The organism is Brevundimonas sp. Soil_N_31, from assembly GCF_057655995.1.
Genome location: NZ_JBDGLE010000002.1, coordinates 274,229 through 384,421, shown reverse-complemented (window position 1 = coordinate 384,421; position 110,193 = coordinate 274,229). Strand labels below are relative to the sequence as shown.

The 110,193-nt window shown below is 66.8% G+C and carries 115 protein-coding genes, 1 tRNA gene and 1 riboswitch (2 of these 117 only partly in view); of the genes, 35 read left to right on the top strand and 81 right to left on the bottom strand.

Annotated elements, in window-relative coordinates; all coding sequences use genetic code 11:
- The 5 genes from AC3A3G_RS04960 to AC3A3G_RS04940 all read right to left on the bottom strand — a co-directional run.
- A protein-coding gene (locus AC3A3G_RS04960) for an acetyl-CoA C-acetyltransferase (RefSeq protein WP_487487682.1) crosses the window boundary here: on the bottom strand, positions 1-630 show its 5' end (the start). It extends 657 nt beyond the left edge of the window; 630 of the gene's 1,287 nt are visible here — the first part of the coding sequence; its start codon is at positions 628-630; the stop codon falls past the left edge of the window.
- Entirely contained in the window at positions 630-1,448 is an 819-nt protein-coding gene (locus AC3A3G_RS04955; RefSeq protein WP_487487681.1) for a MaoC family dehydratase, read from the bottom strand. The genes AC3A3G_RS04960 and AC3A3G_RS04955 overlap by 1 nt, the downstream gene beginning before the upstream one ends.
- A gap of 56 nt (positions 1,449-1,504) precedes the next feature.
- Complete coding sequence (locus tag AC3A3G_RS04950) at positions 1,505-2,815, bottom strand: 3-oxoacyl-ACP reductase (RefSeq protein WP_487487680.1); 1,311 nt, start codon at positions 2,813-2,815, stop codon at positions 1,505-1,507.
- Positions 2,815-5,169 (bottom strand): acyl-CoA dehydrogenase, encoded by a 2,355-nt coding sequence (locus AC3A3G_RS04945; protein ID WP_368922748.1) that lies wholly within the window; start codon positions 5,167-5,169, stop codon positions 2,815-2,817. Before AC3A3G_RS04945 ends, AC3A3G_RS04950 begins: the two co-directional genes overlap by 1 nt.
- Positions 5,170-5,271: 102 nt before the next feature.
- On the bottom strand, positions 5,272-5,943 hold the full coding sequence (locus AC3A3G_RS04940) for a Coq4 family protein (RefSeq protein WP_289647640.1): 672 nt from the start codon (positions 5,941-5,943) through the stop codon (positions 5,272-5,274).
- 176 nt (positions 5,944-6,119) lie between these two features.
- Between AC3A3G_RS04940 and AC3A3G_RS04935 the strand changes: the two genes are divergently transcribed.
- On the top strand, positions 6,120-6,740 hold the full coding sequence (locus AC3A3G_RS04935) for a TetR/AcrR family transcriptional regulator (RefSeq protein WP_200165278.1): 621 nt from the start codon (positions 6,120-6,122) through the stop codon (positions 6,738-6,740).
- A gap of 101 nt (positions 6,741-6,841) precedes the next feature.
- Here the strand turns inward: AC3A3G_RS04935 and AC3A3G_RS04930 are convergent, their stop codons facing one another.
- A complete protein-coding gene (locus AC3A3G_RS04930; protein WP_200165279.1) occupies positions 6,842-7,636 on the bottom strand; it encodes a hypothetical protein in 795 nt (264 codons plus the stop codon).
- Between the two features lie 111 nt (positions 7,637-7,747).
- On the opposite strand from AC3A3G_RS04930, the gene AC3A3G_RS04925 reads away from it, so the two are divergent.
- Together AC3A3G_RS04925 and AC3A3G_RS04920 are read left to right on the top strand one after the other, a co-directional pair.
- Entirely contained in the window at positions 7,748-8,353 is a 606-nt protein-coding gene (locus AC3A3G_RS04925; RefSeq protein WP_125900255.1) for an LOG family protein, read from the top strand.
- 115 nt (positions 8,354-8,468) lie between these two features.
- Positions 8,469-8,762 carry a DUF8200 family protein gene (locus tag AC3A3G_RS04920; RefSeq protein ID WP_200165280.1) on the top strand — a complete coding sequence of 98 codons (294 nt, stop codon included), beginning with the start codon at positions 8,469-8,471 and terminating at the stop codon, positions 8,760-8,762.
- Positions 8,763-8,838: 76 nt separating this feature from the next.
- Here AC3A3G_RS04920 and gltX read toward each other — a convergent pair whose 3' ends face one another.
- The 4 genes from gltX to AC3A3G_RS04900 all read right to left on the bottom strand — a co-directional run bounded on the left by gltX (position 8,839) and on the right by AC3A3G_RS04900 (position 11,921).
- Positions 8,839-10,173 (bottom strand): glutamate--tRNA ligase, encoded by a 1,335-nt coding sequence (gene gltX, locus AC3A3G_RS04915; protein WP_487487679.1) that lies wholly within the window; start codon positions 10,171-10,173, stop codon positions 8,839-8,841.
- 192 nt (positions 10,174-10,365) lie between these two features.
- The gene (locus AC3A3G_RS04910; protein ID WP_487487678.1) at positions 10,366-10,740 is read right to left on the bottom strand and encodes a DUF4377 domain-containing protein; all 375 of its coding nucleotides are present in this window, start codon (positions 10,738-10,740) and stop codon (positions 10,366-10,368) included.
- A gap of 130 nt (positions 10,741-10,870) precedes the next feature.
- Positions 10,871-11,305 (bottom strand): RNA polymerase-binding protein DksA, encoded by a 435-nt coding sequence (gene dksA, locus AC3A3G_RS04905; protein ID WP_292059542.1) that lies wholly within the window; start codon positions 11,303-11,305, stop codon positions 10,871-10,873.
- Positions 11,306-11,492: 187 nt separating this feature from the next.
- A complete protein-coding gene (locus tag AC3A3G_RS04900) occupies positions 11,493-11,921 on the bottom strand; it encodes a flagellar assembly protein FliX (RefSeq protein WP_487487677.1) in 429 nt (142 codons plus the stop codon).
- A gap of 184 nt (positions 11,922-12,105) precedes the next feature.
- On the opposite strand from AC3A3G_RS04900, the gene AC3A3G_RS04895 reads away from it, so the two are divergent.
- From AC3A3G_RS04895 to AC3A3G_RS04880, 4 genes are read left to right on the top strand one after another with little or no spacing between them, the layout of a single operon-like run.
- Positions 12,106-13,224, top strand: a complete 1,119-nt coding sequence (locus AC3A3G_RS04895; RefSeq protein WP_125900249.1) for a flagellar basal body P-ring protein FlgI — start codon at positions 12,106-12,108, stop codon at positions 13,222-13,224.
- Complete coding sequence (locus AC3A3G_RS04890; RefSeq protein WP_487487676.1) at positions 13,224-13,532, top strand: rod-binding protein; 309 nt, start codon at positions 13,224-13,226, stop codon at positions 13,530-13,532. The genes AC3A3G_RS04895 and AC3A3G_RS04890 overlap by 1 nt, the downstream gene beginning before the upstream one ends.
- Positions 13,529-13,969, top strand: a complete 441-nt coding sequence (locus AC3A3G_RS04885; RefSeq protein ID WP_487487675.1) for a flagellar basal-body protein FlbY — start codon at positions 13,529-13,531, stop codon at positions 13,967-13,969. Before AC3A3G_RS04890 ends, AC3A3G_RS04885 begins: the two co-directional genes overlap by 4 nt.
- A gap of 47 nt (positions 13,970-14,016) precedes the next feature.
- Positions 14,017-15,618 carry an EAL domain-containing protein gene (locus AC3A3G_RS04880; protein ID WP_487487674.1) on the top strand — a complete coding sequence of 534 codons (1,602 nt, stop codon included), beginning with the start codon at positions 14,017-14,019 and terminating at the stop codon, positions 15,616-15,618.
- Here the strand turns inward: AC3A3G_RS04880 and AC3A3G_RS04875 are convergent.
- Together AC3A3G_RS04875 and AC3A3G_RS04870 are read right to left on the bottom strand one after the other, a co-directional pair.
- Positions 15,591-17,192, bottom strand: coding sequence for an ABC-F family ATP-binding cassette domain-containing protein (locus AC3A3G_RS04875; protein WP_487487673.1), 1,602 nt, complete (start codon positions 17,190-17,192; stop codon positions 15,591-15,593). The two genes, AC3A3G_RS04880 and AC3A3G_RS04875, sit on opposite strands and share 28 nt — an antisense overlap.
- Positions 17,158-17,295, bottom strand: coding sequence for a hypothetical protein (locus AC3A3G_RS04870; RefSeq protein WP_003165247.1), 138 nt, complete (start codon positions 17,293-17,295; stop codon positions 17,158-17,160). Before AC3A3G_RS04870 ends, AC3A3G_RS04875 begins: the two co-directional genes overlap by 35 nt.
- Before the next feature lie 125 nt (positions 17,296-17,420).
- Here AC3A3G_RS04870 and AC3A3G_RS04865 point away from each other — a divergent pair, with 125 nt between their 5' ends.
- Entirely contained in the window at positions 17,421-17,984 is a 564-nt protein-coding gene (locus tag AC3A3G_RS04865) for a group III truncated hemoglobin (RefSeq protein ID WP_487487672.1), read from the top strand.
- A 98-nt stretch (positions 17,985-18,082) separates the two neighbouring features.
- Positions 18,083-21,022, top strand: coding sequence for an excinuclease ABC subunit UvrA (gene uvrA, locus AC3A3G_RS04860; RefSeq protein WP_487487671.1), 2,940 nt, complete (start codon positions 18,083-18,085; stop codon positions 21,020-21,022).
- A 203-nt stretch (positions 21,023-21,225) separates the two neighbouring features.
- On the opposite strand, the gene AC3A3G_RS04855 is transcribed toward uvrA, so the two are convergent.
- Together AC3A3G_RS04855 and AC3A3G_RS04850 are read right to left on the bottom strand one after the other, a co-directional pair.
- Positions 21,226-22,116 carry a hypothetical protein gene (locus AC3A3G_RS04855; protein WP_487487670.1) on the bottom strand — a complete coding sequence of 297 codons (891 nt, stop codon included), beginning with the start codon at positions 22,114-22,116 and terminating at the stop codon, positions 21,226-21,228.
- A 21-nt stretch (positions 22,117-22,137) separates the two neighbouring features.
- Positions 22,138-23,076 carry a hypothetical protein gene (locus AC3A3G_RS04850; RefSeq protein WP_487487669.1) on the bottom strand — a complete coding sequence of 313 codons (939 nt, stop codon included), beginning with the start codon at positions 23,074-23,076 and terminating at the stop codon, positions 22,138-22,140.
- Between the two features lie 110 nt (positions 23,077-23,186).
- Between AC3A3G_RS04850 and trmFO the strand changes: the two genes are divergently transcribed.
- Positions 23,187-24,593 (top strand): methylenetetrahydrofolate--tRNA-(uracil(54)-C(5))-methyltransferase (FADH(2)-oxidizing) TrmFO, encoded by a 1,407-nt coding sequence (gene trmFO, locus AC3A3G_RS04845; protein WP_200165293.1) that lies wholly within the window; start codon positions 23,187-23,189, stop codon positions 24,591-24,593.
- Here the strand turns inward: trmFO and AC3A3G_RS04840 are convergent.
- Entirely contained in the window at positions 24,590-25,795 is a 1,206-nt protein-coding gene (locus AC3A3G_RS04840) for an MFS transporter (RefSeq protein ID WP_487487668.1), read from the bottom strand. The genes trmFO and AC3A3G_RS04840 overlap by 4 nt on opposite strands.
- A gap of 64 nt (positions 25,796-25,859) precedes the next feature.
- Between AC3A3G_RS04840 and AC3A3G_RS04835 the strand changes: the two genes are divergently transcribed.
- Positions 25,860-26,351, top strand: a complete 492-nt coding sequence (locus AC3A3G_RS04835; protein ID WP_487487667.1) for a MarR family winged helix-turn-helix transcriptional regulator — start codon at positions 25,860-25,862, stop codon at positions 26,349-26,351.
- Here AC3A3G_RS04835 and AC3A3G_RS04830 read toward each other — a convergent pair.
- Both AC3A3G_RS04830 and AC3A3G_RS04825 read right to left on the bottom strand, forming a co-directional pair.
- Positions 26,348-26,881 carry a rhodanese family protein gene (locus AC3A3G_RS04830; RefSeq protein WP_200165296.1) on the bottom strand — a complete coding sequence of 178 codons (534 nt, stop codon included), beginning with the start codon at positions 26,879-26,881 and terminating at the stop codon, positions 26,348-26,350. The genes AC3A3G_RS04835 and AC3A3G_RS04830 overlap by 4 nt on opposite strands.
- 26 nt (positions 26,882-26,907) lie before the next feature.
- A complete protein-coding gene (locus AC3A3G_RS04825) occupies positions 26,908-27,225 on the bottom strand; it encodes an ArsR/SmtB family transcription factor (RefSeq protein ID WP_200165518.1) in 318 nt (105 codons plus the stop codon).
- Between the two features lie 67 nt (positions 27,226-27,292).
- Here AC3A3G_RS04825 and AC3A3G_RS04820 point away from each other — a divergent pair, with 67 nt between their 5' ends.
- Complete coding sequence (locus AC3A3G_RS04820; protein WP_200165297.1) at positions 27,293-28,168, top strand: MBL fold metallo-hydrolase; 876 nt, start codon at positions 27,293-27,295, stop codon at positions 28,166-28,168.
- On the opposite strand, the gene AC3A3G_RS04815 is transcribed toward AC3A3G_RS04820, so the two are convergent.
- The 10 genes from AC3A3G_RS04815 to AC3A3G_RS04770 form a co-directional block, all read right to left on the bottom strand.
- Positions 28,165-28,797, bottom strand: coding sequence for a squalene/phytoene synthase family protein (locus AC3A3G_RS04815; RefSeq protein WP_368922780.1), 633 nt, complete (start codon positions 28,795-28,797; stop codon positions 28,165-28,167). The two genes, AC3A3G_RS04820 and AC3A3G_RS04815, sit on opposite strands and share 4 nt — an antisense overlap.
- 129 nt (positions 28,798-28,926) lie before the next feature.
- A complete protein-coding gene (gene secF / locus AC3A3G_RS04810; protein WP_125900234.1) occupies positions 28,927-29,898 on the bottom strand; it encodes a protein translocase subunit SecF in 972 nt (323 codons plus the stop codon).
- On the bottom strand, positions 29,898-31,496 hold the full coding sequence (gene secD / locus AC3A3G_RS04805; protein ID WP_487487666.1) for a protein translocase subunit SecD: 1,599 nt from the start codon (positions 31,494-31,496) through the stop codon (positions 29,898-29,900). The genes secF and secD overlap by 1 nt, the downstream gene beginning before the upstream one ends.
- 39 nt (positions 31,497-31,535) lie before the next feature.
- Positions 31,536-31,850 (bottom strand): preprotein translocase subunit YajC, encoded by a 315-nt coding sequence (gene yajC, locus AC3A3G_RS04800; protein ID WP_003165259.1) that lies wholly within the window; start codon positions 31,848-31,850, stop codon positions 31,536-31,538.
- Between the two features lie 146 nt (positions 31,851-31,996).
- Positions 31,997-33,091, bottom strand: a complete 1,095-nt coding sequence (locus AC3A3G_RS04795; RefSeq protein ID WP_368922783.1) for a peptidoglycan DD-metalloendopeptidase family protein — start codon at positions 33,089-33,091, stop codon at positions 31,997-31,999.
- 126 nt (positions 33,092-33,217) lie between these two features.
- Positions 33,218-33,862, bottom strand: coding sequence for a protein-L-isoaspartate(D-aspartate) O-methyltransferase (locus AC3A3G_RS04790; RefSeq protein WP_200165301.1), 645 nt, complete (start codon positions 33,860-33,862; stop codon positions 33,218-33,220).
- Positions 33,859-34,650: a 5'/3'-nucleotidase SurE gene (gene surE / locus AC3A3G_RS04785; RefSeq protein WP_368922784.1), complete on the bottom strand. Its 792-nt coding sequence runs from the start codon at positions 34,648-34,650 to the stop codon at positions 33,859-33,861. Before surE ends, AC3A3G_RS04790 begins: the two co-directional genes overlap by 4 nt.
- Positions 34,650-36,140, bottom strand: coding sequence for a serine--tRNA ligase (gene serS, locus AC3A3G_RS04780; protein ID WP_487487665.1), 1,491 nt, complete (start codon positions 36,138-36,140; stop codon positions 34,650-34,652). Before serS ends, surE begins: the two co-directional genes overlap by 1 nt.
- 86 nt (positions 36,141-36,226) lie before the next feature.
- Positions 36,227-37,534 carry a YceI family protein gene (locus AC3A3G_RS04775; protein WP_487487664.1) on the bottom strand — a complete coding sequence of 436 codons (1,308 nt, stop codon included), beginning with the start codon at positions 37,532-37,534 and terminating at the stop codon, positions 36,227-36,229.
- A gap of 75 nt (positions 37,535-37,609) precedes the next feature.
- Entirely contained in the window at positions 37,610-38,323 is a 714-nt protein-coding gene (locus AC3A3G_RS04770; protein ID WP_200165306.1) for a YceI family protein, read from the bottom strand.
- 213 nt (positions 38,324-38,536) lie between these two features.
- Here AC3A3G_RS04770 and mutL point away from each other — a divergent pair, with 213 nt between their 5' ends.
- From mutL to AC3A3G_RS04755, 3 genes are all read left to right on the top strand, one after another.
- On the top strand, positions 38,537-40,459 hold the full coding sequence (gene mutL / locus AC3A3G_RS04765; protein ID WP_200165308.1) for a DNA mismatch repair endonuclease MutL: 1,923 nt from the start codon (positions 38,537-38,539) through the stop codon (positions 40,457-40,459).
- A gap of 36 nt (positions 40,460-40,495) precedes the next feature.
- Positions 40,496-40,966 carry a low molecular weight protein-tyrosine-phosphatase gene (locus AC3A3G_RS04760; RefSeq protein WP_200165310.1) on the top strand — a complete coding sequence of 157 codons (471 nt, stop codon included), beginning with the start codon at positions 40,496-40,498 and terminating at the stop codon, positions 40,964-40,966.
- Positions 40,967-41,150: 184 nt separating this feature from the next.
- The gene (locus AC3A3G_RS04755) at positions 41,151-41,426 is read left to right on the top strand and encodes a YjhX family toxin (RefSeq protein WP_003165268.1); all 276 of its coding nucleotides are present in this window, start codon (positions 41,151-41,153) and stop codon (positions 41,424-41,426) included.
- Here AC3A3G_RS04755 and rsmD read toward each other — a convergent pair.
- Positions 41,409-41,984: a 16S rRNA (guanine(966)-N(2))-methyltransferase RsmD gene (rsmD, locus tag AC3A3G_RS04750; protein ID WP_269298343.1), complete on the bottom strand. Its 576-nt coding sequence runs from the start codon at positions 41,982-41,984 to the stop codon at positions 41,409-41,411. The genes AC3A3G_RS04755 and rsmD overlap by 18 nt on opposite strands.
- Before the next feature lie 46 nt (positions 41,985-42,030).
- Between rsmD and AC3A3G_RS04745 the strand changes: the two genes are divergently transcribed.
- Positions 42,031-42,978, top strand: a complete 948-nt coding sequence (locus tag AC3A3G_RS04745) for a CPBP family intramembrane glutamic endopeptidase (RefSeq protein WP_487487663.1) — start codon at positions 42,031-42,033, stop codon at positions 42,976-42,978.
- Here the strand turns inward: AC3A3G_RS04745 and AC3A3G_RS04740 are convergent.
- On the bottom strand, positions 42,963-43,379 hold the full coding sequence (locus AC3A3G_RS04740; protein WP_412877504.1) for a GFA family protein: 417 nt from the start codon (positions 43,377-43,379) through the stop codon (positions 42,963-42,965). The two genes, AC3A3G_RS04745 and AC3A3G_RS04740, sit on opposite strands and share 16 nt — an antisense overlap.
- 22 nt (positions 43,380-43,401) lie before the next feature.
- A complete protein-coding gene (locus tag AC3A3G_RS04735; protein WP_487487662.1) occupies positions 43,402-44,904 on the bottom strand; it encodes a pseudouridine synthase in 1,503 nt (500 codons plus the stop codon).
- Between the two features lie 12 nt (positions 44,905-44,916).
- On the opposite strand from AC3A3G_RS04735, the gene tadA reads away from it, so the two are divergent.
- A complete protein-coding gene (gene tadA, locus AC3A3G_RS04730) occupies positions 44,917-45,387 on the top strand; it encodes a tRNA adenosine(34) deaminase TadA (protein ID WP_200165320.1) in 471 nt (156 codons plus the stop codon).
- 32 nt (positions 45,388-45,419) lie between these two features.
- The gene (locus tag AC3A3G_RS04725; protein ID WP_200165322.1) at positions 45,420-45,836 is read left to right on the top strand and encodes an MliC family protein; all 417 of its coding nucleotides are present in this window, start codon (positions 45,420-45,422) and stop codon (positions 45,834-45,836) included.
- On the opposite strand, the gene AC3A3G_RS04720 is transcribed toward AC3A3G_RS04725, so the two are convergent.
- The 3 genes from AC3A3G_RS04720 to AC3A3G_RS04710 are packed head-to-tail and all read right to left on the bottom strand — an operon-like array spanning position 45,833 to position 48,089.
- Complete coding sequence (locus AC3A3G_RS04720) at positions 45,833-46,420, bottom strand: GNAT family N-acetyltransferase (RefSeq protein ID WP_200215704.1); 588 nt, start codon at positions 46,418-46,420, stop codon at positions 45,833-45,835. The genes AC3A3G_RS04725 and AC3A3G_RS04720 overlap by 4 nt on opposite strands.
- On the bottom strand, positions 46,417-47,523 hold the full coding sequence (gene aroB, locus AC3A3G_RS04715; protein ID WP_200215706.1) for a 3-dehydroquinate synthase: 1,107 nt from the start codon (positions 47,521-47,523) through the stop codon (positions 46,417-46,419). Before aroB ends, AC3A3G_RS04720 begins: the two co-directional genes overlap by 4 nt.
- Positions 47,520-48,089: a shikimate kinase gene (locus tag AC3A3G_RS04710; protein WP_200215708.1), complete on the bottom strand. Its 570-nt coding sequence runs from the start codon at positions 48,087-48,089 to the stop codon at positions 47,520-47,522. The genes aroB and AC3A3G_RS04710 overlap by 4 nt, the downstream gene beginning before the upstream one ends.
- Positions 48,090-48,156: 67 nt before the next feature.
- Between AC3A3G_RS04710 and AC3A3G_RS04705 the strand changes: the two genes are divergently transcribed.
- From AC3A3G_RS04705 to AC3A3G_RS04690, 4 genes are all read left to right on the top strand, one after another.
- Positions 48,157-49,059: a site-specific tyrosine recombinase XerD gene (locus AC3A3G_RS04705; protein WP_487487661.1), complete on the top strand. Its 903-nt coding sequence runs from the start codon at positions 48,157-48,159 to the stop codon at positions 49,057-49,059.
- Positions 49,060-49,144: 85 nt separating this feature from the next.
- Positions 49,145-50,095, top strand: coding sequence for an acetyl-CoA carboxylase carboxyltransferase subunit alpha (locus tag AC3A3G_RS04700; protein WP_200165331.1), 951 nt, complete (start codon positions 49,145-49,147; stop codon positions 50,093-50,095).
- 97 nt (positions 50,096-50,192) lie between these two features.
- Positions 50,193-50,768 carry a response regulator gene (locus tag AC3A3G_RS04695; protein ID WP_487487660.1) on the top strand — a complete coding sequence of 192 codons (576 nt, stop codon included), beginning with the start codon at positions 50,193-50,195 and terminating at the stop codon, positions 50,766-50,768.
- On the top strand, positions 50,765-51,241 hold the full coding sequence (locus tag AC3A3G_RS04690; protein WP_487487659.1) for a chemotaxis protein CheE: 477 nt from the start codon (positions 50,765-50,767) through the stop codon (positions 51,239-51,241). The genes AC3A3G_RS04695 and AC3A3G_RS04690 overlap by 4 nt, the downstream gene beginning before the upstream one ends.
- 6 nt (positions 51,242-51,247) lie before the next feature.
- Here the strand turns inward: AC3A3G_RS04690 and AC3A3G_RS04685 are convergent, their stop codons facing one another.
- The 6 genes from AC3A3G_RS04685 to AC3A3G_RS04660 form a co-directional block, all read right to left on the bottom strand.
- Positions 51,248-53,086, bottom strand: coding sequence for an ABCB family ABC transporter ATP-binding protein/permease (locus AC3A3G_RS04685; protein WP_487487658.1), 1,839 nt, complete (start codon positions 53,084-53,086; stop codon positions 51,248-51,250).
- 98 nt (positions 53,087-53,184) lie between these two features.
- Positions 53,185-54,201 (bottom strand): threonine aldolase family protein, encoded by a 1,017-nt coding sequence (locus AC3A3G_RS04680; protein ID WP_487487657.1) that lies wholly within the window; start codon positions 54,199-54,201, stop codon positions 53,185-53,187.
- A gap of 3 nt (positions 54,202-54,204) precedes the next feature.
- A complete protein-coding gene (locus AC3A3G_RS04675; protein ID WP_487487656.1) occupies positions 54,205-55,185 on the bottom strand; it encodes a mechanosensitive ion channel family protein in 981 nt (326 codons plus the stop codon).
- A 44-nt stretch (positions 55,186-55,229) separates the two neighbouring features.
- The gene (locus tag AC3A3G_RS04670; RefSeq protein WP_368922815.1) at positions 55,230-56,927 is read right to left on the bottom strand and encodes a cisplatin damage response ATP-dependent DNA ligase; all 1,698 of its coding nucleotides are present in this window, start codon (positions 56,925-56,927) and stop codon (positions 55,230-55,232) included.
- A 64-nt stretch (positions 56,928-56,991) separates the two neighbouring features.
- Positions 56,992-58,800, bottom strand: coding sequence for an ATP-binding protein (locus tag AC3A3G_RS04665; protein WP_487487655.1), 1,809 nt, complete (start codon positions 58,798-58,800; stop codon positions 56,992-56,994).
- A 106-nt stretch (positions 58,801-58,906) separates the two neighbouring features.
- Entirely contained in the window at positions 58,907-59,206 is a 300-nt protein-coding gene (locus AC3A3G_RS04660; RefSeq protein WP_487487654.1) for a BolA family protein, read from the bottom strand.
- 45 nt (positions 59,207-59,251) lie between these two features.
- Between AC3A3G_RS04660 and AC3A3G_RS04655 the strand changes: the two genes are divergently transcribed.
- Positions 59,252-59,920: a J domain-containing protein gene (locus tag AC3A3G_RS04655; protein ID WP_368922820.1), complete on the top strand. Its 669-nt coding sequence runs from the start codon at positions 59,252-59,254 to the stop codon at positions 59,918-59,920.
- On the opposite strand, the gene AC3A3G_RS04650 is transcribed toward AC3A3G_RS04655, so the two are convergent.
- Positions 59,880-60,152 carry a hypothetical protein gene (locus AC3A3G_RS04650; protein ID WP_487487653.1) on the bottom strand — a complete coding sequence of 91 codons (273 nt, stop codon included), beginning with the start codon at positions 60,150-60,152 and terminating at the stop codon, positions 59,880-59,882. The genes AC3A3G_RS04655 and AC3A3G_RS04650 overlap by 41 nt on opposite strands.
- A 136-nt stretch (positions 60,153-60,288) precedes the next feature.
- Between AC3A3G_RS04650 and AC3A3G_RS04645 the strand changes: the two genes are divergently transcribed.
- Together AC3A3G_RS04645 and cobS (AC3A3G_RS04640) are read left to right on the top strand one after the other, a co-directional pair.
- Positions 60,289-60,717 carry an organic hydroperoxide resistance protein gene (locus AC3A3G_RS04645; protein ID WP_487487652.1) on the top strand — a complete coding sequence of 143 codons (429 nt, stop codon included), beginning with the start codon at positions 60,289-60,291 and terminating at the stop codon, positions 60,715-60,717.
- A gap of 75 nt (positions 60,718-60,792) precedes the next feature.
- Positions 60,793-61,803 (top strand): cobaltochelatase subunit CobS, encoded by a 1,011-nt coding sequence (gene cobS, locus AC3A3G_RS04640; protein WP_200165349.1) that lies wholly within the window; start codon positions 60,793-60,795, stop codon positions 61,801-61,803.
- A 62-nt stretch (positions 61,804-61,865) separates the two neighbouring features.
- On the opposite strand, the gene AC3A3G_RS04635 is transcribed toward cobS (AC3A3G_RS04640), so the two are convergent.
- On the bottom strand, positions 61,866-62,921 hold the full coding sequence (locus AC3A3G_RS04635; protein ID WP_200165350.1) for a COX15/CtaA family protein: 1,056 nt from the start codon (positions 62,919-62,921) through the stop codon (positions 61,866-61,868).
- Positions 62,922-63,059: 138 nt separating this feature from the next.
- Here AC3A3G_RS04635 and AC3A3G_RS04630 point away from each other — a divergent pair, with 138 nt between their 5' ends.
- Both AC3A3G_RS04630 and AC3A3G_RS04625 read left to right on the top strand, forming a co-directional pair.
- Entirely contained in the window at positions 63,060-63,311 is a 252-nt protein-coding gene (locus tag AC3A3G_RS04630; RefSeq protein WP_200165351.1) for a transglycosylase, read from the top strand.
- Positions 63,308-63,508, top strand: coding sequence for a DUF2842 domain-containing protein (locus tag AC3A3G_RS04625; RefSeq protein WP_234287674.1), 201 nt, complete (start codon positions 63,308-63,310; stop codon positions 63,506-63,508). Before AC3A3G_RS04630 ends, AC3A3G_RS04625 begins: the two co-directional genes overlap by 4 nt.
- A gap of 3 nt (positions 63,509-63,511) precedes the next feature.
- Here AC3A3G_RS04625 and AC3A3G_RS04620 read toward each other — a convergent pair whose 3' ends face one another.
- From AC3A3G_RS04620 to AC3A3G_RS04565, 12 genes are read right to left on the bottom strand one after another with little or no spacing between them, the layout of a single operon-like run.
- Entirely contained in the window at positions 63,512-63,886 is a 375-nt protein-coding gene (locus AC3A3G_RS04620; RefSeq protein ID WP_200165352.1) for a DUF1636 domain-containing protein, read from the bottom strand.
- Positions 63,886-64,503, bottom strand: coding sequence for a cob(I)yrinic acid a,c-diamide adenosyltransferase (cobO, locus tag AC3A3G_RS04615; protein WP_200165353.1), 618 nt, complete (start codon positions 64,501-64,503; stop codon positions 63,886-63,888). The genes AC3A3G_RS04620 and cobO overlap by 1 nt, the downstream gene beginning before the upstream one ends.
- The gene (locus tag AC3A3G_RS04610) at positions 64,500-65,018 is read right to left on the bottom strand and encodes a tyrosine phosphatase family protein (RefSeq protein WP_487487651.1); all 519 of its coding nucleotides are present in this window, start codon (positions 65,016-65,018) and stop codon (positions 64,500-64,502) included. Before AC3A3G_RS04610 ends, cobO begins: the two co-directional genes overlap by 4 nt.
- A complete protein-coding gene (gene cobS, locus AC3A3G_RS04605) occupies positions 65,015-65,782 on the bottom strand; it encodes an adenosylcobinamide-GDP ribazoletransferase (protein ID WP_234287675.1) in 768 nt (255 codons plus the stop codon). Before cobS (AC3A3G_RS04605) ends, AC3A3G_RS04610 begins: the two co-directional genes overlap by 4 nt.
- Entirely contained in the window at positions 65,779-66,822 is a 1,044-nt protein-coding gene (gene cobT, locus AC3A3G_RS04600; RefSeq protein WP_487487650.1) for a nicotinate-nucleotide--dimethylbenzimidazole phosphoribosyltransferase, read from the bottom strand. Before cobT ends, cobS (AC3A3G_RS04605) begins: the two co-directional genes overlap by 4 nt.
- Complete coding sequence (locus tag AC3A3G_RS04595; protein WP_487487649.1) at positions 66,819-68,291, bottom strand: cobyric acid synthase; 1,473 nt, start codon at positions 68,289-68,291, stop codon at positions 66,819-66,821. The genes cobT and AC3A3G_RS04595 overlap by 4 nt, the downstream gene beginning before the upstream one ends.
- Entirely contained in the window at positions 68,279-69,226 is a 948-nt protein-coding gene (cbiB, locus tag AC3A3G_RS04590; protein ID WP_487487648.1) for an adenosylcobinamide-phosphate synthase CbiB, read from the bottom strand. Before cbiB ends, AC3A3G_RS04595 begins: the two co-directional genes overlap by 13 nt.
- Positions 69,216-69,992, bottom strand: a complete 777-nt coding sequence (locus tag AC3A3G_RS04585; RefSeq protein ID WP_346520842.1) for an ABC transporter ATP-binding protein — start codon at positions 69,990-69,992, stop codon at positions 69,216-69,218. The genes cbiB and AC3A3G_RS04585 overlap by 11 nt, the downstream gene beginning before the upstream one ends.
- The gene (locus tag AC3A3G_RS04580) at positions 69,989-70,972 is read right to left on the bottom strand and encodes a FecCD family ABC transporter permease (RefSeq protein WP_487487647.1); all 984 of its coding nucleotides are present in this window, start codon (positions 70,970-70,972) and stop codon (positions 69,989-69,991) included. The genes AC3A3G_RS04585 and AC3A3G_RS04580 overlap by 4 nt, the downstream gene beginning before the upstream one ends.
- The gene (locus tag AC3A3G_RS04575; protein ID WP_243637579.1) at positions 70,969-71,820 is read right to left on the bottom strand and encodes an ABC transporter substrate-binding protein; all 852 of its coding nucleotides are present in this window, start codon (positions 71,818-71,820) and stop codon (positions 70,969-70,971) included. Before AC3A3G_RS04575 ends, AC3A3G_RS04580 begins: the two co-directional genes overlap by 4 nt.
- Entirely contained in the window at positions 71,817-72,827 is a 1,011-nt protein-coding gene (gene cobD, locus AC3A3G_RS04570) for a threonine-phosphate decarboxylase CobD (protein ID WP_125900191.1), read from the bottom strand. The genes AC3A3G_RS04575 and cobD overlap by 4 nt, the downstream gene beginning before the upstream one ends.
- Positions 72,828-72,831: 4 nt before the next feature.
- Positions 72,832-74,790: a TonB-dependent receptor plug domain-containing protein gene (locus tag AC3A3G_RS04565; protein WP_487487646.1), complete on the bottom strand. Its 1,959-nt coding sequence runs from the start codon at positions 74,788-74,790 to the stop codon at positions 72,832-72,834.
- Positions 74,791-74,922: 132 nt separating this feature from the next.
- A riboswitch (cobalamin riboswitch) is annotated at positions 74,923-75,131 on the bottom strand.
- Positions 75,132-75,170: 39 nt separating this feature from the next.
- Between AC3A3G_RS04565 and cobU the strand changes: the two genes are divergently transcribed.
- Positions 75,171-75,692, top strand: a complete 522-nt coding sequence (cobU, locus tag AC3A3G_RS04560) for a bifunctional adenosylcobinamide kinase/adenosylcobinamide-phosphate guanylyltransferase (protein WP_368922844.1) — start codon at positions 75,171-75,173, stop codon at positions 75,690-75,692.
- 68 nt (positions 75,693-75,760) lie between these two features.
- On the opposite strand, the gene AC3A3G_RS04555 is transcribed toward cobU, so the two are convergent.
- From AC3A3G_RS04555 to AC3A3G_RS04530, 6 genes are all read right to left on the bottom strand, one after another.
- Complete coding sequence (locus AC3A3G_RS04555; RefSeq protein WP_125900188.1) at positions 75,761-77,032, bottom strand: dicarboxylate/amino acid:cation symporter; 1,272 nt, start codon at positions 77,030-77,032, stop codon at positions 75,761-75,763.
- Between the two features lie 163 nt (positions 77,033-77,195).
- Entirely contained in the window at positions 77,196-77,999 is an 804-nt protein-coding gene (locus AC3A3G_RS04550; protein WP_200165373.1) for an MBL fold metallo-hydrolase, read from the bottom strand.
- The gene (locus tag AC3A3G_RS04545; protein ID WP_200165375.1) at positions 77,996-78,781 is read right to left on the bottom strand and encodes a TatD family hydrolase; all 786 of its coding nucleotides are present in this window, start codon (positions 78,779-78,781) and stop codon (positions 77,996-77,998) included. Before AC3A3G_RS04545 ends, AC3A3G_RS04550 begins: the two co-directional genes overlap by 4 nt.
- Before the next feature lie 15 nt (positions 78,782-78,796).
- On the bottom strand, positions 78,797-79,777 hold the full coding sequence (locus tag AC3A3G_RS04540; RefSeq protein ID WP_487487645.1) for a DNA polymerase III subunit delta': 981 nt from the start codon (positions 79,775-79,777) through the stop codon (positions 78,797-78,799).
- The gene (gene tmk, locus AC3A3G_RS04535; protein ID WP_487487644.1) at positions 79,774-80,400 is read right to left on the bottom strand and encodes a dTMP kinase; all 627 of its coding nucleotides are present in this window, start codon (positions 80,398-80,400) and stop codon (positions 79,774-79,776) included. Before tmk ends, AC3A3G_RS04540 begins: the two co-directional genes overlap by 4 nt.
- 40 nt (positions 80,401-80,440) lie before the next feature.
- Entirely contained in the window at positions 80,441-81,352 is a 912-nt protein-coding gene (locus AC3A3G_RS04530; protein WP_487487643.1) for a septal ring lytic transglycosylase RlpA family protein, read from the bottom strand.
- 137 nt (positions 81,353-81,489) lie between these two features.
- Between AC3A3G_RS04530 and AC3A3G_RS04525 the strand changes: the two genes are divergently transcribed.
- Positions 81,490-82,422, top strand: coding sequence for a DMT family transporter (locus AC3A3G_RS04525; RefSeq protein WP_234287677.1), 933 nt, complete (start codon positions 81,490-81,492; stop codon positions 82,420-82,422).
- 66 nt (positions 82,423-82,488) lie between these two features.
- Positions 82,489-82,578: transfer RNA gene (locus AC3A3G_RS04520), tRNA-Ser, on the top strand.
- A 22-nt stretch (positions 82,579-82,600) separates the two neighbouring features.
- Here AC3A3G_RS04520 and AC3A3G_RS04515 read toward each other — a convergent pair.
- The 4 genes from AC3A3G_RS04515 to tpiA all read right to left on the bottom strand — a co-directional run bounded on the left by AC3A3G_RS04515 (position 82,601) and on the right by tpiA (position 85,819).
- The gene (locus tag AC3A3G_RS04515; RefSeq protein WP_267907501.1) at positions 82,601-82,729 is read right to left on the bottom strand and encodes a hypothetical protein; all 129 of its coding nucleotides are present in this window, start codon (positions 82,727-82,729) and stop codon (positions 82,601-82,603) included.
- 70 nt (positions 82,730-82,799) lie between these two features.
- Positions 82,800-84,452, bottom strand: coding sequence for a CTP synthase (pyrG, locus tag AC3A3G_RS04510; RefSeq protein WP_412877474.1), 1,653 nt, complete (start codon positions 84,450-84,452; stop codon positions 82,800-82,802).
- A 123-nt stretch (positions 84,453-84,575) separates the two neighbouring features.
- Positions 84,576-84,980 carry a preprotein translocase subunit SecG gene (gene secG, locus AC3A3G_RS04505; protein WP_223850708.1) on the bottom strand — a complete coding sequence of 135 codons (405 nt, stop codon included), beginning with the start codon at positions 84,978-84,980 and terminating at the stop codon, positions 84,576-84,578.
- A gap of 89 nt (positions 84,981-85,069) precedes the next feature.
- On the bottom strand, positions 85,070-85,819 hold the full coding sequence (gene tpiA, locus AC3A3G_RS04500; protein ID WP_487487642.1) for a triose-phosphate isomerase: 750 nt from the start codon (positions 85,817-85,819) through the stop codon (positions 85,070-85,072).
- Positions 85,820-85,950: 131 nt separating this feature from the next.
- Between tpiA and AC3A3G_RS04495 the strand changes: the two genes are divergently transcribed.
- Together AC3A3G_RS04495 and trpE are read left to right on the top strand one after the other, a co-directional pair.
- Entirely contained in the window at positions 85,951-87,882 is a 1,932-nt protein-coding gene (locus AC3A3G_RS04495; protein WP_487487641.1) for a peptidylprolyl isomerase, read from the top strand.
- Positions 87,882-89,405, top strand: a complete 1,524-nt coding sequence (gene trpE / locus AC3A3G_RS04490; RefSeq protein WP_487487640.1) for an anthranilate synthase component I — start codon at positions 87,882-87,884, stop codon at positions 89,403-89,405. The genes AC3A3G_RS04495 and trpE overlap by 1 nt, the downstream gene beginning before the upstream one ends.
- Here trpE and AC3A3G_RS04485 read toward each other — a convergent pair.
- The gene (locus AC3A3G_RS04485) at positions 89,402-89,590 is read right to left on the bottom strand and encodes a hypothetical protein (protein ID WP_487487639.1); all 189 of its coding nucleotides are present in this window, start codon (positions 89,588-89,590) and stop codon (positions 89,402-89,404) included. The two genes, trpE and AC3A3G_RS04485, sit on opposite strands and share 4 nt — an antisense overlap.
- Positions 89,591-89,713: 123 nt before the next feature.
- Here AC3A3G_RS04485 and AC3A3G_RS04480 point away from each other — a divergent pair, with 123 nt between their 5' ends.
- Genes AC3A3G_RS04480 through trpC form a run of 3 tightly spaced genes read left to right on the top strand, consistent with a single transcriptional unit; the run spans position 89,714 to position 92,141 of the window.
- Positions 89,714-90,304, top strand: a complete 591-nt coding sequence (locus tag AC3A3G_RS04480) for an anthranilate synthase component II (protein WP_200165391.1) — start codon at positions 89,714-89,716, stop codon at positions 90,302-90,304.
- Complete coding sequence (gene trpD / locus AC3A3G_RS04475) at positions 90,301-91,338, top strand: anthranilate phosphoribosyltransferase (RefSeq protein ID WP_487487698.1); 1,038 nt, start codon at positions 90,301-90,303, stop codon at positions 91,336-91,338. The genes AC3A3G_RS04480 and trpD overlap by 4 nt, the downstream gene beginning before the upstream one ends.
- Positions 91,338-92,141, top strand: coding sequence for an indole-3-glycerol phosphate synthase TrpC (gene trpC, locus AC3A3G_RS04470; protein WP_200165395.1), 804 nt, complete (start codon positions 91,338-91,340; stop codon positions 92,139-92,141). The genes trpD and trpC overlap by 1 nt, the downstream gene beginning before the upstream one ends.
- Before the next feature lie 153 nt (positions 92,142-92,294).
- On the opposite strand, the gene lpxB is transcribed toward trpC, so the two are convergent.
- From lpxB to dnaE, 17 genes are all read right to left on the bottom strand, one after another.
- Entirely contained in the window at positions 92,295-93,461 is a 1,167-nt protein-coding gene (gene lpxB, locus AC3A3G_RS04465) for a lipid-A-disaccharide synthase (RefSeq protein WP_368922861.1), read from the bottom strand.
- Complete coding sequence (gene lpxI / locus AC3A3G_RS04460) at positions 93,458-94,297, bottom strand: UDP-2,3-diacylglucosamine diphosphatase (RefSeq protein ID WP_487487638.1); 840 nt, start codon at positions 94,295-94,297, stop codon at positions 93,458-93,460. Before lpxI ends, lpxB begins: the two co-directional genes overlap by 4 nt.
- Complete coding sequence (lpxA, locus tag AC3A3G_RS04455) at positions 94,294-95,082, bottom strand: acyl-ACP--UDP-N-acetylglucosamine O-acyltransferase (protein WP_487487637.1); 789 nt, start codon at positions 95,080-95,082, stop codon at positions 94,294-94,296. The genes lpxI and lpxA overlap by 4 nt, the downstream gene beginning before the upstream one ends.
- Positions 95,079-95,543, bottom strand: coding sequence for a 3-hydroxyacyl-ACP dehydratase FabZ (gene fabZ / locus AC3A3G_RS04450; protein ID WP_046653574.1), 465 nt, complete (start codon positions 95,541-95,543; stop codon positions 95,079-95,081). The genes lpxA and fabZ overlap by 4 nt, the downstream gene beginning before the upstream one ends.
- Positions 95,540-96,559 (bottom strand): UDP-3-O-(3-hydroxymyristoyl)glucosamine N-acyltransferase, encoded by a 1,020-nt coding sequence (gene lpxD / locus AC3A3G_RS04445; RefSeq protein WP_487487636.1) that lies wholly within the window; start codon positions 96,557-96,559, stop codon positions 95,540-95,542. Before lpxD ends, fabZ begins: the two co-directional genes overlap by 4 nt.
- 8 nt (positions 96,560-96,567) lie before the next feature.
- Positions 96,568-97,152: an OmpH/Skp family outer membrane protein gene (locus tag AC3A3G_RS04440; RefSeq protein ID WP_200165405.1), complete on the bottom strand. Its 585-nt coding sequence runs from the start codon at positions 97,150-97,152 to the stop codon at positions 96,568-96,570.
- Positions 97,153-97,186: 34 nt separating this feature from the next.
- Positions 97,187-99,592, bottom strand: a complete 2,406-nt coding sequence (bamA, locus tag AC3A3G_RS04435; protein ID WP_234287678.1) for an outer membrane protein assembly factor BamA — start codon at positions 99,590-99,592, stop codon at positions 97,187-97,189.
- Between the two features lie 53 nt (positions 99,593-99,645).
- Positions 99,646-100,863 carry a M50 family metallopeptidase gene (locus AC3A3G_RS04430; protein WP_200165409.1) on the bottom strand — a complete coding sequence of 406 codons (1,218 nt, stop codon included), beginning with the start codon at positions 100,861-100,863 and terminating at the stop codon, positions 99,646-99,648.
- A 24-nt stretch (positions 100,864-100,887) separates the two neighbouring features.
- On the bottom strand, positions 100,888-102,084 hold the full coding sequence (dxr, locus tag AC3A3G_RS04425; protein ID WP_200215714.1) for a 1-deoxy-D-xylulose-5-phosphate reductoisomerase: 1,197 nt from the start codon (positions 102,082-102,084) through the stop codon (positions 100,888-100,890).
- On the bottom strand, positions 102,081-102,899 hold the full coding sequence (locus AC3A3G_RS04420) for a phosphatidate cytidylyltransferase (RefSeq protein ID WP_125900165.1): 819 nt from the start codon (positions 102,897-102,899) through the stop codon (positions 102,081-102,083). Before AC3A3G_RS04420 ends, dxr begins: the two co-directional genes overlap by 4 nt.
- A gap of 1 nt (position 102,900) precedes the next feature.
- Positions 102,901-103,659: a polyprenyl diphosphate synthase gene (gene uppS, locus AC3A3G_RS04415; RefSeq protein WP_125900164.1), complete on the bottom strand. Its 759-nt coding sequence runs from the start codon at positions 103,657-103,659 to the stop codon at positions 102,901-102,903.
- 33 nt (positions 103,660-103,692) lie between these two features.
- Positions 103,693-104,250 carry a ribosome recycling factor gene (frr, locus tag AC3A3G_RS04410; RefSeq protein ID WP_125900163.1) on the bottom strand — a complete coding sequence of 186 codons (558 nt, stop codon included), beginning with the start codon at positions 104,248-104,250 and terminating at the stop codon, positions 103,693-103,695.
- 40 nt (positions 104,251-104,290) lie between these two features.
- On the bottom strand, positions 104,291-105,028 hold the full coding sequence (gene pyrH / locus AC3A3G_RS04405; RefSeq protein ID WP_125900162.1) for a UMP kinase: 738 nt from the start codon (positions 105,026-105,028) through the stop codon (positions 104,291-104,293).
- A gap of 138 nt (positions 105,029-105,166) precedes the next feature.
- Entirely contained in the window at positions 105,167-106,105 is a 939-nt protein-coding gene (tsf, locus tag AC3A3G_RS04400; RefSeq protein WP_289647630.1) for a translation elongation factor Ts, read from the bottom strand.
- A gap of 100 nt (positions 106,106-106,205) precedes the next feature.
- On the bottom strand, positions 106,206-107,048 hold the full coding sequence (gene rpsB / locus AC3A3G_RS04395; protein ID WP_125900160.1) for a 30S ribosomal protein S2: 843 nt from the start codon (positions 107,046-107,048) through the stop codon (positions 106,206-106,208).
- Between the two features lie 245 nt (positions 107,049-107,293).
- Positions 107,294-107,659 carry a GFA family protein gene (locus tag AC3A3G_RS04390; protein WP_125900159.1) on the bottom strand — a complete coding sequence of 122 codons (366 nt, stop codon included), beginning with the start codon at positions 107,657-107,659 and terminating at the stop codon, positions 107,294-107,296.
- On the bottom strand, positions 107,659-110,193 hold the 3' portion of the coding sequence (gene dnaE, locus AC3A3G_RS04385; protein WP_487487697.1) for a DNA polymerase III subunit alpha. The gene runs 921 nt beyond the window's last position; only the last 2,535 of its 3,456 coding nucleotides appear in the window; the start codon falls outside the window, past its right edge — the gene reads right to left on this strand; the stop codon is at positions 107,659-107,661. Before dnaE ends, AC3A3G_RS04390 begins: the two co-directional genes overlap by 1 nt.

Below are 110,193 nucleotides of genomic sequence, written 5' to 3'. Positions count from 1 at the left end.
CGCCATATTGCGATGGCTGCGGATCGCCAGAGCGTCCTGCGCCTCACGCGGGATGGCCCAGCGTTTGGCCATCAGCTCGCAATGCTCGCCCATCGACAAACCCGTGCGCGGCTCGGCGTTGCGCGGCGGTTCGGGCCGAAAGGGCGCGGTCAAGCCTGCGCGCGACAAGGCCTTCAACCGCCCCAACGCGGTCTTCTCGCGATTGGCGGCCAGCAACGCCTGCCGAAAGCCTTCATTCAGAGCGATGGGCGCATCCGATGTCGTGTCCACTCCGCCCGCGATCCCGACCTCGATCTGGCCCAAGGCGATCTTGTTGGCGACCAGTATGGCGGCTTCCAGACCTGTGCCGCAGGCTTGCTGGACGTCATAGGCGGGCGTGTCGTGACCCAAGGTCGTACCCAGCACGCTTTCACGCGTCAGCGCGATATCACGCGAGAGCTTCAGCACCGCGCCCGCCGCCACCTCGCCCAGCCGCAGCCCATGCAGATCAAAGCGATCGACTAGCCCCTGCAACGCCGCCGTCAGCATGTCCTGGTTCGACGCCTCGGCGTAAGCCGTGTTCGATCGGGCGAAGGGAATGCGATTGGCGCCGACGATGGCGACACGGCGCGGCGCAGACAGGGTCAGCATCAGACGGTAATCTCCGATGACGCGAGAACGTTCAGCCGCCCTCGCAGATGAACGCGCTCGCCTGTCGGATCACGCACCTCGAAATCGCGGCGATCAGGCGTGACAAAAAACGCCGCCTCGCCAGGAAGCAGCAAGGGCGAGCGGAAAGAAACTTCGATCTCCGCCGCATCAAGGCCCCTCGGGGGGGTCAAGACGGCCAGCGCCCGCGCCTTGGTCCACATGCCGTGAGCGATGGCGCGCGGAAAGCCGAACAGCCGCGCGCCCAGCGCCGAGGTGTGGATGGGGTTGGCGTCGCCCGATACACCGGCGTAGCGGCGTCCTAGATCAGCTGGGACTCGCCAGGCCTGGTCGCGCGCCATCTCAGACGCCGCTCGCATCGCCGGGGCCGCCAAGCCTCGTCCCTGGCCGCCGCGTTTCAGATAAACGCTCTGACCCTCCCACACGACCACGCCATCTCGATGCGCGGCGGTCAGGATGCTGAACGCTTGGCCCCGTTCGTGCGTCATCAAGCAACCAAAGCTTGTATCGAGACTTAAGGTTTCGCCTGGCGTCAGACGCGCTCGCTGGCGGATACGATTATGCAGATGCACCAGGCCCGCCAGCGGGAACGGGAAATCCGGCCGCATCATCAAGCGCAAATGCATTGGAAAGGCCAGGATATGCGGCCAGGTCAACGGCACGCCTTGCCCTTCCTGAAAGCCGCACAACCGACCGTAGTCGGCGATCGCATCGGCATCCAGCCGTATGTCGTTCGCCCTCAGCCAAGCCCCCGGCAAGTCACGCGTCTTCGTTTCGCCACGCAGCAGCCCGCGCGCCATCTGCAGTATGGTGATCGGCGACGCCGCTCCCCTCATCCTTCCATCCGCCGCATTCGTCAGGCCCCCAGCAAGCTCTGACCGCAGACACGAACCACGGCCCCATTCACCCCGCCGTTGTCCGGTTCAGCCAGCCACAGTGCAGTCTCAGCCACGTCGACCGGCTGGCCGCCCTGTCCCAGGCTATTCATTCGCCGTCCCGCCTCGCGAATGGCGAAGGGGATGGCGGCCGTCATGCGGGTCTCGATGAAACCCGGCGCGACGGCGTTGATGGTGATCCCGGCGCCCGCCTCGACCGCCAGACGCCGCACCGCGCCGATCCAGCCCGCCTTAGACAAGGCGTAGTTGGCCTGGCCCTTGTTCCCCGCAATACCGCTGAGCGAGGACACCGCCACGATCCGCCCGTTTGGCCGGACCAGCCCAGCCCCCAGCAACGCCCGCGTCAAAGCCAGGGGCGCGCCAAGATTGACCGCCATGACGCCGTCCCACTCGGCCTCGGACATCCGCGCCAGGGTGCGGTCGCGCGTGATTCCGGCGTTGTGGATCACGGCGTCATATCCGCCCGCGGTCCGCGCGGAATGGATCAATCGCTCCACCGCATCGACCGCAGTGATGTCGAGGCTCAGCGCCTCAGCGCCGATCTGGGTGACCAGCGCACGTAGGTCGGTCTCTGCTTCCGGCGCATCGAGCGCCGTCACGGCATAGCCTTCGGTCGTAAACAACCGCACCATGGCCTCGCCGATCCCACGTGACGCGCCGGTGATCAGAACGCGTCTTCGCTCGGCGAACATCTGGACAGGGGCCGCCGCCCCGATCGTCACCACCTGTCCAGAGACATAGGCCGAACGCGGCGACAGGAAGAAGCCCAGGCTGGACGACGCCGCCTCTTCCGCACCCGGCGCGATCCGCAGCAACTGCGCGGTCCCGCCATCACGCGCTTCCTTGGCCAACGATCGGACGAAGCCTTCCAGCCCGCGTTGCACAGCCTCGCCTTCGGCATCGACCATGCTTTCAGGGGGGCGGCCGATCACCACCATGCGTCCGCAAGGCCCAAGTCGGCGCACCGTTTCATGGAAAAAACGATAGAGATCCGCCGCGCCTGCCATATCAGCGACGTCTGAGGCGTCGAAGATCAGTCCGCCGTAGCGCTCATCTTCTCTAGCTGCCGCGTGAAGCTCGACGCCCCACCGCTCGGCCAGTCGATGCGATAGCGACGACAGACGCATGCTCCCGCCCAGCAGCAACGGCCCCACGGGTGTCGCGCCGCCCTCTGCTCGACGACGAAGCGGCAAAGGACGCGGCAGGCCCAGCGCTCCCGTCAGCCATCCGCCGATCCCGCTGTTGGCGAAGTCCAGGTAGCGGTCCGACATCAGGCGGCCTTGCGTCCCTTGCCCGCCGAGGCCGCCTCGCGCCGCGCCAAGCCTTCAGCCAGGCCGAAGTCCTGTGGGAAATCATCGACCTGGATCGCCCGGATCGCGACCTCGGCGTAGCGCGCGATCAGAGCCTTTTCCTCGGCGTCGATCAGGCCTTGCGCCTCGGCCTCGATCGCCCAGGCGTCCAGTTGGGTCAGATCCTGCGGCGCACGCGACAAGCGCCCGCCCTTGATCGCCGGTTTCAGCCGCGCCTCCACAGCCTCCACTTGCGGGTACAGATCGAAGGCGACCAGAACGGCGGCGATGGGATCGACCTCCAGACTGGCTCTCCACGATCCGGCCACCAGACGATCCCTCGCGGGGCCGGGGCGCTGTATCAATCCCGCAACCTCGGCCGCACAGGCGTCGCCGGGCGTCGGCGCCTTCAGACCGAACGGCGTCCCCGTCAATTTCAGAAACAGGGCCGCGCCTCGGCTCGGGTGATTGGTCAGCAGTTCCCGCCAAGCGGTCGCCGCACGATTCAGCGCATCCTGTGCCGCCCAATGCACAAAGGGCAGATCTTCCGCCGGACGCCCTTCGTCCTCAAACCGCTTCAACGTGGACGACAGGATGAAGAGCTGGGATAGGATATCGCCCAGCCGTCCGGTCAGCGCGCCCTTGCGCTTCAGCGCGCCACCGACCGTAGCCATCGAGATATCCGACGCCAGCGCCAGCAGAGTCGAAAGCCGCACTGCCTGCTTATAGTAGCGCCTAAGCTCCGGCGCTGCGTCGCCCGGCGCCGAGATCAGCGCTCCGCCCGTGAGGCTGAACCCGACCGCGCGCGCCATAGTGCCAAGTACAAAGCCCACGTAACCGAAGAGGTTTCGGTCGAAGGTCTTCAGATCCTGCGCCTCGGCTGTCCGCATCAACGGCAGGACGTAAGGATGACAGCGAATCGCGCCCTGGCCGTAGATGATCAGGGTGCGAGTCATGATATTCGCGCCCTCGACCGTAATAGCGACCGGAATCTGCTGATAAGCGCGAGCCAGGAAGTTGCTCGGCCCCATGCAGACGCCCTTGCCGCCGATCACGTCCATACCGTCATTGACGATGATCCGGGCGCGTTCAGTCACGTGGTATTTGGCGATGGCCGAGACGACCGAGGGCTTCTCGCCCTGGTCCAGCGCTGTCGCGGCCAGCCGCCGCACGGCATCCGTAGCGTAGAGGTGTCCAGCCATCCGGGCCAGGGCCTCCTGCACGCCCTCGAAGGCGCCGATCGGCTGGTTGAACTGGCGTCGAATGGCGACATAGGCGCCGACCATGCCGACGGCCAGCTTGGACATTCCTACGTTCGAGGACGGCAGGGAGATGGCGCGACCCGCCGCTAGGCACTCCATCAGCATCCGCCAGCCGTTGCCGACCTGTTTGCGCCCGCCGATAACCATCTCCATCGGCACGAAGACGTCGTCACCCTCGATCGGCCCATTCTGGAAGACGGCGTTCAACGGCCAGTGACGACGCCCGATCCGCACCCCCGGATGCTCGCGCGGGATCAGGACGCAGGTAATCCCCGGCTCCTCGCCTTCGCCCAGCAGCCCGTCCGGATCGACCGCGCGGAAGGCTAGACCGATCACCGTCGCGATGGGGGCCAGGGTGATGTAACGTTTTCGCCATGTGATGCGGAAACCCAGGGTCTCGCGTCCCTCCCACATAGCCTTGCAGACCACGCCCGTGTCGGTGATCGACGCGGCGTCGGAGCCTGCAAACGGGTTGGTCAGGGCGAAGCACGGAATCTCGTCACCGCGCGCCAGGCGCGGCAGATAATAACTCTTCTGTTCTTCCGTGCCGTAGTGAAGCAGCAGTTCAGCCGGCCCCAGGGAATTGGGCACCATCACGGACACCGCCGCCGCCGAGCAACGCGTCGATAGCTTCTGGATCACCTGGCTGTGCGCATAGGCCGAGAAGCCCAGACCGCCGTAAGCCTCGGGAATGATCATGCCCAGGAAGCCCTTCTCCCGTGCATAGGTCCAGGCGTCGGGCGGCAAATCCTGCCACACCGACGTACTGTCCCAATCGCTGGACAGATCGCACAGTCTTTCGGTCTCGACGTCGAGGAAAGCCTGCTCGTCGTCAGTCAGTCGCGGCGCAGGCGTCGCCAGCAGCCGCTTCCAATCCGGCCGGCCGGAGAACAACTCCGCGTCCCACCAGACGTTGCCGGACTCGATCGCCGCCTGCTCGGTCGCGCTCATGCGCGGCATGATGCGACGAAAGGCTCCCATCGCCGGGCGCGACAACAGGCTTCTGCGTACAGGCGCGAAGACCAGGGTCATAAAGACCGCCACGACAGTGGCGACCGTGATCCCTATCAACATGATGTCATCCCTCCCCTGCGAACCACGTCGCGCAGGCGCTCTTCAGTTCACTACTTTCGAGGAAACGCGGCCGCCCCGACCACGCTCCCCGAACGCCGTCTTTCAGCCCTTGCCGCCCAGGTAGGCGTTGCAGACGTCGCGCGGCACGCGCTCATAGATGTAAGGCGTAGAGATGCGCAGGCGGCGACGCGCCTGGTCCAGCGGTTCAGCCAGCAAGGCCTCGTAGTCCTGCCCCGGCAGCCAGGCTGCACGACGTCCGTCGCGCCACGCCCTGAACACCGCGCGGGCGCAAGGATAGCCGGTGCGAGCGCGTGCGAACTGCACGGCGATCGCCGCCGCAATCAGGCCAAATCCTGAACTGCGAGTCTGCGGCAGTGAAAAAGCCACCACGCAGGCTTCACCCAAGGCGTCAGTCCGATAGCCGGTCAGAACGTGCCAGATATCGTGCACGTCACGCAGACGACGCGCGTACCAGGCGCGCGGATGGGCGGCTTCGATCTCGCTGTCCGCCACCTTGCGGCTTTCATCCGCCAGTCCATAGGCGGACAGGTCTTGAGCCACGACGAAATCCAGATACGCGGCGCCGACGCTGCCCGCTGGGAGCGCCTTCAGCCAGTCCCGGTCCTGAAGACGGTCTGCCAATTCCTGCCGCCGATAGGCCTGAAGTCCGCCCTCTGACGTGCTCATCAACTTGGCGTAACCCCAGTCAACAGATCGGCCCGCCAAGGCGTTCATGATTTCGAACACCTGTTCGGTATCATCCTTGTCCGCCACCAGTCGCCGTATGGCGCGAGCGGCGCGGATGGGCTGAACTCGACGGGTTAGCGTACGAGAGGGTTCGCGAACGCCGAATATGCCAGCATTATCATCAAGCGCTGTCGCGACCATGGCTTGCAGTCTCCTTGGACGACTCGTAAGACACGTTATCTACATGGATGTCATTTACACAAATGTCAATTAAAATCGCCGACAAACCTCGTCGCAGACGGCGCTCTCCCGAAGAAGCGCGACGCGAAGCCCTGGCCTCAGCCCGTGATCTTTTGTTGTCAGGGGGACCAAACGCCGTGACCTTGGCGGCTGTCGCGGGAGAGATCGGCGTCACCCATGCGAACCTGATCCACCACTTCGGTTCAGCTGCAGGCCTTCAATCAGCGCTCATGGGCTCGATGGTGGCGGACCTCAGCGACGCACTGGACGCCGCCGTCGCTCGCTTGCGAACCGACGAAGGCGCGCCGCTTGAACTCATCAACGCCGTTTTCGACGCCTTCTCGACTGGCGGCGCTGGACGACTGGCCGCGTGGATCGCCCTGTCCGGCGACCTGTCGCACTTGGAGCCCGTGCGTGAAGCGGTTCAGAATCTGGTCATGGCCATCAAGGAAAAGATCGGCCTCAGCGGCGAACAGGCGGACGAGACCATTGGTTCGGCCGTGCTCTTCATCGCATTGAGCGCGTTCGGCGAGGCGCTGATCGGCGATCCGCTGCGCGAGATGCTGGGCCAACCCGATGGAGCCAGCCGTCAGGTCGTGGCCAGCCTCCTGCCAGCCTTCTTGACCATGCACCCGCGCACATGACCACAAAAAGAGAGCCCGACGCCAGGCGCCGGGCTTGAAGTCATTCGGTGATGGTGGGTGTCCTCACAAAAAGAAGACGCTCCGTAAATCACCCAGTTTGGTTAATGCGGCGTTAACGACGTTTCTGTCAGCGGAGCCGCCTTGGTCGCGTCCGGAAACCAGCTCGTCTGTCGCGCTGCGCCCGAGAGCACGCGCGTGACCCGCCAGCCCTGCGCTGCACGTTCGGCGCGCCCTGTCGCCGGTCCCGGCCCTGGGTAAATGTAACGATCATCACCCACTTCGATATGCGCTTCGCGGTCGCTGACACGTGACAGCGGTGCAACCCAGAAACCAGCCTCATCCGCCACGGCGACGACCGTTTCGCCTTCGCTACGCACTTCGATTCTTCGCCCAGGGTCAGACCGTCCCGAAAGCAGCAGTCCGCGCCCGTCGCCGTCGACCGCGTCCAGGCTGGGGCCTTCCGTCAATCGCCGGCTCGCCCCGCCATCAATCAGCAAGGCCCCGACCACGGCGCTCTCCCCCGCCAGCAGAAGCCGTTCAGCCCCCGGGACAGGCGTCTGGCCGATCTGAATTTCCGGCGTCAGAACATAACCAACCGCCTCCGCCCCCACAGGCAGTTCAAAGCGTCCTCTCGCATCCGCGCCCGCAGCCATGGCGGCGCCAACAGCGCTGCTCAGGACCACCCGTGAACCGGGCGGCGCCTGACCGCTGATCAGGAAGCCAGACTTCTGTATCGTTACCCTGTCGATATGCGGAGCAGCGGCCCAGCTTTCCTGCTCGGTTTCGGTCGGTTCTTCTTGCACCGACGAAGGCGCGCCGCAGCCGGCGGCGACAAGACCGAGACACGCGGCCAGCCCCAGGCCCAAACCCTGCAGTCCCGTCGCTTTCGCCTTCATCCCGCCCTCCTTCGCTCGTTCCATCCTGCCGCGCGTCACTATAGGTTGTGGCGTCATACAGGCCAGCCGGTTAGTGCTGGCGCTCTAATCGTGAAGGTCGTCAAACACTCCATGTCCTTGCCCTCCGTCAACATCGCCCCCTTCGAAGGCCAATCCGTCTGCCTGTTCTGCGGCTCGTCTGACGGAACCGACCCGCGCTACATCCAGGCGGCCGCGGAATTCGGCAAGGCGACGGCCGAGGCGGGCTGGCGCTTCGTCTATGGCGGCGGCGGCGTGGGCCTTATGGGCGCCTCGGCTCGCGCAGCGCATGAAGCCGGCGGTCGCGTCGTCGGCATCATGCCCGCCTTCCTGCGCAGCCGAGAGCGCCTGTTCGACGATGTGGAGACGATCGTCGTCACCTCCATGCACGAACGCAAACAACTGATGTACGACGAATCCGACGTCTTCGTCGTCGCCCCGGGCGGCGTCGGCACCCTGGAGGAAGTGGTCGAACTGCTGTCGTGGAAACGGTTGGACCTGCACGCCAAGCCGGTCATCTTCTTGAATCTGGATGGTTTCTGGGACGGCTTCTTCACCCTGATCGAGCATACGGTGGCCAAGGGCATGACCCCGCCCAGCTTCCTGGAGGCCTATGTCAGCGTCGATTCCGTCGAAGGCGCGATCGAAGCCATGAAATCAGCTCAGGACACGCCCCACTTGAAACATGATCGTCGGTAAGTAAACGTAGGTCAGTAAACGCCGATCCCTCGACAGAAAGCCGCATTGACAGTTTTCTAAAAGAACGGACTATGGCGGTGCTGGGCGTGCGCCCTACCCTTATCGGAGACTGTTCATGCGTGCTCTTCTCGCCGCCGCCGTCCTGTTCGCGGCCGCCCCTGCCTTCGCCCAGGCCCCGGCCACCAGCGCCACCCTGGCTGACGCCGCCAAGGCCCCGACCGGCCGTGTGATCGTCGACGGCGCCACCTGGCGCTGCGAAGGCGACGCCTGCACCGCCACCGGCGGCTCCAATCAGCCCGCGACGCGCGCCTGCCGTCGCGTGGTCGCCAAGATCGGCCCGGTGACCAGCTTCTCCTACAAGGGCCAGGCCCTGAGCGCAGAAGAGATCGCCGCCTGCAACGCGGGCTGATCCCGACTTCAGTCCTAAATGAAAAAGGCCGCCTTCATGACGAGGGCGGCCTTTCTTCTATCCCTTGGGCGGACCGTCAGGCGGTTTCGCCCTTCAGGCGCTGGATCATGCGTTCGCGCCCGATCAGCGGGATCATGGCCGCCATGTCCGGGCCGTGCGCCTGACCCGTCAGCGCCAGGCGCAGCGGCATGAACAAACCCTTGCCCTTGGCGCCGGTCTTGTCCTTCACCGCCGAGGTCCAGGTCGACCAGGCGTCGGCGTCAATGGTTTCGGGCAGCAGTTCCAGAGCCGCGGCGGCGAAGGCGGCGTCCTCGATCACCGGCGTCACCGGCCCCGTAACGATCTTCGCCATCTCAACGACGTCGCCGAATTTGCTGAGGTTGCCCTTCACCGTGTTCCAGAAGGTCTCGCCCAGGTCGACGCCCAGGGTTTCCAGGCGCGGCTGGGCCGCGGCGTAGTCGATCCCGTGCACCGCCTGGGCGTTCAGGCGATCCAGATCGGCCGTGTCATAGCGGGCGGGCGAACGGCCCATCTTGGAGAAGGCGAAGGCCTCGCCCAGTTCCTGCAGCGAAGCGGCGACCTCCAGATTGTCCGAGGTGCCGATTTTGCCCAGGTGGCTGGTGATGGCGATCGGCTCATAGCCGTCGGCGCGCATGTCCATGATGGCCAGCGAACCCAGTCGCTTGGACAGGGCCGTGCCGTCAGCGCCGACCAGCAGCGGCATGTGAGCGAAGCCGGGAACCTTGGCCCCCAGCGCTTCGAAGATCTCGATCTGGGCGCCGGTGTTGGTGACGTGGTCCTCGCCCCGGATGATGTGGGTGATCTCCATGTCGATGTCGTCGACGACCGACGGCAGCGTATAGAGGAACAGGCCGTCTTCGCGGATCAGCACCGGGTCGGACATGGAGGCGGTGTCTACCTCGGCGTGGCCGCGCGCCAGGTCTTCCCAGGCGACGCGCTTGCCTTCCAGCTTGAAGCGCCAGTGCGGACGGCGGCCTTCGGCCTCCAGCGCGGCCTTCTCAGCATCAGTCAGCGACAGGGCGGCGCGGTCATAGATGGGCGGCAGGCCGCGCGACAACTGCACCTTGCGGCGACGGTCCAGTTCGTCGGCGGTTTCATAGCAGGGGTAGAGGCGGCCATCGGCCTTCAGCTTGGCGGCGGCCTCTTCATAGCGATCGAACCGCTTGGACTGGTTGTAGCGCTCGTCCCAGGTCAAGCCCAGCCACTTCAGGTCGATCTCGATGTTGTCTTCCGACTCTTGGGTCGAACGGACCAGGTCGGTATCGTCGATCCGCAGCACGAAGGAACCGCCCTGCCCCTTGGCGAACAGCCAGTTCACCAGAGCCGTGCGGACATTGCCGACGTGCAGCTTACCCGTGGGAGACGGAGCGAAACGAACCTTGACGGACATGAGGATCCTGCGAGCCTGAAAGCGAAGGCGGCCGGGCGGCCCGCCGCAGACCATGATGATCCGGGCAGAGCGTCCAGTCTCTGAAAACGTCGAAAAGGCGTCGCACCTGTGCAGGTGCGACGCCGTTCCGATAAGCGTCTAGGTCGATCACGTCCCCCTCGAAGTCAAGAGAAACGCGACCGGAACCCCTGATCAGTTCTGCGCCGGCTTCTGGTCCAGAATCTCGATCAGCGACCAGCGAATCGAGGAGGAGTCGGCCGGGGGATTGGCGACCGGCGTGCCGCGAACGCGCAGGCGGTACTCCACGCCCGGCTTATGCTCGAAGCCTTCGTAGCCGAAATAGTGCAGTTCCCAGGGTGCGTTCTCGGTCTCACGCACCTGCAGGCAGGTCGTCCGCGCCACGCCTGCCGTGCATGGGCGCATTTCAGAGGCCACGTAGACAACCTTCTCCACAACGCCGTCCTGCCCCGCAGGGACCAGCGGCGCGGGTTCGACAGTCGATGTCTGAGCGCAGGCCCCCAGCGCCAACAAGGCGACAGCCGAAAGAGAGGCGAACGTACGGGTCATGAAACATCCTTGCATAGATTAAGAGCAACAACGGCAGATCAACGCCGTCGTCGCGCTTATCGCAGCGTAAAATGGCTCAAGCTTGGAGCAAACCCGAACTTTTCGTCATTTGACGAAAGTTTGCATCGCTTCAGTCGTCTCGGTGAACCCGCTCACGACGTTCATGCCGCTCCTGAGCTTCCACCGACAAGGTCGCCGTCGGGCGAGCCTCCAGGCGGCCCAGACCGATCGGCTCGCCGGTATCCTCGCAATAGCCGTAAGAGCCATCCTCGATCCGGCGCAGCGCGTCGTCGATCTTGGAGATCAGCTTGCGTTGCCGGTCGCGAGTCCGAAGCTCCAGCGCGCGATCGGATTCCGACGAGGCCCGGTCCACCAAGTCTGGGTGGTTCTCGGTCTCGGCTTTCAGATTGGTGACGGTGCCCTTCGACTCGCGAAGAATGTCGTCTTTCCAGGACAAGAGCTTGGTCTTGAAATAGGCGACCTGTCGTTCGTTCATGAACGGTTCGTCGTCGGTCGGCCGATAAACAGCCGTATCCCCGGACACTACAGAGGCCAATGCGGTCATCGCACTCACACTCATTCCCTAATCGCGCCCCCCTGCGGCGCATGGGCCGTATAGGCAAGCGCAAGAGTCGCGGCAATGGCGTTCGCGAGTCCGTGATATGGCTAAGCTGCGCTTCCGCAGGGGCAGTGTGGCGAATTATCCTCACAAAGCCCCGGAAATCCGGGGTTCATCCGAAGTTTCAACGCCTTCAAGCGCGCGACCGGCTTATTTCCGCTTTTGCCAATTCCACCGAAGCGCGCAGGTCGATCTGGTCCAGCACAGCTTTCAGGCCCGGCTCAGCGTCCTCATCGCGTTCTTCGCGCAGGTCACGGGCCAGACGCCCCAGAGCCGCCGCCCCGTCCTGACCGCCCAGCAGCGCCAGCTTCAGCTCGTCCAGTCGATCCAGCAGACCAGAGCCCCGGCGAATGGCGCGACGGCGGCGCTCCGTCGGGTCTTCCACGCCTTGCAACGCCATCAGAGCCGCAGCGCTCGCGACGCCTGACGCGGATGAGGTCGCGCCGGCCTGAGCCGCAGAGACCGCGCCTCCGGTCGTCGGCAGGGCGAAACCACCCGCAGCACGTGCAGCGGGTCGCGTGGTCGGCGTCGAAGCGGCGCCCAAGGGTCCGGTGACCTTCATGCAAGACGTCTCCTTCTACGCCTCGCACCATGCCCTCAGGGGCTGAAGTCTTGGTTAACGGCTCGGCAAAACCTGCCGCCAGGCGTCGGACCCAAAATCGATCAATGTTGAATTCACTGACGTTTTCCTTCGGCACGATCCTCGCATGGTTAATCGCGAACGCTCACGCAGGGACGTCTGTCGTATGCAGAAGTTGCTTACCGCCCTTATCGGCCCGGCCATCGCGGCCCTGGTTCTCGCCGCCCAGCCAGGCGCGGCCGAGGCCCAGTCGCGCATCAAGGACATCGTCTCCATCGAGGGCGTCCGCTCGAACCAGTTGGTCGGATACGGCCTGGTGGTCGGCCTGAACGGCACGGGCGACAGCGTCCGCAACTCCCCCTTCACCCGACAGTCGCTGGAGGGGATGATGGAGCGCCAGGGCGTCAACATCCGCGGCGCCAACCTGAACACCAAGAACGTGGCCGCCGTCATGGTCACGGCCGAACTGCCGCCCTTCGCCACGCCCGGCTCGCGGCTGGACGTCAGCGTCTCGGCCATGGGTGACGCCAAGAGCCTGCTGGGCGGCACGCTGCTGGTCACCGCCCTGCAAGGCGCTGACGGCGAAATCTACGCTGTGTCGCAAGGTTCGGTTCAGACCGGAGCCGTTTCGGCCTCGGGCGGCTCCGGCTCATCGATCACCCGCGGTGTTCCCACGGCGGGCCGCATCGCCTCGGGCGGCGTGGTCGAACGCGAGACCGGCTTCGACCTCGGCTCCATGCCGGTGGTGCGCTTGAACCTGCGCAATCCGGACTTCACTACGGCCCAGCGCATCGCCGCCGCCATCAACCAGACCTACCCCCAGAGCGCCTTCGCCGAAAACGGCACCGTGGTCGCCATCCGCGCGCCCCAGAACTTCGGCATGGCCGGCTTCCTCAGCCGGGTCGAGAACCTGCCGGTCCAGATCGATTCTCCGGCCAAGGTCATTATCGACGAGGTCAACGGCGTTATCGTCATGGGCGAGGCCGTGCGCATCTCGACCGTCGCCGTGGCCCAAGGCAACCTGACCGTCTCGGTCCAGGAGACCCCTCTGGTCAGCCAGCCTGAACCGTTCAGCCGCGGCGGCCAGACCGTCGTCGTGCCCCAGTCGGACATCAGCATCTCCGAGGAAACCGGCCGCCAGATGCGGATCGTCGGCGGCTCGACTTCCCTGTCCACCCTGGTCAACGGATTGAACGCCCTCGGTGTCAGCCCGCGCGACATGATCAGCATCCTGCAGGCCATCAAGGCCGCCGGCGCCCTGCAAGCCGAAATCGAGGTGATCTGATGAGCCCCCTCGCCGTCTCTCCCGACCTGCTGCGCGCCAACGCCCCCGCCAATCCGGCCCTGTCGGAGAACCAGAAGGCCATGCGCCGTACGGCCGAAGCCTTCGAGGCCAGCTTCCTGTCGCAGATGATGAAGCCCATGTTCGAGGGTCTGAGCACCGAAGCGCCCTTCGGCGGCGGCGCCGGCGAGGCCGCCTGGCGCGGCTTCCTGGTCGACGCCATGGCCCAGCAAACGGTGAAGGCGGGCGGCATCGGCCTGGCCGACAGTGTTCTGGCCCAGATGATCAAGATGCAGGAGCAAGGCGCATGACCGCCGATGTCGAAACCGCCGCCCTGCGCGTACAGCACCTGACGCGCCTGACCCGCGACCTGACCGAGCGCCTGTCGTTGGAAATGGAGGCGCTGCGCGCCCATCGCGCCCAGGATCTGAACGAGGGGATGGCCCAGACGCAAGAGATGGCCAATCTCTATCGTCGCGAATCCACCCAGGTGAAGGCCAACCCGGCCGCCATCGCCGTCGCGCCGGAGGCCGACCGCCGCGCCCTGATCGAGGCGACCGAGGCCTTTGAAGCGGTGCTGGCCGAGCACGCCGTGACCGTGGAAGCGGCGCGCCAAGTCTCCGAAGGCCTGGTCCGCACCATCGCAGCCGAGGTGGCGGGCGCCCGCGCACAGGGCGTGGGCTATGGCGCTTCTGGCCAGGCCATGCAGGGCGACGGGCGGGCTGTGGCGTTGAACCGCACCGCCTGACGCCAACCGTCGCCATTCCTTAACAGCCCGCGTCCTATGGCTTTGGCATGACCCTGACCCCGCGCCTTCTGGGCCTGGCCTTCGCCGCCGCCGACGCCCTGATCGAAGTCGATCAGCATGGCGTGGTGCGCTTCGCACTAGGTTCAGGAGCCGTTGCGGGCCAGCAGACAGCCGCCTGGGTCGGCCATCCCCTTAGCGACCGTCTGTCGATCAACAGCGCGACGGCTCTTCAGAATCTGCTGGGAGCGCTTCGTCCCGGTCAGCGCAGTCCGGCCGCCGAGGTGCTGGTCGACTGCGGCGACGGCCGGATGCGCCGCGCCACCCTGCGCGCCTTCGCCCTGCCCGACATCGCCCCGGCGCAGTCCTGCGCCCTGTCCTATGAAGGCGAGCCCTTTGTCGTCGAGGACACGCCCCTTCCTGTCGGCGCCTCGATCAGAGACGCCGAAGGCTTCCTCAACCATGCCCGCGCCGGCCTGTCGGGCGGCGAGACAGGCGCCCTGCAGCGGCTGGCTCTCGCCTTCATCGACGTAAACGGCCTGCAAGGCGTCGACCCGGCCACGCTGGAGCGGGTTCACAGCCGTATCGGCGCGACCCTGAACGCCGCCTCTCACGACGGCGCCAGCGCGGGTCGGTTGACGCCTGATCGCTACGCCCTGATCCGCAATCTGGACGATACGCGCGACCTGGCGGCGGAAATGCAGAAGGCCGGTCAGGCAGAGGGTCTGGCTCTGTCCGCCATCGCCACCCAGAGCGCCCTGGGCGGCGACGCCGCCTCGGCCCTGCGCGCCATGCGTTTCGCCATCGAAGGCTGTTTGAAGGACGGCGGGATGGATCAGCCTGAACTGTCCTTCGCCGACTCCCTGCAACGCACGCTGAAGGACGCCGAACGCTTCCGCAGCATCGTGCGCGACCGCGAGTTCGCCCTCTATTACCAGCCCATCGTCGACCTGAAGACGCGGGCCGTGCATCACTTCGAGGCCCTGGCCCGCTTCGGCAAGGGATCCGGCCCCGCCGCCGCCATCCGGATGGCCGAGGAACTGGCCCTGATCGACGGCTTCGACCTGGCGGTGGCCGAGAAAGCGGTGCGGCGCCTGCGCGAGCCGGGCGGCGGCCTGCTGAAGATCGCCGTCAACGTCTCGGGCGCCTCTCTGGCCAATGACGCCTATGTCGCCGCCCTGCTGAAGATGACCGCCTCGGCGCCCGATGATCGCCGCCGTCTGATGGTCGAGGTGACGGAGACCGCCGCCCTGGCCGATCTGGCCGCCGCTGATCGTCGCCTGGGCGCCCTGCGCAACGCGGGGATCAAGGTCTGCATCGACGACTTCGGGGCCGGTTCGGCCTCCTTCGACTATCTGCGCGGCCTGTCAGTCGACGCGGTGAAGATCGACGGCGCCCTGGTGCGCGATATCGACATCGACGCCCGAACCCGCACCCTGGTCGCCCATCTGGTCGAACTGTGCGGCTCGCTGGACCTGGAGACCATCGCCGAGATGATCGAGACGGATCAGGTCGCCGACGCTTTGCGCGATCTGGGCGTCACCCACGGCCAGGGGTGGCTGTTTGGGCGCGCCGAGGCCGAGCCGCGCACCATCCTGAACACCCCCGCGATCCGCGGCCGCCGTCAGGGCGTGGTCGAAGGCTGGAGCTGACCGCTCTTCAGCACAAGGGTCCGGTCGACACCCAGATTCGTCAGAAAATCTGCGTCGTGGCTGACCACCACCAGAGCGCCGTCATAGCCTGACAAGCCGGCTTCGACCGCCTCGACGGAATCGATGTCCAGATGGTTGGTGGGTTCGTCCAGCACCAGCAATTGCGGCGGCCGCGCGCCCGTCATGATGCAGGCCAGCGCCGCGCGCAGCCGCTCACCGCCTGACAGCTCGCCCACACGTCGATCCGCCTGCACATTGCGGAACAGAAAGCGCGCCAGAGCCGCCCGCGCAGCGTTCGGCGCGCCCTGCGGGTTCAGTCGCAACCAAGCATCGACCAGGGTCTCGTTCAGTTTCAGCATCGCCGCCTGCTGATCCAGCAGAGCCACGCGGACCGGCCGCTCGACCGTCCCTGACGAAGGCTCGATCAGACCCGCGATCAGCTGCAACAGCGTCGTCTTGCCCGCTCCGTTGGGACCGACCACGGCGACGCGCTCCGGCCCGGTCAGGCGCAGCGAAAGCGGTCCCAGCAGGCGACGCCCATCATCGACCGTCACAACCGCCTCGCTCAGATTCAGCACCATGCGCCCGCCAGGCAGGCCGGTTGGCGGCATGGCCAGCGCCATCTGGCGCACGCGCTCGACCCGCTCGCGCGCCTCGGTCAGGTCGGCCTCGACCGCCTGCCGCTTGCGTTCGGCGAGACGCTGGCCGCGCGCGCCGCTCTCCTCGGCCCGCTGGGCCTGAGCGTCGAGCAATATCTTGGGATCGGAGCTGTTGGCGCGCGCCGCCTTGCCTGCGCGGTCGCGTCGGGCCTGACGTTCCTGCGCCGCCTGATTTTCACGCTGCACGCGGCCGACGGCGCGTTCGGCCTGCTCCAGATCTCGCTCGGCGGCGGCCCGCTCGGCGTCACGGCGCTCGACATACAGATCCCAGCCGCCGCCATGCACCCGCGCGCCCAGGCCGGAAAGCTCCACGATGCGATCCACGCGGCGCAGCAAGGCGCGGTCGTGACTGACCAGCACCACCCCGCCCGGCCACTCGGCCACGACATCGGCGATCATGGCGCGGGCCTCGGCGTCCAGATGGTTGGTCGGCTCGTCCAGCACCAGAAGGTCCGGCGCTGCCAGCTTCAGACCCGCCAGCCGCAGCCGCGTCTGTTCGCCGCCGCTGAGGTCCGCCGTGCGGCGGTTCAGCGCCAGATCAGCCAGACCGACCTCGGCCAACGCCGCCTGCATCCGCTCTTCCAGCGTCCAGTCCGCCTCGGCCATGTCATCCAGCGAACCGTCGCCCGCCAGCACTCGGCGCAAAACGGCCAGAGGCGCAGCGACGCCCAGCGTATCGGCGACCGTCTCATCATCAGCCGGAGTCTGCGCCTGCGCCAGCCAACCGACGGTTCCGGCGCGTGTGATCGCGCCTTCAGCAGGCGCGCTCAGACCGGCGACAAGGCGCAGCAGCGTGGTCTTGCCCACGCCGTTGCGACCCACGACGGCCGTGCGTTCGCGCCCGAAGGCGAGCGTCAGATTGTCGAAGAGGCCTCTACCGTCAGGCGTGCGGGCCGCGACGCTGTTGAGCGTCACGAGCGCGGATGCGGACCGGTTTGGGCTTGGGTTGAGCGAGGACATAGGCGAACACGAGCAGCGGCACGGAAAGGGCGAAACCGATTTCCAGGGTGCTGATCATGATCGTCGCGCCTCCTCACTGATGCGTTGGCTGAGTGAAGGATGGGGACGGACGTTTCGTAACGCAACCCCCAATTTGCGGCGCAGCTTTCGCAATGCAGCGAGCCGCCTTGGACAATCGGCGTCATGGCCTTCGTCGTCGTCGCCTCCTATCTTCCCGACATGAGCACGCCCGACCGTCCCGTCGCCTTCCGCATCGATCGTCCCGCGCCGGATCGAGCCGAAGCCGCCGCCCGTCGCGAAGCCGCCGTCGCCCGCATCCGCGCCGAGACCGGCATCGACGAAGCCATGATCGACGCCCTGGTCGAGGGTTTCTACGCCAAGGTGCGCGAAGACGACGTCATCGGCCCGATCTTCGCCGCCCATATCGACGACTGGGCTCCGCATCTGGAGCAGATGAAGCTGTTCTGGTCGTCGGTCGCCCTGTCGACCGGCGTCTATCAGGGGCGGCCCATGCCGAAGCACCTGCCCCTGCCGATCGACGCGCGTCATTTCGATCACTGGCTGGGGTTGTTCGAAGCCACCGCCCGCGAACTATGCCCGCCCGTCGCCGCCGAACACTTCATCGTCCGCGCGCACCGCATCGCCGAAAGCCTGGAGTGGGGGGTCGCCAACGCCAACGGCGTGCTGGTCGGTCCCGGTGAACGCTACCGCCGCCCGGAAACGCCGTGGACGCCTGAAGCAGGCTAGAAGTTCTCATATTGTTCTTGCTGTTTCGGGCGAATTGATCCTCATATAGCGTCGTCGCCCCGGACCGTTTTCGGGGTCTCCCGCGTTCCTCGGATCACATGATCGAAAAGCACAACTTCATCCGCGTTCGCGGCGCCCGCGAGCACAACCTCAAGGGCGTCGATCTCGACATTCCGCGCGAGCAGCTGGTGGTCATGACCGGCCTGTCGGGGTCGGGCAAATCCTCGTTGGCGTTCGACACCATCTATGCCGAGGGCCAGCGCCGTTATGTCGAAAGCCTGTCGGCCTATGCGCGCCAGTTCCTGGAGCTGATGGGCAAGCCGGACGTGGACCTGATCGAGGGCCTGTCCCCGGCCATCTCCATCGAGCAGAAGACGACGTCGAAGAACCCGCGCTCGACCGTCGGCACGGTCACCGAGATTCACGACTACATGCGTCTGCTCTGGGCGCGCGTGGGCATTCCCTATTCGCCCGCCACCGGCCTGCCGATCGAGAGCCAGACAATCAGCCAGATGGTCGACAAGCTGACCGCCCTGCCCGACGGCGAGCGTATCCTGCTCCTGGCCCCGGTCGTTCGCGGCCGCAAGGGCGAGTACAAGAAGGAAATGGCCGAGTGGCAGCGTCAGGGCTTCCAGCGGCTGAAGATCGACGGTGAATTCTACGCCATCGAAGACGCCCCCACGCTCGACAAGAAGTTCAAGCACGACATCGATATCGTCGTCGATCGCATTGTAACCAAAGAGGGTCTTGAAGGCCGTTACGCCGACAGCATTCAGACCGCACTGGGTCTGGCCGACGGCATCGCCACGGCGGAATGGGCGAATGCGCCCGAAGGCGAAGAGCCGCGCCGCATCGTCTTTTCCGAGAAGTTCGCCTGTCCTGTCTCAGGCTTCACCATCAGCGAGATCGAGCCGCGGCTGTTCTCGTTCAATAACCCCTTCGGCGCCTGCCCGGCCTGTGACGGCCTGGGGGTCAAGCTGGCCTTCGACGCCGATCTGGTGATCCCAGACCGCGACAAGACCCTGCACAAGGGGGCGGTGGCGCCGTGGGCGCGCGGCCCGTCGCCCCTCTATACGCAGACGCTGCAGTCGCTGGCCCTGCACTACGGCTTCTCGATGGACAAGACGTGGCGCGACCTGCCGGAGAAGGCGCAGAGCGTCATCCTGCGCGGCTCGGGCGGCGACAAGATCAAGTTCGTTTATGACGACAACGCCCGCAAATACGAGGTCTCCAAGCCGTTCGAGGGCGTGCTGCCGAACCTGGAGCGGCGCTGGCGCGAGACCGACAGCGCCTGGGTGCGCGAGGAACTGGGCCGTTATCAGTCGGAAACCCCGTGCGAGGTCTGCGGCGGCAAGCGCCTGAAACCCGAGGCTCTGGCGGTCAAGGTCGGGGGCGAGGACATCGCGGACATCTCCAACCTGTCGATTTCCAAGGCCTTCCTGTGGTTCTCGACCCTGGAAGACGCCCTGACCGAAAAGCAGGTCGAGATCGCCCGGCGCATCCTGAAGGAGATCACCGACCGGCTGCGCTTCCTGAACAACGTCGGGCTGGACTATCTGAACCTGTCGCGTTCGTCCGGCACCCTGTCGGGCGGCGAGAGCCAGCGCATCCGGCTGGCGTCGCAGATCGGATCGGGCCTGACTGGCGTCCTCTATGTTCTGGACGAACCGTCCATCGGCCTGCACCAGCGCGACAACACCCGTCTGCTGGACAGCCTGAAGGGGCTGCGTGATCTCGGCAACTCGGTGCTGGTGGTCGAGCACGATGAGGAAGCCATTCTGACGGCCGACTATGTCATCGACATGGGTCCGGCCGCCGGGGTCCACGGCGGCACGGTCTGCGCTGAGGGCACGCCCGCCGAGGTCATGGCCAACCCCAACTCTCTGACCGGCCAGTATCTGACCGGCGCGCGCGAGATCGAACTGCCGCCCGAGGGCCGGCGCCCCATCGACCGCAAACGGATGCTGAAAGTGTCGGGCGCCACGGGCAACAACCTGAAGAACGTCACAGGCGAGATCCCGGTCGGCGTCTTCACCTGCATCACCGGGGTGTCTGGCGGCGGCAAGTCGACCTTCACCATCGAGACTCTCTACAAGGCCGCCGCGCGGCGTCTGAACAATGCGTCCGACGCCCCCGCCCCCTTCGACCGCATCGAGGGGCTGGAGCATTTCGACAAGGTCATCGACATCGACCAGTCGCCCATCGGCCGCACCCCGCGCTCGAACCCGGCGACCTATACCGGCGCCTTCGGCCCGATCCGCGACTGGTACGCGGGCCTGCCCGAGGCCAAGGCGCGCGGCTATGGCCCCGGCCGCTTCAGCTTCAACGTCAAGGGCGGCCGCTGCGAGGCCTGCCAGGGCGACGGCGTCATCAAGATCGAGATGCACTTCCTGCCTGACGTTTACGTCACCTGCGATGTCTGCAAGGGCAAGCGCTACAACCGCGAGACCCTGGAAATCGTCTTCAAGGGCAAGAGCATATCCGACGTTCTGGATATGACGGTGGAAGAGGCCGCGCGTTTCTTCACCGCCGTGCCGTCGATCCGCGACAAGATGCTGACGCTGGAGCGGGTGGGTCTGGGCTACGTCAAAGTCGGCCAGCCCGCCACCACCCTGTCCGGCGGCGAGGCGCAGCGGGTCAAGCTGTCGAAGGAACTGTCGAAACGGGCGACCGGCAAGACGCTCTACATTCTAGATGAGCCGACGACCGGTCTGCACTTCGAGGACACGCGCAAGCTGCTGGAGGTGCTTCAGGAGTTGGTCGAGAACGGCAACACCATCGTCGTGATCGAGCACAACCTCGACGTCATCAAGGTGGCCGACCACCTGCTGGACTTCGGCCCCGAAGGCGGCGACGGCGGGGGCGAGATCGTCGCCGTCGGTACGCCGGAACAGGTCGCCGAGAACCCCGCCAGCTGGACCGGCCGTTACCTGAAGGAGGTGCTGGACCGGCACGAGGAACGCCGCAAGGGCCGCGTCGCCGCCCTGACCGCCGATTCCGCTCCGTCTAAGCGCGCCAAGGCCCGCAAGAGCGCCTGAGCCGCCTCCAACTCGCTCACACGGCGGACGCCGGGGCCCAGTGATAGCGTCAATCGGCAATCTGTAAGTCAGGCGTCCCGTCCTAAAGCCAAAGCACTGGATCCCGGCATCCGCCGGGATGAGCGGGATGTGATGGTCAGACTCAACAGAAACGCCGCGCCCTGAAAGAGCGCGGCGTTTTCATTTCCGGCGATACCGTCGGATCAGACGCGCGGCACGCCCTTTATGCCCAGATAGGCGGCCGAGAACGGCGCATAGATGATAGCCGCCTGCGCCGCCGACAGCAGGGCGTTGACCACGCCCCACACCAACAGAGCTGGCCAGAACTTCACGAGCAGCGTGGCGATATTGGTCGTCTCCGCCCCCGCCAGGCTCTCCAGACCGCCGAAGATCAGGTTCAACGGCGCGATGACGATGGAGCCCAGCAGTCCCACCAACATGGACATGACGCCCGCCAGCACCGCCATGCCCAGCAGCGGCCAGAAGCGACCCTTGGTCATGACCCAGCTTTCCTTAAGGGCGATCTTTCGCTCGGCGAAGCTGATCGGCACAACCAGACTCAGACGAACGGCTAGCCAAATCGAGACGCCGACCGTCGCCAACCCAACCAGCACCGCCGGCAGGATCAACACCGGTGCGCTGGTCTCCGCAGCCAGGCCGCCCAGCACGCCGGCCACCCCCATGCCGCCCGCCGTCACACCCAGCATCAGCAATCCAACCGCCAGCATCGCCGCCAGAATCCGCAGTTCATCCAGGCCCAGACGCAGATAGCCGAAACGGCCGTCCTCGGGACGAATGACGGCGCGAGCCACCCCCGTGCTCAGCACGGCGCTGAACAACATCGACAGGGGCAAGGCCAGGAACATCAGCGCCCCATAGGCCCGCATTATGGTCGCCATCTCCTCCATCGACGGCTCGGCGCTCTGCTGGAGTTGTTCAGCCAAGGTGACGACGTTGATCAGGCTGCCGCCCGCGACAGCGAAGAAGACGGCGAAAAAGATCACATAGGCTGCGGCCCAGGCCAGGATGGCCAGCGGCACGCGGCGCGCCAGACGGAAGCCCTCAAAGGCGGATTCGGTGGCGTTGAAACTCATGCTGCTCCTCACGATTCCCGTTCAGCTTAACGCGGCGACGGAAGTTTCGTCCCGCGCCTTCGCATCCAGCATCTGACGACAGGCCGAAACCCAGGGCGCGGTCGTGACCACGGTGATCACACCATAGTAGGCCGCAATCACGGGAAATAGAGCCAGGCTCACAGCCATGACGACGCCGGCGTTGAGCTGCGGCGCCGCACCGGCCGCCATCCCCTCAGCCCAGGCAAGCAATTGCGGCCAGAAGGGAATGCTGATCGCAAACACTACGACAGCGACGATCGTCACAATCAGGATCTGAACGAGCACAGCCAGCAGAAACGTCGTTACGGCCAGCCCCAGCAACGGCGCGACTCGTCCCTTCGTCAAACGCCAACCGTCGACAAAGGCGAAGTCCTTCAGCCCCACGCTGGCCGGGATGATCATCGACGCCCTCAGCGCCGCCCAGGCCACGCCGAACAGGCCCGCCAGACCGACAATGGCGCCCAGGCTCATCGCTGCGGCCTCGGACACCATCCACAGCGCCGCGCCAAAGGCGAAGGCCAGCAGCAGGATGACGAACAGAACTCCGTAGCAACCGATCATGATGGCCACACAGGCCACCGCCACCCGCGCCTCGTCCATGCCGACTCGAAGATCGAAAATGCGGCCCGGCGCCCGTCCAGGCCACAGCACCGCCCGGCAGACCGCTGCGATCACCAGCACATAGACGCACATCTGCAACAGATTCAGCAGCCCCGAGAGCGCCTGTACCCGCATGATGGCGGCGAACGCCTCTGGTCCCGGCTCCTCGGCGGCCATCGCATCGACGCCGATCGAAGCGAGCATGTCGATGACCAGAAACGCCGACAGCAACACCGGCAGGGTCAGCAGAATCCCCCAGGCCATCACGTTAAGCGGTTTGCGCCCGATCAGACGAAATCCGTCCGTCAGCGCATCGCCTATCAAGAATCCCTGGGTCATGAACAGCCTCCGCCGTTTTCTATAGGGGGGAAACCGCCGCCACGACACCCCGCCCGCATGACGCCGCACAGGTGCATGACAGGACCACGGCGGACGGCTATTAGGCCGCCATGTCGAACACGTCCTCCTCTCCCCGTCCCGTCCACGTCATCGGCGGAGGTCTCGCCGGATCCGAAGCGGCCTGGCAGATCGCCCAAGCGGGCGTGCCCGTCATCCTGCACGAAATGCGTCGGGACGAGCCGGAGCAGGTGCGCACCGACGCCCACCACACCACGGGCCTGGCCGAGCTGGTCTGCTCCAACTCCTTCCGGTCGGACGATTGGGAGTACAACGCCGTCGGCCTGCTGCACGCCGAGATGCGGGCGCTGGACAGCCTGATCATGGCTTCGGGCGACGCCAATCAAGTGCCGGCGGGCGGCGCCCTGGCGGTCGACCGCATCGCCTTCTCGGATGCTGTCACGGCCAAGCTGGAAGCTCACCCCCTCGTGACCATCGTGCGCGAGGAGATCGCGGGCATTCCGCCGGAAGACTGGGACAACGTCATCGTCGCCACCGGCCCGCTGACCTCGCCCGCCCTGGCCGACGCCATCCTGAAGGCGACGGGCGAAGAAAGCCTCAGCTTCTTCGACGCCATCGCGCCCATTCTGCACGCCGACAGCATCGATTTCGACGTCGCCTGGCGCCAGTCGCGTTATGACAAGGAAGGCCCCGGCGGCGACGCAGCAGCCTACGTCAACTGCCCGATGGATAAGGCCCAGTACGAAGCCTTCATCGACGCCCTGCTGGGCGGTCCGAAGGCCGAGTTCAAGGAGTGGGAGAACGTCCCCTATTTCGACGGCTGCCTGCCGATCGAGGTCATGGCCGAGCGCGGCCGTGAAACCCTGCGCCACGGCCCGATGAAGCCGGTCGGCTTGACCAATCAGCACAATCCGACGGTCAAGCCCTACGCTATCGTCCAGCTGCGCCAGGACAATGCGCTGGGCACCCTGTTCAACATGGTCGGCTTCCAAACCAAGCTGAAATACGGCGCTCAGACCGACGTCTTCCGCATGATCCCCGGCCTGGAGAACGCCCAGTTCGCGCGTCTGGGCGGCCTGCACCGCAACACCTTCCTGAACAGTCCGAAACTGCTGGACAAGCAGATGCGGCTGAAGGCCATTCCGCGCCTGCGCTTCGCCGGTCAGGTGACGGGGGTCGAGGGTTATGTCGAAAGCGCCGCCATGGGCCTGCTGACCGGCCGACTGGCCGCCGCCCAGGCACTGGGTCGCGATCTGGCCGCGCCGCCGCCAGAAACGGCCATGGGCGCCCTGGTGGAGCACATCACCGGCGGGCATCTGGAAGGTTCGAAGTTCCAGCCGATGAACATCAACTACGGCCTGCTTCCGCCGCTGGAGGCGCCCAAGGTCGATGAAGACGGCAAGCGCATCCATCCCAAGGAGCGCGGCCGCGCCAAGAAGCGCCTGCAGAGCATCCGGGCCATGGACGCTCTGAAGGCCTGGCGCGACACGGCGGCCTAACGCAGCTTCGCGCCGCCAGGCTTGAAGGCCAGTGTCATAGCCGCCATGGCGACGAGGCCCAGTCCCATCAGCATCCAGGCCTGGCTCAGGTCCGACAGGCGGTCGCGCAGCAGCCCGGCCGCCAGCGGCGACAGGCTGGCGATGATGTAGCCGCCCCCCTGAACGAAGGCGAGCAGATCGCCTGAGCGCACCGGATCGTCGATCTGATCCATGGCCAGGATCAGGGTCAGCGGAAACACCGCGCCGATCCCCAGGCCCAGCAGCAGCATGACCGGAACCGCCAGACTGACCGGGGTCAGCACCAATCCCGCCAGACCGATCAACGCCAGAGCCACCGCCGCCAGCATCGGCCAGCGCCGGTCAGGAAAGCGCGCGATGAACAGGGACACCAGCACGCCCGCCGCGACCTCGGCGCCCGTCATGCCGCTGAGCAGGAATCCCGCCGTCGCGCGCGCCTGTCCCATGTCGACGTAGTAAGGCGGCAGCCAGGCCAGCACGAGCGTATAGGCCGAGGTGCCCAGCCCCAGAATCGGAACCAGCGCCCACGCCCTGGGCTGTTTCCAGAACGGAACCTCGGGGTGAGTTCCTTCAGCTACGGCGGCGCGGTTCGGCTCCTCGGCCGCCGGGTCGCGCGCAGCGACGATCCAGACGACCGCCGCCAGGAAGGCCGGGACCGCCCATAGCGCCAGCGCCCCGGCCCAGCCGACGGCTCCCGCCAAGCCTGCCGCCGTCGCCGCCGCCACGGCCGCCCCGCCCATGATGCCGGTCGTATAGACGCCCATGACCGTGCCGAAGCGTGTCGGGAAGGCCCGCTTGATGACAACGGGCACCAGGGCCTGGATCAAGGCCACGCCGACGCCGACCACGACGGCGCTGGCGATCAGACCGGCCGTCCCGTCGAAAACCGCTCGCGCCAGACAGGCCAGGCCGATGAGCACCGCGCCCAGCAGGATGCCCTTGCGCTCGCCCAGACGTCGCCGCAGCGGCCGGATCGACAGAGCGCCGAAGCCGATCATCGCCACCGGCAGGGTGGTCAGCAGGCTGGCCGTGGTCGAATCCATGCCGGTCGCCGCTTCGATCAGGTCCAGCAGCGGCCCTACCGCCGCCATCGCCGGACGCAGGTTCAGCGCCAGGGCGAAGATGGCCGCGATCAGCAGCAGACCCGCGCCGCGCGACGGTTGCGGGGCGTTCGACTGATCCATCCGAGGTGACTCCGGCTGCGAAAGGCGATAGTGTCTCTCTATCAAGTATCTTGATATCAAGACAATGACCGATCGCGCTTCTCGCGCCGCCGCCCAATGGGCGGTCGCGCGCCCCGACCTCGACCTGCTGGCCATGGAGACGCTGGGGCGTCTGCACGAGGCCTCGATTCTGGTGACGCGCGAGCGGCAGGCGCCGCTCTACGCCCGCCATGGGCTGCAGCATGGCGAGTTCGACGTCCTGGCCACCCTGCGCCGCGCGCCGTCGCCGGACGGGCTGACGCCGACGGTCCTCTATGAGGCGACGATGATGTCGTCCGGCGGCATGACGGCGCGGCTGGACCGGCTGCAGAAATCCGGCCTGATCGAGCGCACGCCCCACCCCAGCGACCGCCGCGCTTCGTTGGTCAGGCTGACGCCCAAGGGCTTCGACCTGATCGACGGCCTGATGCCGCTGCACATGGCTGAAAGCCAGGCCATGCTGGCCGGCCTGTCGCGCGAGGAGCAGGCCACGCTGGGCGCCCTGCTCGCTCGGCTGATCGGCGCGCTGGAGCCCTAGGCCCGCTTAATCCGGCGGTTCCAGGGCATGACCGCCAGCAGACGCGCCATGCCGCAGAAGCCGGTCGCGCCCGCCACGAACAGGCCCGCCCCGACAAAGGCGCTGATCCCCCAGAAGCCGGGGTGGACCATGACGCCCAGCGCCCCGCCCGCCAGGATCAGCCCGCCCGCCGCCATCTGCACCTGACGCATCAGTTCCAGCGGTTGCTTGCGGTCGGCGACGACCGGCAGGCCCGCCTTCTTCCACGCATCCAGACCGCCCGCCAGGACATGCGCCGGGCCATCGATGCGGGCGGCAAGCCGGTCACAGTTTCCGGCCGTGCGATTGCCGCTGCGGCACATGAAGATCACGTCCTTGCCGGGATCGAGTCCCAGATCAGCAGCCTCGAAAGCGGACAAAGGCGCCGCCACGGCGCCGGCGATGTGTTCGCGCGCGTGCTCGTCCGGCTCGCGTACGTCGATCAGAACGGCCTGACCGGCTTTCAAGCGGGCGGCGACGTCTGCGGGCGACAAAGAGATTAGCGTATTCATCGGATTCTCCGTCAGGGAGGCGGCGCTCAACGCGCCTCAGGCGGGCAAAATATCTCGGCCAGCACCCCGATCACCTTCAGGGCGGCGGGATCAGCGATGCGATAGAAGACAGCGGTGCCGCTCTTGCGCGCGCTGACCAGCCCGTCCTCACGCAGGCGCGCCAGATGCTGCGACAGGGCCGACTGCGACAGGCCGAGCTGAAGATCGGACACCTGACGTTCGCCCTCGCCGATCTGACACAGGATCATCAGGCGGTTTTCGTTGGACAACGCCTTCAGCAAGCCCGCGGCGTCGCCGGCGCTGACCTGGAAACGTTCCAGCCCCATGGCTTCGAGATCAATCATGATGCTCATATATTCAATCTTGCTAAATTAGCAATAACTAATATTTAGGAGAGGAACGGAGACCTCCATGACCCGCCTTCCCGCCCGCCCTGACGTTCTCGGCTTCTTCGATCCGGCCACCCACACCGTGACCTATGTGGTCTCGGATCCGGCGACCAATGCGGCGATCATCATCGATCCCGTGCTGGACTATGATCCGGCGACGGCGCGCACATCGACCGCTTCGGTGGAGCGAGTACTCGACGTCCTCGCCGCGCGCGGCTTGAGGCTTGAGCGCATCCTCGAAACCCACGCACACGCCGACCATCTGACAGGCGCCGATAATATCCGCACCCGCACCGGCGCCCCCATCGGCATCGGCGATAGGATCGCACACGTACAAAAAACCTTCGGCGACCTGTTCCACGCCGTGGACGTAACGCCCGACGGCGCAGTCTTCGACGAGACATACGCCGACGGCGCGCGCTTCATGCTCGGCTCGATCCCGGTCGAAGTGCTGCACACGCCCGGTCATACGCCCGCCTGCGTCAGCTATCGAATCGGTGATGCGGTCTTCGTCGGCGACACTCTGTTCATGCCGGACTTCGGCACGGCGCGCTGTGATTTCCCAGGCGGCGACGCCTGCGCCTTGTATCGTTCGATCCAGCGCATCCTCAGCCTGCCAGACGACACACGCGTCTTCGTCGGCCACGACTACCTGCCCGAAGGTCGCACCGAATTTCACTGGGAAACAACGGTCGCCGCACAGAAGAACGACAACATCCACATCGGCGGCGGTTGCTCAGAATCCGCCTTTGTCGCCCTACGTGAGGCGCGAGACGCCACATTGAAGGCGCCGCAGCTGATCTTGCCCGCGCTTCAGGTAAACATCCGCGCCGGCGCCCTGCCCCCAAGCGAAGCATCAGGCAAGCGCTTCATCAAGCTGCCGTTGAACTCAGTCTAGACGCGCCCGCTCAGCACAGCCCAGAACAGCCGCAGCCGCTTGAACGGCTCGGCTTCATCCGCCCGCGTTAGCGTCGCGTGCGCCACGGCTGGAAAGGCGGCCGTCGGCAGCCCCTTCAAGGCTGTGTTCGCCGCCCGGCGCATATTTCTGGCCTCATCATTCCGCCCCGTCTGAGCCAGGCCACGCATACGGCCCGCCTCGGCGACCTCCGCCTCATGCCCCTCGCCCGCCAGAATGCGCGCCGCGACCTGCATCGGCCCAGTATAGAAGGCGTCCAGATCATGCGCTTCGCCATGCACTCGGCCGATATGCGCCCGGATCAGAGCGTCAAAGGGTTCGCGTGACAGGCCGCGCCGCGTCACCGCGGCGGTCAGAGCCTCCAGGATCGGGTGGCCGACGCGCGGCGCATCGCTGAACGCACCGTCCATCTGCTCGGCCCACCACGTATAGCGCATCTCGGCCAGCAGAGGTTGAGTGACCCGCGTGGGTATGGCCAGCAGCTCGGCCTCGAAAGCGTACAGGGCGATCAGGTCAGCGCGCATCTGCTCATCGGCGACAAACCGGCTGGACAGCCAGCGGTCGGGATCGGCCGCACGGACCTGAGCATCGAGATCAACGGAACTGTTCATGCGCAGGGCCATCGACCATTGCGGTTCGCGGCTCAAGTCCAGATGAGCGGATCGGCCCTTCCTGAACGTAAAAACCCGCCCCTCCTGACTGGAAGAGCGGGTTTGAACGGAGCACGAGCGCGCCTGTTTTTAGGGGCGGCTGGCCATGCCGAACTTGATCGGCTTAGCGTCCTCGTCGGCCGAACCACCGCGCTTCACGCCCCACATCAGGATGATCGGGGCGCCGACATAAATCGACGAATAGGTGCCGATGATGATGCCGACCATCAGCACGATGGAGAAGCCGAACAGGGCCTCGCCGCCGAACAGGGCCAGCACCGCCAGAACGCCGACGGCCGTGACGCCAGTGATGATGGTTCGCGACAGTGTCTCGTTCAGGGACAGGTCGATGACCTCGCGCAGCGGCATGGTCTTATACTTGCGCAGGTTCTCGCGAAGACGGTCGAACACGACGACGGTATCGTTCATCGAATAACCGATAACGGTCAGGACAGCCGCGACGGTGTTCAGGCTGAACTCGAAACGGAACAGCACGATCAGTCCGAACGTCAACACCATGTCGTGCACCAGTCCGGCCAGGGCGCCGAAGCCGAACTGCGGCTCGAACCGGAACCAGATGTAGATGAACATCAGCACAATGGCCGCGCCCAGCGCCAACAGGCCGCTGGTAAACAGCTCACCCGATACCTTGGAGCCGACGACGCTGACGCCCGAGTATTTCACCTCGCCCACGGCGTCGTCGATCGCCTTCTCGACCCGCGCGACGACAACGCTCTGACCTTCGCCTTCAGGAATCTGGAAACGGACGATGGCGCTGGAGGCGCTGTCGATGCCTTGCACCTGAACGTCGCCCAGCCCCAGATCGCTGACGGCGCCGCGCACCTGATCCAGTTCCAGAACCTGACCGGCGGGCTTCGACACTTCCATCGAGGCGCCGCCGCGGAAGTCGATGCCCAGGTTCAGACCTGGATAGAAGCAGCCGACGATCGCCGCCACGCACAGGATCAGCGAGATCACGCCGGCGGCGGGCGCATATTTGACGAACCGGAAGTTCGTCTTCTGCGGCAGCAGTTTGATGAGGGGCCATCCACGCATCGCCATCACTCCGCAATCGGCAGTTTCTTGGGCTTGGCGACCTTGAGCCAATACCCGAGCAGCACCTGGGCGACCATCACCGAGGAGAACATTGAGGTGAAGACGCCAATGGTCAGCGTCCAGGCGAAGCCGCGCACGGGGCCCGCGCCGAACATGAACATGATCAGCGCCGCGACCAAGGTGGTCAGGTTGGCGTCAATGATGGTGCCCATGGCCTTGTTGAAGCCGGCGTCCATCGAGGCGATGACCGAACGGCCGGCCCGCGCTTCGTCGCGCATCCGCTCGAAGATCAACACGTTGGCGTCCACGGCCACGGCGAAGGTCAGCACCAGACCCGCGATCCCCGGCAGGGTCAGGGTGGCGCCGAACAGCGACATGGCGGCGATGATCAGGATGCCGTTCAGCATCAGACCCAGCACCGAAACGCCGCCGAACAGGAAGCCATAGGCACCGATCATGAAGACGCAGATCAGGATAAAGCCGATGACGGTCGACACCATGCCCGCAGACACGGCGTCAGCGCCCAGTTCGGCGGTGACGACGCGGCGTTCTTCAACGTTCAGCGGGGCCGGCAGGGCGCCGCCGTTCAGAAGATTCACAAGCTCCGAAGCCGAAGCGATGGTGAAGCTGCCGGTGATCTGACCGCTGCCGCCAGCGATGGCGCCCTGGATCGTCGGAGCCGAGATGACCTGACCGTCCAGGATGATGGCGAAGGGCTTGCCGATGTTCTGGGCGGTGGCTTCAGCGAAGCGGCGGGCGCCTTGACCGTCGAATTGGAAGTCGATGGCGGGACGCTGATTCTGGTCCGTTCCGACGCCGGCGCGGGTCAGGTTCTCGCCCGAGACCAGAATGCGTTTCTTGACCAGGTAAGGCGTGCCAAGGTCATCGGTCAGCAGTTGGGCGTCCGGCGGCACCCGGCCGGCCAGGGCGTCGTTTAGCCCCGTCGGCGAGGTATCCACCATCTGGAAGGTCAGTTGAGCCGTGCGGCCCACCAGGCGCTCCAACTCGGCCGGATCGCTCTGGCCCGGAGCCTGAACCACAATGCGGTCGGCCCCCTGACGCGTGATCGAGATTTCCTTGGTGCCCGAGCTGTCCAGGCGACGACGCACGACCTCGATCGACTGATCGACTGCCGTGGCTCCCATGCTGTTCAGAGCCACATCGGTGAAGGCATAGCGAATACGGCCGCCGCCCAGCTTGGTAGCCACGCGATCCGGCTGGCCGGTCGCGCCTGCGCCCTGCTGAGCCATGGTGCGCAGGGCGTTAAAGGCGGCGTCGTATGACGCGCCCTCGGCCACGGTCACGACTACGCCGCCAGCTTCACGCTGCATGCTCGCGATGTTGATCTGCTCTTCCCTGAGCGTGACGCGAACGTCCTCCATCAGGTTGGTGAGGCGCTTTTCACGCATCTCCGGCACGTCAACTTCTAGCAGCAGGTATGAACCGCCCTGCAGATCGAGGCCCAGGTTCAGGCCGTTCTTGGGCAGCCAGCCGGGCAGCGCATCGCGCTGCTCCTGGCTGAGCATGCTCGGGAAGGCCAGCAGCAGCCCGATGACGAGCGACAACACGACCAGGACGACTTTCCAGCGCGCAAGCTGAATCATGTCAGGGCTCTCTTCGGGCGAAGGTCAGGGACCGGGCTATCAGCCCTTGTCGTTAGCTGCGATGGCGGTGCGATTGCGGACTTCGGCGATCATCGCCTTGACCACGCGGACGTTCACGCCTTGCGAGATCTCGACCATGGCCTCGGCGTCCTCGACGCGGGTGACCTTGCCGACCATGCCGTTCGACAGGACGACTTCGTCGCCGCGCTTGACGCCGGCGATCAGGGCCTGGTGCGCCTTCATCCGCTTCTGCTGCGGGCGGATCATCAGGAAGTAGAACAGGATGAAGATCGCGACGATCGGCGCGATCTGGATGACTAGGGCCATCAGGCCGCCGTCTTGGGTTGCAGTCATTGGAAACTCCCCGACGCGGGCCGCGCCTTCATCGGGGGCCCATCAAAAACAAGGCGCGGAACCTAGGGCGCGCCGGGCCGATTTGCAACGCGACGCAGTGACAAGAGCATCCGGGCGTCGCCGCCCGGACACGTCTTTTCATCCAATCAGCGCGGAAGCACCGTCAGCGGGTCCAGGGCGACCGGATCATCGCCGCGCATCTGACGCACTTCGTAATGGATCGACGGGCGTCCATCGCCTGCCGTCAGACCCACCGTGCCGATGGCTTGACCGGCCCGAACCTGCGCCCCATCCCGCACCGTGGCCGAGCCCAGATGACCGTAAACCGTGCGCCAGCCGTCGCGGTGAACGACCAGAACCGTCAGCCCCTGCCCGACGATGTCATCGCCGACATAGGCCACCGTGCCGTCGGCCGAGGCCTTCACCTCGGTTCCGGCCGAAGCGCCGATGTTGATGCCGTTGTTGCGCTCGCCCATGCCCACCGGACCGAAACGACGCAGGATGTCACCACGCACCGGCCATTGCAGGGCCAGCGGTTGACCGACCGCCGTCGAGGGCGTGCGAACCGGCGAAGCAGGCGTCGCCGCAGCGGGCGTGCGAGGCGGCGGCAACGGCGCATTGCCGCTGGGCGGCGGCGGAGGCGGAGGAACCACGCCGCTGTTCGGCGTACGCACGCCGACAGGCGACGGCCCCATGGCGTAAGGATCAGTCCCGGCGTCCACCGCACTATCCGGCAGGATGATGCGTTGCCCGGCCGAGATCGCGCCGCGCGGCCCCAGGCCATTCAGGTCGATCAGGATCTGCACCGGCGTACGGAAACGACGCCCCACGCCCGAGATGGTGTCGCCCGTTTGGATCACATAGGTCGCGCCCGGCATCGTCGGATTGCCTGCAGCGGGGGGCGGCGTCACCGTGACCGGGGCGCCGGTCGAGGGATAGGCTGGACCGCCCGGAGGGGGCAGGCCGCCGCCCTCGATGCTGCTGGCCGGAGCACGCGGCCCTTCCTCGTACGGCGGAGGCGCAGGCTGCTGCGGCTGTGTCGCCGGGCCCTGGTAATAGGGATTGTTCGGGTAGGCGCCGGGCTGCTGGCCCTGGGGTTGCCCCGGCTGTTGCGGATAGCCGCCCGCCCCCGTCGGCCGGGTCGAATAGCGCGGCTCGCTCGGATAGGTCGAACACGCCGTAACCGCCAGCGCCCCGCCGACGACAACCGCCGCCCTGATCCAGCCTGTGAAGCCGCTCATGCGTCTCTCCGTATTAACCTTGTTCAGCATTCGAACCCGGTTTGCCCCGGTCCGCCGCCAAATCCAACCCAATAACCCGCGCGAAAGTGGGGCGGAAAGGTTAATGGAGCGGTGAGATTTCGCTCCTCACCCCTCTTTCGCCGTACCCTCGACCAGCGGCACGAAGCGGACTTCACACAGGCTCTCGCGCTGGAAACTGCCGTCCGGCTGGCCCGTGTAGCGGTTCAGCATCTGCACCGAGGTGCGCCCCACCGGCGCGACCAGAACGCCGCCTGGCTTCAACTGTTTCAGCAGCTCCGTCGGCTCGTGCGGCGAAGCGGCTGTGACCATGATGCGGTCGAACGGCGCCTGCTCCATCCAGCCCTGCCCGCCGTCGCCGTGGCGAGTGAAGACATTATCGATGCCGAGTATTTTCAATCGGTTTTCAGCCTCATTTAAGAGGCTCTTGTAGCGCTCGACCGAATAGACGAAACGCGCCATGCGGCTGAGAACCGCGCACTGATAGCCGCTGCCGGTGCCGATCTCGAGCACGCGGTGGCGCGGCTGGACGTCCAGCGCCTGGGTCATCAGGCCGACGATGAAGGGCTGGCTGATCGTCTGGGCGCAGTCGATCGGCAGGGCCTGATCCTCCCACGCCTGATCGAGGAACTTCTCATGGACGAAGACGGCGCGGTCGATGGATTCCATCGCCTTCAGAACCCGCGCGTCCGTCACCCCCTGACGCCGCAGCGACAGGATCAATCGGCCCGCGCGGTCGTCCCTGAGACTCATTTTTCCTGCGGCCCCTTGGGCGGCGCCCCGCCCAGCACCTTCTTCAGATCATTGACCGACTGCATGTGCGTCAAGTCGATGTGCAGCGGCGTGACCGAGATGCGGCCCTCGTCCATGGCGCGCAGGTCGGTGCCCTCGGCGTGTTCCTGCGGTGCGCCGCGGAAGGCCATCCAGTAGTAGTCGCGGCCGCGCAGGTCGGTGCGGCGGATGGCGTGCATCTCGCCGATGTCGCGGAAGCCCTGGCGCGTCACCTCGACCGTCTTGACCAGTTCCGGCGGCAGGCGCGGGAAGTTGACGTTCATGACCACGCCCTCCCCCCATTTCTGCTCCAGCAGGCGGGCGACGATGCCGGGACCGAAGGCCTCGGCCGTTTCCCAGTGGGCGATCGCCTCGTCGTGGAAACGCTCCAGCGACTGCGACAGGGCGATGGAGCGGATGCCGAAGGCCATGCCCTGAAGGGCGCCCGCCACCGTGCCGGAATAGCTGACGTCTTCGCCCACGTTGTGGCCGCGATTTACGCCCGACAGCACCATATCCGGCTTTTCGGGCATGATGTCGTTGACGGCCAGGATGACGCAGTCCGTCGGGGTGCCGGTCACGGCGAACCGCTTGTCGCCCAGTTGATTGACGCGCAGCGGCTCGGTCAGGGTGATGCCCCGCCCCTTGGCCGACTGCTCGGTCTGCGGCGCGACGACCCAGACGTCGTCCGACAGGGCGCGGGCGATCTTCTCCAGGCAGGCGAGACCCTCGGCCTCGATGCCGTCGTCGTTGGTCAGAAGAATACGCATCAGTTCGACGCCACGCCTACAGTCTTGAGTCCGCCCATATAGGGCTGCAGGGCGGCCGGAACCGCGATGGTCCCGTCCTCCTGCTGATAGTTTTCCATCACCGCGACCAGGGTGCGGCCGACCGCCAGACCCGAACCGTTCAGGGTGTGCAGGAACTCGGTCTTCTTCTCGCCCGCGCGCTTGAACCGGGCGTCCATGCGCCGGGCCTGGAAGTCGCCGCAGTTCGAGCAGGAGCTGATCTCGCGATAGGTGTTCTGCGAGGGCAGCCAGACCTCGAGGTCATAGGTCTTCTGCGCCGAGAAGCCCATGTCGCCCTTGCACAGCAGCACCTTGCGATAGGGCAGCTCCAGCGCCTGAAGCACCGCCTCGGCGCAGCCGGTCATGCGTTCATGCTCGGCTTCGGAATCCTCCGGGCGGCAGATGGAGACCATCTCGACCTTGGAGAACTGGTGCTGACGGATCAAACCGCGCGTATCGCGCCCCGCCGACCCGGCCTCGGCCCGGAAACAGGGCGTCAGGGCAGTCATACGCAGGGGCTGGGCGACCTCGTCCTCGGACAGGATCTGCTCACGCACGAGGTTGGTCAGGGAGACTTCGGCGGTGGGGATCATGAAATACCGAGAGGAAACGATCAGCACTTGCCCCGGCTTACGATTCCAATTGTCCTTCGATGCTCGATAGGACCATGCGCCTCTTAAAAGCGCCTCCTCAAAACGGGCAGCCGTTTTCTCGTCGGCAAACCTGAAGGGGTGCGATGCTCCATCGTCCCATTTCACTATTGAGAATTCATCGTCTCGCGCCTCGAAATACTCCATTGGCGCAGAAAACAAATCCTCCTCAAATTTCGGCAGCTGGCCTGTACCGAACATCGCCTCATCGCGAACAAGCAACGGCGGGTTCACTTCCTGATACCCGTGCTTGTCCGTCTGCAGGTCCAGCATGAACTGGCCGATGGCGCGCTCCAGACGCGCCAGTTGACCCTTCAGCACGGCGAAGCGCGAGCCGGACATCTTCGCGGCGGCTTCAAAGTCCAGCAGGCCCAGCGCCTCGCCCAGATCGGCGTGGTCCTTGGCCGGCCCCGTCGTGCGCGGTTCGCCCCATTTCAGGACTTCAACGTTGTCGTTCTCGTCCTCGCCGTCCGGCACGTCGGCGGCGGCCAGATTCTTCAGCCCGGCCAGCAGGTCGCGCAGTTCGGCGCCCTTGGCGGTTTCAGCATCGCCCGCATCGGCGATTTCGCCCTTGAGGGCTTCAACCTCGGCTTTCAGGCGGTCAGCCTCGGCCATGTCCTTCTTGCCCATGGCGGCGCCGATGGCCTTGGAAGCGGCGTTGCGCTTGGCCAGAGCGTCCTGACCGCGCGTCTGGGCGGCGCGCAGGTCGACATCCAGCGCCAGAATGCGCGCGACCACATCGGCGGCGTCATCCACGCCGCGCGACGACCAGCCCGCAACGAAGGCTTCGGGATTGTCGCGAATGGCTCGGATATCGTGCATGGCGTCGCTCTTTCGGCGCTCAAGGGAGGGAGAGCCGAAGGCTGTAGCGCCCCACGCGGAGTCGGGCAAACCCCGCGCTCGATTTCTTAACCCTGACGCGTCGCCTGGACCTTGATCTCGACGCCGATGGCCTTGGACACCCAGTCGCCGCCCGCGTCGGACATCATGCCCATGTTCAGCGCCGTGCGGTCCAGCTCCAGCTTGCCCGCGACCGTGGCCGTCCCGTTCGCCTCGTCGAAGGTGAAGGGCAGGACGACCGGGACCGTCGTCGCCTTGATGCGCAGGGTTCCGGTCGCCTCATAGCGGTTGCCGCCCAGCGCCTTGAACGCCGTCGTCTCGAAGCGGGCGGTCGGATAGGTCGCCGTGTCGAACCATTCGGCGCCCGGCAGACTGCCTTCCTGGGTGGCGTCGCCAGTTTTGGCCGTGCCGGTCTGGACCGTCACCACGGCCTTGGAGCCCGCCAGATCGGCCGGGTCGAACCAGACTTGCGCGTCCCACTGCTCGAACCGGCCGGTAAAGGCCTTGCCGGTGTGGGTTCCGGTGAACTGGATGCTCGAAGCGGCCTTGTCCACGGTCCAGGCGGCGGCCGTGCCCGGCGTCACCGCCGCGTCAGTCGCGGGCGCGGCGGCAGGCGCCGAGGCGACCGCCTGCCCTTCCGTCTTGGGCGTGGGCTTGGCGGCCAGGCCGAAGGCGGCGCCGATCACGACCACGAAGGCCACGCCCGCCAGCCGCTCGGCCCAGCGCAGGGCCAGCGTCGGCTCGGGCGCGACGCCATGCGCGTCATCGCCATGCGGCAGGACAGGGATCATGTGCGACAGCACGCCGTCACGGTCAAAGAACTGGTGCTTCAGCGCCGCCCCGACGTGCAGGGCGACCAGCACGATCGCGCCCCAGGCCAGCTTGCTGTGCGCGCCCATGGCCATCCACGCCGTTGCGCGGCGAGCGGCTTCAGAGGCGTGCTCGATGAAAGGCAGGTGCGGAATGGTGAACAGGCCGAACCAGCTGGTCGCCACGGCCAGCGGCGTATCCGTGACCACGGCCCATCCGGTCGAGACATAGGCCCACCCCGTCAGCGGCAGAGCCAGCATCAGGGCGTAGAAGGCGACGTGCGTCGCCCGCGCGGCGAACTGCTCCCACCCCTTCATGGCGCCGGGCAGAGCCGGAACCGGGTGCGTCAGCCGCCACACGATCCGCAGCGCCGTCAGCGCCAGGATCAGGAAGCCGATCGACTTGTGAATCTGGAAAACGCGATAGGCCAGCGCCTGGCTGTCCGGCTCGACAATGGCGTCGCTCATCCACCAGCCCATCGGGATCATCGACAGGATGGCGACCGCGATCAACCAGTGCAGGGTGATGGCGACGGCGCTGTATCGGCTGGGGCGGCGGCGGGTCATGAGAGCTCTCGCGTCAGTCTGAACATGAAGAGGGCGGGACCGAACGGCCCCGCCCCTTCGTCGTGTCGCAGCCTATCAGGCGGCGGGAGCCGCCGGAGCCGCCGGGGCGACTTCCTGAATGAACTCGGCGTCGAAGCGGATCGTCACTTCATCGCCGACCGGACCCAGCGCCATGCCGAAGTCGGTGCGCTTGAACTTGCCTTCAGCCGAGAAGCCGATGGCCGGCGCCGGCACGAACGGGTGCTTCTCCAGGTCGCCGTTGAAGGTGGCGTCCAGCGTCACCGGCTTGGTCACGCCCAGGAAGGTCAGGTCGCCCGTCACCTTGGCGGTGCGCGTGCCGGTCAGCTCGACCTTGGTCGACTTGAAGGTGATCTGCGGGAAGGCCGTGGCGTTCAGGAAGACCTTGTTCTTGGCGATGTCCTCGCTCCAGCTCTTGAAGCCGGTGGCGGCGTGGGTGCCGACATAGTCGCCCTGATAGTTGGCGTCGACCGAGGCCGGATCGATGGTCGCCTCAACCGTGCTGTTGGCCAGGTTGGCGGTGTCCAGAGTGATCTTGGCGTCGAACTTGTTGAAGCGCGCCGTGTAGTTCGAGATCGAGTTATGCGGCAGCGACCACTGCAGCGAGGCGTGGGTCGGGTCCATCACATAGACGCCCGAGGTGGCCTTCAGCGCCACCGGGGCGGTCGAGGCGGCGTCGGTCGTCGGGGCGCCGGCGGTGTCGGCGGGCTGGCTGCAGGCGGCCAGCAGGGCGGCGGCCGAAACGGCGATCAGGGCGGCTTTGATCTTCATGGGAGAGGAAACCTCAATCAGGCGGTTGAAACGAAAACTGGACAGACAGTCCGGAAACAGGTCGAGTGTCCGTCCGGCCGCGCCGTCGGACTGCAACAGTATAAGTTGCCATTTGCGCGCTTCAAGCCCCCCGATCACGAAATCCGCTTTTGACCTCACGAAAAAAGGATTGAGGTGCGTCTGCAAGCGACGGCGCCTATCCTCGCGACTCACATGACCATCCGTCGCCTCCCCCCCGAAACCGTCAACCGCATCGCCGCCGGCGAGGTGGTCGAACGCCCCGCCAGCGCCATCAAGGAACTGGTCGAGAACGCCATCGACGCCGACGCCCGCAGCATCGAGATTCAGGCGGACGGCGGCGGCCTGACCCGCATCCTGATCGCCGACGACGGCAAGGGCATTCCTCGCGACGAACTGCCCGTCGCCATCGAACGCCACGCCACGTCGAAGCTGGAGCCGGACGATGCGGGCGACGTGGACCTGCTGCGCATCTTCACACTCGGCTTCCGAGGCGAGGCCCTGCCTTCCATCGGCTCGGTCGCTCGCCTGAACATCACGACCCGTGCGCGCGCCGAAACCGGCCAGCCTCAGAACGACGCCTGGGCCATTTCGGTCGAGGGCGGCGCCCAGCGGCCCCTGTCGCCCGCCGCCTTCCCCGGCCCGCACGGCGCGCGGGTCGAGGTGCGCGACCTCTTCTACGCCACCCCTGCCCGGCTGAAGTTCATGAAGTCCGAGCGGGCCGAGGCCATGGCCATCTCCGAAGAGATCAAGCGCCAGGCCATGGCGCATGAGGCGGTGGCCTTCACTCTTAGCCTCGACGGCAAGACGACCCTGCGCCTGCCCGCCGAACACCCCGGCGACGAGGGACGGCTGAAACGCCTCGGCGCCCTGCTGGGCCGCGACTTCGAAGCCAACGCCCTGCTGATCGATCAGGAGCGCGACGGCGTGCGCCTGTCGGGCTATGCGGGCCTGCCGACCTATTCACGCGGCAATGCGGCGCACCAGTTCCTGTTCGTCAACGGCCGCCCGGTGCGCGACCGCCTGCTGCAGGGCGCCCTGCGCGGGGCCTACGCCGACTTCCTGGCGCGCGACCGGCACCCGGCTGCGGCCCTCTTCATCGACATCGACCCGCTGTATGTCGACGTGAACGTCCACCCGGCCAAGGCGGAGGTCCGCTTCCGCGATCCGGCGCTGGTGCGCGGCCTGATCGTCGGCGCCCTGCGCCACGCCCTGCACGCCGCGGGACACCGCGCCTCGACCACAGTCGCCGCCGACGCCCTGTCAGGGTTCCGCCCGCATACGGGCGAGGCCCTCTACAACCCGGCCGCGCCGCAGACGTTCAGCAATGCCGCGCCGGGCTGGAGCGGCTGGCAGGGCTGGTCGCAACCGGCCGCCGCCGCCCAGAACCTGCCGGGCCTCAACGAACGCTCCGCCCGCGTCGAGCATACGTGGAGCGGGGAAGCCGCTGCTCCCGACTTCCGCACCCTGGGCGAGATCCAGGCCGAACACGCGGGCCAGATCACGCCGGGCGCCCCTGCCCCGGTCGATCTGATCGATTACCCGCTGGGCGCCGCGCGGGCGCAGCTGCACGCCAACTACATCGTGGCCCAGACCCGCGACGGCCTGGTCATCGTCGATCAGCACGCCGCGCACGAACGACTGGTCTATGAGCGGATGAAGGCCCAGATGGCCGACGGCGCCGTCACCCGTCAGGCCCTGCTGACGCCCGAAGTCGTCGAACTGGACCCCGCCGAGGCCGAGCGCGTCGCCGCCAAGGCCGAGGAACTGGCCGAGATGGGCCTGATCGTCGAAGCGTTCGGCGCGGGCGCGGTGCTGGTGCGCGAAACGCCCGCCCTGCTGGGCGACACCGACGTTCAGGGCCTGATCCGCGACATCGCCGACGACCTGTCCGAACACGGCGCCGCCCTGTCGCTGAAAGAGCGCATGGCCGAGGTCTGCAGCACCATGGCCTGCCACGGCTCGGTGCGTTCGGGCCGCGTCCTGTCCGCGCCCGAGATGAACGCCCTGCTGCGCCAGATGGAGGCCACGCCCCACTCCGGCCAATGCAACCACGGCCGCCCGACCTATGTGGAGCTGAAGCTGCACGACCTTGAGAAGCTGTTCGGGCGGCGCTGATCTTTTCGTCGCCCTACCGCTTCGCTACTTGAGCGTATGACCCCTTCCGTCCTCTTCGTCTGTCTCGGCAACATCTGTCGCTCACCGCTGGCCGAGGCGGCCTTCCGTGAGGAAGCGCGTCGCCTGAAGCTGGACGTGGTCGCCGATTCTGCAGGCACGGGCGGCTGGCACGTCGACTCTCCGCCCGACCCGCGCGCCCAAGCGGTCGCCCTGAGGAACGGCGTCGATATCTCGGCCCTGCGCGGCCGTCAGGTGAAGCCCGCCGACTTCCGCCGCTTCACCCATCTGGTGGCGATGGATCACGACAATCTGGCTAGCCTGCGCCGCCTCGCCCCGCCTGACGCCACGGCCGAACTGTCCCTGCTGCTGGATCACGTCGAGGGCCGCGCCGGTCAGGCCGTGGCCGATCCCTATTTCGGCAAAGACGACGGTTTCGACGTCACCTGGACCGATGTCACGGCCGGCGCCCGCGCCTTGGCCTCCGAGCTTCAGCGCCGCAGAGGTTGAAGCGCCTAGCCGCCGCCCGCCCCTCACGCTATAAGCCGCGCCTTCCCCCAATGGGATCGAACCATGTTTGAGATTGTAGCCACGGCATAGGCCCGGACGCTGATCGTCCCGAGGCCACCTGAACCCGCCCCGCGCCCCGTTGCGCCGGGCGCGTGTCTTCTCATGCCTTGGAAATCTCAATCCCATGAACCTGTCCCGTGCGGAGCAACGCACGCTCCACGCCCTCGCCCAGGGCGGTCGCATCCTGCTGGAGCGCGACGAACAGGGCCGCATCCTGGCCGCCCGCTGCTTCACCCGCGAAGGCTGGGTGCTGGACGGCTGCAATCTGGATCAATGGCGCAGCCTGAAGCGCAAGGGCGTCATCAAGTCGCGAAACGGCGGCCCCTATGTCGTCAACCGCGACGGCCTCAGCCGCCTGCGCAGCCGGGCCGACAACCGGACCTCAGGTCGAAGCTTCTGACGCCCTGAGGAACAGGACGCGCGCGGCGCCGTAGTCGCGCGCGTCCAACCGCTCATAGCCGGGCGTGTCGATCTCAGGCTCGTCCGAGCCGCGCTCGAACACCACGATGGCGCCCGGCGCCAGCCAGCCGCCCTCCAGCAGCCGCGCCAGCGTCTGCTCGCCCAGGCCTTTGGCGTAGGGCGGGTCCAGAAACGCCAGGGTGAAGGCCTCGCCCGCCGAGCCGGGACGCGGCCCCAGATCGGTCGCGCTGCGCCGATGCACCCGGCACCGCCCGAACAGGCCATAGGCGTCCATGTTCTCGCGGATGGCACCCCGCGCGCCGTCGTCCGTATCCACGAACAGGCAGAAGGCCGCCCCGCGCGACAGCGCCTCGAACCCCAGCGCGCCCGAACCGGCATACAGGTCGATCACCCGCGCCTCATGCAGGCCTTCGGCCCACGGCGCATGCTCCAGCACGTTGAAGATCGCCTGACGCGCCCGATCCGACGTCGGCCGCGTGTTCTGTCCCTCGGGCGTGACGATGGCCCGACCACGATATTGTCCAGCGACGATTCTCATGGCCCCGCCTCTGGACCGACCACGCGCGCAATGCAACGTTCGGCCCATGTCGAACGCCGGATTCTCAAGTTCCACCCCCTCGCCTTTCTTCACTGCGGTCGAGGAAGCACGAAGCAGTCCGCTGATCGTCGGCGTTCGGCCTGCGGCGCGGTGGAAGCGGCTCGCGGGCTTCATCGCTCTATCCTGCGTGCTGATAATCACCACCGGCATCGTCATCGGTCTGGCGATGTCCGCTTTAGAGGCCGCAGGCATATTTGATGCAGACGCCTTGGCCACTGTGCCGGAAGGCCCTGACCGCCTGTATGGCGAAGGCGCATACGTGCTGGAACTCGGAGCTTTCCTTGGTTTGCTGGCGGGGGCCGCCCTGCTCAGCGCCAGAATCGCCTATGGCGTGCCGACGACGGCCTTTCTCTGGCCCCGCCGCCGCTTCTCGCTGCGACAATTGCGGCTCGGGTTCGCCGTTATGGCCGTGGTGGGGAGCGCCAGCGCTATTATCTACAACCTGATTGACCCTGCAGGTCCGGCGCCGATCCTGAATCCCGCCTATTCGATCGAAAGCCGACTGTTCTACGTCGCCGCCGCGACTCTCGGCCTGTTCGCCGCAGCAGCCGCCGAAGAGGTCGTCTTTCGCGGCGTCCTGCTCCGGGTGACGGGCGGATTCACAGGCAGCCTAATCATCCTGTGCCTGTTCAACGCCGTCGTGTTCTCCGCCATTCACCTGGACCCCGATCCGGTAGCCTTCGTCGCACGCGCCCTGTCAGGCCTGATCTGGACCTGGGCGGCCTTGCGCCTTGGCGGGATCGAGTTCGCCATCGGCGCCCACTGGGCCGGCAACCTCGCTATCGCCCTGCTGGAGGAACCGATTTCTACTGAACCTCCGCCAGGAGAAATCGCGCCGCTGTCGGCGCTTGCCTATGAAGCCGTCGCCCTGATCGTGGTGTTGATCGTCGTCGAACGGATCGTGCGCGCCCGACGCGCTCAGCCCTCCGCGTAAAGCGCCTCGACCTCGGCGCCGGTCATGCGGGTGCGGTCGCCGGCGAAGGCGTAGTTGCTAGGCTTGGCGTCGATATAGATCTCACTGTCGAAGGCGAAGGCCGACGGATCGTCGAACGCCTGGACCGAGACCATGACCATACCGCCCGCCTTCAATCGCCAGAACAGGTTGGAGCCGCAGGCCGAGCAGAACTGCCGCTCGGCCCAATCGGACGAATCATAGGTCGACAGCGGCCCCTCGACCTCGACAGTGTCGCCGCAGTCGACGCTGAGCGACACCCCGCCCGAGGTCCGGCGACACCGTTCGCAATGGCAGGCGTGCATTCCGCCCTTGGGCGTGGCGGTGAAGCGCACCGCCCCGCACAGACAGCGGCCGTTCAACTGGGTTTCAACGTCCGCCATGCCTTGCGCCTCTGCTCAATAATCAGCCGCGTCCGCGCGGGCCGCCACGACCGCCTGCACCGCCCGAAGGCTTGCCGCCGAAAGGTTTGCCTCCGAACGGTTTGCCCCCCCCACGAGGACCGCCTGGTCGGTCGCCCGAACGAGAGTCCGAACGCGCATCAGGACGCCCACCGGCTCCACCGGGACGACCGAACGGCTTGCCGCCGGGCTTTCCGCCGGGACGGCCGCCCTTGGGCGGACCGCGGCGGTCGTCGATGAACTGGTCGGCGCGCGGTTCGCGCGGCGTGAACGGACGGCGCGGACGATCGCCGCCTTCCGTCCCTTCGTCATGACCCGGACGGGCGCGCGGCTTGAAAGTCTTCTTGTGCTCGAACTTCGGCTTGGCCTTGGCCCAGCCCTCCTTGCGAGCGGGCTTGCCGAACTCAGCGCCTTCCTCGGCCGCCGTTTCTGCGGCGCGCACGCGGCTGGGCTTACGCGACGGATCCGACATGGCCGAGCCGGACTTGCCGCGCACGATCGGCGTGTTGGCGCGACGCCCCGGAACAGGCGCCGGCGTCGCGACCGTATTGCCGGTCGGCAGGTTCTCGGGACGGATATGCTCGGCCAGCATCTCGCGGATCACGCGCGGGCCGACTTCCTCGACCGATCCGACCGGCAGGGTGCCGAGCTGGAACGGACCATAGGCCAGGCGGATCAGGCGGTTGACCGTCAGGCCGACGCTCTCCAGCACCTTGCGGACTTCGCGGTTCTTGCCCTCGGTGATCTGGACGCTGAGCCACAGGTTGGCCGACGACTTTTCGCCCTCCGCCTTTTCCTTGGCCTTGTCGATGGTGGCTTCCACCGGACCGTAACGCACGCCGTCGACAACGACGCCGTCCTTCAGCTTGTCCAACTGCTCCTGGGTAATGCGGCCGCGCGCACGGGCGCGATACTGGCGCACCAGCGCCGTGTCCGGCAGCTCCAGCGCCCGGCTCAATTCGCCGTCGTTGGTCAGCAGCAGAAGGCCTTCGGTCGCGAGATCGAGACGACCGACCGAGATCACGCGCGGCAGACCGCTGGGCAGGGCGTCGAACACGGTCGGACGGCCCGCCGGGTCGTTGTGGCTGGTGATCAGGCCAGCAGGCTTGTGATAGCGCCAGACGCGCGTCGCTTGCGCTGCGCCGATCGGCTTGCCGTCGACGGTGATCTTGTCGTCGCGCTTCACCAGCACGGCGGGCGTGGCCAGGATGCGGCCGTTCACCGCCACCTTACCCAGACCGATCAGGCGTTCGACCTCGCGACGCGAGGCGATGCCCGCGCGCGCCATGGCCTTGGCGATTCGTTCGGTGCGTTCGGGGCCCTTGGCCTCGGGCGCAGACTTGTCGCCCGGCTTGCCTCCGGCGCGGTCGCGCGGCTTGCCGCCCGGCTTTCCGTCCTTGTCGAAGGACTTTCGCGGGCCTTTATCGGCGAAATTGCGGGGACCGCGCGCGCCGTCGTCTTGACGGGAGCGGGGCTTCTTGTCGTTGTCTTTGGGATGGCGATCCATGATGAGCGGTTCATGAGCATGGCGCTCGATCTGGCGCAAGCGGCGGCTGACGCTGGCGAGGTGCCGGTCGGGGCCGTGATCGTGGACGAAAACACCGGCGAAGTGCTTGGGCGCGGGCAAAACGGGCCCATCACGGCCCATGATCCGACCGCCCATGCCGAGATCGTCGCCCTGCGCGATGCGGCGGCGAAGTTGCAGAATTATCGCCTTACGGACCTGACTCTCTATGTCACGCTCGAGCCGTGCGCCATGTGCGCGGGCGCCATCAGCCACGCCCGCATCGGCCGCGTGGTCTGGGGAGCGGACGACCCCAAGGGCGGCGCCGTGCTGCACGGCGGGCGTTTCTTCGACCAGCCGACCTGCCACTGGCGGCCCGCGACCGAGAGCGGGGTCATGGCCGATCCCGCCGCTGAAATGCTGCGCGGCTTCTTCCGCTCGCGCCGGAAGTCACGATCAGGAACGCCGGGCGACGCCGAGCGTTGAGCCTCCAAGCTTGACCTTGAGAGGACTTCATTTTGCCGACCCGTATCCTCTGGCCGACCGTCGCCGTCTCCGTCGTGGTTCTTCTGTCCGCCTGTGGTCAGGAACCGCGCAAGGCTCCGACCGACGGCGACGAGGTGCGTGAACGCGCCGTCGAGGCCCAAACCGCCCGCCGCCGCACCGGCGCCGAGCTTCAGGACCGCGCCCTGAACCGCGTCGTCCACGCTGTCTATCTTTGTAACAACTCCGAGCGCCTGTCGGTCGACTTCGACAACCCGCGCCAGATGGCGACCGTGCGCAACTCCAGCGGCGAGGCGGTGGATCTATTTCAGGAACGCGCCGCAGACGGCATCTGGTATCGCGCCTCGGGCTATGAACTGCGCGGCAAGGGCGTCATGGCCACATGGATCGCCGCCGACCGCGAACCCACCGAATGCCGGGCCGTCGACTAGGCGAAGGCCGCCAACCGTTCGTCCAGCCGTCGCCGCACGTCGGGCCAGTCTTCGTCCAGAATGGCGAACTGCGCCGTATCCCGCGCCCGCCCGGTCCAGGTCGTCTTGTGCTTGCGCAGCACGCCCTCATGGGTCGCGCCCAGCTTGCGGATGGCGGCCTGGCTGGCGGCGTTCAGAGCGTCGGTGATGATCTCGACCCGGATCGCCCCGTTCGAAAAGGCGTAGTCCAGCAACAGGCGCTTGCACGCCGGGTTGATCGGCCCGCCCCGCGCCTCGGGGCGATAGAAGGTCGAACCGATCTCGCAGCGCCGATGCTCGGGCTTGATCTCATAGAGGCTGGTCGTGCCGACGACCGCGTTGTCGCTGCGACGCCGCACGGCATAGGCGATGCGCGACCCCGCCGCCGTCGCCCTCAGAGCCGCATCCCACCAGCCGTCGAAATGCGCGCCATAGGCGGCCGCGACCATGCCGTTCCAGGCGTCCGGGTCGCAGTCCAGCGCCGCCCGAACCTCATCCTTCAGCGCCTCGGTGAACGGCTCCAGCCGCACGAAGGCGTCTTCAAGGACGACGGGCGACAGTTTCACGCCGCGCCTTCCTCGATCAGGAAGGCGCGCACCGCCTCGGCGTCCGCGTCCTTGTCGGTGAAGGCGTCGCCCACGGCCCGCGCCAGGATCAGGGTTAGGCGGCCGCCCTCGGCCTTCTTGTCCCCCGCCATGCGCGCGATCAGGGCGTCGGCGGCAAAAGCGTGGGCGACATCCGACAGTCGCGTCGGCAGGCCCGCCGCGCGGATGCCCGCCTCGGCCCGCTCGGCCTCAGCCGCCGGGCACAGCCCCTGCCGCGCCGAATAACGGAAGGCCATGGCGCAGCCCAGCGCCACCGCCTCGCCGTGGGTCAGGGTCTCGTCAAACGCCAGTTCAGCCTCCAGGGCGTGGCCGAAGGTGTGGCCCAGGTTCAGCAGGGCGCGACGGCCCGCCTCCTTCTCATCCTCGCCGACGATCTGGGCCTTGATCTCGACCGAGCGGATCACAGCACGCTCCAGCGCGTCGGGATCGCCCTTCGCCCCAGCAGCCCCCTCGCCGCCCAGCCAGTCGAAGAAGGCCGCGTCGCAGATCAATCCGTGCTTAAGCACCTCGGCCCAGCCCGAACGCACCTGGCGCACCGGCAGGGTGGCCAGGGCCTCGATGTCCGCCAGCACCCGACGCGGCTGATGGAAGGCGCCGATCAGGTTCTTGCCGCGCGGGGTGTCGATGGCCGTCTTGCCGCCGACCGAGGAATCCACCTGAGCCAGAAGCGTGGTCGGAACCTGCACGAAGTCGATGCCGCGCATGAACAGCGCCGCCGCCAGCCCGGCCAGGTCGCCCACCACGCCGCCGCCCAGGGCGACGACCAGGCTCTTGCGATCCAGCCCCTCGGCCAGCAATCGGTCCAGCACCGCCTCAAGCTGTTCAAACGACTTGGACGCCTCGCCTGCGGGCACGGCGACAATCCCGGTCGCCAGGCCCGCGCCTTCCAGAGAGGCGCGCACCGTCTCGCCGTGGATCGCCGCGACCGTCTCATCGCTGACGATGAAGGCTCGCGTGGGCTTCAACGCGGCGACCTCGGCTCCCGCCGTCTTCAGCAGACCGCGCCCGACGACGACCTCATAGGGGGCGAAGGCGCCGCCTGCGACCGGGATCGTCGTGGTCATGACTGGGTCTCCTGCCGTCCGAACCGGCGCAATTGTTTCAGGATGGCCTCGACGGCCTGGGCATGCGATCCGCCACCCACATCGACCGTCAGATCGGCCTCGCCGTAGATGGGATAGCGCGCCTTGGCCAGGTCGTTGAGGGCTGTCAGAGGATCGCGATTGCGCAACAGCGGCCGGGTGTCGCGTCGCCCTACCCGCTCAGCGATGACCTTCAGGTCCGCGCGCATCCAGACGCTGACGGCGTGCTGCTTCATCAGGGCGCGGATGTCGGGGTTGAGCACCGCCCCGCCCCCGGTCGCCAGCACGATCGGCGGCCCTTCCAGCAAACGCTTCATCACCCGCGCCTCGCCGGCCCGGAACTCAACCTCGCCGCGCGTGGCGAAGATTTCGCTGACGGTCATGCCCGCCGCTTCCTCGATCACATGATCGCCGTCAGCGAACGGCAAGCCCAATCGAGCCGCCAGGCGTCGCCCCACGGTCGATTTTCCGACGCCCATCAGCCCCACCAAGGCTATGGTGCGGACCGAAGACAACGGGAAGGAATCAGGCGAGGCGTCGGAAGGCATGGTCCGTACACCCTCTACACCAGACGCCGCCCGGCTCCACACCCAGAAGCGATGACCTGACGCCCGCATGACCCCGCAGATCGAAGCCTTTCTGGAGATGATGGCGGTGGAGCGCGACGCCTCGCCTCACACCCTGTCAGCCTATGGCCGCGATCTGGCGGACGCCGAGACCTGGCTGAACGACGCCGGGGGCCTGATGAACGCGCCGCAGGAGGCGCTGGAGGCCTGGTTCGCCGACCTGTCGCGGCGCGGCCTGTCCGCCGCCACGGCCGCGCGCCGCCGCGCCTCCGTGCGGCAGTTCTATCGCTTCGCCCTGGGCGAGGGCTGGCGAACCGATGATCCTTCGCGCCGCCTGGACGCACCCAAACAGGGCCGCAGCCTGCCCAAGACTCTCAGCCGCGACGAAATCGAGGCCCTGCTGACCGCCGCCGGCGCCGCCGACAGCACGGCGGGCCTACGCCTGATCGCCCTGGTCGAGATGGCCTACGCCTCGGGCCTGCGCGTATCCGAGCTGCTGGCGCTCAAGGTCGAGGCCGTGCGCCGCGACCCCGCCTATCTGATCGTGCGCGGCAAGGGCGGCAAGGAGCGGCTGGCCCCGCTGAACACGGCCGCACGCGAGGCGATCAAGGCCTGGCTGGACGCCCGCGACGCCGCCCGCAAGCCGAACACGCCCGACAGCGCCTGGCTGTTCCCCTCACACGGCAAGACGGGACATCTGACGCCGCGCCGCTTCGCCCAGCTTCTGGATCAAGCGGCCGTCATGGCGGGAATCGACCCGGCCCGCGTCAGCCCCCACGTCCTGCGCCACGCCTTCGCCACCCACCTGCTGGAAGGCGGTGCCGACCTACGCGTGGTGCAGACCCTGCTGGGCCACGCCGACATCTCGACCACCCAGATCTACACCCACGTCGCCGTCGACCGCCTGTCTCAAGTGGTTCACGCCAACCATCCCCTGGCGAAAGACGACTGAACCCGCGCTTGCTCCGAGACGTTCAGCGCTCTAGGTTCCGCCGCCTTCCGTAGCGCCAAGCGCGCTTCTTCCTCACGGACGCCTTATGGCCACGCACTATCTCGAATTCGAAAAGCCGATCGCCGAACTGGACGCCAAGATCGCCGAGCTGTCGCTGCTGGCGCCGACCAGCGGATCGTTCGAGACCGAGATCGCCGCCCTGCGTAAAAAGGCCGACGCCATGCGCACCAAGGCCTACGCCAACCTTGATCCATGGATGCGCACCCAGGTCGCGCGCCACCCGCAGCGTCCCCACTTCGTCGATTACGTCGACGGCCTGTTCACCGATTTCGTGGAGCTGCACGGCGACCGTCAGTTCGGGGACGACCAGGCCATCCTGGGCGGCCTGGCCCGATTCCGCGGCCAGCCGGTCGTGATCATGGGCCACGAAAAGGGCCACGACACTCAGACCCGCATCACCCACAACTTCGGCATGGCCCGCCCCGAGGGCTATCGCAAGGCCGTCCGCCTGATGGACATGGCCGAGCAGTTCGGCCTGCCGGTCCTGACCTTCGTCGACACCGCCGGCGCCTATCCGGGCCTGGGCGCCGAGGAGCGCGGACAGGCCGAGGCCATCGCCCGCTCGACCGAGCGCGGCCTGACTTTGGGCGTCCCCTCCATAGCCACGGTGACGGGCGAAGGCGGTTCGGGCGGCGCCATCGCCATCGCCGCCGCCAGCCGCGTGCTGATGCTGGAACACTCGATCTACTCGGTCATCTCGCCGGAAGGCGCAGCGGGCATCCTGTGGCGTGACGGCACGCGCGCCAAGGACGCAGCCAATGCGATGAAGATCACGGCGCCCGATCTGATCGAGCTGAAGATCGTCGATCGCGTGATCCCCGAGCCCCTGGGCGGTGCCCACGCTGATCGCGAAAAGGCCATGCAGAACGTCGGCCAGGTTCTGGAAGAAGAACTGAAGGCGTTGTCGGGCCTGTCCGCCGAACAGCTCAAGAAGCAACGCGCCGACCGTTTCTACGCCATCGGCCGCCTGGGCTGAATCGAGACGTTCAACCCGTTGCATGGCGGGCCGCCGCCGCCGAAGCTGCGCCGATGCGATTCGTCGAAGGTTCAGTGATGCGTGATTCGAGTCTTCCATGCGCGGCATGAACGGAGTTGGCGAATCCCTGCGCGAAAGCGCGGTCTTCAACTTCGACGGGGCGATGACCATGGTCATCGACGACTCCCCCTTCGCGATGGAGCTGACGGCCCAGGCCCTGCTGGGCTTCGGTATCAAGGTGCGCCACGCCTGCGCCGACGCGGCCGAGGCTATCAAGGTTCTGCAGACCCATCCCGTCGATCTGATCCTGGTCGATTGCGAGATGCCAGGCATGAGCGGCTATGAATTCGTGCGCTGGCTGCGCCGTTCGGGACTGGAACCGAACGCCTACGCCCCCGTCATCATGACCGCCGCCCACGTACGCCGCTCAAAGGTATCAGAGGCCCGAGACTGCGGCGCCAACTTCCTGATCACCAAGCCGTTCAGCGCCGGCGTGCTGTTGGAGCGCATCGTCTGGGTGGCGCGCGATGCACGCCCCTTCCTTGAGGTCGGCGACTATTTCGGGCCAGATCGACGGTTCAAGGAGGAACCCTGGCCTGGCCCCGAGCGTCGTTCCGAAGAAATCCGCAAAGCGCAATTCGAAGCCCAACGCAGAGCCTCGATCGATCTATGACCGTCATCACGCACAATCGCCGCCGCTCGCGCCTGTCGACCTTGATCGATCAGCCTGGCGGCGTCAGCGTCGGAACCGCCCTGACCCAGGCGCGCGCCAACCTGACCGAGTATGAGGCCCGCAGCCGTCAGGTCATCGAGGAACAGGTCGCAGCCCTGGCCGCCATGACGCCGCCCGCCGGCCTTGAAGACGTCTCCGTCACCCTGGATCAGGCGTACGTCCGCTCCAGCGCCGTGATCGACGCGGCCGGGCCCTTCGAGATGAAGGACATCTGCACGGCCGCCGCCAACCTGTGCGACCTGATCGACGCTGCGCCGGAAGACCGCGCCTTCGACTGGCGCATCGTCACCGTCCACGCCCAGGCGCTGCGTCTGCTGCTGACCCTGCCGAAAGAGGCCGCCGACGCCCGCAGCCAAGTGCTAGACAGCCTCAAGGACGTGCTGAAGGCCAAGGTTCCTGGCGCCAAGGACTAACAGGGATCAGATCTCTGCGGTCGGCGTCTTTGCCCCGCGCGTCTGTTTGCGCCACAGGGCTGCGTATTCCCCGCCCTGACGCGCCACCAGCTCATGATGGGCGCCGCGTTCGACGATGCGGCCTGCCTTCAGCACCAGAATCTGATCGGCGTCGGCGACGGTCGACAAACGGTGCGCCACCACCAGGGTCGTGCGACCGGTCCGCGCCTTGCGCAGCGTCTTCTGGATCGCCGCCTCGGTCCGGCTGTCGAGCGCGCTGGTCGCTTCGTCCAGGATCAAAATGCAGGGGTCGGCCAACAGAGCGCGGGCGATGCCCACCCGCTGACGCTCGCCGCCCGACAACTTCAGTCCCCGCTCGCCTACGCGCGTGTCCATGCCTTCGGGCAGGTTGCGGATGAAGTCCGCCAGTTCCGCCGCCTCGGCCGCCGCCCAGATCGCCGCCTCGTCCGCGTCGGGTCGGGCGAAGGCGATGTTGGCCGCGATGGTGTCGTTGAACAGGGCCACGTCCTGCGGCACCAGGGCCACGGCCGCCCGCAGCGACGCCTGTGTCACGCTGCGCGCGTCCCGACCGTCGATCAGCACTGCGCCTTCCTGCGGGTCGAGCAGCCGCAAGGCCAGCTTGACGATGGTGGACTTGCCCGCCCCCGACGGCCCGACCAGAGCGGTCGTGGTGCCCGCCGACGTGACGAAGCTGACATCGTCCAGACCTGCCGCCCGCGCATCATGCCGGAAACCGACATGGTCAAACACGACCTCGGCCCCTCGGCCGCTTTCAGGACGCGGCAGATCGATCGCGTCGGGCGCATCCGCCACCTGCGGCGCCTGCCGCGTCACCTTAAGCATCTCCTCCATGTCGATGAAGGATTGGCGGATTTCTCGATAGGCAAAGCCCAGAATATTCAGCGGCGCATAGAGGGAGATCATGATCAGCACGGCCGCCGTCACATCGCCCGGCCCCATGCGCCCCGCCGCCGCCTCGAACCCGGCCATGACGGCCATGATCCCAAGGCCGACGTTCATGATCAGGCCCTGGATCAGGTTCAAGGTCGCCAGCGAGGTGTTCGCCTTCAGCGACGCCTTCGCATAGGTCGCCAGAGACGCCTCATAGGCCTGCGCCGCCCGGCCCTCGGCGCCGAACGACTTGACGGTTTCATAGTTCAGCAGGGCGTCGACCGACAGGCCCGCCGCCTCGCTGTCGGCCGCGTTCATGGCGCGCCGATGCTCCAGCCGCCAGTTGGCCATGGCGAAGGTCGTGACCGCATAGACCAGCACCACGCCCACCGCCACGACGCCGAACCGCCAGTCGTATTTGCCGCCCAGAACCGCCGCCGCCAGCACCAGCTCCAGCACCGTCGGGCCCAGGTTGAACATCAGGATACGCAGCAGGAAGTCGACCGCGCGAGAGCCTCGGTCCATCACCCGCGACAGGGCGCCGGACCGCTTGGTCTGGTGGAAGTCCAGCGACAGGCTGAGGGCGTGAGCAAACGTCTCGGCCGCCGTCTTGCGCTGAGCCGCCGCGCGCACCGGGGCGAACACCACATCCGACAACTGAGGCGTCGCCGCCGACAGGAACCGCACCAGGGCCCAGCCCACGGCGAAAGCGGCGAAGCCCAGCCCCACCGACGCCGCCGGCCCCTGGTCCGCCGCCAGATGGTTGACCGCTGCGCCCAGGACCAGCGGCGCCAGCACGCCCAGCCCCTTGCCCGCCAGCGTCAGCAGGATTGCCCCCGCCACGCGCCACGGCAGTTGCGGCGCGCCCGAACGGGCCACCACGCCGATCAGGTTCTTCAGCGCCTCCAGCGTAGGCGGCGCCTCCTGTTGCGCGGGATCCGTCCCAGCGTTCATGGCCTTGCTTGCGACGTCGCCACGCCGTCCCGAGCGTTCACCGCGCATCGTCACGTCCCGCCGCCATCATGCCACCGAGGCGGAACGCGTCCGCCACGTCAATCCAGGCTCGCAACGGCGTCGATCAAGGCGTCAACCGACGCCTCATCAGTCGCCCAGGAACAAACGAACCGCACCGAGCCGTCGTCGAATTGATAGCAGGCCCAGCCCGCTGCATTCAGCGCCTGATGCGCCTCGTCCGGCATCCGCACGAAGACGGTGTTCGATTCCACCGGATGAGCCAGGACGAAGGGCGTTTTCGTCTCAATCCCGTCGGCCAGGCGCTGCGCCATCAGATTGGCGTGAGCGGCGCCCGATAACCAGTCGCCCGATTCCAGCAGCCCCAGCATTGGCGCGGCCAGCAGCCGGCCCTTGGACGCGGTCTGTCCGGCCTGTTTCAGCCGGTTGTCGATGCGGCGGGTCAACGTCTTGTCGAAGATCACCAGGGCCTCGACGCAGTGGGCGCCCGCCTTGGCCCCGCCGAACGACAGCACATCGACGCCCAGACGCGGAATGTCCTTGGGGTCAAAGCCCGCCGCTGCGGCGTTCGCCAGTCGCGCCCCGTCCATATGCACGCCCAGACCTCCTCGCTTGGAGGGCTCAATCAAATGGCGCAGTTCTTCCTCGGAATAGACGGCGCCGTATTCGGTCGTCTGGGTCAGGCTGAGCGCCGCCGGCGGCTGACGGTAGCCTACCACGGGTTCTTCCAGAGCGGCGTAAAGCGCGGCCACATCAACCTTACCCGAATAGCCCGGCAGGCCGATCAGGCCGACGCCCTGACCGAAGAAGCCGGGCGCGCCCGTCTCGTCCGTGCAGACATGGGCCGCGTGGTGCGCCAGTACCGCCTCATAGGCCCGCGCCAACATCGACAGGCCGATGGCGTTGGCCGCCGTGCCGCTGAAGACAAAACGCACCTCGGCGTCCGCATCCAGCGTCTGGCGGATCAAATCGGCGGCGCGCGTCGAGGTTTCGTCCGCGCCATAAGCTCGCGCGAACCCGGCATTGGCGGCGACCAGGGCCTGAAGCGCCGAGGGCGCCATGCCCGTCGTGTTGTCGGAACCGAAATCAAAACGCACGGCTCATTCTCCCCCTTGGTCAGAGGCCTCGCCCTGAACCGCACCATCCTGGACCGGAGCCATGACGACCCGCGCGAATTTGGCGTCCTTCGCCGGCACCTCGACCTGGTGCGGGAAGGGAATCTCGATGCCGGCTTCGTCCAGGGCCTCCTTGCCCGACTGAATCAGGTCAGCCTGGGTCTGCCACCAGTCGGCGTTGTTCACCCAGGCATGCAGAGTGATCTCGACCGCGCTGTCCAGCAGCGCCGTCACCCCCGTCCAGGTCGCCGCATCCGTCAGCACCTTGTCGTGAAGCCGCGCGACCGCCGCCAGCACGTCGCGCGCCTCCTTCAGGTTCTCGCCATAACCGACGGTGAACTTGATCTCGATCCGGCGCGTTCGCTGGCCCGTCAGATTGATGATGACGTCGCTCAGCACCTTGGAGTTCGGAATGACGATCTTGTGGTTGTTGGCGTTCGACAGCTGGGTGGTGAACAGATCCAGCTTCTGCACCGTGCCCGACGCGCCGCCCACGTCGATGACCTCGCCCACGCGATAGGGGCGCAGGACCAGCAGCATCACCCCCGCCGCCACGTTCGACAGCGTGCCTTGCAACGCCAGGCCGACCGCCAGGGAGGCGGCGCCCAGAACGGCGATGATGGAGGTCGTCTGCACGCCTAGGCGCTGCAGCACTGCGATCATGCCGACGATGATGACCACCACCCGCACGATCTGAACCATGAAGGCCAGCACTGTCGGGTCGCGCCTGACGGCCTTGGTGCGACCCAGAAGCTTGCGCGCCGCGCCCGACGCCCAGCGCGCCGCGATCAGCGTCAGGGCGAAGATGATCGCCGCCACCGTCAGGTTGATGGCGAAATCACCCAGCATATCCATGGCCTTGGCCAGGATGGCGGCGTCGACGGTCAACTTCTGCTCGCCAGCGGCCACCACTTGAGCCAGAGGCTCGGCGAGCACGACAGGGGTATGCAGGGAATTCGTGAGCATGAGCCGGGTCTAACGCACGCGCCGCCGATTGGAAGCCCCGCAGGTCAAGCTTTTTCACCCGCGCTGACCCGCCCGCCGCCGCGTTCGATGGCGTCCAGCAGGTCCAGAACAGAGGCGAGGGTGTCAGCCTCCCGCGCGGGCTTGTCCCAGCGGATGCGACTGACGCGCGGAAAACGCATGGCCACGCCCGATTTATGGCGCGTAGAGCGCTGCAGTCCCTCGAAGGCGATCTCCAGCACCAGGCCGAAATCGCGCTCGGCGCGAACGGCGCGGACCGGGCCGAAGCGGTCCGTCGTGTGATCGCGGACGAATTTGTCGATCTGCTTCAACTCTTCGTCGGTGAAGCCGAAATAGGCCTTGCCGACGGGCGCCAGCGCCCCCTCCTCCGTCCAGACGCCGAAGGTGTAGTCGGAGTAGTAGCCGGAGCGCTTCCCATGTCCTCGCTGGGCGTACATCAGCACGGCGTCGATGACGTGCGGATCACGCTTCCACTTGAACCAGGGGCCTTTGGGGCGGCCCGCCGTATAGACGCTGTCCCGGCGTTTCAGCATCAGCCCCTCCGCCGCCGCACCCACCGGAGGATCGGCGCGCAAGGCCTCCAACTCCGCCCACGTCTCATGCTGCAGCAACGGGGACAGATAAAGCCGTCGCCCCCCATGCGTCGCGACCAGCCGTTCCAGCCGCGTGCGACGCTTGGTCAACGGCAGGCGCCGCAGATCCTCGCCTCCCTCGGCCAGCAGGTCATAGGCCAGTATCGCTGCCGGATAGGCCGCCTGCAGTCTGGCGTCGGCCGTCTTGCGGTTCAATCGCTGCTGCAGATCGCCGAACGGTGCAACGACGTTGTCGCGGATCACCAGAAGCTCGCCGTCCACCGCTCCGTCAAACGCCAGATTCGCCGTCACATCGGGGAATGCAGCCGAAATGTCGTCTCCGGTGCGCGAGTACAATCGCGTGACGCCCGCCTCACACACGGCTTGCACCCGGACGCCGTCCCATTTCCATTCAGCGATGAAGGCCTGCGGATCCAGCCGCGCCAGATCAACCGCCGCGTCCAGCGCTGTCGCCAGCATGACGGGGCGGAACCGCCCTGGAACTTCAGCGCTAGGACGCTCTCCCCGACCTTCCAGCCAGGCAAACAAGTCGCCATAGGGGGCTGTCAGTCCATGCCAGACCTCCTCGACCTCGCTGACATCGACCGGCGGCAGGGACGCAGCCTGTTCACCGCCTTCAGGCGTCGGGTGTTCAATGACCGCCTCTGGCCGCACCATAGCAACGGCCGTGCGCGCTAGCCGCGCCGACACGCCGACGCGCAAACCGCCCGTGACCAGCTTGAGCAACGCCCAGCGACCCTTGGGCTCCAGGAAGTCCAGCCAATCTTCAACCAGACCGGACGCCTCCTGCCGGTCAGCACCCTGAAGCGCGTCCACCACTTCAGCCAAGGATGGTTCGCGGTTAAGGCGACAATCAGGATTGATCGGCCATATCAGGGCGACCGTCTCCGCCAGGTCGCCGACGTAGTCATAAGACCAGCCGAACAGCACAGGATCGACCCGCGCCTCGGCCGCCTTGCGTATCATGGCCGGCTTGGCCGCCGAAAAGCTCAGATCGCCGGTCAGCGCCGCCAACGCCCACCCGCGATCCGGATCGGGCGTGGCGCGCATATAATCTCGCAACAGGAGCAGCTTCGCCTTGCGCGAAGCGGTCAACGACAGTCGATCAAGCAGTTCGGCGAAGCCGTGCAATTCAGCTCCTTGGGTTCAAACGCTCCTTTAGAACGGCGAACCTCGCAGTCGTTTCCGCGTCGGTTCAGGCCGCTTCGCTTTCGATCATCCGCCGCAACATCGAACGTCCGCCCTTGGCCTGGCTCATCAGGCCCGCCAGACTACGGAAGTCGATCGGCTTGTTTAGATAGGCGTCGGCGCCCGCCGCCAGCCCCGCCTCCTGATCCTCGTTCCGCGCCGAGGCCGATAGAACGACGATGGGCGTCTCGGCGTTGGCGCCCCCTTCACGGATCAGCCGCGTCGCCGTCAGCCCATCCATGATCGGCATGTTCACGTCCATGACAATCAGGTCGAACGTCTGGTGGCGAGCGATCTCAACAGCCTCCTGGCCGTTCTCGGCGGTAGTCGTGCGTCGTCCCGTCGACCCCATCCAGGCCTCCAGGATCATGCGGTTGACGGCGTGGTCCTCGACGACCAGCACCTCCATCGCATCCTCCTGGGTCATCTCAGCGTCTGCGTCGACTTCAGCAGTCTCATCGACCCAGTGCACGACCTCCCCCTCGACGGCGAAGACGAAGACCGATCCTTTGCCGACTTCGGACGTCACCGAGATATCCCCGCCCATGATGTTGGCCAGCCGCCGCGAGATGGTGAGGCCCAGGCCCGTCCCGCCAAATCGCCGCGTGGACGAGGCGTCGATCTGCGTGAACGGCTGGAACAGTTGATCCATGTCCGCTTCGGAAATGCCCGCCCCGCTGTCATACACGGCGAATTCTAACGCCACGCGCCGTTCCGAGATGCGACGCCCTCGCGTCACCAGGCGGATGTCTCCGCCATCAGTGAATTTCACAGCGTTGGACAGAAGGTTCTGCACGACCTGGCAGACACGCAGCGGGTCGCCGCGTACGACCGCAGGCACCTCGCCTTCGAACTCAGACACGAACGTCAGCCCTTTGGCTTCGGCCTGCGCCTCAAACGGCCCGACAATCCGACGGTGCAGGTCGTCGAGCTGAATATCAATGGATTCGAAATTCATCCGCCCCGCCTCGATCTTGGTCATGTCGAGGATGTCGTTCAGCAAGCTCAGCAAATTGTCGCCTGAGTTGCGGATGATCGCCAGGTATTCGCGTTGGGCGCCGTCAAGGCGCGTCGCGCTCAACAATTGGGCCACGCCCAATACCCCGTTCATCGGCGTGCGTAGTTCGTGAGAGATAACCCCCAGAAAGTTGGACTTCGCCTCATTCGCCGCATCGGCCTTGTCACGAGCGGCCTCCAGCTCCGCAATCAGATGAGCCTGATGCTCCTGGAAGGCGCGGATGCGGTCTTCGCGCAGCATGGTCATGGTCACCAGGACAAACAGCGAGGCCACAGTAACGGGTATCAGCGCCACAAAAGGCCAGAACGCGTCTGGATGGCCGATCAGGGTCACGCCGATGATCGCAGCCGCCAAACCGTAGGGCGACGAGATGATCAGCGCCTGCTTCGGCGAGCTGCGAAGCTGGGCGAAAACCAGAACATAACCTGAAATCAGGAAGGCGATCGCCAGCTCACGCCCGAAGTACGACGGCGAAAACCACGCCAGCAAGGGCGCAACGGCCCAAGCCGCCGTAGTCACCGCACCGACAATGGGGAATATTCTGCCCCAACCGGCCTCGGCGTCCTGGCTTTCACTGATCCGCTTTTCGGCGACGCCGCGGAGGGCGCCCGCCGCGAGCGTTCCGGCAAACCAAAGCAGGCCGTGCGGCAAGCCGACCGTCGCGATCAGGCCCAGCGCCCAGCTGGCAATGATCATATAGCGCAAGTAGTGGGTTTGCAGGATGGCGGACAGGGCCTGGGCGGCGCTACCGGCCTCCTGGCTTTCCAACCCCTTCCCTATGCCCTCGGAACCTACCATACGACGCCCCCGCCCGCTGCAAAAATGCTTCGGGGACGGACGCTATGACCAAATGTTCTAAGACGGCGTGAACGCAAAGAACCACGTAATGTGAAAGGCGCGGGTATTAGCTCGCTGCTTCTCCAGGCGTCTGGGCGCGGATCGACAACGCGTGAACCTGACCGCTGAGTTCGGCTTTCAGCACGGCGTTTATCGCCCGCTGACGCGCGACCCGATTCTGGCCTTCGAAGGCGCTGGAAACGATCGTCAACTGAAAATGGCTTTCTCCGCCATCCTGGGCGTCGATGCCGCCTTCATGGTGGTGGCCGGCGTGCTTCCAGCTGTCGTCTTCAAGCTCAATCACGCTCGGAACGAACGCTGCAGTCAGTTTTTCACGGATAATCGTCGCTACGGGGCCATCAGACATGGGTCATTCCTTGAAGCTGTCCAAATCAGGCCTACACTTCGGAGGATGTCCGCTTCTTTTCAATACAAGCCTCGCTTCACCGACATCCGTGTGAAGCCCCCTCGGCCCGAAGAGGAAGAAGCCGAGGCTGATGTCCTGCGCCTGAAACCCGGCCAGAAGCGCTGCGAGTGGCCCGACTGCACCCAGCCCGCCAGCGCCAAGGCGCCCAAGTCGCGCGAACAGCTCAACGAGTTCTACAACTTCTGCCAGGTCCATGCCGGGCAGTACAACAAGGGTTGGAACTTCTACGCAGGCATGAACGAAGGTCAGATTCGCGCGGCCCAAGAAAACGAGGCCATGACCGGGGGCCGCCCCACCTGGCAGATGAAAGCTGGCCCGCAAACGCGTGAGGCCGCCGCCTTCGCCGCGAAGTTCGGCACGAACAACAACGCGGGCGCCGGTTCATGGCGCGACAGCTTTGGCCTTTTCGGGCGCCGCACCCAGGACGCGCCTGTCGCCGACGCCCCCGAACAACGCATGGGCAAGCTAGAGCGCGCCGCCTTGGCAGACCTGAACCTGGAACCGGGTGCGGACAAATCCGCCGTCAAGGCGCGCTATCATGAGATGTTGAAACGCTTTCATCCTGACACCAACGGCGGCGACCGCGGCGCAGAGGCCAAGCTTCAAAGCGTCATTAAAGCCTGGAAAACCTTGAAAAAGGCCGGTTACGCCTGATCGCCCGCAACAGCCCCCCGCCGCCGGGTGGAGCGTCTATGCGTGTGACTTGGCCGCCCAGTTCGGACGAATCCCATATTTCTGCGAAAGCCTCCACGCCGCTCTCGCCGCGCATCACGCGCCGCGTCTCGCGGATCGCTTCCGTGAAGGTGTTCGCCTCAAGAGCGAGCATCTGAGGCGTCCGGCCGGGCGCATCATAAACATAGCAGAAGAACTGCGGCAGCGTGGTCATTTCAGCCCCTCCCCTATGGGAGCGATGTCGCAATTATTAACACCCGCCTGTGGACGTTTCGAATCACAGAACCGTTGTTTCTGATACACGGCGTCCCCACGTCCATTCTTCCTTCACCTCTTATGGAGCCTGCCCCATGGAAGTCCTGTACCGCGCCCACGCCACGGCCTCCGGCGGAGGGCGCGACGAAGGTCGCTCGGCTACCGACGATGGCAAGATCGACGTTCGCCTGTCCGTTCCGACCGAAATGGGCGGCAAGGGCGGCGACGGGACCAATCCCGAGCAGCTTTTCGCCACGGGCTACGCCGCCTGCTACATGGGCGCTCTGCGGCTGGTCTCGGGCAAGGCGGGTACGCCGGTCGGCCCGGACACCAAGGTTTCGGCCGGGATCGGCTTCGGCAAGAACATCCGCGGTGAAGGCTTCAATCTCGACGTGACCCTGCGGGTGACGGACCATGGGCTGGATCGTGCGGTGATCGACGACCTGATCCAGAAGGCGCACCAGGTCTGCCCCTATTCCAACGCCACGCGCGGCAACGTCGACGTGGACCTGTCGGCGGAATAATCCGACCGGCCCAGGGCGAATAAATCATCCGGCCCCTCGCGCGTGTTGAGCCGCGCGCGCGAGGGCGCTAGGTGGATGGTCATGACCTCTCCGCTCGACGCCTCCCCCGATCCGCTCGTCATCCTTGAACCGCACCGCAAGGTCACGCTGAAGGAAGCGTTCGGCATCGACTCCGACATGGTCGTGCCCGCCTTCGAGACGCGCGACAGCCACGTCCCCGAGATCGACGAATCCTATCGCTTCGATCCCCAGACGACGCTCGCCATCTGCGCGGGCTTCGCCTACGACCGCCGCGTGATGGTTCAGGGCTATCACGGCACCGGCAAGTCAACCCACATCGAGCAGGTCGCCGCCCGCCTGAACTGGCCCATGGTTCGCGTCAACCTGGACGCTCACGTCAGCCGCATCGACCTGATCGGCAAGGACGCCATCGTCCTGAAGGAAGGCAAGCAGATCACCGAATTCCGCGAGGGCATCCTGCCGTGGTCGCTGCAGCGCCCGGTCGCCCTGGTGTTCGACGAATATGACGCGGGCCGTCCGGACGTCATGTTCGTGATCCAGCGCGTGCTGGAGGCGCAGGGCCGCCTGACCCTGCTGGACCAGAACCGCGTCATTCGTCCGAACAAGTGGTTCCGCCTGTTCGCCACCTCGAACACGGTCGGCCTGGGCGACACCACGGGCCTGTACCACGGAGCCCAGCAGATCAACCAGGCGCAGCTGGACCGCTGGAACATCGTCACCACGCTCAATTACCTCGACCACGACGTGGAAGCCGAGATCGTCGCCGCCAAGGTGCCCGAGTGGAACGACGCCGAGGGCAAGCGCCGCATCGCCGCCATGGTCCGCGTCGCCGACATGACCCGTAACGCCTTCATGAACGGCGACATCTCGACGGTCATGTCGCCGCGCACGGTCATCACCTGGGCCCAGAACGCCATCATCTTCGGCGGCGACGTGGCCCTGAGCTTCCGTCTGACCTTCCTGAACAAGTGCGACGAACTGGAACGGCCAACCATCGCCGAATTCTATCAACGCGCCTTCGGCGAAGACCTGCCGGAATCCGCCACGCGGGTGAAGATCGGCTAGAGGCTTCCCCCTCGCGCAATTGAGAAGGCCGCCTTCCAGATCCGGAAGGCGGCCTTTTTTTCTTAGCGAAGTCCCGAGACGAACATCCTCGGACGTGAACGCCGCACCAGCCACAGATTGACCGTAGCCGTCGCCAGCACCAGCGCCGCCACAGCCTGGTGCAGCACGCCGAGCGTCACCGGGACGGCGTGGATCAGCGTCAGGACGCCCAGCCCCGCCTGCAGCCACAGCGCGCCCGCCAAAACGAGGGCCGAAGCGCCCAGCCCCTCGCCCAGACGCCCGCGCAGGGCCTGAACCGCATAGAAGGTGCCCGCGAACAGCAGCACATAGGCGCCGATCCGGTGGTTCAACTGCACCAGCCCCTGATCGTGCAGGAAGGCCAGCGCCCCCTGCCCCCACTCGACCGGCGGGAACAAGGCGCCGTTCATCATCGGCCAGTCGGTATAGATCATGCCCGCCTTGGCCCCGGCCACCAGGCCGCCGAGCAGACACTGGAAGAAGACGCCGCCCAGCAGCAGGCCAGCGCCCCAGCTCCAGCCGCGCGGCGCGCGCGTGAAGTCCGAACCGGACCAAGCCTCCAGCCCCGTCCAGATCAGTCCAGCGAAGATCAGGAAGGCCAGGCCTAGGTGGGTCGTCAGCCGTTCCGGCGCCACATCGATGCGCTCAGCCAGGCCGCTGGACACCATCCACCAGCCGATCAGCCCCTGCAGGCCGCCCAGGGCCAACAGGATCGCACAGCGCCCGATAAGGCGTCGCGGAATGGCGCGGAAGACCAGGAACAGGACGAAGGGCACGGCGAAGACCACGCCGATCAGACGTCCCAGCAGACGGTGCGCCCATTCCCACCAGAAGATGTACTGAAACTCCGCCATGCTCATGCCAGCGTTGACCTCGACGTACTGGGGGATGGCCTTGTACTTGTCGAACGCCTCGACCCAGTCGGCGTGGTTCATCGGCGGCAGGGCGCCCATGATGGGCTTCCATTCCGTGATCGACAGGCCCGAGCCGGTCAGGCGCGTCGCGCCTCCGACCACCACCATGGCGAACACCAAGGTCGCGCAGAAAAACAACCACAGCGCCACCGCGCGGCTGTGGTCCAATTCACCTATACGCTTCATTCGACGCCTGCCGTTCGCCCCGATATGCTGCCGCCTCTTTCGCGGGCGGCGGAACCGAGGGATATGCCCCTCTCGCGAGACAAGATCGAGTCGCTTTCTTCGCCAAAGCGTCGCACAGCAGTCAGGGAGCGCCGGTCGGTGCCATATATCGAGATCGCCATCGCCGTCGCCGGCGCCCTGCTCCTTGCGTGGGTCGCCGACCTGTTGACAGGTCGGCGCGGAATCGGCGCGGTCATGCTTGTCGCCTTGGTCAGTGGGGCGTGCGGAGCCTTCCTGGCCATTCGGGTTTTCGCCATCGCCACCCTGGCCGACTGGGCATGGCTGCCCTGGTCGATGGCGGCGACGGTGATCGGCCTGATCGCCTTCTTCCTGTTCCGGAGCAAACGATGATGCCTCCCCGCGCGCGCCGTTTCGTCGCCACTCTGGGTGTTATCTTCTTCCTGATCTTCTGGATCTGGGGGGCGGTGACGGTGCACGATCTGCTGCCGGACGCCCGGTGGATCGATCTGATCTTCTTCACCGTCGCGGGCGTCGGTTGGGGCCTTCCGCTCATTCCCCTGCTGCGCTGGGCCGAGCGAGAAAAATAGGCTCTAGACCGTAGGCAGGCGGGCGATGAAGTGGCCCTTCATCCCCTCGGGCCAGTCGCGATAGGGCACGGCGCCGTCCGGGCTGGCGGCGTAGCGGCGCGCGAAGTCGACGATAGCCTCAGCCGCCTCGGCGGTCGGCATGAAGGTTCCGGCTAGGTAGCCTGGCTTGCCGCCCTGGGCCAGATAGACGGTGCAGTGGCTGCGGCAGGCCCACAGGCAGGCCTGCTCCTCGACCCGCAGTTCGGGCGCGCGTTCAGCCGCCGTCGCCACGGCCTGAAGCAGCAACCGCCCGCCCGAGACGCCGTCCGCGTCCACGGGCTCGTCCGTCGACAGACGGCAGGTGGTGCAGACGATCAGTCGCGCCGTCGCCTCCGTCATCAGAACTCCACCCCGGCCTGGGCCTTCACCCCGCTGCGGAACGGGTGCTTGACCATCTGCATGTCGGTGACGAGATCGGCCGCCTGGATCAGGGCGTCCGGGGCGTTGCGGCCGGTGATGACGACGTGGGTGTCGGCCGGACGCGCGGCCAGAACCTCCAGCACCTCCTCGACCGGCAGGTAGTCGTAGCGCAGGGCGATGTTCAGTTCGTCACAGACGACCATCTTCCATTCCGGGTCCATGATGCGGGCCTTGGCGGCCTCCCAGGCGCGGCGGACGTTGGCGATGTCGGCGGCGCGGTCCTGAGTGTCCCAGGTGAAGCCCTCGCCCATCGGCCGCATCTCGACCAGATCGGGAAAGCTGTCGAACAGGGTCTGCTCGCCCGTCTCCATCGCGCCCTTGATGAACTGGATGATGGAGGTCTTCATCCCGTGGCCGATCATGCGGCAGACCATGCCCATGGCCGCCGTCGACTTGCCCTTGCCCGTCCCGGTGTGGACGATGACCAGGCCGCGCTCGACGGTCTTTGACTGCATCATCCGGGCGCGGGCGGCCTGGATGCGCTTCATCTTCTCGGCGTGGCGGGCGTTCAGTTCGGCGTCGTGCGGGTCGTTCATCGGCGGCCGTCTCCTTCAGCGGTCAGGTCCAGTTCAAAGGGCGCGCCCCAGTCGGTCTCCGCGCCCCGGCCGATAGCCTCGACGGCGCGGACCATGGCGCCGCCGCGGTCCAGCAGGCGGTCGGCCAGGGCGACGATCAGGGCGTTGGGCGTAGCGGTCGGCGCGGCGTCGCGCAGACGCGCGGCCCACTCATCCTCGCGCCCCCGCGCCGTGCGGGCGCAGGCGACGACATAGGCCGCCGCCGTCGAGCGGCTGACCCCCGCCCAGCAGTGGATCAGCAGAGGCCGCGCGCCGGTCCATCCCTGCGCAAACGCTATCAGGGCCTCAACATGTTCAGCCGACGGCGCGACCAGCCCCTCGCGCGGGGCGGCGATGTCGTTGAAGCGCAGGTCCAGCCGGTGTTCGGTGTCAAAGGCCGCTTCCGCTCCCGGCGAGGCCAGCGTCACCAGATGCGACGGCTGATGCGCGGCCAGCAGCCGCTCGACCTGCGGCAGGGACGAGACGATCAACCTCATGCCGCCAGAAATCCGGCGACGGCCAGCAGGAAGCCGACCTCGAACATCTGTTCGACCGCGCCCAGCACGTCGCCGGTGCGCCCGCCGATCAGCCGCTGCGCCTGCCACGCCGGAACCGCGCCGACGACCAGCCCCGTCGCCACACCGACCACGCCCGCCGCGACCGGCAGCAGGGCCAGCGGCCACAGGGCGACCAGCACCGCCACCGCCAGCCCCGCGATCGAAGCCCGGTCCGGCTTGCCCTCCTTGGCCATGCCGGGGTCGCCGCCATAGGGCATAAGCGCCATCGCCCCGACCGCCGCCGCCCGGCCCAGGCCATGCGAGGCCACCAGCGCCGCCGCCGCCATCCACGGCGAGACGGCGACCAACATCGCCAGCGCCGCGACCCGCAACGCCAGCGTCAGCCCCAGCGCCAGCGCGCCGTATGAGCCGAGGCGGCTGTCCTTCATGATCTCCAGCCGCCGCGCCCGCGTCTGGCCGCCGCCCAGACCGTCGGCGGTGTCGGCCAGCCCGTCCTCGTGGAAGCCGCCGGTCATCGCCACGCCCGCCGCCACGGCCAGCAGGGCCGCGATCCACGGGCTCCACACCTGCGCCGCGCCGTACAGGATCACCGCCGCGATCAGGCCCACCACCTGCCCGACCAGCGGGAACCAGCGCGCGCTCTGCTGAATCCACTCGGGTTGGAAATCACGAAGCGACGGCGTCGGTAGGCGCGTCAGGAACTGCAGGGCGCAGACGAACAGTCGCGCCTCGCGCCCGATCATCGCGCGGCCTCCAATATGTCCTTCAGCTCGGCCACGTCGGACAGCAGGGCGCAGGCCGCCTTCAACAGCGGCACGGCCAGCAACGCGCCCGTCCCCTCGCCCAGACGCATGTCGAGGCCTAGCAAGGGTTGCGCCTCGACCGCCTCCAGCATCCGACGATGCCCGGCCTCGGCCGAAGCGTGGGCGAAGATGCAGTAGTCGCGCGCCTCCGGCGCCAGCCGGATCGCCAGCAGGGCCGCTGCCGAACCGATGAAGCCGTCGACGATGACCGGCGCGCCCGCCTTGGCCGCGCCCAGCAGGGCCCCGGCCATCATGGCGATCTCGAAGCCGCCGAACTGGGTCAGCACCTCCATCGGCGCCGTCGCGTCCGACCGGGCCGCGGCCCTGGCCAGCACGGCCTGTTTGCGCGCCATGCCCTCGGGCGAATGCCCCGCCCCCTGCCCCACGCAGTCGGCCAGAGGCGCGGGCGCCAGCCGGTGCATCAGCAGGGCCGCCGAGGCGCTGTTGCCGATGCCCATCTCGCCCAGCGCGATCACATCGGCGCCGTCGTCGATGGCGGCCCGCGCCATGGCGGCGCCTTCCAGCAGGGCGGCCTGCGCCTGATCGGGCGCCATGGCGGGCTCGACCGAGGCGTCCTTCGTGCCCGGCGCGACCTTGGCGTGGATCAGGCCTGCGCGCTCCGACAGGTCGGCGGCGACGCCCGCGTCGATCACTTGCACCTGCGCGCCGACGACCCCGGCGAAGGCGTTGGCGCTGGCCCGGCCTGTCAGCAGGGTGTCGACCATGGCGACGGTCACGCCCGCCGGATAGGCCGCCACGCCTGAGCGCGTCAGCCCGTGATCCCCGGCGAAGACCAGCAGCACCGGCCGGGTCACGGTCGGCCGCAGAGTCTGCTGGATCAGGCCCAGCGCAAGGGCAAGATCCTCGATCCGGCCGAGGGCGCCGACCGGCTTGGCCTTGCCGTCCAGCGCCTGCCGCAGCGGCGCGCGCAGCCCCTGATCCACGGTCGGCACGGAAAGAAGGTCGGTCAGTTCGGTCATGTCAGTCCTGCGATCCGGGCCAGCGCCGGAATGTCGAATTGGGTTTCCAGAACGGCGGCGATGCGGTCCAGCGCCTGATCCACCCGCGCGCCCTGGTCCACGCCGTCGGATATGGCGCCGACCTCCGCCAGCAGCGCCGCCCGCGCCTCGACCCGGTCGAACAGGCCGTGGACATAGAGGCCCGCGATCCGGCCGTCGCCCGAGCGCGCCCCATGCGCCGCCCCGTCGATCACGGCGACCGGGCGGGCCGTATCCGGGCCGTCAGTGCGGCCGATGTGGATCTCATAGCCCCGAACCGCCGCGCCCGAGGGCGTCAGCCGCCCCTCCACCCGGCGCAGCGTCTTGGCCCCCGCCAGCACCGTCTCGACGTCCAGCAGGCCCAGCCCCGGCGCCGAACCCGCCACGCCCTCGACGCCGTCGGGATCGCTGATCGTCCGGCCCAGCATCTGATAGCCGCCGCACACGCCCAGCACCCGCCCGCCGCGTCGCACATGGGCGGCGATATCCACGTCCCAGCCCTGCGCGCGCAGGAAGGCCAGATCGGCCAGCGTCGCCTTGGTCCCCGGCAGGATGATCAGGTCCGCATCGCCCGGCAGGGCCTGCCCCGGCGGCACGAAGCCGAAGTCCACGCCCGGCTCATGCCGCAACGGATCGAAGTCGTCGAAGTTGGCGATGCGCGACAGCATGGGGACGGCGATCCGCACCTTTCCGCCACGCTGCCCCCCCGACCGCTCCAGCACCACGGCGTCCTCGGCCGGAAGCGCCCGCGCGTCCGCCAGCCACGGCGCCATGCCCAGATCCGCCCAGCCGGTGCGCCGCGTGATCTCGGCCCGCCCCTGATCGAACAGGGCCGGATCGCCGCGAAACTTGTTGATGATGAAGCCCCTGATCATCGCCCGGTCTTCATCGTCCAGCACCGCATGGGCGCCGACCAGAGAGGCGATCACATGGCCCCGGTCGATGTCGCCGACCAGCACCACCGGCACGTCCGCCGCGCGGGCGAAGCCCATGTTGGCGATGTCCCCGGCGCGCAGGTTGGTCTCGGCCGGACTGCCCGCCCCCTCGACGATCACCAGATCGGCTTCGGTGTGAAGACGGCGGAAGCTGTCCAGCACCACGTCCAGCAGGGCGGCCTTGCGGTCCTGATAGCCGGCCGCCTGCCACACGCCCTCGACCTGACCGCGCACGACCAGCTGGGCGCCGGTGTCGCTCTGCGGCTTCAGCAGGACGGGGTTCATGTCGACCGTCGCCGGCGTGCGGCAGGCCAGCGCCTGAAGCGCCTGAGCACGGCCGATCTCGCCGGTGCGGCCTTCAGAGTCAGGCGCTGTGACGGCGGCGTTGTTGGACATGTTCTGCGGCTTTAACGGCCGCACCTTCAGGCCGCGATTGGCGAAGACGCGGCACAGGCCCGCGACCAGCACCGACTTGCCCACGTCCGAACCGCAGCCCTGAATCATCAGCGCGGCCATGCGAAGCCCCCGCCGATCAGCAGCATCAGCAACAGGGCGCAGGCGAGGCCGTAAACCTTCAGCCCGCGTTTCAGATCATGAGCGGACGGCGGCGCCCAGTCGCCGAAGACAGGTCGGTCGGTCATGACGCCGTCATAGCGGACCGGCCCGCCCAGTCGAACCCGCAGCGCGCCCGCCATGGCCGCCTCGGGCCACCCGGCGTTGGGCGAGGCGTGCCTGCCTGCATCGCGCCACATGATGCGCCAACCGCCTGCGCCGCCCAGAGCGATCAGGGCGCCCGCGATGCGCGCCGGGATCCAGTTCATCACGTCGTCGATCCGCGCCGCGGCCCAGCCGAAGGCCCGCCAGCGCAGCTCCCTGTGGCCGATCATGCTGTCGGCGGTGTTGATGGCCTTATAGGCAAACAGGCCCGGCAGGCCGCCGATCACGAACCAGAAGACCGGCGCGACCACGCCGTCGCAGAAGCTCTCGGCCAGGCTTTCCAGAGCGGCCGTCGCGACCTCGTTCTCGTCCATCGCCTCGACGTCGCGGCCGACGATCATGCCGACCGCCAGACGCGCGGCGGGCAGGTCGCCCGCCTTCAGCGGCCGAGCCACGGCGCGGACGTGGTCGAACAGGCTGCGCGCCGCCAGTCCCGTCGCGCCGCAGACTAACAGCAACGCCACCCCCGGCCAAAACGGCGAGGCGGCGGCCATCGCCTGTACGCCCCAGCCCGCCCCGCCTGCGACCGTGATCAGGATCAGGACCGTGACGACGCCCAGGATGCGGCGTGCGCCTTCGGGCCGTTCCGCCTTGTTCCAGCGCCGCTCCAGCACCGCGATCAGGGCGCCGAGCCACGCCACCGGATGCGACAGGCGCCGGGACCAGCCGACGACGCCCTCGACCAGCAAAGCCCCCGCGACGATCCAGGGCATGGGCAGGCTGCTAACGGGCACGGCCGACCATCTCCAGCACCGGGCCGCGCGCGCCGTCCAGGGTGCGCGCCTCGACGCCGTACGCCGTCTTGAGCACCTCGGGCGACAGGGCCTCGGCCGGGGCGGCGTCGGCCAGCACGCGTCCCTCAGCCAGAACGATCACCCGATCCGCCACGCGCAAGGCCGCGTCGAGGTCGTGCAGGGTCAGGACGACGCCCCGCCCCTCTTCATCCGCCAGCCGCCGGAACAGGTCGCAGGCGTCCAGCACATGACCCGGATCGAGGCCCGCCAGCGGCTCGTCCGCCAGCAGCCATTGCGGTTCTCCGGCCAGGGCGCGGGCGATCAGGACGCGCGCCCGCTCGCCCCCCGACAAGGTCGAAACGACGCGGTCGGCGAAGGCCTCCACCCCCGCCACGGCCATGGCGCGGGCCACGGCGGCGCGGTCGTCCGCCCTCAAGCCCCAGGCGCCGACGTAGGGGGTGCGGCCCAGGCCGACGAAGGTGCGCCCCTCGACCGCCCAGGCGATCTCGGCGTTCTGGGGCAGGTAGGCGATGCGCCGTGATCGCGCGCGCGCGGGCAGGTCGCGCAAGGCTCGGCCGTCCAGCGTCACGCGGCCCGCGTCAGGCGTCCGCAGGGCCGCCAGACAGTCCAGCAGCGTCGACTTGCCCGCCCCGTTCGGTCCGACGATCGCCGTCACCAGCCCCGGCGCGAAGGCGGCGTCGACGCCGTTCAGCACCGCCTTGTCGCCCAGTCGGACAGACAGGTTCTCCGCGCTCAGGATGCTCATGCCAGCTTCCTTCTCATGGTGATCAGCAGGGCCAGGAAGAAGGGGCCGCCCAGGGCCGCCATGGCCACGCCCAGCTTGATCTCGGTCGAAGCGGGCGTCAGCCGCACCAGAATGTCCGCCGCCAACGTCAACGCCGCCCCGCCCAGGGCCGAGGGCAGAAGCAGGCCGCTGGGCCGCGCGCCGATCAGGGGCCGCAGCAGATGCGGCACGATCAGGCCGACGAAGCCGATCGACCCCGTCACCGCCACCGCCGAACCGACCGCCAGGGCCGCCCCCAGCGCCAGCATCATCCGCCCGACGTCCAGCCGCACCCCCAGCGACCGCGCCCCCGCCTCGCCCAGGGTCAGGGCGTCCAGCGTCCGCCCTTGGGTCAACAGCAGCAGGCAGCCCAGGATCATGCCCGGCGCCGCCAGCCTCAGCTCGACCACGCTGCGGTCGGCCAGCGACCCCATCAGCCAGTTGACGATCTCGTTCACCGCCCAGGGGTTGGGCGCCAGGTTCAGCGCCAGGGCCACGCCCGCCCCGGCCATGGTCTGAATCACCACCCCGGCCAGAATGAAGGTGACGACGCTGCTGGTCGCCCCCGCCAGGGCCAGCAGCAACAGCACGCCGATCCCCGCCCCGACCATGGCCACGACCGGCAGCACCCACGGCGCGCTGGCCGCCCCGCCCAGATAGAAGGTCAGCACCGCCCCCAGCGCCGCCATGGTCGAGACGCCCAGGATCGCCGGATCGGCCAGCGGGTTGCGCGTATAGCCCTGCAACGCCGCCCCGGTCAGGCCCAGCACCGCCCCGACCATCAGGGCCAGCACGGTGCGCGGCAGGCGCAGCTCGAACAGGATGGCCCAGGCGGGATCGCCGCGCTGGCTCGCCCAGTCGCTCCACGGAATCCAGACGCGGCCCGCGCTCATGCTGGCGACGGACAGGGCGACGATCAGGAGCAGAAGCCCGATCATCACCAGGGGACGCGGCAGGGTCATGTCAGGGCCTCCAGCGCCGTGCGGCGCGCGCGAGCCAGGGCGGCGGCGGTCTGGATCAGCACCGGCCCGCCGCAATAGAGCAGCTTCTCTTCCAGTTGCGCCTGCACCATCCGCCCGGACAGGGACTTCAGCGCCGGATGACGCATCACCCGGTCGGCCCAGGTGCGCGAGCCGCGCACCGGCACGCCGCTGAGCAACACCTGGGGCGGGTCGGCCAGCAGGCGCTCAACCGGGACATTGCCCCATTTGCCCAGGCCATAGCGGCCGGCGACATTCTCGAAACCGGCGCGGGTCATCATCTCGTCCATCAAGGTGCCGCGCCCGGCGGCGAAACCGTTGGGCTGGTAGATCAGGGCCGTCAGCGGCGCCGATCCCGGCGGCGGGGCGGCGGCGGCGATGGCCGCCTCGATGCGCGCGATCAGGGCCTGGCCCCGCGCCGGGCGGCCGACCAGGCGGGCGACCTCGCGCACCTGGTCCAGGCTTGCGGCCACGCTGTCGGGCACGGCGAACAGTTCGGTCTGGATGTTCAGACGGCCCAGGGCATTGCGGGTCGCCAGGGCGCTGTGGCGACTGGTCAGCACCAGATCGGGGCGCAGGGCGATGACCTCTTCCGCCGTCTCCCAGGTGAAGGGCAGGGTCTCGGCCACCTCGGAAATGGTCGAGCCGACCGGCTCGCGCGCATAGTGGCTGAGGGAGGCGATCTGCCCCCGGTCGGCGACGTGGACCAGGATGGCGTCAAGGCAGGCGTTCAGCGACACCACGCGGCGCGGCGCAGCGTCGGCCGCAGCCGGCCCGACGACCAGCATGGCTCCCGCGCCCGCCAGCGCCTGTCGCCGGCTCGCCCTCATCCGAAGGCCTCCAGCGCGCGTCGCAGTCGAGGGAAGTCGCGCTCGACCGGAACGCCGAAGCGCAGGGCGTCGGGCGTATGGTCGAACGGCCGGGTCAGGATGCCCGCGCGGCACAGGTGCTGGAACCAGCGCGCGGCGTGGGGCGTGCGCGTCATGCGGAACAGGCTGGTCCCGCCGATGATCTGGAACCCCGCCCGCGCCAGCAAGTCGTCCAGCCGATCGGCCCGCTCGGCCAGGGCCGCCTCGGTCCGGCGCCGCCAGGCCTCGTCAGCGTAGGCGCCCAGCCCCAGCGTCAGGGCGTCGGCGCTGACCGGCCAGTCGCCCTGAAGCGCGCGCAATCGCCGGATCAGCTCGGGCGCCGCCAGCATGAAGCCCAGCCGCACCCCGGCCAGACCGTAGAACTTACCGAACGAGCGCAGGACGATCAGCCCCGGCTCGGCCAGGTCCGACACGCTGTCGCCGGGCGCGCATTCGATGAAGGACTCGTCCGCCACCAGCCAGCGCCCCGCCTTGGACCGCGCCCGCGCCATGGCGATCAGATCGGCCCGCCGGGTCAGGCGCCCGTCGGGATTGTTCGGATTGACGACGACCAGCACGCCCGCCTGCGAGGCCGCCGCCTGATCCGGCGCGATCAGGCGCGTCGCCACGCCCGCCGCCCGCCAGGCCTCGGCATGGGCGCCGTAGGTCGGGCCGACGACCTCGACCGCCCGCACGCCCAGCAGCAGGGGCAGAAGACGGATCGCCGCTTCGGCTCCCGCGACCGCCGCCGTCCGCTCAGGCGAAGCGCCGAAGGCGGCCGCAGCGACCGCCTCCAACGCCGCCAGGGCGGCGGGATCGGGCAGGCGGTTCAGCGCCTCCTCCGACGCGCGCGCTCCCCGCCACGGCTCGGGATTGATCCCCGTGGACAGGTCCAGCCAGGGCTGCGGCGCGTCGGGATAGGCGGCGGCGGCCGTTATCAGGCCGCCGCCGTGCCGGGTCGCCGTCGTCAGGAACGCGGCGTCCTTCATCGCATCAGAACCGGACGCGAACGCCGCCGAACACGCCCTGGCCCGGCGCGCCGTAGTTCAGGACCGTCTGATAGTCCTCGTCGAAGGCGTTCTCGATCCGGCCGTAGATTTCGAGGGCGTCGTTGATCGGATAGGAGGCGCGCAGATCGACCAGGGTGTAGGCGTCGACCTTCGCCGTGTTCGTGTCGTTGTTGAACGTCTCGCCGACGTAACGCACCGCCACGCCCGTCTTCAGACCGAAGGTGAAGGCGTAGTCAGCGGCGAAGTTCGCCATATGCTCGGGACGGCGCGTCAGACGCTTGCCGTCCGTGGCGCCCGAGGCGCTCTTGGCGTCGGTCCAGGTGTAGTTGGCGCTGACGTTCAGGCGCTCCGTCACATCCACGCGGCCGACCAGTTCGACGCCTTGCGCCTCGGTCTTCTGGACGTTGCGGTAATAGCCCCAGCGGCCTGCGCCGTTGACGGTGCACAGCGGGTCCGTCGAGGGCGTCGAGCAGCCGTTGTAGCGGATCTCATTGTCCGCCTGGCGGTTGAAGTAGGTCGCCGAGACGACGGCGCGGTCGAACAGGCGCTGCTCGACGCCGATCTCCCAGCTGTCGAACTCTTCCGGTTGCAGGTTCAGATTGCCGTACTCGCTGTATAGCTCATACAGGCCCGGCGCGCGGAAGCCCTGACCCCAGCTGGCGCGCACCACCGTATCGCCCTCGTTCAGGGCCCAGGCCGCCGCGACCTGGCCCAGCAGGTTGTCGCCATATTGCGCGTGGTCGTCATAGCGCAGTCCGCCGGTCAAGGTCAGGCCGTCCAGCACCGTCCACTGAACCTGGCCATAGGCGCTGTTCAGTTCGGCTTCGCCGCGACCGAAGGCCGGGTTCGGGTTCCAGTCGCCGGGAGAGCGGGTCTTCATCTCCGACTTCTCGTGCTCCAGGCCGAAGGTCGCGTTCAGCGCCTCGGTGAAGGCGAAGGCGCCCTGATATTCCCAGCGGCGGTTCTGGCCCTCGGCGTCAAAGGTCAGGGTCTGGACCTTGTTGTCGGGGTTGAAGTTGCGGCGGTCCGTGTCGGTATGGGCGTAGCCGATGCGGTTACGGAAACGACCGTCCAGCAGGTCGAAGTTCAGTCCGGCGTAGGCGACCAGCTCCTGGGTCTTGCCGTATTCGCGGCTGTCGCCGTTGAAGGCGTCGAAGTCGTTGCGGCCGCTGGACCAGACCGAGCGCAGGTCCAGGGACACCGCGTCCGTCACCTTGAGGTTCAGGCGGCCCGACAGGCCGGTGTTGGTGTAGCCGTCATCCTCGGTCCCCTTGGCGAAGGCCGAGAACCCGTCGGTGTCGTAGCGGCTGGCCGCCAGACGCCAGCTCAGGCGCTCGTTGGCGCCGCCGATCCCGCCGCGGAAATAGGTCGTGCCGCGCGCGCCGGCCTCGGCGTCGAGGCTGCCTTGCAGGGCTTCGGTCGGTTCGGCCGTGACGATATTGACCACGCCGCCGATGGCCTGGCTGCCCCACAGGGTCGACTGGGCGCCGCGCAGCACCTCGATACGTGCGGTGTCGCCGATCAGCAGGTTGCCGAAGTTGAAGCCGCCCTGGGTCGAGGACGGGTCGTTCAGCTTGACCCCGTCGATCAGGACGACGGTGTGCTGGCTCTCGGCGCCGCGGATGTTGACGCCCGTCGAGGTGCCGACGCCGCCGTTGCGGGTGAAGCTGACGCCCGGCGTCTGGGCCAGAAGCTCGACCACGGCCGGGGTCTGGCGCGCCTCGATGGCGGCCTGGGTCAAGACAGTGACCGAGGCCCCGACGCGCTCGATCGGCTGGGCCGAGCGGTTGGCGGTGACGACCACGTCCTCAACGGCGGTGGCGCCCGCGCGGCCCGCCACATCGGGGGCGGCGGCCTGTTGATCGAGGACTTCAGCGGCGAAGGCGGGCGCGGCGGCCAGGAGGCTGGCGGCGGCCAGGGTAGCGAATGCGGTCCGGTTCATTCCGGTTCTCCATATGACGACGCCGCGCCGGACCGCCCGTCGCCCGGATGAGCGAAAGCGGCCGCTGACGCGGCTGGTTTACGACTGTCGTCACACGAGTTGCCTCGACCGCCCGGCACATCCCGACCGCACGGAGAACGACGGCGACAGGCAGGTCTCCTGGCTCGCGGATCAAGGCCGGTGCGCGTCGCCTTCCCAGCAGTCGTTCAGGCCGTGGCCTTCCGGACCGCCAGTGGCGTATGACGCGCGGGCTAGCCGCTTACAGTTGCGGGAACAGCCGGAGTTTCACACTCCGTTCCCTTTCAATCCCCTTTCGGGGAACCTGACGCGACCGTGGCAGTAGGACTGCGCGCAGTTCAGGTCAACCGGAGAGACGACGCATGACCCTAAGCCTGGTTCTCGGCGGCGCCCGTTCCGGCAAGAGCGGCTACGCCCAAAGGCAGGCCGAACAGACCGCCGAGGCGGCGGGCCGCTCGCCCGTATTCATCGCCACCGCCGAGGCTTTCGATGATGAGATGCGCGACCGCATCGCCCGCCATCAGGCCGAACGCGGCCAGGGCTGGCGCCAAGTCGAAGCGCCGCTGGATCTGGCCGAGGCCGTGCGCGCCCTGTCGGTCGAGGATGTGGCGGTGGTCGACTGCCTGACCTTGTGGCTCAGCAATCAGATGCTGGCCGAGCGCGACCTGGCCGCCGCCGTCGACGACCTGACCCAGGCCCTGGCCGTCTGCCCAGCGCGTCTATGGGTCGTCAGCAACGAGGTCGGGTGGTCTCTGGTGCCGGACAACCCTCTGGGCCGCCGTTTCAGAGACGAGGCTGGCCGTCTGAACCAGCGAATCGCTGCCCTGGCGGACGAAACCTGGCTGATCGCGGCAGGCATGGGGTTGCCGCTGCAACGCCTCTGAACGCGGCTACGAAAAAGGGCGTGAAGGATGTTTCCTCCACGCCCTGATCTTGAACAGCCGGAGCCCGCTCAGACGGTGGCGGGTTGCGCCTGGCCGTCCTGCCCGTCGGCCTCGGGCATGTCATCCAGCTCGCCTTCCCACTTGGCGACCACGGCGGCGGCGACAGAGTTGCCGACGACGTTGGTGGCCGAGCGGCCCATGTCGAGCAGGTGGTCGACGCCCAGGACGATGGCGATCCACGCCTCGGGCAGGCCGAAGTAGGTCAGGGTCGCCATGATCACCACCAGCGACGCGCGCGGAATGCCGGCGATCCCCTTGGACGTCACCATCAGCAGCAGCAGCATGAATATCTGCTGCGACACGCTGAGCTGCACGCCGTGGGCCTGCATGATGAACATGGTGCCGAAGGTGCAGTAGAGCATCGACCCGTCCAGATTGAACGAATAGCCCAGCGGCAGGACGAAGCTGACGATACGGCGGCGCACGCCGACCTTGGGCAGGGCCTCCAGGATCCGCGGATAGGCCGCTTCCGAACTGGCCGTCGAGAAGGCCAGCAGGGTCGGGGTGCGGATCTCGCGGAACAGCGGGATCACCCGCTTGCCCAGCACCACGGCTCCGGCCAGGAACAGCAAACCCCACAGCACGCCCATGGAGCCGTAGAAGCCGAGCACGAACTTGGCGTAGGTGCCCAGCATCTCGAGACCCTGGGTGGCGATAGTCGAGGCCAGGGCGGCGAAGATGGCGAAGGGCGCCAGCTTCATCACGAACTCGGTCACCTTCAGCATGATGGAGGCGGCCTGTTCGACCAGGTGCAGCACCGCCGGCGCCTTGTCGTCCAGGGCCGCGACCGCCGTTCCGACGAAGACCGAGAAGACGACGATCTGCAGAATCTCATTCTTGGCCATGGCGTCGAAGATCGAGGTCGGCACCAGATGGGTGATGAAGCCATGCAGCGAGAAGGCGTCCGTCGAAGCCGCAGGCGCGCTGGCCGCCACGGCTTCGGGCAGATGCATGTTCGCGCCGGGCTGCAGCAGTTGGACCATCACCAGACCCAGCACCAGCGACACGATCGAGGCGCCGATGAACCAGGTCATGGTCTTGACGCCGATCCGTCCCACCGAGGCCGCGTCCTCCATGTGCGCAATGCCCGCCACCAGGGTTGTAAACACCAACGGCGCGATGATCATCTTGATCAGGCGCAGGAAGACGTCGGTGATCAGATTCAGGTTCGACGCCGCAGACGACGCCTGGTCTGCGGTCAGGAAGTGGTTCAGGCCCCAGCCCGTCAACACCCCGAGGACCATCGCCCCGATGATGAAGTAAGCGAACAAACGTTTCATACAGTCGTCCAGGCTCGCGTGACGGGAGCCCCGTCATCGCCGTTGTACCAATGGAGGGCCCCCACCCGCCGCAATTCAGGCAGCAGCGAATAAACGATAAAAACGTCGTCGCCCATCACATATTCTCCCGGCGATCCATGTCGGATCAGACGCCGATGCGCGCCTAAGCCAACGACAGCCGGTCGCTCCAGCCGTCGTAGGCGACGTCAACATGAGCCGGAAGCTCGCGTTTCAACCGCTGGTAATCCAAATCAATGTGCAGATTGGTCAGCACGGCCCGCTTCACTCTCGTACGCGCAATCCAGTCCAGCGCCTTGTCGACATGCGCGTGGGTCGGATGCGGCGTATAGCGAAGAGCGTCCAGAACCCACAAATCAGCCCCGCGCACCGCATCCAGAGCCGCTTCGTCAAGGTCAGATACATCGCTGGAATAGACCAGGCCGCCGATCCGGTAACCGACTGAACGGATCGGCCCGTGCGCCTGATCAAAGGTGATGACGGGCAGATCGCCGCCCGGTCCGGTCACGCTCCAGACCTCGCCGTGCGATGGAACCGACCTCGCCTCGACGATGGCGGGATAGCCGTGCTGGCTCTCGAAGATGTAGTCGAACCGCCGCGTCAGAGCCGTACGAGTCGCCTCATCCATCCAGGCGGGAATACGTCGCCGGGCATGGGCGGCGAAGACACGCAGATCATCAATGCCGTGAGTCTGATCTGCATGGTCATGGGTATAAAGAACGCCATCAACACGGCGGACTCCCGCCATCAGCATCTGCTGGCGGAAATCGGGCGAGGTATCGATGACCACGCTAGTCACGCCATCGGGGCCATGAAGGCGGGCCAGCAACGAGCAGCGCGTGCGCCGATTGCGCGGCTCGGCCGGATCGCAGTCGCCCCAGTCGCCGTCGCCGCGCGGCACTCCGCCCGATGAGCCGCACCCCAGGATGACGACCTCAAGCTCACTCATTCCGCAGGCCTTGGGATGCGGTCGAACAGGTTGAAGAAAGCGTCGGTGGTCAGGCGATCCGCCTGTTCAGGCGACCAGCCCCGAATCTCGGCCAGCTTGCCCAGCACCAAGCCGACATAGGCCGGCTCATTGCGGCGGCCCCGATGCGGAATCGGCGCCAGATAGGGGCAGTCCGTCTCGACGATGATGCGATCCTCTGGCATGCGCCGGATGACCTCCCTCACCTCCTCGGCGGCCTTGAAGGTGGCGATGCCGGAGACTGAGAACCAGCCGCCCAAGTCCATCGCCAGTTCCGCCAGTTCCATCCCGCTGGTGTAGCAGTGCATCAGGAACTTGAACGGCGCGCGGGCCTGCTCTTCACGCAGGATGTCGGCCATGACGCCATCCGCCTCGCGGGTATGGATCACCAAAGGCAGATCCGTGCGACGCGCCGCCTCTACGTGCTGGCGGAACACCGCCGCCTGAACATCGCGCGGACTGAGGTCGTAGTGGAAATCCAGTCCGCACTCGCCGATGCCGATGACCCGCGGACGTTGAGCCAGTTCGACCAGACGGTCAGCCGTCAGCCCGGCGTAATCCTTGGCCTCATGCGGATGGACCCCGACCGTGCACCAGATGTCGGCGTTGTTCATGGCCAGGGCGTGCGTAGCCTCAAAGGTGGACAGCTTGTCGGAAATCTCGACCATCAGCCGCACGCCCGCCTCTCTCGCACGATCGATCACGGCGTCGCGGTCCTCGTCGAACTGGGGCGCGTGAAGATTGACGTGGCTGTCGATGATCATTTCAGGCGGACGCTCTCATACAGATGCCTTGACGCGGGCGATATCAGCCAGGGCGCCGGCCAGAGCATCTCCCTTGTCCATGTTCAGACCCGCCGCGCGATCCGGCAATTCCGACAACCGTCCCCACAGTTCCGCCCATTGCGCGCCCTCGCGCCCGCCGGTCTCGACCGCTCGCCGCTTCACCGCCGCGATCAGCCGATCCATCAGGGCCTCGAATCGCGCCTGCCCCTCGGCTCCGCGAAAACCGTCGGCGACAGCCAATTGCTCAGCGCGGTCCACGGCGCCGCCCTCGACCCAGGCGCGCGCCAGCCGATCCGTCTTGGACATGGCGCCGGAAGCCAGATCCAGGGCCGCGCCCGGCGAACCTCCGGCCATGCGCGCGGCCTCGTCCGCCTCGGACGGCGAAACGCCCGTACGCTGCAGAACCAGTTCCGCCAGCCGATGTTCAGACCAGACGGGAAAGCTGAGACGGCGACACCGCGACCGGATGGTGGCCAGCAAACGGCCCGGCGCGTGCGTCACCAGGAACAGGACACCGCTTTCAGGCGGTTCCTCAAGAATTTTTAACAAGGCGTTGGCGGCATTGACGTTCAGGTCGTCTGCAGCGTCGATGATCGCCACCCGATGCCGCGCCTGAGACGGGCTCTTGGCGAAGAACTCGGGCAGATCACGCGCCTGTTCGACTGAGATCGACTTCTTCTGCTTGCCGCCTTCGACCAGGCGCTCCAGCACCAGCAGATCAGGATGCGACTGGGCCGAAACCAGACGGCTGACCGGATCATGCGGCGAAGCGCCCAGCGGCCCGCGCGACAGGTCGGGCGCCGCGCCCAGCAGACGCCGCGCGGCGCGGTAAGCGAAACTGGCCTTGCCCGATCCCTCGACCCCGCACAAAAGCCATGCGTGATGCAGACGGCCACGATCCAGGGCGTCCAGAAACGCCTCCTCGGCCTTGAGGTCCGCGATCAGATCGAACCGGTCGCGCGGGTGCTCGCTCAAAGCAGCCGCGCCTCCACCACCGCCCAAAGGCGTTCGGACACCTCGTCCACCTCGCCCGTGGCGTCGATGACGACGCAGCGGTCGGGATGACGTTCGGCGACATCCAGAAAGCCATCACGCAACTTCTGATGGAAAGCCACGCCCTTGGATTCAAACCGAGTCTCGAACAGTCCACGGCCGAAGGCGCGCTCCAGCCCCACATCCACCGGCAGGTCGAACACCAGGGTCAGGTCCGGCTGATCGCCGTCAACCACCGCCGCATCCAGCGCCTCGATCAGGCTTTCAGATACGCCGCCGCCCGCTCCCTGATAGACGCGGCTCGAATCGGCGAAGCGATCGCAGACGACCCAAGAGCCCGCAGCCAACGCCGGGCGGATGGTGCGCTCCAGATGGTCGGAGCGGGCGGCGTACATCAACAACGTTTCGGTGCGGGGCGACCAGCGGTCGGCCTCGCCCGAAACAGCGATGTTGCGGATTTCCTCCGCCCCCGGCGAACCGCCAGGCTCGCGCGTCTGAATCACGTCCAGACCCGCAGCGCGCAGCCGCTCGACCAACAGGCGCGCCTGAGTGGTCTTGCCGGCGCCTTCGCCGCCTTCGAACGTAATGAATCTGCCTCGCTGCACCTGCGCACAATGGCGACCCGGGCGAGGGACGCAAGACCCGTCAGCCGCCTATCAACAGGGCGTCGCTGAAACCGCGTGCGATCACGGCCTGGCGAGCGCGTTCGGCGGCGGTCGCATCGGGCCAGGGACCGACGACGACACGGAACAGGGGGCGGCCGTTGCGATCGACGTTCTGGATGGAAGCACGGTCGCCAAGACGTCGTGCGACCTCGTCGGCTCCACGTCTGTCCGCATAGGCGCCAGCCTGAACCCAATAGGCCGCGGCAGGCGACGTGGCGACCGGCGTCACATACGGCTGAACAGGCTGAGCCGGCAGCGGCGGCGGCATCGGAAACGATGAAGGCTGCTCAACAGCGGCAGATTCATAATAAGGACGCGGCCCGGATCCTCGCGTCGCTACCGGGGTTGAGCGTGGCGGTGACGCCTCCGCGCGTTGCATCGGCGTTCCGCCGCCCTGGCGCGGCGCACGACCGACATAGCGGACCCGCACCTCGCCAACGCCCTGGTTCAGCAACCCCAACGCCTCCGCCGCGCCTCGCGAAAGGTCAATGATCCGACCATCCACAAAGGGCCCGCGGTCATTGACGCGCAGGATCGCTCGACGACCGTTCGCAGGATTGGTCACTTCGACCAGACTGGGCAGGGGCAATGTCTTGTGCGCAGCCGTAAGGGCGTTCATGTCGAAACGCTCGCCGGTCGAGGTCGAGCGTCCATGATGATACGCGCCGTACCACGACGCCTGCCCCGTTTCATCGTAGTTGGGCTGTTCCTTCGGGTGATACCAGCGCCCGCGCACCTGATATGGGCGCATGGTCCCGGACACGAAGGGCGCAGGGTCTGTCACCACGGGCGGATTCAGCGGCGCGTCACGTTCGCCCCCAAGGCTGGCGCACGCCGCCAGGGTCGAAAAGGCGGCGGCGACAATCGCGCCTTTCAACGTTCTGGCCCACATGATCAACTTACTCCGACCGACTGGAAACGCCGCCTTTATGGGCCAGGGGGTTTTCCGGTTTGGTTAACGTGGCGTTTGCGCCTATGAGCGCGACTGAACGTCGCGACTCTCCTTCCTCCCTCTCCCTGAAGCAGATCTTGACCCAACCGCTGTATCAGACCCGCTCCGGGGTCTTCGTTCTTGCGACCCTGTGCTGCGCATTGTGGGGCAGCGCCTTCCCTGCCGTAAAAAGCGGCTACGCCCTGCTGCACATCGCTCAGAATGACATTCCCAGCCAGTTGGCGTTCGCAGGCTGGCGGTTCGCCCTGGCCGGATTGATCCTGCTGATCGTCGCCGCCGCGCTCAGAAAACCAATTCTGCGCTTCAGGCCTCGACAGGTCGCACAAGTCGCCCTGCTGGGCCTGACGCAGACCACGATTCAATACGTCTTCTTCTACATCGGCCTGGCTCACGCCACCGGCGTTAAGTCCTCGATCATGAACGCCACCAGCGTCTTTTTCAGCGTCGTACTGGCTCATTACCTCTATGCCGACGACCGTCTGAACGGGCGCAAGGCTCTGGGCTGCCTGATCGGCTTCCTGGGCGTCGTCGTCGTCAATCTAGGCGGAGCAGGATTGGGATTCGATTTCACACTGCTGGGCGAAGGCTTCATCGTCATCGCCGCCTTCATGCTGGCGGCGGCCTCCATCTATGGCAAGCGAATCTCTCGCGAGATGGACCCCATGGTCATGACTGGTTGGCAACTATTCATCGGCGGCGCCGTGCTGACCGGCGGCGGATGGGCGACGGGCGGCCACCTGGAGGCGCTGAACGCCGCATCTGGCGCCCTCTTGCTCTATCTGGCGCTGCTGTCCTCGGTCGCCTTCGCTGTGTGGAGCCTGTTGCTGAAGCACAATCCAGTCGGCCTGATCGCCGCCTTCAACTTCCTGATCCCTGTTTTCGGCGTGACGCTGTCCGCCGTTTTCCTGGGAGAATCCATGTTCAAATGGAGCTATCTGATCGCGCTGATCCTGGTCTGCGTCGGGATCTGGCTGGTTACCCGCTCAAGTCGAGCACCCACCCGCAGCTAAGGCGCGCTTTCCACTTGGATCACATGCAGCTTTACGGCTATGCACGCGTGCGCGCCGAGTCGCGTTGGACAGGTGGCCGAGTGGTTTAAGGCAGCGGTCTTGAAAACCGCCGTAGGTGGAAGCCTACCGTGGGTTCGAATCCCACCCTGTCCGCCACTACGGATAGTGGCTGGCTTTCTTAGATCCCGAAAATCAAGCGCAGCGTCATTCGAGCCACGGCGCACGCCAGAAGCACGCCCAGCGTCAGGCTGATCGCGAACACCGCCTTAAAGTGGCGGTGCAGAAAGTAGAGAATGTCTCCGGCCATCGGCGTCGTTCCCAATCGTTAACGACAACTTGACACGAAATTCGGAGAACACCGCTACAATCGTCTGTGATCAGACCAGACGGCTCTGCACCAGGGCCGCCTCGACGAAGCTGGCGAACAGCGGGTGCGGAGCGAACGGGCGGCTGCGGTATTCGGGGTGATACTGCACGCCGATGAACCAGGGATGGTCCTTGCGCTCGACCGTCTCGGGCAACACGCCGTCCGGCGACAGACCGGCGAAAAACAGGCCGCCCTTCTCTTCCACCGCCTCGCGGTAGTTGATGTTCACCTCATAGCGGTGACGGTGGCGCTCGTTGATGTCGGTCTGGCCGTAGATCTCGGCGATCTTGGAGCCGGGCGCCAGGGTGGAGGCGTAGGCGCCCAGACGCATGGTGCCGCCCAGATCGCCGCCCTGCTCGCGCTTCACGCGCTCATTGCCCTGGACCCATTCGGTCATCAGGCCGACGACGGGCTCTTCCGCCGGGCCGAACTCGGTCGAGGTCGCCTTGGGATAGCCCGCCAGATTCCGCGCCGCCTCGATCACCGCCATCTGCATGCCGAAGCAGATGCCGAAGTACGGGATCTTGCGCTCGCGGGCGTAGCGCGCCGCCTCGATCTTACCCTCGGCCCCGCGCTCGCCGAAGCCGCCGGGCACCAGGATGGCGTGGGCGCCTTCCAGCCGTTCGGCGCAAGCCTGCGGATCGCCGGCGAAGGTGTCGGCCTCGACCCAGTCGATGTTGACCTTGGCGTTGTTGGCGACGCCGCCGTGCTGCAGGGCCTCGATCAGCGACTTATAGGCGTCTTTCAGGACGGTGTATTTGCCGACCACGGCGATGGTGACTTCGCCGTCCGGGTGCAGGCGACGGCGCACGATCTCGTTCCAGCCGGACAGCTCCGGCTCGGGCGCGTCCGTCATGCCGAAGTGGGCCAGCACCTGGGTGTCCAGGCCCTCGCGGTGATAGTCCAGCGGCACGGCGTAGATGTCAGCCGAGTCCATCGCCTGAATGACGCTGTCCGGGCGGACGTTGCAGAACTGAGCGATCTTGCGCTTCTCGTCAGCCGGGATCGGGGCTTCGGAGCGGCACAGCAGGATGTCGGGCTGGATGCCGATAGAGCGCAGTTCCTTGACCGAGTGCTGCGTCGGCTTGGTCTTCATCTCGCCGGCGGTCTTGATGAAGGGCAGCAGGGTCAGGTGGACGAAGCACGACTGGCCGCGCGGCAGATCCTGCTCCAGCTGACGGATCGCCTCGAAGAAGGGCAGCCCCTCGATGTCGCCGACCGTGCCGCCGATCTCGACCAGGACGAAGTCCACATCCTCGCCACCGTCCGTCTTGGCCGGGTTCAGGCAGAACTGCTTGATCTGGTCGGTGACGTGCGGAATCACCTGGACGGTCGCGCCCAGATAGTCGCCGCGACGCTCCTTCTCGATGATCGTCTGATAGATGCGACCGGTCGTGATGTTGTCCGACTTGGCCGCCGAGACGCCGGTGAAGCGCTCATAGTGGCCCAGGTCGAGGTCCGTCTCGGCGCCGTCGTCGGTCACGAAGACCTCGCCGTGCTGATAGGGACTCATCGTGCCCGGATCGACGTTGAGATAGGGGTCCAGCTTTCGCAGGCGGACCTTGTAGCCGCGCGCCTGCAGAAGAGCGCCGAGAGCGGCGGAGGCGAGGCCTTTTCCAAGAGAGGAAACCACGCCGCCGGTGATGAACACATAGCGAGCCATGGGCGGACACCTTACTCCATGATTCGTCCTGCGCGGAGAGGCTCAGGAAAAATCCAACTGTTGATCAAAAGAAGAAAGCGCGCCTTGCGGCGCGCTTCCCCAAACTCGATGGCGGCGACCGCCTTATTGGGCGGGCGCGCCCTGGCCGGCCGGCAGGCTGGCTTCCAGATCGTCCAGCGACGGGGCGGCCGGAGCGGCCGGGGTCGCCGGTGCGGCTTCAGGCGTAGCCGGAGCCGTCTGCTGCGGCTGATCCACGGCGATGGAGCCGACGGCGTCGGCGTCGATCACTGAACGCGAACCGCGCGCATAGTTGCCCGCGATCGTCAGGCCGATGGCGCAGACGAAGAAGGCGATCGCCAGGATCGACGTGGTGCGGGTCAGCAGATTGCCTGCCCCGCGCGCCGTCATGAAGCCCGAAGGACCGCCGCCCATGCCCAGGGCGCCGCCCTCGGAACGTTGCAGCAGGATCACGGCCGACAGGGCGACCGAGATCAGGATCATGGCGACGAGCAGAATGGTCTGGAGCATGGCGTCATTCATGTGGGCGCAGAAGCGCGCCGATCAAGCGGCCGCCTCTAACATTGATGGAGGTTTCGGGCAAACGCTCAGGCGCGCGGTCAAACCGCGCGGATGATGCCCAGGAAGTCTTCGGCCTTCAACGAGGCGCCGCCGACCAGGGCGCCGCCGACCTCGGCCACCGCCAGGATCTCCCTGGCGTTCGACGGCTTGACCGAGCCGCCGTACAGGATCGGCGCGGCGCGGCCGTCCTCGCCCAGCTTGACGACCATGGCGGCGCGCACGGCGGCGTGGACTTCCTCGATCTGCTCCAGCGTCGGCGTCAGGCCGGTGCCGATGGCCCAGACCGGCTCATAGGCCACCGCGAACGCCTTGCCCGCCAGCGAGGCCGGAAGCGAACCGGCGACCTGACGGCTGACGACCTCGACCGCCTGCCCGGCTTCGCGCTGCTGAAGCGTCTCGCCGATGCAGATGATCGGCTCCAGACCGGCGGCCAGGGCGGCCTCGACCTTGGCGGCGACATCGGCGTCGGTCTCGCCGAATCCGGCGCGGCGCTCCGAGTGGCCGAGAATCACCAGACCCGCGCCCGCATCGCGAACCATCTCGGCCGAGACCGAGCCGGTGTAGGCGCCCGAGGTTTCAGCGTGGCAGTCCTGCCCCCCGATCTCGACGACGCCGCCCTTCAGGGCCTGGGCCATGCGGTCGATCAGGGTGGCGGGCGGGCACAGGGCCACGCGGCAGGCCGCGGCCTGTTCCTTCAGCGCCTTCTCGAGGGTTTCAGCCTCGGCCAGGCTCGCGCCCAGGCCGTTCATTTTCCAGTTGCCAGCGACCAGCTTCACAGATTGTTTCATGCGGCCTGTCTAGTGGCGACGGCGGCGGAAGCCAAGATGTCGTCAAGCCTCACTTGCGGCGGCGGCCCTGCACCCCCTATACGCGACCCTTGGCGCCCTTTCGACGCCGGCCCTCGTCAGGTTCTTCTTAGATGATCACGCACTTCCGCAACTTCGCCAAGTCCAAGTGGGCTGGGGGCCTGTTCGCCCTGATCATCCTCAGCTTCCTGGTGGTCGGCGCTCAATCCGATATCTTTGCCAGCCTAGGACCGCGTCACATCATCAGCGCCGGCGAACGCAGCGTCGATTCCATGCAGTTCCGCAATGATTTCGAGCGCGTGCGCGCCAATCTTCAGGAACAGGCCGGCCGCCCCGTCAGCTATGACGACATGGTCAAGGAAAACCTGCACGTTCAATATCTGGAGAGCCAGACGCAGCGCTTGGGCTTCCTAGACTGGGCCTATAAGGCGGGGATCCGTCCCGGAAAAGAGTTGGTCTTGGCCCAGATTCGCAAGATTCCGGCCTTCTTCAATCAGATCACTGGCCAATTTGATCAGGAACTGTACGCCCAGGCTCTGGCCCAGCAAAACCTGACCTCGCAGATGCTAGAAGACGATCTGCGCGACCAGTACGTCACCGCCCACGTCGGCTCGGCTGTCTTCGCCGGCCTGCAAGCACCGCGTGTTTACGCCGCCTTGCTGGCGGGCCAGGCGCTGGAAAGCCGTGACGGTCGCTGGTTCTCGGTCACTCAGGATATGGCCGGTCGCGCGGGCGCACCGACCGACGCCCAACTGACCGCCTTCATGAAGGAAAACGAGGCGCGTCTGCGCAGCCCCGAATTCCGCATGATCTCCCTGGTGCTGTTCACGCCGGGTCCGAACGATCCGCGTCCGGCCATCACAGAAGAGCAGATTCAAGAGCGCTATGAGTTCCGTAAGGCCGCCCTGGCCGATCCGGAGAAGCGCACTTTCGTCACCCTGACCGTTCCGACCAAGGAAGCCGCCGACAAGATCGCCGCCGACCTGCGCGCCGGCAAGAACCCCTCTGAGGTCGCCAAGGCCAACAACATCCAGCTGGGCGACTACAAGGGCACGCCGCAGGCCGCAGTGGGCGACCCTGCCGTTGGCGCCGCCGTGTTCGGCCTGGCCGTCGACCAGGTTTCGGCCCCGATCCAGGGCCGCCTGGGCTTCACCGTCGCCAAGCTGGCCGCCATTCAGGCCGGTCAGGCCGTGACGCTGGAAAGCGCCCGCCCCGCCCTGACCCAGGAGCTTCAGGCCGAGGCCGTCAAGGCCGCGACCTACGCCAAGGTCGAGCAGTTCGAGAAGGCCCGTCAGGAAGGCAAGAACCTGGCCGACGCCGCCACGGCCGCCAAGGCCCGCGTCATCCAGCTGCCGCCCTTCACCCAGCAGGGCCAACTGCCCGACGGCCAGCCGATGAACGCCCCGCGCCAGGTTCTGGAAAGCGCCTACTCCCTAACCAAGGGCGGCGAGAGCGACGTGATCGACGCAGGCGACGGCCAGTATTTCGCCGTCCGTCTAGACGACATCCGCCCGTCGGCCCTGCCGACGCTGGACGAAGTGCGCGCCCCGCTGGGCCAGCAGTGGACCTTGCGTGAAAACGCCCGTCTGCTGTCGGCCAAGGCCGAACAACTGGCCGGCCGCGTCCGCGCCGGCGAGGACATCGCCAAGGTGGCCGCCGAGGCCGGCGCCCCGCTGACGGTCCGCACCGGCGTGCAGCAGAGCCGCGAGTCGCAGGCCCAGGTCGGCGACGGCGTGCTGCGCGGCCTGTTCGGTCAGAGCAAGGGCCAGGTCTTCTCCGACGCCCAGTCGCAGACCGCCTTCGTCGTCGGCCGCGTGGACGCCATCCACGCCGCCAACCCGGCCCTGGCCGCGCCGCTGGCCGAACAGGCCCGCCCGCGTCTGACCGAAGAACTGGCCAACACCCTGGCCGACCGCACCATCGCCGCCGCCGCTGCACGCACCAAGTCGCGCAACGACCCGGCCCTGGCCCTGCAAGCCCTGGGCGTGGAGGCTGCGGCCGCTGCGCCTGCGGCTCCGGCTGCGCCCGCTCCCGCCAAGAAGTAATGCACGAAGAACGCGACGCCTTCATCGCCGGCCTGACGGCGGGCCGCCCTCAGGTTCTGGTCCGCCGCCTGGTCGATGATCTGGAGACCCCCGTCTCGGCCTTCCTGAAGGTCGGGCACGGGCGGCGCTACGCCAGCCTGTTCGAGTCGGTCGAAGGCGGCGCCGTCAACGGCCGCTACTCCTTCGTCACCCTGTCGCCGGACGTGGTCTGGCGCTGCCGGAACGGCAAAGCCGAGATCGCGCGCGGCGCCGCCGTTCTGTCCGACGTCTTCACGCCCGAAGACCGGCCCGCGCTGGAATCCCTGCGCGCCCTGATCGCGGCGACCAAGTTCGACCTGCCCGCCGATCTGCCGCCGATGGCCGCCGGGCTGTTCGGCGTGTTCGGCTACGACATGGTGCGTCTGCTGGAGCCGCTGGGCGCCGCAAATCCCGATCCGCTGGACCTGTCCGACGCCGTCATGGCGCGCCCGGCCCTGGTCGCCATCTTCGATTCGGTGAAGCACGAGATCGTCCTGATCTCCGCCGCCTATCCGGACACGGCAAGCGATCCAGTCCAGGCCTATGCCGCCGCCGAGGCCCGTCTGGAGGATTTCGAGGACCGCCTGCGCGGCCCCCTGCCGATCCAGCGCGAAGTCGAGCCGGTTCCCGCGCCCGCCTTCCACTCCGACGTCGATGACGCCGCCTTCGGCCGCATGGTCGCGCGGGCCAAGGACTACATCGCCGCCGGCGACATCTTCCAGGTCGTGCTGGCGCACCGTTTCTCGGCCCCGTGGAGCCAGGATCCGTTCGCCTTCTACCGGTCGCTGCGTCGCGGCAACCCGTCGCCCTATCTGTTCTTCCTCGACTACGTCGATTTCCAACTGGCGGGGTCCAGCCCGGAAATCCTGGTCCGGCTGAAGGACGGCCGCGTCACCATCCGCCCGCTGGCGGGCACCCGTCCGCGCGGCGCCACGCCCGACCAAGACAAGGCGCTGGAAGTCGAACTGCTGGCCGATCCCAAGGAACGGGCCGAGCATCTGATGCTGCTGGACCTGGGCCGCAACGACGTGGGCCGCGTCTCCAAGCCCGGCTCGGTCGAGGTCACGGAAAGCTTCGTGGTCGAACGCTACAGCCAGGTCATGCACATCGTCTCCAACGTGAACGGCGCGGCTGATCCCAAGCTGGACGCGGTGGACACGCTTCTAGCCGCCTTGCCAGCAGGCACGCTTTCGGGCGCGCCCAAGGTGCGGGCCATGGAGGTCATCGACGAACTGGAGACCGAGAAGCGCGGCGTCGGCTACGGCGGCGGCGTGGGCTATATCTCGGCCAATGGCGAGGCGGACATCTGCATCGTCCTGCGCACCGCCATGTTCGCGAAGGGCCAAATCTTCGTCCAGGCCGGCGCCGGCGTCGTCGCCGACAGCGATCCGGCCGCCGAATATGCTGAAACCCTGGCCAAGGCCCGCGCGCCGATGAAAGCGGCTGCGGACGCGTGGCGTTTCACCGCGACCACTCGCGGCCAGGGCGCCGGCGGATCAGTCTAAGGATTGGAAACCGTGGAACCCTGGTCGAACGATACGCCGGGGCCTGCGACCATAGTCCCCGCCAATAGAACCGCCGTCATGGCGGCGAAGGCGGCTGCGGCAAGCAGGCGCAAGGGTTTCGGTTGTTCCGCCGGGGCCTCTTTCAACAGGGCGCGGGCGTCGCGAATGGCTTGGATAGGGGTCAAGACGGATTTCTTCCGATGGCGATGCTCCTGTATCTCCCGGACAGCTTAACGTCCGCTTTCAATCGGCCCGCTTGCCTTCCATGTTGGGACCGCCCTGCCTCCCCGTACTAAGAAGCCTTCGCCATGATCCTCGTCGTCGATAACTACGACAGCTTCACCTACAACCTCGTCCACTACCTCGCGGAGCTGGGCGCCCAGACGCACGTCGTCCGCAACGACGACCTGACTGTCGAAGAGGCCTGGGCTCTGAAGCCTGAGGCCGTGCTCCTGTCGCCCGGCCCCTGTGCGCCCGATCAGGCGGGCATCTGCCTGTCGCTGATCGAGACCGCCGCCGAGACCATGCCCATCCTCGGCGTCTGCCTGGGGCACCAGTCGATCGGCCAGGCCTTCGGCGGCGAAGTGGTGCGCGCCAAGACCCTGATGCACGGCAAGACCTCGCCCATCCTGCATGAAGGGCGCGGCGTGTTCGGCGGCCTGCCCTCGCCCTTCACCGCGACGCGCTACCACTCTCTGGCCGTGCGCCGCGAGACCCTGCCCGACGCGCTGGAAGTCACGGCCTGGACCGAGGACGGCGAGATCATGGGCCTGTCGCATCGCACGCGACCGATCCACGGCGTCCAGTTCCATCCGGAATCCATCGCCACCGAACACGGCCACGCGATGATCGCCAACTTCCTCGATCTGGCGGGCGTCAAACGATTGGCGAACATCTGATGGACAGCATCAAGCCTCTGCTGGCCAAGCTGGTCGACGGACAGGTGCTGAACCTGGATGAGGCCAAGAGCTTCTTCGCCGCCTGCCTGCGCGGCGAGCCGACCCCGTCCCAGGTCGCCGCCGCCGTCACCGCCCTGCGTATCCGCGGCGAGACGGTGGACGAGATCGTCGCCTTCGCCAGCGCCATGCGTGACGCCGCCCGGTCGCTGGATCACCCGTTCGAACAGGTCATCGACACCTGCGGCACCGGCGGCGACGGCCAGCACACCTACAACATCTCGACGGCGGCCTCCTTCGTCCTGGCGGGCGCGGGGCTGAAGGTCGCCAAGCACGGCAACCGCGCCGTCAGCTCCAAGTCCGGTTCGTCGGACGTTCTGGCCGCCCTGGGCGTCAATCTGGACGCCACGCCCGCCCAGCAAGCGCGAGCGCTGGATCAGGCCGGCATCGCCTTTCTGTTCGCCCCGACCTACCACGGCGCCATGCGCCATGTCGGGCCGATGCGCGGCGAGATCGGCTTCCGCACCGTGTTCAACCTGCTGGGGCCGCTGTGCAATCCGGCGGGCGCCACGCATCAGGTCATGGGCGTCTATGACCCTGCGCTTTTGGAGCCTCTGGCCGAGGTGCTGGGCCGACTGGGCGCCCAGCGCGCCTGGACCGTCAACGGTCAGGATCTGGACGAACTGACCACCACAGGCCCGACTGAGGTAGCCGAATGGAAGGACGGCGCCGTGCGCCGCTTCACCGTCACGCCCGCCGACGCTGGCCTGCCGCTGGCGACGATGGATGATCTGCGCGGCGGCGACGCCGAGCATAACGCCGCCGCCCTGACGGCCCTACTGGCGGGCGAGCGCGGCCCCTATCGCGACATCGTCCTGCTGAACGCCGCCGCCGCTCTGGTGGTGCCCGGGCGGGCCGAAGATCTGAAATCGGGCGCAGAGCTGGCCGCCGCCGTCATCGACGACGGCCGCGCCGCCGCCGCCCTGGCTGAACTGGTGCGCGTCTCTCACGCGCCGATCGAAGACGAGGACGCCTGATGAGCGACGTTCTGGACCGCATCGCCGCCTACAAGCGCGAGGATGTCGCCGCCCGCAAGGCCGCCGTATCACAGGACGCCATCGAGGCGCGCGCCCGCGAAGCATCGGCCCCGCGCGGCTTCCGCGTCGCCCTGGCCAGCCGTTTCGCGCAAACCGGCCGCCCGGCCCTGATCGCCGAGATCAAGAAGGCCAGCCCGTCCAAAGGCCTGATCCGCGCCGACTTCGACCCGCCCGTGCTGGCGCAGGCCTATGAGCGCGGCGGCGCGTCCTGCCTGTCCGTCCTCACCGACGGGCCGAGCTTCCAGGGCGACGACGCCTATCTGGTCGCCGCGCGCGCGGCCGTCGCCCTGCCCTGCCTGCGCAAGGACTTCCTGGTCGATCCGTGGCAAGTGGCCGAGAGCCGGGCGCTGGGCGCGGATTGCATTCTGATCATCATGGACATGGTGGACGACGCCCTGGCCGCCGACCTGTTGGCCGAGGCGACCCGCTGGGGCATGGACGCCCTGATCGAGACGCACGACGCCGACGAGATGGCGCGCGCCGCCAAGCTGGTTCAAGGCCGCGACGACGCCCTGATCGGCGTCAACAACCGCTCGCTGCGGACCTTCGAGGTCGATCTGGCGACGACGGAGCAACTGGCGGCGCTGAGCCCCGAGAGCGCGCTGCTGGTCGCCGAAAGCGGTCTGTTCACGCCAGACGACGTCGCGCGCGTGACTAAAGCCGGCGCCCGCGCTCTCCTGGTGGGCGAAAGCCTGATGCGCCAGGCCGACGTGGAAGCCGCGACGCGAGCCTTGCTAGCCTAAGCTCCCCACTTACCGCCCATCCCGGCGGACGCCGGGATCCAGTGCTTTGGCTAAGGGCGCAGCGGCAGCCGTCCCAAGCCCAGCTTACCAAAAACTGCGCGCGTGACTCTTGCTGGATCCCGGCGTCCGCCGGGATGAGCGGGGTGTGGAGGATCAGCCCGCCTTCGCCGCAATCACCCGCAACACGGCGTCCGCCGCCAGTTCCGACGGGTCCGGCCCGCCGCGTCCCATCAGGTCCAGCGCCTCGGTCTGACGCCGCGCCTGATCGGCCGCCGTCTCGGGATCGGTCAGCAGGCGCCCGACCGCCTTGGCCAACGCCTGCGGCGTCGCTTCGTGCTGGATGAACTCCGGCGCGATGGCTTCATCGGCGGCGATGTTGAACAGGGTGATGTGCTTGGCCGTCACCAGCCGCTTCATCAGCACATAGCTCAGCCCGTCGATCTTATAGGCGATGACCATCGGCGCGCCCGCCAGCGCCAGTTCGGTCGAGACCGTGCCGCTGGTCGCCAGGGCGGCGTTGGCGGCCTTCATGGCGTCGTACTTGTCGGCTTCCTGCACCACATGGGCGCGGAACGGCCAGGCGGCGACCCGGCCTGCCACGTCGGCGGCCACCGTGCCCGCCGCAACGACGGCCACCTCAAGCCCCGGAATCTGCGCCTTCAACTGTTTGACCGCCTGCTCATAGACAGGCGTCATGCGCGTGATCTCGCTGGGTCGGCTGCCCGGCAGGACCAGCAGCAGCGGCGCGTCCGCCGCAATCCCGCGCGCCGCGCGAAAGCGGGCGCCGTCGGCCCCCGCCATGTCGACATGCAGCGCCTGCGACCCCACGACCGTCGTCGGCAGACCCGCCTTCTCGAACCACGGCGCATCCAGCGCATAGAGGGCCAGCAGGTGATCGACCGCCCCCGCCAGCGTCTTGGCCCGCCTCGGTCGCGAGGCCCAGACCTGCGGTCCGACATATTTGATCAGCGGCGTCTTCGGCGAGGCCGCGCGGATCGCCTGCGCCACGCGGATGGTGAAGCCCCAGCTGTCGATCAGCACCACAGCGTCCGGCTTCTCCGCCGCCGCCAGCGCCGCCGTCTCAGCCACCCGTTTCTTGACCCGGCCATAGGCCTTGAGGCCCTCGATCCAGCCCAGGATCGACAGCTCGGCGATGTCAAACGGGCTGGCGACGCCCTCGGCCGCCATCTTGGGGCCGCCCACGCCGACGAAGACCACGTCCTTGCCCAGCCGCGCCTTCAACGCCCGCGCCAGCCCGGCCCCCAGCGCATCGCCCGAGGCCTCGGCCGCCACCAGCATGACCTTCAACGGACGGCTCATCGCGGCTCTCCCCAGACGAACAGACCCAGACGGTCGGCCGCCTCGACCAGACCTTCGTGGTCGATGACGATCAGCCGCCCCTCGAACCCGCCGATCCCGGCCAGACCCGCAGCGGCGGCCAGTTCAACCGTCGTCGGTCCGATAACGGGCATGTCGACGCGCAGATCCTGGATCGGCTTGGGCGCCTTGCCCAGAGCGCCGCGCGCAAAGCCGGGCGAGCCGCGCAGGTCGGCAGGCAAACCCGCCACGCGGCGCAGCATCTCGTCCGTGCCTTCCTGAGCCTCGACCGCCAGCACCAGTCCGTCGCAGACGACCGCGCCCTGACCGATGTCCAGTTCGCCTGATTTTTCAGCGATGTGCAGCGCCTTCTTCAGGTCCGCTAGTTGCTCGTCGGTCGGTGTCACGCGGCCCAGGGCGCCCGTCGCCAGCATCTCGCCGCCCAGAATATCGTCCGCGCCCTCGACGGCGAAGCCTTCATCCTCGAAAACCGACAGGATCTTGCGCAACAGGGCGTCGTCGCCCTTTGACGCCGCCGCAATGATGCCGGGCAGCAGGGACGCGCCCTTCAGGTCAGGCTTCAACGTCTTGAAATCCGGCCGATTGACATAGCCCGCCAGACAGACCGCGCGGCACCCCTCGGCGCGCATGGCCTTCACGATCCTGCCGATCTCGGCCATGCCGAAATCCTGCCCCGGCCAGCGGTGCAGGTGGGCGTCGGCGAAGCCCTTCAGGCGGATGATGAAGACCTCGCGCCCCTCGGCCTCGCAGCGCTGGGCGACGCGGATGGGCAGATCGCCCGACCCCGCGATCAGGGCCAGCTTGGGCGCGGTCGTCATTCCGCGCCCGGCAGGCACAGCGGGCGCTTGCCGCCGTCACGGATGAAGGCGGTGATCTCCATGATCTCGGGCAGGTCGGCGTAGGCCTGTTCGACCCGGTCCAGACGCTCGGCGAAGACGCCCTCGCCCTCGAACAGGTCGCGATAGGCGGCCAGCAGGCGGCGCACCGCGTCCTTGCCATAGCCCTTGCGCTTTAACCCGATCAGGTTGAGCCCGTGCAGGCTGGCGTGGTTGCCCCAGACCGAGCCGTAGGGAATGACGTCGCGCGTCACGGCGGCCAGACCGCCGACGATGGCGCCCTGCCCCACCCGGCCGTTCTGGTGGATGGCGCACAGGCCGCCCAGAAACACCCGGTCGCCGACATGGACGTGACCGCCCAGGGTGGCGTTGTTGGCCATGGTGACGCTGTCGCCGACCACGCAGTCGTGGCCGACGTGGGCGCCGGTCATGAACAGGTTGTTCGAGCCGACGCGGGTGACGCCCGTTCCTTGAGGCGTGCCCCGGTTGAAGGTGCAGTGCTCGCGGATCAGGTTGTTCTCGCCGATCTCCAGCCGCACCGGCTCGCCCTTGTAGCCGCCGTGCTGCGGATCGCCGCCGATGACGGCGAAGGGATGGATCGTCGTGTTCGCGCCGACGCCGGTGTCCTGCTGGATCACCACATGGCTGACCAGACGCACGCCGGAGGCCAGCGCCACGCCCGGCCCCACGGTGCAGAACGGGCCGATCTCGACCCCGTCCGCCAGGGTCGCCGAGGCGTCGACGACGGCGGTCGGGTGGATGGTCACTGGGCGGGCTCCGCCACGGTCACGACCATGGCCATGAACTCGGCCTCAGCCGCCAGCTTGCCGTCGATGAAGGTCTCGCCGCGGAACTTATAAGCGTCGCCGCGCGCCTTGATCACCTTGACCTCCATGCGCAGCTGATCGCCCGGACGGGCGGGTTTGCGGAAGCGCACGCCGTCGATCGACATGAACATGATGACCTTGTCGGCCACCGCCACGTCCAGCGACTTGGACATCAGCAGGGCGCCGGTCTGAGCCATGGCCTCGACGATCAGGACGCCGGGCATGACCGGGTCGATCGGGAAGTGGCCGGGGAAGAAGGGCTCGTTGTGGGTGACGTTCTTGATGCCGACGATCGAGGTCGCCGCCACGAAGTCCTGCGCCTTGTCGACCAGCAGGAAGGGATAGCGGTGCGGCAGGCGACGCATCACCTCGGCGTAGTCGATGTTGTTGTCTTCGCTCATTCTTTCGATTCCTTTGCGCCCTTCTTCTGGGACGCCTGTTTGGACAGCCACACCGTCTCGCGCAAGAATTGGCGCAGGGGCTTGGCGGGATAGCCGGACCAGATCTCGCCCGGCGGAATGTCAGCCAACACGCCGCCGCCGGCCGCGACGCGCGCGCCTTCGCCGATGGTGATGTGGTCGCCCACGCCCGCCCGGCCGCCGAAGATGCAGTTGTCGCCGCTGGTGACCGAGCCCGAGATGCCGGTGTGCGCCGCCATCAGATTGTTGCGGCCGATGACGCAGTTGTGGCCGATCATCACCAGATTATCGATCTTGGTGTTCTCGCCGATGACGGTGTCGTCATAGGCGCCGCGATCGATGCAGGAGTTGGCGCCGACCGTCACCCCGTCCTGCAGGATGACGCGCCCCAGCTGCGGGATGTCCACCGGCCCGGCCTTGGACCCCGCGGCGCCGAAGCCCGCCTCGCCGATCCGTGCGCCCGCCAGCAGCTTCACCCGGTCGCCCAGCAGGGCGAAGCCGACGGTGACGCCAGGGCTGATAAGACAGTCGCGGCCGATCTGGACGCCCGGCCCGATGACGGTATTGGCGCCGATGCGGCTTCCACGCCCGATGCGGACACCCTCGCCCAGGATGACGCCCGGCTCGACCACCACGGTGTCGTCCTCGGCGGCCTCGGCGGCGCTGATGGCGTGGTCCAGACGGATCGGTCGGTGCAACAGGGCCGAGGCCCGCGCCCAGGCGGCCTGCGCCTCACCCGATACGATGACGGCGGTATCAGCGGGCGCCGCGTCCACGGCCGAGGCCGGTACGATCACGCAGCCGGCCTTCGTCTCAGCTAGCGCTGCGGCAAACTTGCGGTCGCCCAGAAACGCAATCGCGCCCCGGTCCGCACTGGACAGAGGCGCGACGGCCGAGACGATGACCTTGCCGCCCCGGACCACCTCCCCGCCGATGTGCTCGGCGAGGGCGGCGACCGTCAGGGACGACAGGGTCTCAAAAAACCTCGGATCGGGCATGGCCCGCCTTAGGATTGCGGCTGGGCCGGAACCGGCATGCGGTTGAAGCTCAGCGTCGGCAGTTGGGCGTTCAGGCGCTGGATGACAGTGTCCGTCACGTCCATGGACGGGTTCAGGATGAAGACGCTCTCGCGGTCGATCATGATGCCGCAGCCCTTCTCCTGATAGACAGCGACCAGCAGGGGCTCGACCGCCTCCGAGATCTTCCGACGCTGCTCAGCCAAAGTGTAGCGGAGTTCGTTTTCGCGCGTGCCTTCCAGTTGCTGGGCTTCCTGCACGCGCTGCTGCAATTGCTGCCGACGCTGGTTCATCTGGTCAGCCGGGATGGTGGCTGCGCCTTGTTGCAGGGCCTGGACCTCGGTCTGGATAGCGGTGGCGTAAGGCTGAAGTTCGCCCTGAACTTCCTGGGCCAACTGTTCCATGCGCGTCTGGACGGCCTGGCCGGCGGTGGACTGGGCCAAGACCCGCTGGTTGAAATAGACGCAAACGCCAGGGATCACCGGGCCGGGGTTGGCCGGGCCTTGTGTCTGAGCCAGAGCGGCCGATGCGGTCAAAGAGGCGAGAGCGAAGGCGCCGAGAGCGATGAGTTTCATAATCTAAGCCTTAGTGGCGGCGATCAAGCCGCGGTTAGAACTGAGTAGAGGTCGAGAAACGGAAGGTCTCGGTCTTGTCGTAGTCTTCCTTGGACAGAACCTTCGATAGGTCGAAACGGATCGGCCCCATGGGCGAACGCCAGTGGATGCTGACACCTGCAGCCGCGCGCAGGGACAGCTCATCGACGATCCTCGGATTACGCTGCCCCGTCGCCGGATCAACCAGATAGCGGTCGTCCAACATACCGATCGTACCGAAGTCCGCAAACAGCGAAGTCTTGATGCCGTATTCTTCGGGCAGCATGTTCGGAACCGTCAGTTCGACCGTACCGATGGCGTAGAAGTTTCCGCCCAGCGCGTCAGTGGTGGTCAGGTCGCGCGCGCCCATGCCCGCCGTCTCGAAGCCACGGAACGTATTGCCGCCCTTGAAGAAACGGTCATTGATCCGGATCGGATCGCCGTTCCAGCCGCTGACATAACCGGTCTGCCCCTGAACGCTGACCACCCAGTTCGGCCGGACGCCATAGTACCAGGACGCGTCGGCCTCGGTCTTCAGATAGTTCACGTCGCCGCCAATGCCGGCGAAGTCCTGACGCAAGGAGACGGTCCAGCCGCGCGTTGGACGGACGGGGTCGTTCAGGCGATTCACCAACAGTGTATAGCCCGCCGATGAGTTGATGAACGAACCCGCCTGGTCGCATAGCGCCGATGAACCGGCGCCGACGCCGCTGCAGTAGCCGAACGGAATGACGACCTCGTCGTCCTTCAGGAAGTAGCGCGCGCTAAACGAGGCGTAACCGTTCAACGGATAGGTGATGCGCACCCCGCCGCCGGTCGAACGATAATCGTAAGACGAGTATTTGCTCAGGTCATAGCGCATGTGGAACAGGTCAAAGCCCGCGCGAACGTCCCGCCCCAGGAACTTTGGCTCGGTGAAGCGGAAGTCGATCTGCTGACGCAGCGAGCCCCATTCGGCGCGCGCCACGACGTTCTGGCCCCGGCCGCGGAAGTTGCGCTCGGTGATGCCCAGGTTCAGCACGAAGGAGTCGACCGAACTGAAGCCCGCGCCGACCGACAGTTCGCCGGTGGGCTGCTCTTCAACGGTGACGTTGACGACCGAACGGTCCGGCGCGCTGCCGCGCGTCTCTTCGATCTTGACGTCCTTGAAGAAGCCCAGGGCGCGCAGGTTGTTGCGTGAGCGTTCGACCAGGGAGCGGTTGAAGGCGTCGCCCTCGCCCACCATCAGTTCGCGGCGGATGACGCTGTCCAAGGTACGCGTGTTGCCGACCACATTGATGCGGTCGATGTAAACGCGTTGTCCCTCGCGCACGTTGAAGGTCACATTGACCGTGTCCGTCTCCGGATCCGCGCGATAAGACGGATTGATTTCAACGAAGGCGTAGCCCGCCGAACCAGCGGCGAAGGTCAGGGTGTCGACCGCCGCCTGGATGCGATCGCTCTCATACAGATCGCCGGAACGAATCGGCAGCAGAAGCTGCAGGAAGTCGGCGTTCAGACGGTCGTTCTCGGTGACGACCTTGATCTCGCCGAAGTTGTAGCGGTCCCCCTCGTCCACAGTCACCGTCACGCCGAAGGCGCTGTTGTCCGGTTTCAGCTCGGCGACGGATGACAGGATGCGGAAGTCATAATAGCCGCGGTTCGTATAGAATTTGCGCAGTTGTTCGCGGTCGTAGTCCAGGCGATTCGGATCATAGTTGTCGTTCGAGCTGAACAGGCGCCACCACGACGACTGCTTCGTCACCATGATCTGGGCCAAATCGCTGTCCGAGAACGCCTGATTACCCAGGAAGGTGATCGCCGAAATGCCCGTCTCAGGCCCTTCGTCGATCTCGAACACCACATCGACGCGGTTTTGATCCAGTTGCACCAGCTTGGGCGTGACAGTCGCGGAAATGCGGCCCGACAGGCGGTACAGTTCGACGATCTTGCCAACGTCCTCCTGCACCCGCGCACGGGTGTAGATGCCGCGCGGGCGAATTGTGACTTCGTCGCGCAGCTTCTTCTCAGCCAGAGCCTTGTTACCCTCGAAGGTCACCTGGTTGATGATCGGGTTCTCGGCGATCTCGACGATCAGGTCGCCGTTGGCCTGCAATCCCAGTTGCACGTCGGCGAACAGGCCTGTTCGCGACAAGGTGCGCACCGCCACATCGATCGTCACCGCATCGATGGTGTCGCCTGGTTGAATCGGCAGATAGGACAGGACCGTAGTCTGGTCGATACGCTGATTGCCGCGCACCACGATGCGATTGACAACGGCGCGGTCAGCCTGCGGGGGGGCTTCCTGAACCACCACGTTAGGCGTCTGTTGAGCCGCCGCTGGGGCCGGCGCCTCCTGCGCGAGAACGGGGCTCGCCAGGCCGGCGGCGAAGGTCAGGGCCAGGGCGCTGACCCCGAAGATGCGGCCACGGGTCTGGGTCATGGAGCGGCTGTCGTTTTGATTCATGCGGGATACCATCGGGGGCTGGCGTCGGCTCACGAGACGAGCCCGCCGAGGAATTTGAAGAGATTGAGTTTCTGCAGATCGTTCCAGGTCGCGAACAACATCAAACCCGCCAGCAAAGCAAGACCGACCCTGTATCCCGCTTCCTGAACCTTGGCCGCCATCGGGCGGCGCGCCACGGCTTCATAGGCGTAGAACAGCAGATGCCCTCCATCCAGAACCGGAATTGGCATCAGATTAAGAAAGCCGATTCCGACCGAAAGTATGGCGGCGAAGCTCGTCAGCGTCAGCAACAGATTGCGAACAACGGCCCATGGCTCCGGATTCGCGGCCACGGCGGCGTTGGTCAAGGCGCCTGACGCCTTGGCGATGCCCAGCGGGCCGCTGAACTGATCGCCGCTTTCACGGCCGGTGAAGATGCGCCCGATATAGGTCAGGGTAGTGTTCAGGATCGTGCCGGTTTCACGGACACCCTGCCCCACCGCCGCAATCGGTCCGTAGCGAACGTGGCGGACTTCTTCGCGCGTCGAGCCCATCGCCAGGCCGATCCGGCCCACCGTGACCCGGCCTGCGATAGGATCATTCTCAACCCGGCGCTCGGGCGTCGCCGTCAGTTGCACGGACCCGCCGCCTCGTTCCACGGTGAATTGAACAGGATCGCCGCTGCTGAGAGCCACGACGCGCGTCACTTCGCCCCCGTCCTTGATCAGCTTGCCGTTTACATGGGTGATCAGATCCCCCTGCTGGAACCCGGCGGCGGCGGCGGGCGATCCGGCCTGAACCTGCATGACCCGCGCCGGACGCAGCTCGACGCCCACAAGGCTGAACAACAGAGTGAAGATGAAGACGGCCAGGACGAAGTTGGCGATCGGCCCGCCCGCCACGACCAGGGCGCGCTGCCACAAAGGCTTGAAATAGAGATACTCACGCTCGGCGCCTGGCCCGTGGGTGGCGACCAGTTCCTTGCGCATGGCGTCCAGCCCGGCCCGGTCCGGCACGCCCGTGGCGTCCAAATCACCGGAGAACTTCACATATCCGCCCAGCGGCAACCAGCCGATCCGCCATTCGACGCCATGCTTGTCCGTACGAGCGAAGATCGGTCGGCCGAAACCGATAGCGAAACGATCCATCTTCACGCCAAAGGCGCGCGCGGTCAGGAAATGGCCGAGTTCATGCACTGTCACGACAAGCGTCAGCACGAGCAGGAACGGCACGACATAGGTCAGAACCTGGCTGATGACGCCTAGCATTCCGTTCGTATCTCCTGTCGGCCCTTAAGCCGCGACATTCAGCGAGGCGATGACATCGCCCGCGATCCGCCGCGCCTCCGCATCAACGGCCAAGGCCGCATCGCAGGCATCGTCGGAACCGCAAGACGCGCCCGCGCCCGCCGCCTTCTCAAGGGTGTCGGCGACGACTGCGGCAATATTGAGAAAGCCCAGCCGCCGGTCAAGGAAAGCCAGGGCCGCCGCCTCATTGGCGGCGTTGAAGATGATCGGAGCCGATCCGCCCGCCGCCAACGCCTCGCGCGCCAGACGCAGCGCCGGAAAGCGTCCCTCGTCCGGCGCCTCGAACGTCAGTCGCCCCAGGGCCGCCAGGTCCAGCTTGGGCGCCGGCCAGGCCAGACGGTCCGGCCAGGACAGGGCGCAGGCGATCGGCGTCCGCATGTCCGGCGCACCCATCTGGGCCAGGGTCGAACCATCCACATATTCCACAAGGCTGTGGATGATCGATTCCGGATGAACCACCACGTCGATCCGCTCGCCCGGCATGTCGAACAGATAGGCGGCCTCGATCAGTTCCAGCCCCTTGTTGGCCATGGTGGCGCTATCGACCGAGATTTTTGCGCCCATGCTCCAGTTCGGATGGGCCACGGCCTGCTCGGGGGTGATCCGCGTCATGGCCGTGCGCGGCAGGGTGCGGAACGGTCCGCCCGACGCGGTCAGCACCAATTTGGACACGCGCTCCGGCGCCCCTGCCGGAAAGACCTGGAAGATGGCCGAGTGTTCGGAATCGACCGGAATTAGTCGCCCGCCGCTGCTCTTGACCCGCTCGATCAGCGCCGGACCGCAGCAGACCAGGCTTTCCTTGTTGGCGAGGGCCAGCGTCGCGCTCGTCCCCGCCGCCGCCCAGGCTGAACGCAAACCCGCCGCTCCGACGATGGAGGCCATGATCCAGTCGGCAGGCCGTACGGCCGCCTCGACAATGGCTTCCGGCCCCGCCGCAGCCTCGACACCGGTCCCCGCCAAAGCCTCGCGCAGTTCGTTCAGGCGAGCCGGATCGGCCGTTACGGCGATACGCGGCCGCCAGCAGCGCGCCTGTTCAGCCAGACGTGCGATATTGGCGCCGCCGGTCAGCGCCTCGACCTCGAACCGTCCGGAACCAGCAGCTTGAGCTTGCTCCATCAGTTCCAGCGTCGAGGAACCAACCGAGCCGGTCGAGCCCAGAATCGTTACACGGCGCGTGATCATGCCGCGCGCTCCAGCAAAAGAACGATCACACGCCCCGCCGCCACGACGACCACGGCGAACATCAAGCCGTCGACACGATCCAGAAGACCCCCGTGTCCCGGAATGATATTACCCGCATCCTTGACCCCGAAGCGCCGTTTCAGCGCCGATTCCCACAAATCTCCCCCCATCGTGGCCAGGGCGGCGGCCAGACCGAGCATCCCTCCCCAGAACAGGTTCAGACGCCCCATGTCGAACCAACCGGCCATGGCCGCACCCGCGATCATTCCGGCTAACAGGCCTCCAATGAATCCGGACCATGTCTTGTTGGGCGAAAAGCGCGGCCACAACTTCGGCCCGCCCACGGCGCTACCGACCAGATAGGCCAGAATGTCCGCCGACCAGGCGACGGCGAAAACCAGCACGGTCCAGTACAGCCCCTGAACCTCGTTCAGATCACGCAGCCAGATCAGCAGGATGCAGGGCCAGCCGAGGTAGAGCACCCCATAGGCCGCATCTAGCGCCGACTCTCCGCGCGTCCGCGCAAAAAGTCCCGAGGCCAGAGCGCCGAACACCATAAGGATCAACGCCAGGGAAATCTGTCCGACATGCGCTGCAATGATGGCGACGATCAGCGCCAGGGCGACACCCGTGCCGACCGAGCGCCACAGAGCAGGAGCGCTCATCCGCGCCCATTCGAACGCCAACAGGACCGCCGCTACAACGACGAGGGCGCAGAACCAGCCGCCGCCCGCCCAGGTCGCCAGCACCGCCGCCGGCGCCAACACTACGGCTGACGCCGCGCGCAGAGCGATATCCCTAGGCTTCAACGCCATGTCAGCTCACCGCCTCGCCATAAGAGGCGTTTACTGTTTCACGACCACCGTAGCGACGATCACGATTACCGAACTGGGCGATCGCATCCGCCAGGGCCTCCGCCCCATAGTCCGGCCACAGAATGTCTTGGAAGACCAGTTCAGCATAGGCCGCCTCCCATAGGAGGAAGTTCGAAAGTCGTTGCTCGCCCGAAGTCCGCACGATCAGATCAACCGGCGGGGCGCCCGCGGTGGACAGACCCGCGCCCAGCGCCCCCTCATCGACCTCGATCGCCTGCCCCGCCCTGGCCTGGTCCACCAAACGCTGAGCGGCGTCCACCAGGTCAGCGCGGCCTCCATAGTTGAAAGCCACCTGCAGCAGGAATTTTTCATTGCCCGCTGTCTGGGACTCGGCTCGAGCGACGATGGCGGCGATGTCGTCCGGCAAGCCCTTGCGACGACCCAGCACCTTCACCCGCACGCCCGCAGCGTCCAGCCGGTTCAGGTCGCTGCCGACGAAGGCGCGCACCAGGCCCATCAGATCGGAAACCTCGTCCGCCGGACGGTTCCAGTTCTCGGTTGAAAAGCCGAAAACCGTCAGGCAGCGCACGCCCAGTTCCGGCGCCGCCTTGATCGTGCGGCGCAAAGCCTGAACGCCCTCGCGGTGACCAACAGCCCGAGGCAAGCCCCGACTCTGCGCCCAGCGGCCGTTACCGTCCATGATCAGGGCGACGTGACGTGGCCCCTTTTCAAGAGGCGTAGCGGCGGTCTGGGCCGACATGTGGGGAGTCCTTCCTGAGCAGATCCGACCGCGTCAGACCTGCATGATCTCGACTTCCTTGGCCTTCAAGGTCTCATCGATGCGCTTGATGGCCGCGTCGGTGTCCTTCTGGACCTCGGCCTCCATCTTCTTCTGATCATCCTGGCTGATCTCACCGGCCTTTTCAGCCTTCTTCAGCTCGTCGTTGGCGTCGCGGCGCACGTTTCGCACGGCGATCTTCTTGTCCTCGGCGTATTTGCCGGCCAGCTTGGCCAGATCCTTGCGGCGCTCTTCGGTCAGCGGCGGGATCGGAATACGCAGCGTCTGACCGTCGACGACCGGGTTCAGTCCCAGGCCCGCCGAACGGATGGCCTTCTCGACCGAAACCACCATCCCCTTGTCCCAGACGCTGACCGAGATCATGCGCGGCTCCGGCACGCTGATCGCGGCCACGGCGGTCAGCGGCGAGGTTGCGCCATAGGCCTCAACCACGACCGGCTCCAGCAGACCGGCGTTGGCGCGGCCGGTACGCAGGCCGGCGTAGTCGTCCTTCAGGGCGGCGACGGACTTGTCCATCCGGTCGCGGAAAGTCTTGAGATCGGGTTTGGCCATGACGTGTGTCCTTGGTCCTGTCGTTTGATGACGAAGCCGCTCAGGCGGCTTTGTTGGTGATGACGGTGAAGGTGCCCTCTCCCGTCAGCGCCTTCTGAATCGATCCTTCCTCGCGGATCGAGAAGACGACGATCGGAATGCCGCTGTCTCGCATCAGGGCGATGGCCGAGGCGTCCATGACTCGCAAGTCCTTGGCGAGAACCTCCTGATAGGTCAGCGTCTCATAACGCGTGGCCGTGGGGTCTTTCTTCGGATCGGCGGTATAGACGCCGTCGACGCTGGTGCCTTTCAGCAGGGCGTCGCAGCCCATCTCGGCAGCGCGCAACGCCGCGCCGGAGTCCGTAGTAAAGAAGGGTGCGCCCACCCCGGCGGCGAAGATCACCACGCGGCCCTTTTCCAGATGCCGCATCGCGCGACGGCGGATGTAGGGTTCGGCGATGGCGGCCATCGGGATCGCACTCTGAACCCGCGTATCGACGCCGATCTTCTCGAGCGCGCCCTGCATGGCCAAGGCGTTCATGATGGTCGCCAACATGCCCATGTAATCGGCGTTGGCGCGATCCATGCCTGCCGCCGCCTTGGACAGGCCGCGGAAGATGTTGCCCCCGCCGATGACCAGACAGATTTCAACCCCCTGACGCGCCACAGCGGCGACGGCGGCCGCGACCACGTCCACCGTCTTCATGTCGATGCCGTAGGACTGATCGCCCATCAGGACTTCGCCCGAGACCTTCAGCAGCACGCGCTTGTAACGAAACTCGGAGGGGGCGTCAGGCATGGGCATGGGTCCGTGGATACAGGGGTTACGCATCCGCGCGAGGTGAATCGGCGGCTCATCATAGACGAAGGGCGCGCCAGCCATCAAAGCCGAACGCGCCCTTTTGAAATTTCTTCCCTTTCGGGAAGATGTTTCGAGTTAGTTGCCGCCCGTCATCGAGGCGACTTCCGACGCGAAGTCGGGGGTTTCGACCTTCTCGACGCCTTCACCCAGCGCCAAACGGACGAAGCCGGCCAGCTTCAGCGTGGAACCCAGTTCCTTGCCGGTGTTGGCGACCAGTTGCTCGATGGTCACGTCAGGATCCATGACGAACGGCTGCTTGGACAGCACCACGTCCTTCTGGAACTTGTTGATCTGACCTTCCACGATCTTTTCGATCATGTTTTCCGGACGGCCTTCTTCCTTGGCCTTCTCGATCAGGACGGCGCGTTCTTTTTCGATCGCGGCCGGGTCCAGGTCCGAGGTGTCCAGCGCCAGCGGAGCCGTGGCCGCCACGTGCATGGCGATCTTACGACCCACTTCACGCAGGGCCTCCTTGTCGCCGGCGCCTTCCAAGGCGACCAGCACGCCGATACGGCCTACGCTGGGCGAGACGGCGTTGTGAACGTAGGTCGAAACCACGCCCTCATCGACCGACAGGCGAGCCGCACGACGCAGCTGCATGTTTTCGCCGATGGTGGCGATCAGGTTGGTGACTTCGTCCTGAACGCTCTTGCCGTTTTCCAGGGTCGCGCCGTGGATGGCGTCGACGCCGTCGTGGTGCAGGCCCAGCTGGGCGAATTCCTTGGCCGCAGCCTGGAACAGGTCATTGCGGGCCACGAAATCGGTTTCGGCGTTGAACTCGATGGCCGAGGCGACTTCGCCCTTGCCCTCTTCACGCACGGCGACGGCCACCAGGCCCTCGGCGGCGACACGGTCGGCTTTCTTGGCGGCCTTGGACAGGCCCTTGGCGCGCAGCCAGTCGATAGCCGCGTCGATGTCGCCGTTGGTCTCAACCAGCGCCTTCTTGCAGTCCATCATGCCGACGCCCGAACGCTCGCGAAGCTCCTTCACAAGGGCGGCAGTGATCTCGGCCATGTTCTTCTCCTGAAATTCAAAATGGGCGGCCGGACTGTTTAGCCCGGCCGCATGTCAAGTTGACGTCGGTCCGGCGCGCGGCGGCGCCGGAACGTCAGTCTCAGCCCTCGACCTTCTCGGCCTCGGCGGCGACCAGCTCTTCAGCTGCGCCTTCAGCGCCGGCCGGAGCGGCTTCGGCTTCAACCACGGCGGCTTCACGCAGGGCCGGCTCGACCGGAGCTTCCGAAGCGCCCAGGTCGATGCCCTGAGCGGCGGCGCCGGCGGCCAGGCCGTCCAGAACGGCGTCAGCGATCAGATCGCAATAGGTCTGGATGGCGCGAGCGGCGTCATCGTTGCCCGGAACCGGATAGGTGATGCCGTCCGGGTCCGAGTTGGTGTCCAGGATGGCGATGATCGGGATGTTCAGCTTGCGGGCTTCCTGGATCGCGATCGCTTCCTTGTTGGTGTCGATCACGAACATGATGTCCGGCACCGAACCCATGTCCTTGATGCCGCCCAGCGACAGTTCCAGACGGTCCTTCTCGCGCTGCAGGGTCAGCAGCTCTTTCTTGTTGCGGCCTTCGCCGCCGGCGCCGACGATGGTTTCCAGCTCGCGCAGGCGAGCGATCGAGCCCGAAACGGTGCGCCAGTTGGTCAGCGTGCCGCCGAGCCAGCGGTTGTTCATGTAGTACTGGGCGCAGCGCGTGGCGGCTTCAGCCACCGGGCCGGCGGCCTGGCGCTTGGTGCCGACGAACAGGACGCGGCCGCCCTTGGCGGCGACGTCGCGCACAGCCACCAGAGCCTGGTGGAACAGCGGCATCGTCTGCGACAGGTCGATGATGTGGATGTTCGAGCGCGAACCGAAGATGTAGCGGTCCATCTTCGGGTTCCAGCGGTGCGTCTGGTGGCCGAAGTGAGCGCCGGCTTCCAGCAGCGTACGCATCGAGAATTCAGGCAGAGCCATGATCGTCTTTTCCTTTTTCCGATCAAACCTAGCGCGGGCGGTTAAAAGGACCGGCTGATCCCTCGGAACGGTGCAGACCGGGATGTCTCCCCGGGCCGCGCCACGCCCACGTGCGAAGTGCGCCGCGCATGTAGGCGAACCGGCCGAAAAAGGCAAGGCATCGAAGATGATGGGCTACAGAGCGGTTAGCCAGAAGCATCGATCTCAAAACGCCGCGCGAACAGTTCCCCCCACGAGAAGATTGATCAGAAGCTGCGTCCGTCCACGCGTTGAGCTGTCCAGTCCCAGGGTTCGACATCGGTCAGGGTGCGGATGTTGATGGCCGCCACCTCGCTGCCGTCCGGCGCTACGCCGTAACCGAACGGCTGCACCCCGCAGGTCCGGCAGAAGCGATGCTCGATCTTGTGCCGATTGAAGAAGTAGGAAGTCATCGCCTCCTCGCCCTTGATCAGGCGAAAAGCCGAACGCGGCGTAAAGGCCAGGACGAACCCCTTGCGATAACAATGGGAGCAGTTGCACTCCACCAGGCCGTCCAGCCCGACATCCACCTCATAGGCCACGGCGCCGCAGTGGCACGACCCGGCATGGGTCTTCACGCTCGTCTCGCTCATCAGGCGTCCTCCAGCATCACCACCCCCGGCGCCGACTTCAACGCGCCGCGCAGCGCCGCGTCCAGCCGGTATCGTCCCGGCAACTTGATCTCGACCTCGGTGCGGCCGCCCAGCGTCGCCTGCAGCCAGACCTCGCCGCCCTTGCCCTGCGCTCGCGCCCGGTCCAGCCGAGCCTTCAGCGCCTCGGCGTCCGCTGACTGAGCCGACAGCACGACGCGCAGCCCGATCTGGGCGTCGTCCAGCAGCACGTCCATGCGGCTGGCGTCGTCGCCGAAGAAGCGCACCTCGCCGTCGGCCGCCTTGGCCCGAACCTTGACCAGAACCGACGTCCCGACCTCCAGAACCTCGCGGCACCGCCGAAGCTGTTCAGGCGGGAACAGGCATTCGAACTCGCCCGTCGGGTCCGAGAAGGTGACGAAGGCGAACTTCTCGCCGGTGCGGGCACTGGCCCGTTCCTGACGGCGGCGCACCACACCGGCCATCTGGAAGGCTTCATGCCCCGCCTCGGCTAGCCCTTGCGCCTCGGCCACGAAGGTCACGCGCTTGCGCTTCAATGCAGGCGTCAGCTCTTCCAGCGGGTGGCCCGACAGATAAAAGCCGACGGCGTAAAGCTCCTGATCCAGCTTGTCCGGTCCGGCCCACTGCTCGACGCTCTTCAGACGCGGCCGCGCCGCGGCGGCCTGATCGGCGCCGAACAGACTGACCTGGGACGAAGCCCGCTCCGCCGCCACGCTCTGGCAATAGGCGATCAGCACATCAGCCTGTTCGAACAGCTGGCGACGGTTCGGATGGATGCTGTCGAACGCGCCCGCGCGCGCCAGGCCTTCCAACGCCCGCTTGTTCACCGCCCGCGGATCGACCCGCTCCAGGAAGTCGAAGATATCGGGGAAGGGCCCGCCTGTCTCGCGCACCTCGATGACGTGCTTCATCGCCTCAAGGCCCACGTTGCGGATGGCGCCCAGCGCATAGAGCACGCTGCCCTGACCGTCCTTCCACGACACGTCGAAGTCGGCGGATGAACGGTTGATGTCGGGCGCCAGGACCGGAACCTCAAACCGTCGGCAATCCTGATAGAAGACCGCCAGTTTGTCGGTGTTCGACAGATCGAGGCTCATCGACGCCGCGAAGAACTCCACCGGGTGATTGGCCTTCAGCCAGCCCGTCTGGAACGAAATCAGCGCATAGGCCGCCGCGTGCGACTTGTTGAAGCCATAGCCCGCGAACTTGGCCACCAGGTCGAAGATAGAGCCCGACTGGGCCTCCGGCACGGACTTCTCGGACGCGCCCTTGACGAAGCGAAGGCGCTGGAAATCCATCTCCTCCTTCTTCTTCTTGCCCATGGCGCGGCGCAGCAGGTCGGCCTCGCCCAGACTGTAGCCCGCCAGGATCTGGGCGATCTTCATCACCTGTTCCTGGTAGATGATGACGCCGTAGGTCTCGGTCAGCACCTCCTTCAGGCTGGGGTGCAGGTAATCGACCTCGGCCCGACCGAATTTCCGGTCGATGTAGGTGTCGATCATCTCCATCGGCCCCGGCCGATAGAGGGAGATCAGAGCCGTGATCTCTTCGATCGAGCCGCAGCGCATCTTGCGCAGGGTGTCGCGCATGCCCTGGGATTCCAGCTGGAACACCCCGACCGTCTGTCCCGAAGCCATCAACTCATAGGTCTTGGGATCGTCCAGCGGCAGCAGGCCCCAGTCCTGGGCCGCGCCGCGCCGTTCAAGATAGCTCTTGGCCCGATCCAGCACCGTCAGCGTCTTCAGGCCCAGGAAGTCGAACTTCACCAGACCCGCAGGCTCGACCCACTTCATGTTGAACTGGCTGGCCGGGATGGTGGAGCGCGGATCCTGATACAGCGGCACCAATTCCGTCAGCGGCCGGTCGCCGATGACGATACCCGCCGCGTGGGTCGAGGCGTTGCGGTAGAGGCCTTCAAGCTCCAGAGCCGTCTCCAGCAACGCCTTGACGGCAGGCTCGGCGTCGCGCGCCTCACGCAGGCGCGGCTCCAGGTCGATGGCCTGGGCCAGGGTCACGGGGTTGGCGGGGTTGGCGGGCACCATCTTGGCCAGACGGTCCACCTGGCCCAGCGGCATCTGCAGCACCCGGCCCACGTCGCGCAGCACGGCCCGCGCCTGCAGGGTGCCGAAGGTGATGATCTGGGCCACCCGGTCCTTGCCGTAGTGGTCCTGGACGTAGTCGATGACCTCTTCGCGCCGCTCCTGACAGAAGTCGATGTCGAAGTCGGGCATGGAGACCCGTTCGGGGTTCAGGAAACGCTCGAACAGCAGGCCGAACCGCAAGGGATCCAGGTCGGTGATGGTCAGCGACCAGGCGACCAGGGAACCGGCCCCCGAGCCCCGCCCCGGCCCCACCGGGATGTCATGCAACTTGGCCCATTTGATGAAGTCCGCCACGATCAGGAAGTAGCCGGGGAACCCCATCTGCTGGATGATCCCGACCTCCCATTCCAGGCGGGACCAGTAGTCTTCCTCGGGCGCGTAGGCCTGGTTCTTCTCCAGCCGCGCCTTCAGCCC

Coding starts and splice junctions, on each gene's coding strand:
- AC3A3G_RS04955 (WP_487487681.1), bottom strand. CDS start 1,448: ATGGCGCGCGGGCTGCTGCGTGGCGAAACGAAGACGCGTGACTTGCCG.
- AC3A3G_RS04950 (WP_487487680.1), bottom strand. CDS start 2,815: ATGTCGGACCGCTACCTGGACTTCGCCAACAGCGGGATCGGCGGATGG.
- AC3A3G_RS04945 (WP_368922748.1), bottom strand. CDS start 5,169: ATGTTGATAGGGATCACGGTCGCCACTGTCGTGGCGGTCTTTATGACC.
- AC3A3G_RS04935 (WP_200165278.1), top strand. CDS start 6,120: ATGTCAATTAAAATCGCCGACAAACCTCGTCGCAGACGGCGCTCTCCC.
- AC3A3G_RS04930 (WP_200165279.1), bottom strand. CDS start 7,636: ATGAAGGCGAAAGCGACGGGACTGCAGGGTTTGGGCCTGGGGCTGGCC.
- AC3A3G_RS04925 (WP_125900255.1), top strand. CDS start 7,748: ATGTCCTTGCCCTCCGTCAACATCGCCCCCTTCGAAGGCCAATCCGTC.
- AC3A3G_RS04920 (WP_200165280.1), top strand. CDS start 8,469: ATGCGTGCTCTTCTCGCCGCCGCCGTCCTGTTCGCGGCCGCCCCTGCC.
- gltX (WP_487487679.1), bottom strand. CDS start 10,173: ATGTCCGTCAAGGTTCGTTTCGCTCCGTCTCCCACGGGTAAGCTGCAC.
- AC3A3G_RS04910 (WP_487487678.1), bottom strand. CDS start 10,740: ATGACCCGTACGTTCGCCTCTCTTTCGGCTGTCGCCTTGTTGGCGCTG.
- dksA (WP_292059542.1), bottom strand. CDS start 11,305: ATGACCGCATTGGCCTCTGTAGTGTCCGGGGATACGGCTGTTTATCGG.
- AC3A3G_RS04900 (WP_487487677.1), bottom strand. CDS start 11,921: ATGAAGGTCACCGGACCCTTGGGCGCCGCTTCGACGCCGACCACGCGA.
- AC3A3G_RS04895 (WP_125900249.1), top strand. CDS start 12,106: ATGCAGAAGTTGCTTACCGCCCTTATCGGCCCGGCCATCGCGGCCCTG.
- AC3A3G_RS04890 (WP_487487676.1), top strand. CDS start 13,224: ATGAGCCCCCTCGCCGTCTCTCCCGACCTGCTGCGCGCCAACGCCCCC.
- AC3A3G_RS04885 (WP_487487675.1), top strand. CDS start 13,529: ATGACCGCCGATGTCGAAACCGCCGCCCTGCGCGTACAGCACCTGACG.
- AC3A3G_RS04880 (WP_487487674.1), top strand. CDS start 14,017: ATGACCCTGACCCCGCGCCTTCTGGGCCTGGCCTTCGCCGCCGCCGAC.
- AC3A3G_RS04870 (WP_003165247.1), bottom strand. CDS start 17,295: ATGATCAGCACCCTGGAAATCGGTTTCGCCCTTTCCGTGCCGCTGCTC.
- AC3A3G_RS04865 (WP_487487672.1), top strand. CDS start 17,421: ATGGCCTTCGTCGTCGTCGCCTCCTATCTTCCCGACATGAGCACGCCC.
- uvrA (WP_487487671.1), top strand. CDS start 18,083: ATGATCGAAAAGCACAACTTCATCCGCGTTCGCGGCGCCCGCGAGCAC.
- AC3A3G_RS04855 (WP_487487670.1), bottom strand. CDS start 22,116: ATGAGTTTCAACGCCACCGAATCCGCCTTTGAGGGCTTCCGTCTGGCG.
- AC3A3G_RS04850 (WP_487487669.1), bottom strand. CDS start 23,076: ATGACCCAGGGATTCTTGATAGGCGATGCGCTGACGGACGGATTTCGT.
- trmFO (WP_200165293.1), top strand. CDS start 23,187: ATGTCGAACACGTCCTCCTCTCCCCGTCCCGTCCACGTCATCGGCGGA.
- AC3A3G_RS04840 (WP_487487668.1), bottom strand. CDS start 25,795: ATGGATCAGTCGAACGCCCCGCAACCGTCGCGCGGCGCGGGTCTGCTG.
- AC3A3G_RS04835 (WP_487487667.1), top strand. CDS start 25,860: ATGACCGATCGCGCTTCTCGCGCCGCCGCCCAATGGGCGGTCGCGCGC.
- AC3A3G_RS04830 (WP_200165296.1), bottom strand. CDS start 26,881: ATGAATACGCTAATCTCTTTGTCGCCCGCAGACGTCGCCGCCCGCTTG.
- AC3A3G_RS04825 (WP_200165518.1), bottom strand. CDS start 27,225: ATGATTGATCTCGAAGCCATGGGGCTGGAACGTTTCCAGGTCAGCGCC.
- AC3A3G_RS04820 (WP_200165297.1), top strand. CDS start 27,293: ATGACCCGCCTTCCCGCCCGCCCTGACGTTCTCGGCTTCTTCGATCCG.
- AC3A3G_RS04815 (WP_368922780.1), bottom strand. CDS start 28,797: ATGAACAGTTCCGTTGATCTCGATGCTCAGGTCCGTGCGGCCGATCCC.
- secF (WP_125900234.1), bottom strand. CDS start 29,898: ATGGCGATGCGTGGATGGCCCCTCATCAAACTGCTGCCGCAGAAGACG.
- secD (WP_487487666.1), bottom strand. CDS start 31,496: ATGATTCAGCTTGCGCGCTGGAAAGTCGTCCTGGTCGTGTTGTCGCTC.
- yajC (WP_003165259.1), bottom strand. CDS start 31,850: ATGACTGCAACCCAAGACGGCGGCCTGATGGCCCTAGTCATCCAGATC.
- AC3A3G_RS04795 (WP_368922783.1), bottom strand. CDS start 33,091: ATGAGCGGCTTCACAGGCTGGATCAGGGCGGCGGTTGTCGTCGGCGGG.
- AC3A3G_RS04790 (WP_200165301.1), bottom strand. CDS start 33,862: ATGAGTCTCAGGGACGACCGCGCGGGCCGATTGATCCTGTCGCTGCGG.
- surE (WP_368922784.1), bottom strand. CDS start 34,650: ATGCGTATTCTTCTGACCAACGACGACGGCATCGAGGCCGAGGGTCTC.
- serS (WP_487487665.1), bottom strand. CDS start 36,140: ATGCACGATATCCGAGCCATTCGCGACAATCCCGAAGCCTTCGTTGCG.
- AC3A3G_RS04775 (WP_487487664.1), bottom strand. CDS start 37,534: ATGACCCGCCGCCGCCCCAGCCGATACAGCGCCGTCGCCATCACCCTG.
- AC3A3G_RS04770 (WP_200165306.1), bottom strand. CDS start 38,323: ATGAAGATCAAAGCCGCCCTGATCGCCGTTTCGGCCGCCGCCCTGCTG.
- mutL (WP_200165308.1), top strand. CDS start 38,537: ATGACCATCCGTCGCCTCCCCCCCGAAACCGTCAACCGCATCGCCGCC.
- AC3A3G_RS04760 (WP_200165310.1), top strand. CDS start 40,496: ATGACCCCTTCCGTCCTCTTCGTCTGTCTCGGCAACATCTGTCGCTCA.
- AC3A3G_RS04755 (WP_003165268.1), top strand. CDS start 41,151: ATGAACCTGTCCCGTGCGGAGCAACGCACGCTCCACGCCCTCGCCCAG.
- rsmD (WP_269298343.1), bottom strand. CDS start 41,984: ATGAGAATCGTCGCTGGACAATATCGTGGTCGGGCCATCGTCACGCCC.
- AC3A3G_RS04745 (WP_487487663.1), top strand. CDS start 42,031: ATGTCGAACGCCGGATTCTCAAGTTCCACCCCCTCGCCTTTCTTCACT.
- AC3A3G_RS04740 (WP_412877504.1), bottom strand. CDS start 43,379: ATGGCGGACGTTGAAACCCAGTTGAACGGCCGCTGTCTGTGCGGGGCG.
- AC3A3G_RS04735 (WP_487487662.1), bottom strand. CDS start 44,904: ATGGATCGCCATCCCAAAGACAACGACAAGAAGCCCCGCTCCCGTCAA.
- tadA (WP_200165320.1), top strand. CDS start 44,917: ATGAGCATGGCGCTCGATCTGGCGCAAGCGGCGGCTGACGCTGGCGAG.
- aroB (WP_200215706.1), bottom strand. CDS start 47,523: ATGACCACGACGATCCCGGTCGCAGGCGGCGCCTTCGCCCCCTATGAG.
- AC3A3G_RS04710 (WP_200215708.1), bottom strand. CDS start 48,089: ATGCCTTCCGACGCCTCGCCTGATTCCTTCCCGTTGTCTTCGGTCCGC.
- AC3A3G_RS04705 (WP_487487661.1), top strand. CDS start 48,157: ATGACCCCGCAGATCGAAGCCTTTCTGGAGATGATGGCGGTGGAGCGC.
- AC3A3G_RS04700 (WP_200165331.1), top strand. CDS start 49,145: ATGGCCACGCACTATCTCGAATTCGAAAAGCCGATCGCCGAACTGGAC.
- AC3A3G_RS04695 (WP_487487660.1), top strand. CDS start 50,193: ATGCGCGGCATGAACGGAGTTGGCGAATCCCTGCGCGAAAGCGCGGTC.
- AC3A3G_RS04690 (WP_487487659.1), top strand. CDS start 50,765: ATGACCGTCATCACGCACAATCGCCGCCGCTCGCGCCTGTCGACCTTG.
- AC3A3G_RS04685 (WP_487487658.1), bottom strand. CDS start 53,086: ATGAACGCTGGGACGGATCCCGCGCAACAGGAGGCGCCGCCTACGCTG.
- AC3A3G_RS04675 (WP_487487656.1), bottom strand. CDS start 55,185: ATGCTCACGAATTCCCTGCATACCCCTGTCGTGCTCGCCGAGCCTCTG.
- AC3A3G_RS04665 (WP_487487655.1), bottom strand. CDS start 58,800: ATGGTAGGTTCCGAGGGCATAGGGAAGGGGTTGGAAAGCCAGGAGGCC.
- AC3A3G_RS04660 (WP_487487654.1), bottom strand. CDS start 59,206: ATGTCTGATGGCCCCGTAGCGACGATTATCCGTGAAAAACTGACTGCA.
- AC3A3G_RS04655 (WP_368922820.1), top strand. CDS start 59,252: ATGTCCGCTTCTTTTCAATACAAGCCTCGCTTCACCGACATCCGTGTG.
- AC3A3G_RS04650 (WP_487487653.1), bottom strand. CDS start 60,152: ATGACCACGCTGCCGCAGTTCTTCTGCTATGTTTATGATGCGCCCGGC.
- AC3A3G_RS04645 (WP_487487652.1), top strand. CDS start 60,289: ATGGAAGTCCTGTACCGCGCCCACGCCACGGCCTCCGGCGGAGGGCGC.
- cobS (WP_200165349.1), top strand. CDS start 60,793: ATGGTCATGACCTCTCCGCTCGACGCCTCCCCCGATCCGCTCGTCATC.
- AC3A3G_RS04635 (WP_200165350.1), bottom strand. CDS start 62,921: ATGAAGCGTATAGGTGAATTGGACCACAGCCGCGCGGTGGCGCTGTGG.
- AC3A3G_RS04625 (WP_234287674.1), top strand. CDS start 63,308: ATGATGCCTCCCCGCGCGCGCCGTTTCGTCGCCACTCTGGGTGTTATC.
- AC3A3G_RS04620 (WP_200165352.1), bottom strand. CDS start 63,886: ATGACGGAGGCGACGGCGCGACTGATCGTCTGCACCACCTGCCGTCTG.
- cobO (WP_200165353.1), bottom strand. CDS start 64,503: ATGAACGACCCGCACGACGCCGAACTGAACGCCCGCCACGCCGAGAAG.
- AC3A3G_RS04610 (WP_487487651.1), bottom strand. CDS start 65,018: ATGAGGTTGATCGTCTCGTCCCTGCCGCAGGTCGAGCGGCTGCTGGCC.
- cobS (WP_234287675.1), bottom strand. CDS start 65,782: ATGATCGGGCGCGAGGCGCGACTGTTCGTCTGCGCCCTGCAGTTCCTG.
- cobT (WP_487487650.1), bottom strand. CDS start 66,822: ATGACCGAACTGACCGACCTTCTTTCCGTGCCGACCGTGGATCAGGGG.
- AC3A3G_RS04595 (WP_487487649.1), bottom strand. CDS start 68,291: ATGGCCGCGCTGATGATTCAGGGCTGCGGTTCGGACGTGGGCAAGTCG.
- AC3A3G_RS04585 (WP_346520842.1), bottom strand. CDS start 69,992: ATGAGCATCCTGAGCGCGGAGAACCTGTCTGTCCGACTGGGCGACAAG.
- AC3A3G_RS04580 (WP_487487647.1), bottom strand. CDS start 70,972: ATGACCCTGCCGCGTCCCCTGGTGATGATCGGGCTTCTGCTCCTGATC.
- AC3A3G_RS04575 (WP_243637579.1), bottom strand. CDS start 71,820: ATGAGGGCGAGCCGGCGACAGGCGCTGGCGGGCGCGGGAGCCATGCTG.
- cobD (WP_125900191.1), bottom strand. CDS start 72,827: ATGAAGGACGCCGCGTTCCTGACGACGGCGACCCGGCACGGCGGCGGC.
- AC3A3G_RS04565 (WP_487487646.1), bottom strand. CDS start 74,790: ATGAACCGGACCGCATTCGCTACCCTGGCCGCCGCCAGCCTCCTGGCC.
- cobU (WP_368922844.1), top strand. CDS start 75,171: ATGACCCTAAGCCTGGTTCTCGGCGGCGCCCGTTCCGGCAAGAGCGGC.
- AC3A3G_RS04555 (WP_125900188.1), bottom strand. CDS start 77,032: ATGAAACGTTTGTTCGCTTACTTCATCATCGGGGCGATGGTCCTCGGG.
- AC3A3G_RS04550 (WP_200165373.1), bottom strand. CDS start 77,999: ATGAGTGAGCTTGAGGTCGTCATCCTGGGGTGCGGCTCATCGGGCGGA.
- AC3A3G_RS04545 (WP_200165375.1), bottom strand. CDS start 78,781: ATGATCATCGACAGCCACGTCAATCTTCACGCGCCCCAGTTCGACGAG.
- AC3A3G_RS04530 (WP_487487643.1), bottom strand. CDS start 81,352: ATGTGGGCCAGAACGTTGAAAGGCGCGATTGTCGCCGCCGCCTTTTCG.
- AC3A3G_RS04515 (WP_267907501.1), bottom strand. CDS start 82,729: ATGGCCGGAGACATTCTCTACTTTCTGCACCGCCACTTTAAGGCGGTG.
- pyrG (WP_412877474.1), bottom strand. CDS start 84,452: ATGGCTCGCTATGTGTTCATCACCGGCGGCGTGGTTTCCTCTCTTGGA.
- secG (WP_223850708.1), bottom strand. CDS start 84,980: ATGCTCCAGACCATTCTGCTCGTCGCCATGATCCTGATCTCGGTCGCC.
- tpiA (WP_487487642.1), bottom strand. CDS start 85,819: ATGAAACAATCTGTGAAGCTGGTCGCTGGCAACTGGAAAATGAACGGC.
- AC3A3G_RS04495 (WP_487487641.1), top strand. CDS start 85,951: ATGATCACGCACTTCCGCAACTTCGCCAAGTCCAAGTGGGCTGGGGGC.
- trpE (WP_487487640.1), top strand. CDS start 87,882: ATGCACGAAGAACGCGACGCCTTCATCGCCGGCCTGACGGCGGGCCGC.
- AC3A3G_RS04480 (WP_200165391.1), top strand. CDS start 89,714: ATGATCCTCGTCGTCGATAACTACGACAGCTTCACCTACAACCTCGTC.
- trpC (WP_200165395.1), top strand. CDS start 91,338: ATGAGCGACGTTCTGGACCGCATCGCCGCCTACAAGCGCGAGGATGTC.
- lpxB (WP_368922861.1), bottom strand. CDS start 93,461: ATGAGCCGTCCGTTGAAGGTCATGCTGGTGGCGGCCGAGGCCTCGGGC.
- lpxI (WP_487487638.1), bottom strand. CDS start 94,297: ATGACGACCGCGCCCAAGCTGGCCCTGATCGCGGGGTCGGGCGATCTG.
- fabZ (WP_046653574.1), bottom strand. CDS start 95,543: ATGAGCGAAGACAACAACATCGACTACGCCGAGGTGATGCGTCGCCTG.
- lpxD (WP_487487636.1), bottom strand. CDS start 96,559: ATGCCCGATCCGAGGTTTTTTGAGACCCTGTCGTCCCTGACGGTCGCC.
- AC3A3G_RS04440 (WP_200165405.1), bottom strand. CDS start 97,152: ATGAAACTCATCGCTCTCGGCGCCTTCGCTCTCGCCTCTTTGACCGCA.
- bamA (WP_234287678.1), bottom strand. CDS start 99,592: ATGACCCAGACCCGTGGCCGCATCTTCGGGGTCAGCGCCCTGGCCCTG.
- AC3A3G_RS04430 (WP_200165409.1), bottom strand. CDS start 100,863: ATGCTAGGCGTCATCAGCCAGGTTCTGACCTATGTCGTGCCGTTCCTG.
- dxr (WP_200215714.1), bottom strand. CDS start 102,084: ATGATCACGCGCCGTGTAACGATTCTGGGCTCGACCGGCTCGGTTGGT.
- AC3A3G_RS04420 (WP_125900165.1), bottom strand. CDS start 102,899: ATGGCGTTGAAGCCTAGGGATATCGCTCTGCGCGCGGCGTCAGCCGTA.
- uppS (WP_125900164.1), bottom strand. CDS start 103,659: ATGTCGGCCCAGACCGCCGCTACGCCTCTTGAAAAGGGGCCACGTCAC.
- frr (WP_125900163.1), bottom strand. CDS start 104,250: ATGGCCAAACCCGATCTCAAGACTTTCCGCGACCGGATGGACAAGTCC.
- pyrH (WP_125900162.1), bottom strand. CDS start 105,028: ATGCCTGACGCCCCCTCCGAGTTTCGTTACAAGCGCGTGCTGCTGAAG.
- tsf (WP_289647630.1), bottom strand. CDS start 106,105: ATGGCCGAGATCACTGCCGCCCTTGTGAAGGAGCTTCGCGAGCGTTCG.
- rpsB (WP_125900160.1), bottom strand. CDS start 107,048: ATGGCTCTGCCTGAATTCTCGATGCGTACGCTGCTGGAAGCCGGCGCT.
- AC3A3G_RS04390 (WP_125900159.1), bottom strand. CDS start 107,659: ATGAGCGAGACGAGCGTGAAGACCCATGCCGGGTCGTGCCACTGCGGC.